Origin of the sequence: Streptomyces sp. NPDC021012 (assembly GCF_044333355.1) — a bacterium.
Classification (GTDB): domain Bacteria; phylum Actinomycetota; class Actinomycetes; order Streptomycetales; family Streptomycetaceae; genus Streptomyces.
Genome location: NZ_JBIRQU010000007.1, coordinates 170,627 through 281,451 on the forward strand (window position 1 = coordinate 170,627; position 110,825 = coordinate 281,451).

Genomic DNA, 110,825 nt, shown 5'->3' on the forward strand with positions numbered 1-110,825 from the left:
TCGCCGGGCGCGGTGGCGACGTGACGAGCCTCCCCACGGTCGTCGACGACCTCGCGGACACCGAATGGCAAGAGGCCTGGGACGCCGCGGTGCGTGAGGTCGAGGCGGCGTGGGCGGATCCCGCGATCCTGGGCCGGATACTGACACTGCCGTTCGGCAGCCTTCCGGGTGCTGCCGCCGCGGCCGTCTGGACCTCGGAATTCACCGTGCACACCTGGGACATGGCCACCGCGACCGGACAGCTCCCGGACTGGGACCCCGAACTCGTGGCGATTTCGTACGCCGCCATGAGGCGCGGGCTGCCCAACGGGCCGCGTGACGGTGCGCCGTTCGGGGCCGCGGTGGACGTCGACGCGGACGCGCCGGCCATCGACCGCCTCGTGGCGTGGTGCGGGCGCAAGCCGTAATCAGCATCCGGAACAGGGAGGGCGGCCCCATGGCGGGGGTCGTCCTTCCTTCACGTCCTCACGTCCGGGCAGGAGGGCACCACGACCCGACGCCCGGCGGCGACGTCGAACCCGGCGGCGCGATCGCGCCCGAGGGCTCCTCCTCCGACATCACGACCGCCAGCACTGCTCGGGGGCGTGGATCCGTCCGAACTCAGTTCTCACTGGGGTGAGTTCAGATGGGTTCCCCACTCCGATCGTCCGGTGCATCGCCTCGAGCCAGCGCGCCGACGAGCCCGCGGAGCCACGCGTGGGCGGGGTCGTCGCTGACACTGCCGTGCCAGGTGGCGCTGACGGTGTACGCGGGCATCGGGACGGGGGGCGGGGTCTCGGTGAGATCGAGCAGGTCGGCGTAGACGGTGGCCGCGTGGGCGGGGACGGTGGCGAGGACGGGCAGGGTGGCGACCTGGAGGGCCGCTCCGGCGAAGTGGGTGGTGGAGGCGACCACGCGACGGGTGAGGCCGCGTGCTTCCAGGATGTCGTCGACGATGCCGCGTCGGCCGTCGTAGGAGATCAGCAGGTGGGGGTGGGCGAGGTAGTCGTCGAGGGTGAGCGGGGTCCGGAGCGGCAGGAGGCGGGGGTTGAACAGGCAGGTGTAACCGGAGGGGAACAGGTCCTGGCTGCGGTGGTCGGGGCCGTGTGCGGGGGCGGCGGCCACGCCGAGGTCGATCTCGCCGCGGTCGAGCATGTCGGCGACGGTGCCGCGGCTGGCCTGCCGTACGGCGAGACGGATGCCCGGCAGGCCGGCCGTGGCGTCCAGCAGGCGGGGCAGCAGCATCGCCTCCAGGTCGTCGGACATGCCCAGGGTGAAGGTGCGCCGGGCGGTCGCCGGGTCGAAGCGGTCCCGGTCGGTCACGGCCCCGTGGATCAGGCCGAGGGCCGGCTCGATGCAGCGGGCCAGTTCGACGGCGCGTGGCGTGGGCTCGACACCGGTACGGGTGCGGGTGAACAGCTCGTCGTCGAAGAGCCCGCGCAGGCGCCCGAGGGCCGCGCTGGTGGCGCCCTGGCTCAGGTGCAGCGCGGCGGCGGCCCGGGTGACACTGCGCTCGCGCATCAGGGCGGCGAAGACGACCAGGAGGTTGAGGTCGACCCTCCTGAATTCGGTTTCATAGATGTCGATCATCAGGAGGATTAGTTTGCCGGATGTGTGAGGGGGTTTCTAGCGTGAGGGGCATGACTACGACTGCCGCAGAGCCCCGCCGCACCGTGACCGCCGCCGTCGTCCAGGCGGCCGCCCCGCTCTTCGACACCCCGGCCGCGGTGGCCCGGGCCGAGGAACTCGTCCGCGAGGCCGCCGCCCGGGGCGCCGAGGTCGTCGTCCTGCCCGAGGCGTTCATCGGCGGCTACCCCAAGGGGCTGGACTTCGGCATCACGGTCGGCAGCCGCAGCCCCGCGGGCCGCGACCTCTTCCGCCGCTACCACGCCGCCGCCATCGAGGTCCCCGGCCCGGAGACCGAGACGCTCGCCGCCGTCACCCGGGAACTCGGCGTCCACGCCGTGATCGGCGCCGTCGAGCGCCGGGGCTCCACCCTGTACTGCGTCGCGCTCTTCTTCGGCCCCGACGGCTACCTGGGCCTGCACCGCAAGCTCATGCCCACCGCCGCCGAGCGCTACCTGTGGGGCCAGGGCGACGGCTCCACGCTCCCCGTCGTCGACACCGGCGCCGGACGCATCGGCGCGGCCATCTGCTGGGAGAACTACATGCCGCTCCTGCGCACCGCGATGTACGCCAAGGGCGTGGACCTGTGGTGCGCGCCGACCGTCGACGACCGCGACGCCTGGCAGGCCACCATGCGCCACATCGCCCTGGAGGGCCGCTGCTTCGTCCTCTCCGCCTGCCAGTACCTGCGCCGCGACGGCCTGCCGGACGGCCTCCACCCCGTCCAGGGAGACGCGCCCGACACCGTGCTGATCGGCGGCGGCTCCGTCATCGTCTCCCCGCTCGGCGAGGTCCTCGCCGGCCCGCTGCGTGACGGCGAGGGCATCCTGACCGCCGAGCTCGACCTCGACGACCTCGCCCGCGCCCGCTTCGACCTCGACACCACCGGCCACTACGCCCGCCCCGACGTCTTCACCCTCCACGTCGACGAAACCGCCCGTCACACCGTCACCCGCAGCTGACCGGTGATATCCGGGCGAAAGCCCCAGGCCGGTTCGTTTGGATCACTTCCGCTGGCCGAGGTCGTCGTTGATGATGTCGGTGTGACTAACCGCATCAGCGCCCTGATCTCGGCCTTCGGCGTCCTTGCCAGCGTGATGCTGCTCGTTTTTGCCGTTCGTGAGTACCGCTCCGGGGCGTCGGTCCTCTGGCTCGTGGCTGGAATTGTGATCTTCCTCGGCGCTTCGTACACGCTCGCGCGGGACGTGCGGCGGCTCCGCACCGGACCGACCGCCTGAAGAGCAGCGCCGTTCCAACCAGCCCCGCCGGTCGTTGTTCGTGCGTGCCGTTGGCTGACGTGCAGTGGGCGCGAACCGAGCCGTTACTCCCCGATCGGACACCGCGGCGGGGTGGCAGGTGGAGGGGCCACCGAGAGGTGATCGACGCGATCGCATGGAAGTTCCAGACGGGCTCGCAGTGAATCCACCTCCCCGAGAAGCACGGCAACTGGCGAGGCGTCTACAACCGGCTGCGGATGTGGGCCATCGACGGCACCTGGGAGCGGGTGCTCACCGCTCTGGTCGCGCAGGCCGACGCCGACGAAGACCTCAACTGGGCTGCCTCGGTGGACTCCACCATCGTACGCGCGCACCAGCATGCGGCCGGAGCCCGCAAAAAGGGGCTCCAGCAGGCGAACCGGCAGACCACGCCATCGGCCGGTCCCGCGGAGGACTGACCACAAGGATCCACCTGGCCTCCGATGCCGACTGCCGGCCGTTGGCCTTCGCGCTCGCCGCCGGACAGTCCGGTGACGCACCCGCCTTCGCTCACGTCATGGCTCGCCTTCGCGTTCCTCGACGGTGAGGACGGCCCCGCACCAGGCCGGACGTGGTCCTGGCCGACAAGGCGTACTCCTCCCGCGCGATCCGCGAGCACCTGCGCAAGCGCGGGATCCGCGCTGTGATCCCAGTTCCGGCCGATCAACGCGGCCACCGCCTGCGGCGCGGAAGCCGAGGCGGCAGGCCACCAGCCTTCGACCGCGAGGCATACAAGCAGCGCAACACCGTCGGACGCTGCATCAACCGCTTGAAGCAGTGGCGAGGCATCGCCACCCGCTACGAGAAGACCGCGACCATCTACCTGGCCGGACTTCACATCGCGGGCGTCTTCCGCTGGTCCGCCCGGTGATCCAAACGAAGCGGCCCAGGTCTGCCCAGGGACAAGGCCTGGTCCACGGGCCCGATGCGGGGCCGGGCCGGGCCGGGCCGGGAGCGGTCCGGACCAGCGTGCGAGCGTGCTACAGAAGAGCCCCGCCTTGCCCCCTCCGTCACAGACCTCTCGATCCCCAGTGCGAGGGGGTGACCAGCGACGAGTTCCGGGCCGCGATGTCCCGCCTCACGGCCGTCGTGGTCCTGGTGGCCGCGCACGACCCCGACGAGGGACCGGACGGAGAGAACGTCGGCACGACGGCCACCGCGTTCGTGTCCGTCTCCCCCGATCCGCCGCCGGTCCTCGTCAGCCTCCGCAACGGCTCACGCATGGACGGCCTGCTCGCCGAGGTCCCCAGGGCAGTACCGCCAGCTGCCGTAGGACCAATCCCTGGCAGTAGCCATCCTGGAACCTCGGCCTGCTCCTCGATCCTCAACTACCAGGGTCAGTAAGCCTCCTACGGCCGCGTCGGTGGGCGTCTGGTCACCGGGAACGAGGACGACGCGAAGTACTGCGCGACGAACGTGCTCCACAGCCTCCAGCACCTGGGCTACGTGATCCCGCCGCAGGCGGACGAGGTAGCTGTCTACGGTGGGCCCAGCACTCCGGCTGTAGATCGTGATCTTCATGGTTGTTGGGTGGCTTGTCGCTGGTGGTGGCTGGTGCGCGAGCGTGCTTGGTGCTGGCGGCGCCATGCGGACCAGTGCAGGCGGTGGGCAAGGTCGCGGGCCGGTGCGAGCAGGGCTGCAAACAGTCTTTGGATCTCGTTGCAGGTCAGCGGGCTGAGCTCGGGGGTCGTGGTGCTCGTGGCCCGTTCGATGGCGGCTGTGACGGCGAGGAAAGCGTGCGCGAGCATGGCCAGGGTGGTCCAGCGGTGCCAGGAGACCCAGCGGCGGACCTGGTGCTCGTCCAGTCCGGCCGGGCTCTTCGCGGCTTGGAAGGTCTCCTCGACTGTCCAGCGGCGGCCGGCCACCTCGACCAGTGCGGTCAGGGGGACGGGGTGGGGTGAGTAGCAGCGGTAGTAGGCGAGTTCGCCGGTGCGTCGGTTGAGTCGCACGAGCAGCCACCGATGCCCCGAGGTGCCGCTCGGGCTGGTGATCTCGACCTGGGCCCAGTCGTAGAAGCGGTGGCCCTTGGCTCCGGCTCCCCCGACAGCCGCTGCCAGGCTTTCTTTGGCAGGCCGCGGGCCAGCATGCCAGCCGGGAAGATGCGCGCGTGGGTGGGGACGGGCCGTTTGCGCGAGATGGCCAGGACGTAGCCGATCTGACGCTGTTCCAGGTCGGCGCTCAGGTGCGGGTCGCCGCCGTAGACCTCCTCACCGGTGACCCACCTGGCCCGGACTCCGGCGTCCAGGGCCTGGGCGATCATCTCGGTGGCCAGGGCGGGCTTGGTCGCGAGCCTCAGGTCGCCGGGGATGCCGACCGAGCGGCACTGCTGCGGGTCCTGGGTCCAGGACCGTGGGATGGAGAGGCGGCGGTCGATGGCGGCGTGCCCGGCCGCACTCCCGTAGACGACGTGGACGGCGACCTGGGAGTTCTCGATCCGGCCCGCGGTTCCGGTGTACTGGCGCTGGACCCCGACGCTCGCGGTGCCCTTCTTCAGGTCCCCGGTCTCGTCGACGACCAGTACGGCGTCCTCGTCGCCGAGGTGCTCGACTACGAAGTCCCGTATGTCGTCACGCACTCGGTCGGCATCCCAGCGGGCCCGGCTGAGCAGGTGCTGCATGCCGGCCTGGCCGGCGTTACCGGCGTGCTCGGCGATCGTCCAGCAGTTCTTCCTCGGCAGGTCCGCGAGCAGCCCCAGCACGAACGCCCTTGCTCGGCGGCGGGGTTCCACCCGGGCGAACCGGCCCGCCACCTTGCCCATCAGGCCCTCGAACACCGATGGCCACCGAGCAGGATCCACGCCGTGGCCCACGGCCACCGGCTGATCTTCGTTTGTCGACACAACTCACGATGATCAACGGTGGCCGTCCTCATCGGAGACCAACCTCACTCAGCACGATCAAGGCCGGCGTCAGACCGGCTGCCCGCTGTCAGAGGGTGGCGGCACGCAGCACGATCAGTGCGACGGAGGCCATGGTGAGGACCACCGCCGGAGACGCGCCCTTGCGGTCGCCGACGCGCAGGTGGAAGGCGACCGCCCCAGCGAAATAGAGCGTCAAGCCGATCGCGGCGGCGATTCCGACGGGTCCCCACCAGAGTCCGGCGATCACACCGGCCACGCCCGCGATCTGAGCGCCGATCAGGAAAGCCATCATGCTCTGCGGCACTCCGAGGGTGGACATCTGCTCGGTGATGTGCCGCGTCCGCAGGGACTTGGCCCCGGCCGATACCAGGAGGAGCGCCGACATGAACACGGTGACGACGGCAAGGGAGACGAACATGGCTGAAACCTCAATCGTGCGAGATGCGAGTAAGGGGGCGTGCGCACCTCGACGACGATAGGCGGCCGATAGGTACCTCCAGGTAACCTTCGGGGCATGAGCCTGCGACCCGGAATCGCCTTCCTCGCCGACTGTCCCGCTCTCCTGGCCATGGAGATCATCGCCAGCAAGTGGTCCATGGTCACGCTCTTCGCGCTGACCGACGGCCCGTTGCGCCACGGCGAGCTGGTCGAGCTGAGCGGTGGCATTTCGCGCAAGGTACTGACCCAGACGTTGCGCCGGCTCCAAGCCAACGGGCTCGTCGAGCGGCACGCGTACGCCGAGGCGCCGCCGCGCGTGGAGTACGGCCTGACCGATCTCGGGCGAACCCTGGAGGAGCCCATCAGGATGCTCACCGCATGGGCACGGGAGAACGGCGAGGCGGTCGTCACCTTCCGGGAAGCCGCCGAGGCGGCCAGGACCATCGAGGCGGATCAGGCGACCCCGCTGAAGACCCCTCATGTCGATGAGAACCCGAGCCGTTTCTGATCCATAGAAGAGGCCGGACCTGTAGACCCTGCCGTCGCCGGAGACTTGGCCATCCCCGTGATCGGGACCCTCCTGCAAGAGGCCAACGACGACCGTCACCCCAAGGTCGAGCCCCTGGTCCCGAAGGAGCTCCCGCAACCGAACCCAGAGGGCGCTCGTACCGGTCCGCAGATACTCGGTGTACTGGAGACGACACTCGAAGCCATTAGCTCAGCCTTCCAGTCCGCCCGGCGCAGCGGCACGGATGAGGCCACCCGCGATCGACGACGGGCGGCGGCAACGACAGGTCGCTCCGCAACATGGAAGGGAAATGTTCCGGTGTGGCGTTGGGTGCCGCCGTCCTGCGGTCCCGGGGCCGGTTCCCCTAGCCGAGGGCGGGCCCGCCGCGGCGCCCCTGGACGAGCGCGATGGTGATCGTGGGGACGAGGGCCAGAGCGGTCATGGCGGCACCGACCACGGCCGGTCCTGCGGTCCGGAAGGGCGAGTCGAGGCTGAGCCCGGCGATCCAGGAGCCGGCCGCCGTGCCGAGGTTGAACGCCGACACGGTCAGGGCCGAGCCCAGGGTGGGGGCCTTGCCCGCGAAACGGACGCCGAGGGCGATCAGGACCGGGGTGCCGAGGAAGCCGACCAGCCCGAGCAGGGCGACCAGCACCACCGTCGGGACGGCGAAGGCGGACAGCAGGCCGAGCGCCAGCAGGACCACCGCGGCCGACGCAGCGGCCTTGATCGTGGTCGCGTACGGACGGGCGTCGCCGGCCCGGCCGCCGACGAGGAAGCCGGCCAGGGCGCCGGCACCGAATCCGACGAGGACGAGCGGCACGAGCCCCGCGGCGATCCCCGCCCGGTCGGTCAGCAGCGGAGCGATGTAGGTGTACGTGCCCAGCACGCCGGCGCTCGTGGTGGCGCAGGCCGCGAGGACCAGCCAGAGCCGGCCCGAGCGCAGCGCGGACAGCTCCGAGCGGATCGACACCGGCTGCCCGCCGCGGGGCTCGTTCGGGACCGCACGCGCGATCAGCGCCATCGCGGCCAGCGCCAGGACGGCCAGGATCCAGAAGGGTCCGCGCCAGCCCATCAGCTGTCCGGCGAACGCGCCGAGCGGTACGCCGACGACGTTGGCGAGCATGGCACCGGAACCGACCACACCGACGGCGCGCGAGCTCGCGGTCGGACCGGCCGCCCCGGTGGCCACGACGTTCGCCACCGCCCAGAACGCCCCGGTCGCCAGCGCGGTCAGGAACCGGGCGGCCAGCAGCAGCCCGAAGCCGTCACCGACGGCGGCGATCACGTGTCCTGCGGCGAAGACGCCGAGGGCCAGCACCAGCGTCCACCGGGCGGGCAGCCGCAGGGTCAGCATCGACATCAGCGGCGCGCCGATGATCATCCCGACCGCGAACACGGTGATCGCCAGACCGGCACGGGCCACGCTCACCCGCAGGTCGGCCGCGATCTCCGGCAGCAGGCCCGCCACCACGAACTCGGTCGTGCCCATCAGGAACGTTCCCAGGGCGAGCACGTAGACCACGCCGGGAAGCCGGCGCGAGGCAGGGGGCCGTTCCCCGGTGCGTTCCTCAGCGCGTCCGCCGGCGGGGGTGTGGAGGGTCGCTCCTGGCATGGTGGGGCTCCAAAGGGGTGTCACTACGGGGTCGCGCATCCCAGAGAACCGGTGTTCACGCAGGTCAGGAAGGTCGCGGTGATAGGGGGTACAAGCTCCACCTCCCTTCTGGGCGCCGCGTGCCTACCGTGGAAGGCATGGACAAGCGACCCGACAACCGCTCCGACATCCGGGACTTCCTCGCCACCCGGCGCGCCAGGATCACACCGGAGCAGGCCGGGCTGCCCACCAGCGGTCGGCGCCGTGTGCCCGGCCTGAGGCGGGAGGAGGTCGCCGTTCTCGCCGGCGTCAGCACCGAGTGGTACACCCGCCTGGAGAAGGGCCACATCAACGGGGTGTCCGAAGACGTCCTCGACGCGGTCGCCCGCGCGCTCCACCTCGACGACGACGAACGCACCTACCTCTTCGACCTCGCCCGGGCCGCCCAGCCGCCCGGCCGCGCGCCCCGGCGCCGGAAGGCCGTCGACGTCCCGCCCCGCGTGCAATGGCTGCTCGACTCCATGACCCTGTCCGCGGCCTTCGTCACCAACGGCCGCCTCGACATCGTCGCCGCCAACGCACTCGCCCGGGCGGTCCTGTCCCCCATGTTCGACAGCGACACCGTCGACGACCGCGGCCGCCCCAACTGTGCCCGCTACTTCTTCCTCGACCCGGGGGCGCGGGACTTCGTCGCCGACTGGGACCAGGCCGTCACCCTCACCGCCGCCCTGCTGCGCGCCGAGGCCGGCCGCTACCCGCACGACAAGGCGCTGCGGGAACTCGTCGGAGAACTGTCCACCCTGAGCACCGAGTTCCGCACCCGCTGGGCCGCCCACGAGGTCCGCGTCCACCACGGCGGCGTCAAGACCTTCAACCATCCCGACGCCGGGCCGCTGGAACTCACCTACCAGCCGCTGGACCTGCCCCTGTCCACCCGGGAAGCGCACTCCCTGACCATCTACACCGCCGAACCGGGCTCCCCCGACGAGGACCGGCTCAAGCTCCTCGCCAGTCTGGCAGCCATCCCCGCCGGCTCCCGGGCACAGCCTTCCCCCGCCACCTCCGCGGACCGCCGGGACGGGGCGGCCGGCGTCGGCGACTCACCTCGGTGACGGCGTCGGGGCCGCCTGCCGGCGGCGGCGCACCCCGGGCTGCGCGGCGGCTCATGCCGGACGGGGCGCACACGCGGAAGGTAATCACCCGAACGCGGATTCAGGTCTGGCGAAACAGGAGTAGCAAATCCTAAAATTTCGGACTATGGAACCGGCGGAGCCGCGCACCAGCTGGACGTTCGTCACGCACCACGCCCGGATCCTCGCCATGATCCTTCGCGATCCGGAGATCCGGCTGCGTGACCTGGCCGAAGACTGCCGGCTCACCGAGCGGGCGGCCCAGGCCATCGTCACGGATCTGGAGACCGCCGGCTACCTGACCCGGGAGCGCCACGGCCGCCGGAACCACTACGAGGTCACGGCCGGGACCCTGTTCCGCCATCCGGCCGAGGGCCACCACGAGATCGCGGACCTGCTGCGGCTGCTGGTCGACCTCGACCACACGGCCGACGCGGAATCACGCACCACCGCGGACGGTGATCACCATGACCACCACACACACGGATGACCCGCACACGGCGTCGGGCCCGGCTCACCGCCCCCGCCCGCACGATCAGTCCTTCGGCTTCCGAGCAGCGAAGGGACAGACCATGACCGCTTCCGTCCTCACCGTGGTCTTCGAGCCGGGATCCCAGCGGGTGCTGGCCCGCGTCTGCGGCGAGATCGACCTGGAGGACGCCGACGAGCTGCGCCGGGACCTCGTCGCGGCCCTGGACTCCAGCGCCTGCGGCCTCGACATCGACCTGTCCGGTGTCACCTTCTGCGACTGCTCGGGCCTTCACGTCCTTCTCCGCCTGAACCGGCTGGCCCGACACGCCGGGAAAACCCTGGTGCTGACCGCGCTGGGGCCTCGGGTCGCCCGCCTGCTGGAACTCACGGGGACTGACCACGTGTTCACCGTCCGGGCCCGTCCCGCACCGGACGAGGACGGCATCCGCGCGGGCGACGCCCCGGGACCGGATGTCCGGTCCGGCCCCGTCGCCAGGCCGCCGCGGGGCAGGAGCGTCCCGCCGCCCGTCTCGCCCGCGCGGAGCGGTCTGCGGCAGGGAGCGGCCCGGGAAGAAGTACGGGAGGAAGCATGCTGATGCGGCACGCGGTGGAGGAGGACGTCCTGCACCTGGCGCTCCCGCACGACCTGGACGTACCCAGCCGGGCGGCGGCCGCCTCGCAGGTCGAGACGCTCCTGTTCACCCACCGCCCGCGGCACGTACGGATCCAACTGTCCACGCCCGACCCCTCACCGGCGTCCCTGAGCGTGCCGGCACGGGCACGGCGCCTGTGCGAGGGGCTGAAGATCCCGCTGACCGTCGTCGGCCCCGCGACGCCCCGCCCGCCCCTCAGCCCGGCGGCGGCGTAACGGGCCCGCCCTGGGGGAGAGTGCCATGGCCCACGACCTGCTCGACACCGTCCGCACGGTGCTCGCCACCGCCGGGTACGGCCCCGACAGCGGCCTGCACCTGCACGAACACGCCTACGGCGTCATCGTCACCTGGCCCGCAGGCCACCTCGTCCAGACCACCGTCCGGGCGCACACCGGGGACGCCGACCGTACCGTTCTGGCCGAGCTCTCCCACATCCGTGTCGCCGTGACCACCGCCCTCGCCACCGTCCTGAGGGAGGCCGGTCTCACGGCGGTGCCCCACCCGGACGGCTTCGTCCTCACCACACGCCCACTCTGAACAGCGCCGCAGCGCCGTCCGCGAGGGACGCCGAGACCGGTCCCCACCCAGCGGCGGCACCGCGGCGCGCTCGGATCCGGCTGCGCGAGTGCGGGCCGGAGCTCCCCGCCCGGGGCACCTCCGAGGGGCCCGGCCGCTGGGACGCGCACCACACCGACTTGACGTGCACACGGGCGACACTTAGCTTCGCCTTACCTAACTTATGCTGTCCATACGTCCGGAAGATCAACGCATGTCCAGAACCGCGCAGGAGCTCACCCCTTCCTGGCTCCTCACCGCCCTCGGGCTCGTCGCCACCGCCGGCATCACGGCAGCCTGCTGGACCGCCGGTCACGTCCAGGCGGACGCGTCCCTCCTGACGGTGGCGCGCTTCTTCCACATCGCCTTCCTCGTCGTCGGGCTCGGTTCGGTGCTGGCCGTCGACTGGTTCGCCGTGCTCTGGCTGACCGGGAAGCGGCCCCTCTCCGGTGTCCTCGACACGGCCGTCGCCCTCCAGACCCCGATCTGGGCGGGGCTCGGCGGACTCGTCGTCTCCGGGCTCTTCCTCCGCCCCGACCTCCACTCCCCGCTGACCCTGGTCAAGCTGGGGCTCGTCCTCGCCGTCACCCTCAACGGCCTCTGGGCGCACCGGCTCGGCCAGCTCCTGGCGGCCCACCGCTCGACCGCCGTCCCCCGCCGGCTGCTCGTCCTCTCGGGCCTGGCCGCGACCGTCAGCCAGGCCGGCTGGTGGGGCGCCTCCCTCATCGGCTTCCTCAACAGCCAGTCCTGATTTGGGTTTGTCGGACGTTCATCAATACGATCCGGCGATGATCACGAGAAAACGGCTGGCGACCGGGGCCTGCGCGCTGCTCGCCGCCCTGAGCGTCGCGCTCCTGCCGACGGGCGCGGCTGCCGACGAGCCGGCGGCGAAGGAATCCCCCAAGGTCGAGCTGGTCCTCGACGTCAGCGGCTCCATGCGGGCCAAGGACATCGACGGCAAGTCCCGCATGAGCGCCGCCAAGCAGGCCTTCAACGAGGTCCTGGACGCGGTGCCGGAGGAGGTTCGGCTCGGCATCCGTACGCTCGGCGCCGACTACCCCGGCAACGACCGCAAGCGCGGCTGCAAGGACACCCGCCCGCTGTACCCGGTCGGGCCGCTCGACCGGACCGAGGCCAAGACCGCCGTCGCCACCCTCGCCCCGACCGGCTGGACGCCGATCGGCCCGGCGCTGCTCGGCGCGGCCGACGACCTCGGCGAGGACGGGGCGAGCAAGCGGATCGTGCTCATCACGGACGGCGAGGACACCTGCGCCCCGCTCGACCCGTGCCAGGTCGCCCGGGAGATCGCGGCGAAGGGCATCCACCTCGTCATCGACACCCTGGGCCTGGTGCCGGACGCCAAGACCCGGCAGCAGCTCACCTGCATCGCCGAGGCGACCGGAGGCACGTACACCTCGGTCCACCGCACCGAGGACCTCTCCCGCCGCGTCAAGCAGCTGGTGGACCGCGCGGCCGACCCGGTCGTGACCCCCGTGGCCACCCAGGGCGCGGCGCGGTGCGAGAAGGCGCCGCAGCTGAAGCCCGGCCTCTACACGGACCGCGAGTCCTTCGGCGAGCACCGCTGGTACCGGGTGGACCTGCTGCCCGGCCAGGAACTGCGCGCCTCCGTCAGCGTGTCGGCCGACCGGGCCGTCAACAACGACTACGGGGTGCTGCTGCGCGCCGTCACCCTCCACGGCCGGGAGATCGTCCGCGGCTCCGAGGCGGGCGACGGACGCACCGACGTCATCTCGACCGGCCTGCGCTACCCGAAGCCGGAGGCCGACGACGAGCCCGGGGACGCGAAGCCGGCGGCCGAGACGGTCTGCCTCCAGGTCAGCAACTCCTTCTCCGCTCCCCCGTCGGTCAAGACGACGCCGGGCATGCCCGTCGAGCTGACGGTCGACGTCGTCGACGGCCCCTCGTCCGCCTCGGACGTCGCCTCGTTCGGTCTCGGCCGCGGCTGGTGGCTGCTCGGCGTGCTCGTCCTCGCCGGCTTCCTCGCCGGTCTGCTCTGGGGCTGGCTGTCCCGCTGGCGCATCGCCGTCTGGAGGACCAACTGATGCGTACCGTACGCATGATCGCCACGGCCGCGCTCGCGGGCGCGGCCCTGCTCGGCCTCGCGGCCCCGGCCGCCCTGGCCGACACGCCCAGCGCTTCGGCCTCCCCCTCCGAGGAGGCCGGGCCCACCGAGGCCGGCACCACCTTCCGTACCGCCGCCCGGTTCCTGCCGGGGCAGCAGGCCACGGCGCAGGCCTCCTCGGGTGACTACCTGTACTGGGTGTTCCCGGCGGACACCGGGGAGCGGCCGACCGTGAGGGCGAGCGTCACGCTGCCCGACCCGTCCCTGAGGCACGGGCCCGCCACCTGGCGGATCGACGTGTACGACGGGCTGCGGCGGCGTCAGCCGTGCATGTACGGGATGCAGTCCCGTACGGCGGCCAAGGAGACCGCGTCCATCGAGCTGGCCTGCGTGCTGCGCCCGGTCCGGGCCTCGGCCGACGCCTGGGCGAACGACCCGCTGCCCGGCAGCTACTACGTCCGGCTGACCCGCACCGGCGGCCCGGACGAGGACCTCGGCCAGCCGTTCACCGCGCGGATCGGCGCCGACGTCTCCGACAAGGGCGGCGCCTACGCCACCGACGGCTCGCTCGCCGCGCCGCTCGTCCCCGGTGCGACCACCGCCGACCAGGCGAAGGCGGACGAGGACGCCGGCCGGAAGACCGCCGTCGAGGCGGCGGCCCCGGAGGACGGCTGGTCCTCCGGCTGGTGGTCGGACCGCTGGATCTGGACCCTGGCGGGCGGCGTCCTGGCCGCGCTCGCGGGCATCGGCGGCTACGTTCTGACGCGCGGCACGGGCCGCCCGTCCCGGGTGCCGCCGGGCGTCTGACCCCGCCCGGAACGTACGGAGGCCCCCACCGCGCGCGGTGGGGGCCTCGGTGCGTCCGGAGCGACAGGCGGGGTTCACCCGCGGGCCGGGAAACCGTGCGCGCGGGCGCCGGTCACGAGCGCGACCACCGGGACGAGCAGGACGAGGACGCTCCAGGGCAGCGCCCCGGCGCCGAGCCCGTCGAGGAGGAGGCCGCCGGCGACACCGCCCGCCGCCATGGCCGCGTTCCAGAGGCTGACCAGCATCGTCTGCGCCGTGTCGGCGTCGTCGCCGCCCGCCTCGGCGACGGCCGTCTGCAGCAGGGTGGGTGCGCCGCCCCAGCCGAGGCCCCAGAGCGCGGCGGCGACCAGGACCAGGGCCGTGCTCGCCGCCGGGACGGCGAACGCGGCCGCCGCGACGGCGAGGAGGACCGATCCGGCGAGGGTCAGGGCCCGGAGCCTGCGGTCGATGTGACGGCCCGTGAACCAGATCCCGGCGAGCGAGGCGGCGCCGAAGACCAGCAGGACGAGACCGGTGGAGCCGGCGAGACCGAGGTGGTCCAGATAGGCGGCGACGTACGTGTAGAGCACGGTGTGGGCCAGGACCAGGGTGAAGGTGACGGCGAGGACCGGCAGGACGCCGGGGACCCTCAGGGTGCGGGCCACCGGGGCGCGTCCGCCGCGCGGTTCGCCCGGCAGGTCGGGCACGGCGAGCGCGATCCAGCCGAGGAGCCCGACGGCGATCACGGTCATGGCGGCGAAGGCGGCCCGCCAGCCGACGGCGTCGCCGAGGAAGGTGCCGGCCGGGACGCCGAGGGAGAGGGCGAGCGGGATGCCGGTCATCGCGACGGCGACGGCGCGGCCCTGGAGGTGCGCCGGGGCGATCCTGCGGGCGTAGCCGGCGAGCAGGGCCCAGGCGAGGCCCGCGGCGACCCCGGCGAGGAAACGGGCGCCCATGGTGAGGGCGTACGAGGAGGAGACCGCCGTGACGGTGTTGGCGGCGGCGAATCCGGCCATCGAGGTGAGCAGCAGGCGCTTGCGGCGCCAGCCGGCGGTGCGGGCGGCGAGCGGTACGGCGGTGAGGGCCGTCCCGAGGGCGTAGCCGGTGACCGACTGGCCCATGGCGGCCTCACCGACGCCGAGGTCGGCGCTCATGCCGGGCAGGACCCCGGCGGGGAGGGTCTCGGTGAGGCTGGTGACGAAGACGGCGGTGGCGAGGGCGAGGAGGGCCGGGAGGGGCAACCGGCCGGATACGGGCCGGGGTTCGGGGTGCGCGGGGGTGGCGGAACCGGCCGCGACTGTCGTGTCGTGGGTCATGTCCGTATGCTCGAACCCTCACATTGGTGTGAAGGTCAAGCGATTGCCCGGAGGGGGGTCTCCCATGCGGATCGGCGAGCTGTCCGAGCGCACCGGAACACCGCGCAGACTGCTGCGCTACTACGAGGAGCAGGGTCTCATCGTCGCCGACCGGCTGCCGAACGGCTACCGCGTCTACGACGCGTCGAACGTGGACCGGGTGATGCAGATCCGGGGCCTGCTCGACGCCGGTCTGCCCACCCGGATCATCAAGCAGATCCTGCCGTGCCTGAACAAGCCGCGGACGATCCACTTCCCGGACGCGACCCCGGAGATGCTGGAGACCCTGGAGAACGAGCGGGACCGGATGACCGACCGGATCCGCTGCCTGACCCGGAACCGGGACGCGGTGGCGGAGTATCTCGACGCGGTACGGGAGAAGCTGACGTCGGGGTCGTCGGCGTAGCGCGGACGGTCCGTACGGCATACCGGCCGCCGTGCCGCTCCACGGCGAGGGGCAGGCCGAAACAGGCGCCGAGCAGCTCCCCGGTGAGCACCTCCTCGACCGGCCCCCGCGCGAGCGCCCGGCCCTCGCGCAGGAGCAGGGCGTGGGTGGTGCCGGAGGGCAGCTCCTCCAGGTGATGGGTGACCAGGACCGTCGCCAGCTCCGGATGTTCGGCGCCGAGGACGTCCAGGGCGTCGAGGAGCTGCTCGCGGCCGGGCAGGTCGAGTCCGGTGGCCGGCTCGTCAAGGAGCAGGAGCCGGGGCTCGGGCATGAGCGCCCGGGCGATCAGGGCCCGCCCCCGCTCTCCCTGCGAGAGGGTCGGCCAGCGCGCGGCGCGGCGCCCGGCGAGACCGAGGGTGGCGATCAGGCGGTCCGCCCGGTCCTCCTGCGCGGGGGTGGGGCTCCACCTCGGCGGCCGCTCGACGGAGCCGACGGCTCCGGTCAGCACGACGTCACGCACGGCGAGGGCGGAGCGCAGCGGGTGGCGCGGGGTGACGTGGCCGATGGACGTGCGCAGTTCCCGCAGGTCCGCCCGGCCGAGCCGGCGCCCGAGCACCTCCACCCGGCCCCGGGTCGGATGCGTCTGGGCTCCGAGCAGGCCGAGGAGGGTGGTCTTCCCCGCACCGTTGGCCCCGAGGAGCGCCCAGTGCTCCCCGGACCGGACGGTGAGCGTGATGTCGCGCAGGAGGGGGTTGCCCTCGCGGACGACGGTGACGTCCTCGGCGTGGAGGACGGGCGCGGTGGTGGTGGGCGGGGGGACCTCCGGGTGCGGCGGCCCGTCCGGGTGCTGCGATCCGGCCAGGTACGGCGGTCCGTCCGGGTGCGGAGGGACCTCCGGGCGAGCCGGGTCGGCCGGACACGGAGAGGCCTCCGGGTGCGGCAGTCCGGCCGGGGGCGCCGGTCCGGTCGCTTCCAGGGGCCGCTTCATGACTCGTACGCCCGGTTCACCGCGGCCAGGACGGCCTGTACGGAGGCGGTGAGGACGGAGGTGTCCAGGCCCGCGCCCCAGGCGGTGCGGTCGCCCACTCGGCACTCGGCGTAGGCGGCGGCCTCGCCGGCGCTGCCGGCGGTGACGGCGTGTTCGGCGAAGTCGAGGACGTCGACGGGGACTTCGGCCCGGGTGAGGGCGTCGGTCAGGGCGGAGAGCGGTCCGTTGCCCCGGCCCTCGGCCGGTTCCGTACGGTCGCCGACGCGCAGGACGCAGGTGAAGCGGTGGCCGCCCGCCGCGTCCCGGTCGGTGCTCCAGGACTCCAGGGCGACGGGTCCCGCGCCGCGGCCGGGCTCCAGGTAGGCCGCGCGGAAGAGGGCGTGGAGGTCGTCGGGGGTGGCCTCGCGGCCGCTGTCGTCGGTCACCGCCTGGACGGCCCGGGAGACGTCCGGGCGCATCCGCTCCGGCAGGTCGAGGCCGTGGTGGGTGCGGAGCAGATGGGCGACTCCGCCTTTGCCGGACTGGGAGTTGACGCGGATGACGGCTTGGTAGCCGCGGCCGAGGTCGGCGGGGTCGAGGGGCAGGTAGGGCACGTTCCAGGGGGCGAGCTCCGGCGGGATCCCGGCCTCGGCGGCGTCCTTGGCGTGCCGGGCGAGGCCCTTGCTGATGGCGTCCTGGTGGGTGCCGGAGAAGGCGGTGTGGACGAGGTCGCCCGCGTAGGGGTGGCGGGGGTGGACGGGGAGTCGGTTGCAGTGCTCGACGACCTCGCGGACGGCGTCGATGTCGGAGAGGTCGAGCATGGGGTCGACGCCCTGGGCGTAGAGGTTGAGGGCGAGCGTCACCAGGTCGACGTTGCCGGTCCGTTCGCCGTTGCCGAAGAGGCAGCCCTCGACGCGCTGGGCGCCGGCGAGGACGGCGAGTTCGGCGCAGGCCACTCCGGTGCCGCGGTCGTTGTGGGGGTGGACGGAGAGGATCACGGAGTCGCGGCGGGCGAGGTGGCGGTGCACGTACTCGATCTGGTCGGCGTACACGTTGGGGGTGGAGATCTCGACGGTCGCGGGCAGGTTGTGGGTGACCGGCCGGTCGGGGCTCGCGTCCCACAGTTCGGTGAGGCCGTCGCAGAGCTCCAGGACGTAGTCCGGTTCCGTCAGGTTGAAGGTCTCCGGGGAGAACTGGAAGCGGATGTCGGCGCCGGGGCGGGCCTCGGAGAGCCGCGCCATGAGCGTGGCGGCCTCGTGGACGGTGCGGCGGACCTCGGCGCGGTCGCGGCCGAGGACGGTCTCGCGCCAGACCGGCGAGGTCGCGATGTAGAGGTGGACGACGGCGCGGGGCAGGCCGTCGAGGGCCTCGAAGGTCCGCTCGATGAGCTCGGGGCGGGCCGGGGTGAAGACGACCGGAGTGACGTCCTCGGGGACGGCCCCGGCGGCGACGAGACCGGCGAGGTGGCGGACGAAGTCGAAGTCGGCGCGGCTGGCGGAGGGGTAGCCGACCTCGATCTCCTTGAAGCCCGTGCGGACGAGCAGCTCGAAGAAGCGGTGCTTGCGGTCGGTGTCCATGGGCTCGGCGAGGGCCTGGTTGCCGTCGCGGAGGTCGACGGGGACCCAGAGCGGGGCGCGCTCCAGCCGGGCGGAGGGCCAGCGGCGGTCGAACTCGGGGACGTGGACGCGGTCCTGGAAGGGGCGGTAGCGGTGGTACGGCATGGGGCTCGGACGCTGGGGATTGCGGATCATGCCGGGTACCGTAACCACTCCTCAGCTCCTCAGACAAGTACTCCTCAGACAAGTTCGGGTACATTCCTCGGCGGCGTCCCCGTGATCCGGAGGACGCGCCCGCCGTCCGGACCTTCGCGGAGAGCCGGACATCAGAGAATCAGGTGATCCCCATGCCGCTCGGTGCCCTGCGTCCCAGCCCCCTGGTCGAACAGGCCGCCGAGCGCCTGCGCGAGCAGATCGTCCGGGGCCACTGGCCGGTCGGCACGAAGCTCCCCGGGGAGACCACGCTCGCCAAGGAGCTGGGCGTGGGGCGCTCCACGGTCCGCGAGGCGCTGCGGGCCCTGGCGGGCGCGGGGCTCGTCCAGCCCCGGCAGGGCGCGGGCGTCTTCGTGATCGCGACCCGGCCGACGGAGGAGTGGCCGGCCCGGCTGCGGCGGGCGGCGGTGACGGACGTGTACGAGGTGCGGATGCTGGTCGAGGTGGAGGCGGCGCGCCTCGCGGCGCTGCGCAGGACCGAGGAGGACGTGGCGGCGATGCGGGAGGCGCTTGCCGGGCGGGTGGCGGCGGCCGCGCTCGACGACGCGGGTTTCGTGGACGCCGACATCGCCCTGCACGCGGCGATCGTGGCCTCGGCCCGCAACCCCGTCCTTACGGACCTGTTCGGGGAGTTCGCCCCGGTGCTCCGCGAGGGCCTGATCGAGCTGCTGGACCTGCTCGGGCTGCGGGGCACCGACCTCCGGCACGGCGAGGACGCCCACGCGGACGTGGTCCGGGCGGTGGAGGCGGGCGACCCGGAGGAGGCCGCCCGCCTGACCCGCCAGGAGCTGGAGTCCACCCTGGCCCTGCTCCTGTCGACGCCCTGACCCCGCGGGGCGGTACGGGACCAGGCCGCACAGCCGCCGGCCCCGCTCCGGTCGGCCCCCTGAGCGGGGGCCGCGCCGCGCTCACGCCATCCGGCGGGCGCCCTCCAGGACGGCCTGCCGGATGCGGTGGTAGGTGCCGCACCGGCAGATGTTGCGGATGGTGTCGAGGTCGGCCTCGGTGACCTCGCGTCCGGCCTCGCGCGCCTTGCGGACGGTGGCGACCGCCGCCATGATCTGGCCCGGCTGGCAGAAGCCGCACTGGGCGACGTCGAGGTCGAGCCAGGCCTCCTGCATCGGGTGGAGTTCGGCGCCGGCGGTGTCGGGGAGGCCCTCGATGGTGGTGATCTCGTCGGTCGGGGCGACGTCGTCGACGCGCACGGCGCAGGGCGTGAACGCCTTGCCGTTGAGGTGGCTCGTGCAGGCCCGGCAGACGCCGACCCCGCAGCCGTACTTGGGGCCGGTGACGCCGAGGACGTCCCGGAGGACCCAGAGGAGCCGGACGTCGCCCTCGACGTCGGCGGTGACGGCCTTGCCGTTCAGGATGAAGGTGTGCTGCGGCACGGGGGCTCCAGGTCTCAGATGGTGCGGTCGCGGCCGTCGGTGGGCGAGGCCGGGACGGGCGGGACGGTCGGCAGGGGGGTGAAGGCGAGCGGCTCGGCGTGGTTGACGGGGAAGACCGTCGGCATCGTGCCGGTGGCCCGGCCGTAGGCGCAGGCGACGGCGGCCATGGCTCCGGCGACCGCGAGCTCGCCCGCGCCGCCCGGCTTGTCGCCGCTCGGGGGCATGACGATGATCTCCAGCTCGGGCGGGGTGTTCCACTGCCGGGTGTAGAAGTACTGGTCCCAGCTGCCTTCGAGGAAGTGCCCGTCGCTCAGGTGGAGTCCGGAGGTCAGGGTGATGGCGATGCCGTCGGCGATGCCGCCCATCATCTGGGCCTCCAGGCCGCGCGGGTTGACCGCGAGGCCGACGTCGACGGCGCAGACGACCTTGGTCACGCGGGGCCCGGTGTACGCGCCCGGGATCTTCCGTCCGGTGGTCTCCGGCCGGCAGTCGATCTCGGCGAGGATCGCGACGGCGGAGTGGTACTCGGTGTGGACGGCGATGCCCTGGCCCGTGCCGGCCGGCATGTTCCGGCCCCACTGCCCCGTCTGGGCGACCTTGTCGAGGACGGCGCGGGCCCGCGCGTCCTTGAGGAGCCGGCGCCGCATCTCGTACCCGTCCTGGCCCGTCCGCTTGGCCAGCTCGTCCATGACGAGTTCCTGGGCGCAGCGGACGTTGGGCGAGTAGATGTTCCGCATGGAGCCGGTGTTGAAGCCCTTGTCGGTCTCGGCGAGGAGCTGGGTGGTGACGCCGAGGTGGTACGGGCTGATCTGGGTGAGCTGGAACATCGTCTCGGAGAAGGTGGCGTCGGCGACGGGCAGCCGGGCCGCCTCCGCCGTGAGGACCTCGCCGATGCCGTGCCCGAAGTCGGTGGCCACGGAGGTGTGGCGCTGCTCGTACGTGAGGACCTCGCCGAGCGAGTACGTGGCCCGGACCCGGGAGGTGGACATCGGGTGCGTACGGCCCTGGCGGAAGTCGTCGGTGCGGTGCCACATCAGCTTCACCGGCTTGCCGAGAGCCTTGGAGATCTCCGCGGCCTCCTGGGCGGCGTCGGAGAACAGCTTGCGGCCGAAGGAGCCGCCGCCCTCGGTGACGTGGACGCGGACGGCGGTGGGCGGCAGGCCGAGCTTGAGGGCGATCTTCTCCTGGGCGACGATCGGCGCCTTGACCGAGGCCCAGATCTCCGCCGAGTCCCGCCGCACGTCGGCGATCGCGCAGTTGGTCTCCAGGGCGGCGTTGCTGGCGAAGTGGAAGGTGAAGCGGGCGTCGACCGCCTTCGTCAGGAGCGGCAGCGGCGGGACCACGAGCGGGAGTTCGGCCCGGCGCAGCTTCTCCAGGACGGTGGCGTCGGAGGCGCCCTCGGCCGTGCCGGGACCCCAGTCGACGCGGAGGGAGCGGACCGCGTCGATGCACTGGCCGAAGGTGCGGCCGCGGACGGCGACGCCGGTGGAGACGGTGACGACGTCGGTGATGCCGGGCATGGCCCGGACCTCGGCGAGGTTGGCCACGGAGCGGACCGTGCCGTTGATGGTGGGCGGGCGGCAGACCATGGTGGGCAGGGCGTCCGGGACCTGGAGGTCCATGGCGAACTTCTTGCGCCCGGTGACCGCTTCGAGGGCGTCGACCCTGCGCTGGGCGGTGCCGATGACGCGGAAGCCGTCCGCGTCCTTGAGGGTCACCTCCACCGCCGCGTCGGCGACGGCGGCGGCCTTCACGGCGAGGTCGCCGTAGCCGAGGAGCGCGCCGGCCGGGGAGAGGACGGCGCCGGCCTTCGTGGTGAGGGTCTCGACGGCGTCGCCGAGGACGAGGGAGGCGGCATGCAGCAGCCGGGCCCGGGCGAGGGCGGCGGCGACCCGGATCGGGGTGTAGGTGGAGTAGGTGGTGTTGGAGCCGCCGGTGAGCTGGTTGAAGAGCAGCTCGGGGCGGGCGTCGGCGAGCGTGACCTTCACCTTGTCCAGGGGCAGGTCGAGCTCCTCCGCGACGATCATGGCGCTGGAGGTGGTGACGCCCTGGCCGACCTCGGCGCGGGGCAGGGCGAAGTGGGCGGTGCCGTCGGTGTCGACGCGGATGGTGATGAGGTTGCTGGTGGGCGCGGCCGCGAGGGTCAGCAGCTCGTTGAGGTCGAGGAGTTCGGCCGGTCCCGGCAGCGAGGGGATGAGCGCCGACGCCGCCGCGGCCTCACTCGGGGCGAGGGCCTCGGCGCCGAGCTGGGCGGCGACGGTGAGGGTCGGCGCGGCCAGGACGTACCCGAGGAACCGGCGCCGTCCGATGCCGGTTCCCCCCGCACGGTCCGGGCTTCCGTCCCCGGCGCGCCGCGCGGACGCCCCGGCTCCGTCCCCGCCGCCGCTCGTGCCGTGGTCGTCCCGCGCGGGGTGCCGCCTCACCATTCGGTGTGCCCTTTCGCCATGACCCCGGCCTGCTACTGCCGGGTATCTTCAGAGGCGACGATCATCGCTCATGCGGGGGACCTCCGGGAGCCGTTCGGCGTGGACTTCTTGCGGGGAACCGGTGACGCGGCCGCCGCCGACGGGCCGTCAGGGCCGACATGGGGCGCCGCCATGACCGGGGCCCCGCACGTCACCGCCACCCGCCGCTCGTACGAGACCGTCGCCGGGGGTGCTCTCCTGGCACTCGACGGTGGGAGCGGGCGTACGGGCACGAGGTCGACCTCGACGTGTACCGCTGGTCACCCGACCGTCTCGCGGGGCTGCTGTCCGCGGCGGGGCTGGTCGAGGCGGCGCGGCTGGTGCGGGAGCCGGAGCCCGGGGAGAGCACGCCGCAGGCCTTTCTGCTGGCGCGCAGGCCGCGCGGCTGAGCCGGGGCGCGCTGGCCGGGCACGGCCGCGCAGGTGCGCGGCGGGGCGGAGCCGGACGCCCGAGCGGAGTCCGGCGCGGGAGATCCGGGCGCGCTGGCCGCCGCCCGCGATCAGGGCGTTGACGGAGGCCATCGGGTCCCCGCCGACCGACTTGGCGAGCAGCGCGCCGAGGACCAGCGGGCCGAGGGCCACCGCGAGGGCCGTGCCGGTGGCGGTGACGTGCTGGAGGCGGCGGGGGCGCCGGGCGTCGGAGGTCATGGACCCAGTCCACCAGCGGGCGGCGGGCGCCGTATCGGTCGGCGTACTCAGGCACCCGTACCGGGCTACTCAGATGTGCGCACGCATGCGTCCCCGGGGGCTCCCGCACCGGCCCTTCTTCGGAGATCCTCGGGAGGGCGAACGCGCTTGGGCGTTCCCGGGACGAGACGTGGAGGCGGGGCGACCGTGACGACGGAGACGCAGGAGACGGGGCCGGCCGTGCTCGTCGTGCAGCACGAGGCGGACGCCGGTCCCGGCCTGGTCGGCGAGCACCTCGTACGGACCGGGCTCCGGCTCGACGTGATACGGGCCTGGAAGGGCGAGGCGCTGCCGGAGACGGTGACCGGCCACGCGGGGCTGCTCGTCCTCGGCGGGGCCGTCAACTGCGAGTACGACGAGGCCGCGCCGTGGCTGCCCCGGGTCCGCGGGCTCGTCCGCGAGGCCGTGGCCGGGGAGGTGCCGCTGCTCGGGATATGCCTGGGCGGCCAGATCGTCGCGCACGCCCTGGGCGGCGCGGTGTCGCGGCGGGCCCGGGGCCCCGAGGCGGGTGCCGTACCGCTGCGCAGGCTGCCGGACGCCGAGGGCGACCCGGTGCTGGGCGGGGTGCCGGAGGGCGCCCCGGCGGCGCAGTGGCACTGGGACCAGGTGGACCGCCTCCCGGCCGGCGCCGTGCCGCTGCTGACCGGTGACGACTGCCCGTACCAGGCGTTCCGGGTCGGGGGCGCGGGCTGGGCGGTGCAGTTCCATCCGGAGGTGGGCGCGGACACGGTCGCGGCGTGGGCGGCCGCCGACGGGGAGGACCTGCGCGCGGCGGGCGGCGACCCGGAGGCTGCGGTGGCGTCGGTGCGGGAGGCGGAGCCGGAACTCCGCGCGGTCTGGGGGGCGGTGTCCGAGGCGTGGGGCGCGGTCGTCCTCGCCCGCGCGGGCACGCGGAGCGACTGAGCGCCGCCCCCGGCGCGTACCGTACGGGAACACGCACCTGAACGAAGGAGCTCCGCCGCCATGGCCGACTACCGGATCGAGACCGTCCGCACCGGGTACCGGAACTGGACCGCCCGCAACGACCGGGGAGCGGAGGTGCGGATGGCCGCCGCCGACGACGCGGACGCCCAGCCCTCGTTCACCCCGGTCGAGCTGCTGCTCGCTGCGATGGGCGGCTGCGGCGGTCTCGTGATCGACCGGACGGCCCGGGCGGTGGACCACGACGACCTGCGGATCGTGGTGGAGTCGGTCTCGGGTCCCGAGGACGACGGCCGGCTGGGCCGCATCCGGGTGAGCTACGAGTTCGACCTGCCGGACAACAACCCGAAGGCGGCCGAGGTGTTCGCCCGGGGCGTGCGCCTGACGCACGAGAAGTTCTGCACGGTGAGCCGGACCGTGGAGCACGGCGCGCACGTGGAGGCGATCCTGCCGGACGGCACGGTCGGCTTCGAGGGCTGACCGGCCGGACCACGGACCTCCCGTCACTCCTCGATCGCGCCACCGATCCGGCGCAGATGCCGCCGGAAGGTGTACGAGGGGTCCTCGGCGCGGCCCTTGAGGTAGTCGTCGAAGCGGGTCTGCGCCCGCAGGGTCTCCCCCGCCCTGATCCGGCGGGCCTGTTCCCGCTCGGTGCGGAAGAGGGACCGGGCGGCCTCCAGGACGGCGCCCACGCGGTCGGCCGCCACGAAGAGCACGCCGTCGTCGTCGCCGAACACCACGTCGGCGGCGGTCACCTCGTGCTCGCCGCACCGCGCGGTGGTCAGCGCGTCCGGGTCCCGGTCGTCGAGGCGTACGGGGCCGGGCGCGTGGCGTCCGTACGAGAAGACGGGCAGTCCGATCTCGACCAGGTCCGGGGTGTCCCGGTGCAGGCCCCAGACGACGACCCCGGCGATGCCCGCCGCCTCGGCCTCCAGGACGGCGAGGTCGCCGACGCAGGCCTCGTCGCGGCGGCCCCCGTTGTCGATGACGAGGACGTCCCCCGGTGCGGCATGCGTGAAGGCCTCCAGGAAGACGTCGACGCTTCCGTAGTGGCGGGCGGGCAGCACCCGCCCGGCGAGGCGCTGCCCGGCGACGACGGGCAGGATCCCGGCGGGCGCCGCCCGCAGGGGTTCCCCGAGCCGTACGCAGGCGTCGGCGATCAGCGGTGTGGAGAGGTCGGCGAAGTCCTCGACCATCCGGTGCTCCGATCCGTCCGTGATCATCCGGTGCTCCGATCCGTCCGTGGCGGGTGCGGTGGGCCGGGCCCCTCTGCAGGGCCCTAAATGCCTCGACATCGTTCCCATGATCGGGGACGCTTCACGCGATGACCAGAACCGATGACACACCGTCCGCGTGGGACGAGCGCACCCAGCTCACCACGTTCCTCGACTACGCACGTGACACCGCCCGCGCCAAGTGCGAGGGCGTCTCGGCGGAGAACGCCCGCAAGGCGCTCCTGCCGGGCTCGCCGCTGATGACCCTGAGCGGACTGATCAACCACCTCCGCTGGGTCGAGTACTACTGGTTCCGGGTGGTCTTCCTCGGCGAGGAGGACCAGGGGCCCTGGACCGAGGACGACCCCGACCGCGAGATGCGCATCGCCGTCGACTTCCCGCTCGCGCAGCTGCTCGACGAGTACGCCGAGCAGAGCGCCCGCCACCGCGAACTGGTCGCCGCGAACGACCTGGACGCCCAGGCGAAGCGCACCGTCCGCGACGGCGTCCGCGTCGACCTGCGCTGGATCCTCCTCCACCTCACCGAGGAGACGGCCCGCCACAACGGCCACCTGGACATCCTGCGCGAGCTGCTCGACGGCACGACCGGCGACTGACCCCTCCCCGTCCGGCCCGTACGGGTGCCGGTCGGCCGGCCGTGACGGTTCGACGGTTCAGTCGAGCCAGAGTTCGCGGACCCGGCGCACGGGGTCCGCGGCGATCCGGGGTTCCGCGTCCCAGATCTTCGTGGCGCGTTCCGCGGAGGTGTAGCGCGGCCAGTCGGCGCCCGGGTCCTGGTCGGTGACGAAGGCGACCCAGGACCGGTGCAGGGCGTCGGCGAGCGCGCGCGGCGGCTCGTCCCCGGCGACGGCCGCGACGCCCTCGGCGTCGAGGAGGTCGAAGGCGAAGGGCAGGTCCAGGCAGTGGAAGGCGAGGCCGAGGGCGGGCGACCGCCAGCGGAACTCGTAGAACCAGGTGGGGCGTTCGTGTGCGGCGCGGGCGTCGGCGACGGCGAGGTTGGGCGCCCGGAAGAGGGTGTCCGTCATCGCCTGGCCGAAGTACCGCTCCTCGCCGCCCGCCGCGTACGCCTCGGTGAAGGCCCCGGTCCTGGCGGGGTCCAGGCCGAGCGCGCCGAGCAGGAGGGGCAGCGGCGGCCCCTCGGGGCCGGGGGCGGGGAACATGGAGAACTCGTCCTCGGTGAAGCCGAGCATCAGCGGTACGCCGGCGCCCGCCTCGCCCGTGGTCAGGGCGTCGAGGACGGGTACGGGGATCAGCTCGCCGTCGGCGAAGGGGGCGAGGGACAGCATCGGCGGCAGGCCCTCGCGGTCGGGGCCCGGTTCGTTCAGGAGGTCCTGGAGGTCCAGGAGTTCGTCGTCGGTCAGGTCGCGCAGGGCCTCGACGGTGGCGGGGACGCCGGTGCGGGAGGTGAACAGCCGGGCCGCGGCGCGGGCGACCTCGGGGCCGTCGGGCCGCATGACGGCGCCGGAGACGGAGATCGCACCCCGGAACAGCCCCTCGGCCGACGGGACCGCGAGCAGGGTCTGCACCGCACCACCACCCGCCGACTGCCCGGCGATCGTGACCCTCTCCGGATCACCGCCGAAAGCCGCGATGTTGTCCCGCACCCACTCCAGGGCCGCGACCCAGTCCCGCACCCCCCGGTTGTCCGGCGCACCCTCCAGACGCAGGAAGCCCTCGATCCCCAGCCGGTAACCGACCGAGACCAGCACCACGCCGTCCCGGTTGAACGCGACCCCGTCGTACCAGGGACTCGCCGCCGAACCCGCCACGTACCCACCACCGTGGAACCACACCAGGACCGGCAGACCCGCCTCCGGGTCGGCCGCCGGCGTGAACACGTTCAGGTTCAGCACCCCCGCACCCGGGATCGACGGCTCCGGAATCGTCGTCACCTCCGCGAACGGCCGGCGCTGCGCCGTCGGCCCGTACGCCCTCGCGTCCAGCGGCTCCGACCACGCCTCCGGCGGCACCGGCGCCGCGAACCGCAACTCCCCCACCGGCGGCTGCGCGTACGGAATGCCCAGGAAACGCAAGGTCCCGTCCGCACGGCGCTCGCCGCGCACGGGACCTCGGACGGTGGTGACGGTGGTGCTCATGGGGTGCTGCTCCTTCTGCGCTGGCACACGGGGGCCGGAGCACGAGCCTGTCACCGCTTACTTACACGTGTCAACACTCCGCGTCGGGAGCCCGGCGCACGCGACCCCGGCAGCAGGACCGGCGCCCCCTAGACTCGGGGCGAGGGAAGGGCACACGGGACCAGGGGGAGGCGGCGGCGATGAAGTGGGACATCGGCGCCGTGGGCTGGGCGCTCTTGTTCCTGTCCGGCGCGGCCGTCATGGCCGCCGGGGCGATCTGGAAGGGCCGGGCCGTGCGACCCTTCGCCGCCTCGCGGGCGCGGGCCGTCGCCCAGCGGGAATACGCCCGGGACCTCCAGCGGGCGGCCGACCACGTGATCGCGGAGGCCCGCCGGTGCGCCGGCGAGGGCGAGCCGGCGATCGTCACCGTCACGGCGGTGGTGCGGACGGCCGAGGAGCGGTACGGCCACGCGGGCGTGGAGCGGCCGGACGCGGCGGAGGCGCTCCGCCGCAGGTTCGAGCACTGGCGCTGCGCCGTCGACTGCGTCACGGACGCCTACGGATGAGCCGTGCGGGAGGGCGTCAGGACTGCGGGAGGGCGTAGTTCGTGAAGCCCAGCCAGTCGAGGGCCACGCAGGGTTCGTCCCCGAGGACCCAGGCGTCGTGTCCGGGCTTGACCTCCATGTAGTCGCCCGCGCCGAACTCGACGCTCTCGCCGTCGTCCATGACGACCTTCATCCGGCCGCTGACCACGTACCCGACGTGCGAGGCCTGGCAACTGTCGGTGCCGGCGATCGGCTTGACGTGCTTGGACCACTGCCAGCCCGGCTCGAAGACGGCGCGGCCCACCGAGCCGCCGTCGCCGACGAGCAGGTCGAGCCTGCCCTTGCCGTCCTCGAAGGGACGCGTCTCGTCCGCCGCGTCGAAGCTCTTCCGTACGATGCCGGCCATCGCGCACCCCCGGCGGTGGAAAGGTCCGGTCCCCGAGTCCATCTCCAGGCTACGCCGGGGCGGCACCCCCTTCGACGGGAGCCGGTTTTGGCGGTTTCCCGCATATCCGTCCCTCGATTTCTGTCGACATCCCATATCAGGCATATCTACACATAAAGGGCAGATAAGAGCACAATGAAGACGCGGCTTGATGCCGCAAACGCGGTCAGACGTGCAGGACGCCAGAAGGAGGCGAGTCGTATGGCCGACGTCTCTCACCGTCCCGGTGATATCGCGGGGCACCCCGACGCGTCGGAGATGCGGGACCGCTACGCCCGTATGCTGCAGACCCGAGGAGTCGCGGCGGTCGAGGAACTCGTGATCCTCGCAGGAGTCTGGGCGGCGATCTCCGCCTACACGGTCCACTTCTCCGCCGCCGCGCCGGCACTCGCCATCACCAACCTGGTCGTCGGCATCGCCCTCGCGGTCCTCGGCCTGTGCATGTCGATGGCCCCGGAGCGGTCCCAGGACCTGAACTTCGTCGTGCTGCTCATGGGAGTGTGGCTCATCGTCGCGCCCTGGGTCGTCACCCGGCACCCGGACACGGGAATGATCGTCAGCAATGTCATCACGGGCGCGTGCGTCTGCCTGTTCTCCCTGACGGCCGGCGGACTGCTCATGAGCAAGAGAAGGACGTGACACGCAGGACGAGGACGTGACGCATCGATCCTCTCCCCCTGAACGGCGGCGCCTCCCCCAGGAGGTGCCGCCGTTCACCGTGGAGGGGGAGGCGGCACCGCCGTGCACCGCACTCGCGCCGTTCCGGCCACTGACGGATCGGCGCGTTGGACCGCCCCGCCCTGTGCAGGATGGCGCAGGACCGCTGCCCGGGACCCCGCCTAGCCTCGCCGCAACAGCACGAACGAGGGGCGGTACCACCGGTGAACTGGCACATCCACGACTACCGCGAGAGCGATCTCGCCGCCGTCGTCCATCTGATCGACACCACCGCCGAGCTCGGGCAGGAGTCCGTCTTCTCGCTCGCCGAGTGCATCGGCGCCCTCACCAGCCGCCAGCCCGCCGTGGTCGCCGTGCACCAGGGCGCCCCCATCGGGGCGGCGCTCGCCTGCGTCTCCGGCGAGCGGGCCTGGGTCATGCGGATCGCGATCTCCTCGGCCTGGCGGGGCCGCGGCCTCGCCAGCGCCCTGCTCGTGGAGTTGGAGCGGCGGCTCGTCGCGGCCCGCGTCGGGCGCATCGCGTACGTCCTGCCGGAGGAGGAGCTCCTCGGCGAGGGCCTGCTGAACGCCGGGTACACGCGCCAGCCGGCCGTCGCGTACTTCGAGAAGGTCGAGCCGCTGCACGGCCCCGCCGCCGGGCTCCTCGACGACCTGGGCGGCCGGCTGCTCCCGGGCGACCTGTGGGCGAAGGTCGCCGGCATGGAGCGGGAGAAGGACCTGATCGAGCGCCGGGTGGTGCTGCCGCTGGCCGAGCCGGAGCGGGCCACCCGGCACGGGGTGCGGCCGCCGCGCGCGGTCTGCCTGTTCGGCCCGCCCGGCACCGGGAAGACCACGTTCGCGCGGGGCATCGCCTCCCGGCTCGGCTGGCCCTTCGTGGAGATCCTGCCGTCCCGCCTCGCCGACGAGGGGAACCTCGCCGCCGCCCTGCGGTCCGCGTTCGCGCGGATCGCCGAGCTGGAGCGGGTCCTCGTCTTCATCGACGAGGTCGAGGAGATCGCCCCGGTCCGCTCGGAGCCCGCCCAGCCCGGCGGGATGCACGGGGTGACGAACGAACTCCTGAAGCTGATACCGGGCTTCCGGGAGCGGGACGAGCGGCTGCTCGTCTGCGCGACCAACTCGATCCGCTCCCTCGACCCGGCGTTCCTGCGCCCCGGCCGCTTCGACTACCTCATCCCCATCGGTACGCCGGACAAGGCGGCGCGGGCGGCGATCTGGTCCCGCTACACCGACGGGCGGACGGACGTCGACATCGACGAACTGGTCCTCGCGAGCGAGCTGTTCACGCCCGCCGACATCGAGCACGCGGCCCGGATCGCCGCCCAGGCCTCCTTCGAGCGTGACCTCGTCTCGGTCGGCGGGCGCGGCGGCGACGATCCGGCGCCCGGGGCGAGCACGGCCGACTACCTGGAGGCCATCGCCGAGTGCCGGCCGACGGTCACACCGGCGATGATCGAGCAGTTCGCCTCGGACATCACGACGCACGCCCGGACCTGAGGGCGGACTCCCCTCCGGCCGCGTCCAGTTCGGACCGGTCGGGGGGCAGGGCGCCGGCCCGGGAGACGGTGACGGCCGCCGCCGCGCCCGCCCTGCGCAGCAGCTCCGCGAGCTCGTCGGCGCCGAGCCCGCCGAGGGCGTCCCGCCCCCGTCCGGCGAGGGCGTCGAGGACGGCCGACATGAAGGAGTCGCCCGCGCCGACGGTGTCGACGACGGCGACCGGCGGGGCGACGGCCGTGACCGTCTCCCGCCCGGTGAGGGCGAGCGACCCCGCCGCGCCCCGGGTGACCAGGACGAGGGCCGGGCCGAGGCGCAGCCAGCGGGCGGCGACGGACTCGGCGGACTCCCCCGGATACAGCCAGGCCAGGTCCTCGTCGCTCGCCTTCACCAGGTCGCTGAGCGCGACGCAGCGCTCGACGCGGGCGACGGCCGCACCGTGCTCCCCCATGAGCGCGGGCCGCACGTTGGGGTCGTAGCTGACCGTGGCCCGGTCGCGGAGCCGCTCGGCCTCGGCGAGGACGGTGGCGGCGCCGGGGGCGGTGACGGCGGCGACGGAGCCGATGTGCACATGGCCGGGCCGTGCGGCCGGAAGCTCCCCCGCCTCCAGGGTCCAGGCGATGTCGAAGGTGTACGTGGCCCCGCCGTGCGCGTCGAGCCCGACGATCGCCGACGGGGTGCGTGCGGGGACGCCGCCGGTCTCCACCCGTACGCCCGCTCCCTTCAGGTGGTCCGCGATCAGCCGCCCGGTGGGGTCGTCGGCGAGCTGGGTGAGCAGGGTGACGTCCCGGCCGAGGCGGGCGAGGCCGTAGGCGACGTTGGCGGGACTGCCGCCCGGGTGGATCCGTTCGGTGCCGTCGGCGTCGCGCACGATGTCGGCGACGCACTCGCCGATCACCAGGAAGGACATGGGTCAGAGCTCCTTGGCGTAGGTGTCCTGGTAGCCTGCCCGGCCGCCGAAGACGTTCAGGCCGACGTGGCCGTCGGTGTGGGTGGCCGCCGGTTCGGTGAGGTCGATGATCCGCTCCCCGTCCAGGAAGACCTGGACGCGGGTGCCCTGGTGGACGATCCGCAGATCGTACGTGGCGCCGTGCCGTACGAGGGCGGGGACCTTGGCGAGGGCGGCCGCGTCGTCGAAGGAGCCGCCGCGCCGGACGACGAGGCGGACGGCCCGGAGGTCGGGGTCGACGTTGAGGACGTACCCGTCGGCGCCGTCGGCGGAGGCCCGCCAGATCAGGGAGGCGGCGCCCCGGGTGCCGTCGGGGCCGCCGAGCCGGAGCAGGGTGGTGAGTTCGAGGTCGGCGAAGCGGCGGGTGGACATCGCGTCGCTGTCGCGGTCGAAGACCCCGGTGTGCCCGGCGCCGGTGGCCTCCCAGCGCCCGGCGGGGACGGTGGTGAGGGTGCCGAGGTCCGTGCGGAACTCCCCCGGCGGCGGGAGCGGGGGCAGGGCCGGGAGCGTCTCGCTCAGACGGCAGGTGGAGGCGAGCCGGTGGACGGCGAGCTCGGTGATCCGGACGGTGCCCCCCTCGGCGGTGAAGGCGATCCCGTCGGCGTCGGGGTCGGGCAGGACCAGGCTGGTGACGACGGCCTCGCCCGCGCCGCCGAAGACCTCCACGGAGGAGGAGTCGACGAGGATCCGCAGCCGGACCGTACGGCTGCCGTCGGGGGCCCGGACGGCGGCGAGCGGGGCCTCGGTACGACCCGCGAAGTACCGGGTGAAGTCGGTGCGTCCGGAGGCGGCGCGGTCGACGGAGAGGCGTTCGCGGACGGCGTCGTAGCCGACGAGGACGGCCTGCCCGCCCTTGGCCCGCAGACGGAAGGCGCAGCTGGTCGCGGCGCCGGTCGGCGGCAGCACGAGCTCGGCCTCCAGGTCGTACGTGGTGCCGGTCAGGCCCGCGCAGGGGTCGGGCGCGCCGGGTCCGGCCGTGAGGTCCCTCCGTAGCGTCGTGTCCGTGCGCAGGGAGGCCAGTTCGGCGACGGGCCGCTGGCACAGGACGGGACCGTCCGGTCCGTCGGCGAGGGCGAGTTCGCGGGGAAGGGAGTGCTGGCCGTTCCACGGACGGGTGGGCGCGCTGAACGGGTAGTCCCAGTTGGTGGTCCAGCCGAGCCAGACGCGCCGGGCGTCGGGGAGGTCGGCGAAGGTGATCGCCGCGTAGAAGTCGCGTCCGTGGTCGCTGCGCGGCGCCGGGCCGGGGGCCTGGTGGGCGGTGAAGGCGGTGCCGTTCCAGTCTCCGGTGAGGCACCGGGCGGTGGAGCCGTCGGTGGCGCGGACGGCGCCGGTGCTGAAGGTGAGGACCCAGACCGTACGGGCCGGGTCGCCGTCGACAGGGAGCGGGAAGAGGTCGGGGCACTCCCACACCCCGCCGCCGGCCACCCAGTCCCCGTAGCCGAACGAGCTGGTGTGCGTCCAGTGGAGGAGGTCCCGGGAGGTGAAGAAGCGCACGTGGTCGCCGCCGGACACCACCATGACCCACTGGCCGCGGGCCTCGTCCCGGACCACCTTCGGGTCGCGGAAGTCCCAGCCGCCGTCCGGGCCGCCGGGGTTGCCGATCAGTGGCTCGGGACCGCCGTACGGCTGCCAGGAGCGGCCCCGGTCGGTGCTGTAGGCGGCGCGCACCGCCTGGTTCCCGCCGATCCTGTCCGGGTGGTAGCTCGTGTGGTACGCGATCAGGCCGGATCCGCCGCCGAACAGACCGGAGGCGTCGCCGAGATCGGCGACAGCGCAGCCGGACCAGCGGTGGCCGTACTCGTTCCAGTCGAGGGCGGTCGGCAGCGCCCGCCAGTGCAGGAGGTCGGTGGAGACGGCGTGCGCCCAGCGGCCTTCGGCCTGGTGGAAGAGGTGGTACTCCCCCTCGAAGTGGACGAGGCCGTTGGGGTCGCTGCCCGGTCCGGTGCGCGGCGAGTGGTGGACGGCGGGGCGGTACGGCTCGGTGTAGTGCTCGCGGACGTCGGCGGCGTACACGTCCCGGAAGTACGCGGTGCCGCCGGCCGCGACGAGGCCGACGGTGTCGCCGGAGGCGGCGGCCGGGGCGCGCAGGGCTTCCACCCCGTCCACGGAGGCGCTGAACTCGCCGCCGATGAGGTGGACTTCGATGCGGTACGGAGTTCCCGCGCGGATCGGACGTACGGACGGCTGCGCGGTGGCGAGGACGGCGCGGCTCGTGTGGTCGAGGAGCCGTATCGAGCCGGTCGCGGTGTCCAGGAGGAGCTGGTGTCCGCGCACGAGGAGGCCGGCGGCGCTCGCCCCGGCGAGCTGCACGTCGGCGGAGACGACGAGGCCGGGGCCGTCCGGGGCGGGGGCGGTGCGCAGCCCGTCGTCGCCGCGCAGGCCCTTGAGGTCACGGGTCCAGGTGCCGGAGAGGGTGGTGGCGCCCGGGAGTTCGGCGGGCGGTCCGGCGGCGGTGACGTTCTCGAAGGACACCCGTCCGTTGTAGGCGAGGAGTCCGGGGCGGCCGGAGAGGTGCGGGGCGGGCGCCGGGTCCTCGGTGTCGATGACGGGGGCGTAGCCGTCGGGGCGGAGGAAGTCGCTCTGCCAGTGGACGCGCAGGCGGCGTCCCTCGGCCTCGACGCGCAGGCGGTGGACGGTGCCGGGCGTGATCGGGGTGGTGTGCGTGGCGAGGGTGACGTCGCCGTCCACGCGGTAGAGGCGGAGGCGGCCCAGGTTGGGGTCGGCCTCCACCGCGTAGCCCCGGGTGCCGGTGGAGTCGGCGCGGACGAGGAGGGCGGCGACGGCGTACGGGTCGTGGACCAGGACGTCCGCCTGGACGGAGGTGTCGTACGCCTCCTCGGCGGCGATCGTCCGGATGTTGGCGCCCTCGGGCGCGGCGCCGGTGAGGCCCAGCGGGGTCGGGGTCCAGGTGCCGGTGCTCGTCCAGCCGCCGAGGTCGGTGGTGACGGTCCAGGTCCGGGGCGGTCCGAAGCTGACCGTGCCGCCGTCGGCGAGGAGGCCGACGTGGCCCGCGGTGTGGCGGTGGTCGACGGCGGTGAGGACCTGGACGCCGTCGACGTGGACGGTGAGCGCGGGCCCGTCGACGGTGACGTCGAGGACCTCGCCGGGACCGTTGCCGCCGGAGGCGAGGGTGGTGCCGCTCGCCAGATCGACCAGCTCCACCTGTCCGTTCGCGGGTTCCAGGAGGACGGCGTAGCCGGTGGAGCCGTCGGGCGCGGCCCGCAGGACGAGCCCGCCCCGGGCGTGCGGGGTGCCCGGATCGGCCGTGATCCGGACGGAGCACCCGGCGCGGACGCCGATCCGGTGCTCGGACACGGCGAGCGCGGTCCCGGAGGCGGCGGAGGCGCGCTGCCCGCCGTCCGGGGTGCGCTGCCAACTCCCCCGGTACGGAAGGGGGTCGGGGAGCGGCGAGGTGACGGCCTCGGGCAGGGCCGCGGTCCGGCGGCGGCGCGCGGGGGCGGCCTCGGCGGTGCGGGGTGCGGCGAGGGCGGGCAGGAGGGCGAGCCCGCCGGCCTGGAGCAGGGTGCGGCGGCGGAAGGGGAGTTCGGGGATACGCATGGGGGCCTCCTCGGCGGTGGGGTGGCGCCTGTACGAAGGGGAGGGTCCGGTGCCGGGCGCGGGGCCCGGCACCGGCGAAGGGGGCACGGCCGGACGGGTGGAGGAGTCACGGCCGAACGGGTGGAAGGGGCACGGCCGACGCGGGCGCGGGACCGGGAGGGCGGTCACGGCCAGAGCGGGCGCGGGGCCGGGAGGGCGGTCACGGCCAGAGCGGGCGCGGGGCCGGGAGGGCGGTCACGGCCAGAGCGGGCGCGGGGACGTCTCGATCGGGGCCATGTGCCAGGCGTCGAGGCGGGCGACGGTCGCGCGGCCGGTGGCGGTGAGCGAGACGCCGGTCGCCTCGGCGGGGCGGGTCGGGTAGACGCGGGCGGCCAGGGCGCGGCCGTTGGCGAAGACCTCCAGGGCCGAGTGGTCGACGAGGACGCGGAGTTCGACCGTACCGTCAGGGCCGAAGGGCAGGTCGCCGTGGCGGGGCGAGGTGTCGACGTCCGGGTCGAGGCTGCTCGCCCCACGGTGGAGGCGCAGGGTGCCCGAGGTGCCTGCGGGGTCGCGGGTGATCTCGACGACGGTCCGCTCGGCGCCGTCCGGGGTCTCCCGTACCCCGAGCCGTACCGTGGCGCCCGGGGCGAGGCGGACCGTCGCCTCCAGGTCGAGCTGGTCGCCGCGGATCGCGTCCAGGTCGCCGTCCCCCTCGAAGGGGCCGATGTGCACGTGGTCGCGGCGCAGCCGCGTCAGCTCCGGCACGGGGGCCTGGTCGAGGGCGCCGTCGGGGCCGAGGGTGACGAGGCGCGGCAGGGACATGACCCCGGACCAGCCGGCGCGGGCGGTGGCCTCCTCGCCGCGGCCCTCCTGGAGCCAGCCGAACATGACGCGGCGGCCGTGCGCGTCGCGCGTCGACTGGGGCGCGTAGAAGTGGTTCTGCCCGTAGTCGAGGCGGTGCAGGGCGCTCGGTTCGAAGCGGTCGCCCTCGTACCGGCCCGTCCAGTAGAGGGGGTGGTGGGTGGTGCCCTCGTCCCAGGCGGAGAAGGCGAGGACGTCGGTGCCGTCCACCCGGAAGAGGTCGACGCACTCCCACATGGTGCCGGTCCAGTCGGGGTCGGCGGCGGTGCCGTGGCTCGCTTCGCCGGTCAGGAGCGGGCCCACGTACCGCCAGTCGCGCAGGTCGTGGGACTCGTACAGGAGGGCCGTGCCGCCCTCGCCGCGGATGCCGGAGCCGACGAGCTGGCGCCAGACGTCCCCTTCCCTCCAGACGCAGTGGTCGCGGTACGCGGTGACGTCGACGCCCTCCGGCGGCGCGGCGATCACCGGGTTGGCGGGGTCCTTCGTCCAGTGCCGCAGGTCGGGGCTGCCGGTGGCGACGCAGGGCAGTTCGCGGTCGCCGTGCCGGCCCGAGTAGACGAGGGTGGGCACTCCCCCGTCGTCGACGAGGACGCCGGACCAGCAGCCGTCGCGGTCGGGGCCGGTGGTGCCGGGGACGAGGGCGACGGGTTCGTCGGTCCAGGTGACGAGGTCGGTGGAGGTGGCGTGGCCCCAGTGGATGCGGTGGTGGGCGGGGGCGAGCGGGTTGTACTGGTAGAAGAGGTGGTAGACGCCGTCCCAGTGGCTGAGCCCGTTGGGGTCGTTGAGCCAGCCGCCGGGGGACGTGAAGTGGAAGCGGGGCCGGTGCGGGTCGCGGAAGGCCCGCTCGGCGAGGCCCTCTTCGACAGTGGCGGCGATCAGGTCGTGTGTCATGCGGCGGTTTTCTCGGCTTCCGGGGAGGCGTCGTCGGCGGGCTGGAACACGCGGTGGGCGATCTCGTGGGCGGGCGCGTAGAGGTGGCAGCGCACCCAGTGCGGCTGCCCTCCGTCCTCGCCGACGGTGTGGCGTACGGGGGTGGTGGTGCTGCAGGTGCCGTCGTCGTAAGGGCAGGACTCGGGGTTCAGGACGGCGGCCCGCAGCCCGGCGCGCTCGGCCTTGTCGTAGCCGGTGCGGCGCGTCGGGTCGGGCACGGCGGAGAGCAGCAGCCGGGTGTACGGGTGGGCGGGGGCGTCCATGACGGCGAGCGCGTCGCCGCCCTCGACGAGTTCGCCGGCGAACATGACGGCGGTGGTGTCGGCGAGGTAGCGGGCGGAGCCCAGGTCGTGGGTGATGTACAGCATGGACAGGCCGCGTTCGTCGCGCAGCCGGCGCATCAGGTTGAGGACGCCGACCCGGACGGAGACGTCGAGCATGGAGGTCGGTTCGTCGGCGAGGAGGACGTCGGGTCCGACGGCCAGGGCGCGGGCGATGGCGACGCGCTGGCGCTGTCCGCCGGAGAGTTCGTGCGGGTGGGAGTCGAGCATGTCGGCCGTCAGGCCGACCTCCTCCATGAGGGCGGCGAGCCGTCCCCGGTCGGCCGGGTGGCCGTGGAGGACGAGGGCGCGGACGAGGAAGTGCTCGATGCGGTGGACGGGGTTGAGGGAGCCGAAGGGGTCCTGGAACACCATCTGGACCTTGCCCCGGTACGTACGGGAGGCGCGGCGGCGCTCGGTGCGGAGCACGTCCTCGCCGTCGAGGAGGATCTGCCCGGAGGTGGGTCGTTCGAGGCGGGCGAGGCAGCGGGCGAGGGTGGACTTGCCGCTGCCGGACTCGCCGACGAGGGCGGTGACGCGGCCGGGGGCGAGGTCGAGGTCGACGCCGTTCACGGCGCGGACGCGGCGGCGGGAGAAGACGGTGCCGACCGGGAAGTCCTTGGTGAGCCCGCGGATCTGGAGGAGGGTCATGCGGCGGTGCCTCCGGTGAGGGCGGCCCAGCGGCCGGGGGCCACCTGGCGCAGGTCCGGGATGTTCGTGGAGCAGTCGGCGCGGTCGTCGGGGCAGCGGACGTGGAAGCCGCAGCTGTCGGCGGTGCGCGGGGCGTCGAAGAGGCCGGTGAGTTCCCGGCGCGGTCCGGTGAGCGGCGGGAAGGCGTTCATCAGCGCTTCGGTGTACGGGTGGAGGGGCCGCGCGAACAGCTCCTCGGCGTCGGCGAGTTCGACGATCCGGCCGCCGTACATGACGCCCATGCGGTCCGACAGCTCGACCATCAGGGACATGTCGTGGGTGATGAAGAGGACGGAGAAGCCGAGCGCCTGCTGGAGTTCGCGGATCTGGGCCATGATCTCCTGCTGGACGACGACGTCGAGCGCGGTGGTCGGCTCGTCCATGATGAGCAGGGTCGGCTTGAGGGCGACGGCCATGGCGATGACGACGCGCTGGCGCATGCCGCCGGAGAGCTGGTGCGGATAGGCCTTCAGCCGGTCGGGCGAGATGCCGACGAGGTCGAGGAGTGCGGCGGAGCGGTCGCGGGCGGCCCTCTTCCTCAGCTTCTCGTGGGTGGTGAAGATGTCGCCGATCTGTTCGCCGACGGTGAGGACCGGGTTGAGGGAGTTCATCGCGGACTGGAAGACCATGGCGATCTCCCGCCAGCGGAAGGCGCGCAGTTCGCGGGCGTCCATGGCGAGGACGTCGCGGCCCCGGAAGGTGATCGAGCCGGCGGTGATCTCGGCGGGGTCCTTGAGGAGCCGCATGACGGCGTTGGCGACGGTCGACTTGCCGCAGCCGGACTCGCCGGCGAGTCCGAAGATCTCTCCGGCTCCGATGGTGAAGGACACGTCGTCGGCGCCGACGACGCTGCGGCCGTCGCCGCGGTATTCGACCCGCAGGCCCTGGACGTCGAGGACGTTCACTTCTTCCCCTTCCGGCGGGCGCGCAGTCGCGGGTTGGTGATCTCGTCGACCGCGTAGTTGACGAGGGCGAGCGCGAAGGCGACGAGCGCGACGCACAGGCCGGAGGGGACGAACGCCCACCAGGCCCCGGTCATCAGGGCGCCGTCGTTGCCCGCCCAGTAGAGGTTGGTGCCCCAGCTGACGACGGAGGCGTCGCCGAGGCCGAGGAACTCCAGGCCGGCCTGGGCGCCGATGCCGAAGATGACGCAGCCGAGCAGGGTGGTCATGACCACGGACGCCATGTTGGGGAGGATCTCCCGGAACATGATCCGCAGCGGTCGCTCGCCGGTGACGACGGCGGCGGCGACGAAGTCCTTGCCCCGGATGGAGGTGGCCTGGGCGCGCAGCACGCGGGCCGATCCCGCCCAGCCGGTGACGGTGAGGACGAGGACGACGGTGGTGGTGCCGGGCGGCAGGAACGCGGCGAGGATGACGAGCAGCGGCAGGCCCGGCAGCAGCAGGAAGACGTTGGTGACGAGGGTCAGCAGGTCGTCGACGAGCTTGCCGAGGTAGGCGGAGGCGAGCCCGACGAGCAGCGCGACGAGGGTGGCGGCGATGCCGACGGTGAAGCCGACGAGCATCGAGCTGCGGGTGCCCCACAGGGTGAGGGCGAGGACGTCCTGGCCCTTGGCGGTGGTGCCGAGCCAGTGGCCGGCGGAGGGCGGGGTGGCGCCGAGGTCGGTGATGAGCGACGGGTCGCCCGGTGCGAGGACGGGGGCGAGCGCGCCGAGGAGTGCGAAGACGGCGAGCAGGAGGAGTCCCGCGCGGGCCTTGCGGTCGGCGAGCAGCCGGCGCCCGAGGCCCTGGCGGGCGGGGCGCGCGGTGCCCGGCGAACGGGGCGGCACGTCGTGGGACACGGCTGTGCCGGTGTCGGGGGTGTCGAGGACGGACATGGTGGATTCCCTCCTCAGCGGACGCGGACGCGCGGGTCGAGGCGGACGTGGATGAGGTCGACGACGAAGTTGGCGAGCAGGACGGCCGCCGTGATGGTGAGGAAGATGCCCTGCATCAGCGGGTAGTCGAGGGCCTGTACGGAGGCGAGGAGCTGGTAGCCGATGCCGGGGTAGGCGAAGACGACCTCGGTGAGGAGGGCGCCGCCGACCATGAAGCCGAGGGCCATGCCGAAGTTGGTGACGGACGGCAGCAGGGCGTTGCGGGCGGCGTACCGGAACATGATCCGGGCGGGGCTCAGTCCCTTCGCCTCGGCCATGGTGATGTAGTCCTCGGCGGCGGTGGCGATCATGGTGTTGCGCATGCCGAGCATCCAGCCGCCGATCGAGACGAGCACGATGGTGAGGGCCGGGAGCACCAGGTGGGTGGCGACGTTCCCGAGGAACGCGGTGTCGAAGGCGGGTTCGAGCCCGACGTCGTACGCGTGCCGGAGCGGGAACCAGCCGAGGGTGACGCCGAAGAGGTACAGCGCGCCCATCGCCAGCCAGAAGTACGGGAACGAGCCGACGAAGATCAGCAGCGGCGGCAGCGCGGAGTCGAGGATCCCGCCCCGGCGCCAGGCGGCGAGGACGCCGAGGAGGTTGCCGACGAGGGCGGCGACGAGCAGGGCGGTGAGGCCGAGGAGCAGCGTCCAGCCGATCTGGGAGCCGATGACCTCGGAGACCGGGGTCGGGAAGCGTGAGATGGAGATGCCGAGGTCGCCGGTGGCGACGCTGTGGAGGTAGTCGACGTACTGGCGCCACAGCGGGCGGTCGTCGAGACCGAAGAGTTTCTGCAGCTGGGCGATCTGATCGGGCTGCATCGTCCCCTGGGCCTGGGCGAACATCCGGGAGACGGGGTCTCCGGGCATGAAGCGCGGCAGCAGGAAATTGAGGGTGACGGAGGCCCAGAAGGCGATCAGGTAGAACCCCAGGTTGCGCAGGACGAGACGCACTGCTCTTCTCCCTGTCGGGTGTTTCGGGGTGCGGGGCCCCGGCGGCGCGCGCCGGGGCCTGGGGCGGAACTAGCCCTTGACGGGCCGGAGGGAGGTGAGCACGAGGACGGTGGTCACGGACCGGTTGGAGAGGGTCGCGTACGGGTGGTCCTCCGTCGGCCAGCCGGTGAACCGGGCGTCGGTGTACGCGCCCCACTCGGGTCCGGGGAAGAGCGGGACGACGGGGGCGTCGGCGGCGAACAGCTTCTGGAGCTCGCCCGCCCTGGCCCGCTGGGTCTTCGGGTCGGTGGTGGCGGCGAAGGCGTCGATGAGCTTGTCGGCCTTCGGGTCGCCGAAGCGGTGGTAGTTCTCGGTGGCCTTCTCGCCGACGGGCTTGACCTGGGTGGTGGCCATGGCGCCGCGGTAGAACTCGTACGGTGTGGCGCCGTTGTTGCTCCACACGATGCCGCTGTCGAAGGTGCCCGTCTCGTACGAGGAGACGACGGCGGACCAGTCCGGGGACTTCACGGTGGCGGTGACGCCGACCTCGGCGAGGTTCTGCTTGATGATGTTGGCGACCGAGATCCAGTCGGAGGAGGCGGAGCCGACGGAGATGTCGAGGGTGAGCGGCTTGCCGTTCTTCTGGGTGCGCCTGCCGTCGGCGCCGAGCTCGTACCCGGCGGCGTCGAGGGCCCGGGCGGCGGCCTTGGTGTCGTACGTGGTCCAGTCGCAGGCGGCGGTGACGGTCTTGTCGCGCCAGGTGTCGTAGGCGTTCGACAGGCCGGTGCAGTCGGCGGGGGCGCTGTAGCCGTTCATGGCGACCTTGGCGATCTTGGCGCGGTCGACGGCCCGGCTGAGCGCCTTGCGCAGGGCGGGGTCGTCGAAGGGCGCCTTGGCCGTGTTCAGCTGCCAGTTGATCATCGCGCCGGTGGTGGGGAACCAGTAGTGGTTCGTCTTCGGGTTCTTCGCGACGAAGGACTTCTGGATGTCGGGGACGAACGCCTGCGTCCAGTCGACCTCGCCGTTGGTGAAGGCGAGGTTGGCGCTGTCGTTGCCGGAGAAGGCGAGCAGGCGTATGCCGGCGATCCGCTGCTTGTCGGGCTGCCAGTACGAGGGGTTCTTGCGCAGCTCGTAGGACTGGCTCTGGAAGTGCTCGACCTGCGTGTACGGGCCGGTGCCGACGGGGGTGGCGTTGGTGTCCTTGGCCGGGTCGGCGATCTTCGACCAGATGTGCTTCGGGACGATGTAGTGCCCGCCGATCTCGTAGAGGGACGGCGAGAACGGTTTGGTGAGGTGGAACGTGACCTTCTGCGGCGTGTCGGCGGTGACCTCGTCCAGGTACTCGAATCCGCCGAGCAGCTTCTTCTGGAGCTCGAAGGTGTGGACGACGTCCTCGGCGGCGAAGGGCTTGCCGTCGGACCACTTCACGCCCTCGCGGAGGGTGAAGGTGACGGACTTCCCGTCGGGCGCCTGGGTCCACGCGGTGGCGAGCCAGGGGGTGTCCTTGCCGTCGGCCGGGTTGTGGACCATCAGCGGTTCGTAGACCGCCTCCTTGGTCAGGGGCGCGGCCTTCGGGGAGAAGGGGTTGAAGTTCCGCGTGAAGGTGCCCATGTCCTCGCGGGGAATGGTGAGGAGCTGGTTGCCGGAGGTGTCTCCGGCGCCGGCCGCTCCCGCGCCGCCGGAGCAGCCGGTCAGGAGCAGGGCGGTCGCCGCGGCGCCCGCCACGAGGGCGGGGCGGAGCCCCCGCGGCGCTCGGCCGCGGGCAGGGGAGGGTGTCATAATGGTGGCTCTTTCCTCTCTTCAACACACCGGACGAAGACGGGACGGAAGAACTCGGCGGATCTGATTCGCGGTCAGACCGACGAGCGTTCGAGCAGCGGGCAGTCGACCATCACCCGAGGGGTGTCGAGCGGCTGTCCCGCTGCGAGAGCGGCGAGCATGTCCACGCCCTTGGCGCCCATGGCCTCGAACGGCAGGGCGAGCGTGGTCAGTTTGGGCCGCAGATAGGCGGCGATGAGTTCCTGGTTGTCGTAGCCCACCACGGCCACGTCGTCCGGGATCCGCAGCCCGCGTTCCTTGATGGCGTCGTACGCGCCCATCGCCATCCGGTCGTTGCCGCAGAAGAGCGCGGTCGGCCGGTCGGCGCGGTCGAGCAGTTCGCAGGCGGCGGTGTATCCGCCGTCGGCGGTCGCGTGGCCGGAGACGACCAGCGACGGGTCCAGCGGCAGACCGGCCTCGCGCAGCGCCCGCTCGTACCCCTCGCGCCGGCCGAGGGCGGCGGGGATGTCGGGGTCGAGGTTGATGAACCCGATGCGCTCGTGGCCGGCCTCGACCAGTCGGCGGGCGGCGCGGTGGCCGCCGCCGATCTCGTCGGGGACGACGGAGGGCAGTTCGCCCTCGGCGTCGTAGCAGTTGACGAGGACGGTGGGGACCTCGCGGGCCGCCTTGGGGAGGGTGACCGCCCGGTGCCAGGTCGTGGCGTAGAGCAGTCCCTCGACCCGCTGTTCGAGGAGCTTGTCGAGGGCGGCGGCCTCCTGGGCCCGGTCCCCCTCGCTCGCGGCGATCAGCAGGAACTTGCGGTCGAGCCAGGCGCGGTCCTGGGCGCCCTTGATGACGTCGACGGCGAAGGGCGCGGTGACGATCTCGGTGATCAGCCCGTACCACTCGCTGCGCTGGGCGGCGAGGGCGCGGGCGCCCGCGTTGGGACGGTAGCCGAGCTCGTCGATCGCGGCCAGGATGCGCCGCCTGGTCTCGTCCGGGATGGCCGCGCCGGGGCGGTCGTTCAGGACGAAGGAGACGGCCGTGCGCGAGACCCCCGCCCGCCGGGCGACATCGCTCATGGTGACGCTACGAGGACCACCGGCCGCCATGTCGCTTCCCCCTGCCTTTGCCGCGTCTCTAGGTTACGCGCTTTAGTAACGCGCGTTAGTGCGACGTTGCACGCAAGTTACGGCCGCCTTCCGGCCACTGTCAATATCTTGGTCACCGAGGACGTCCGACGGTGGGGAAGAGGTGCCCGGTGGAGACGGTCGAGGGGCTCGCGGTCATGGCGTTCGACGGCGGGGAGGAGCTGGAGACCTGGCTGGAAAAGCACCACGGGGACACCCCGGGCATCTGGCTGCTGCTGGGCAGGAAGGGCTCGGACGTGCCCTCCCCCAGCGCGGAGGAGATCCTCGACGGCACGCTCGCGTACGGCTGGATCACCGGCAAGCGCATGGCCCGCGACGAGCGGAGCTACCTCCAGAAGATCACCCCGCGCCGGCCCCGCAGCCTCTGGTCCCAGGTCAACGTGCGCCAGGTCGAGGCACTGACCGCCGCCGGACGGATGCGGGAGCCGGGCCTCGCCGAGGTGCGGGCGGCGCAGGCGGACGGACGCTGGGAGGCCGCGTACCCCTCCCAGAAGGACGCGACCGTGCCGGACGACCTGGCGGCGGCCCTGGCGGCACGGCCGGGGGCGGCGGAGGCCTTCGAGGCCCTCGGCAGGACCGACCGCTACCTGGTGATCCTCAGCCTCTGGCAGGCCCGCACCGCGAAGACGCGGACGGCACGGCTCGAACGGGCGGTGGCGGCGCTGGCGGCGGGGGAACGGCCGGGGTAAAGGCCCTCAGCGTCGCCGGCGGCGGGGGAACGGTCGAGCTGAGGGCCGTCACCGTCTCCAGCGGCGGGGAACGACCGAACCGAGGGCCGTCACCATCTCCAGCGGCGGGGAACGACCGAACCGAGGGCCGTCACCGTCGTCGGCGGCGGGGAACGACCGAACCGAGGGCCGTCACCGTCGTCGGCGGTACAGCACCTGGTGGGCGTCCCATTCGACGAAGGACTCGGCGTGGTCCAGGCCGACGGCCTCCAGGAGCCGGCGGGAGCGGTGGTTAGCCTCCTGGGTGACCGCGACCACGCTCGGCGCGGTCTCCAGCGCCCGTGCCACGGCCGCGCCGACGGCCTCGCGCGCGTATCCCCGCCCCCAGTGCTCGGGCAGGAACTGGTACGAGACCTCCGTCTCGCCGCCCCGCCCGGCCTCCTCCACCGTGACGAGCCCGAGGAGGACACCGTCCTCGGCCCGGACCACCGCGTGGAAACCGGGCGCCCCGACGATCCGCCGCTGCCGGATCCGGATGACCGAGTCGATGACGGGACCGCCGAGGTGGCGCCGTACCTCGGGGTCGGTCCACAGTCGGGTCACGGCCGGCAGGTCGCCGCTCCGGACGGGCCGCAGCACCAGCCGCTCGGTGCCGAGCGGGCCGGCGGACGGGGCGGGGGGCGGGGAGACGGTCACAGCTCCGATCATCTCAGGACCGGACCGGAACGCGGGGCCGGGTCAGCGGCGCTCCGGGACGTCGCCGCGGATGACGGGGACGAGGCTGCGCAGGGCGAGTCCCGCGGCGACCAGCGTGGTCGCCGCGACGACGAGGCACAGCACGGCGATCGGGGACATCCCGCCGCCTGTGGCGGCCAGGCCCGCGCCTCCGCCACCTACCGCGCCCGCTCCGATGGGCTTGCCGTACATGGGGTGATCCTTCCGTTGGTGGGGGTGGGCTCAGGTGGCGACCCAGCGCTCCTGGCGGCGCAGGACGAGGTCGATCAGCGACCGGGCGAACACCAGCTGCCGGAACACGTCGTACAGGAGCTCCGGCACGAGCGGGAGGGCGAGCAGCACGGCCCGGCGTCCCGCCCGGCGGACGGTCAGGGTGCGTTCGAGGACGAAGATCAGCGTGATCGCCCCCCAGAACAGCGAGAAGCCCTGCCAGCCGGCGGTGGCCAGGACGAGGACGGTGGCGGTGGCGAACAGGGCGAGCGCGAGGCCGCCGATGCCGAGCATCAGCTGCTGTCCGAAGTACGGCAGGGTGACGCGGGTCAGTCCGTAGTCGCGCAGGTTCTCCAGGGCGCCGCGCTGCCAGCGCATGCGCTGGTGCCAGAGCTTGGGGAGGGTCGGCATGACCTCGGTGACGAGCCAGCAGCCGTCGGGCGAGACGGTCCGGTGGCCGAGGGTCTTGACGGCCTTGGTGATCTCGTCGTCCTCGGTGAGCGAGGCCAGGCTGTAGTAGCCGTCCCCGCCGCCGATCCTGCCCGCCCTGCGGGCGTCCCGGACCTCGCGCAGGACGCTCGTGCGGAAGACCGTGCCGGTGCCGGTCAGGACGGTGGCCTTGTTGCCCTTGCGGTGGATCTCCAGCGCGTACCGCTCGTACTCCATCCGCTGGAGCAGTCCGAGGAGTCCGCCGCCCTCCTCCCCGAAGAAGATGCCGCCGACGGCGCCGACGGCCGCGTCCTCGTCGAGGGCGTCCACGGCGCAGGCGACGAAGCGCGGGTTGAGGACGGTGTCGGCGTCCTGGACGAGGAGCAGCGCGTCGTCGGGAAGCTCGTCGAGGAGCGCGGGGAGGGCCTGGTTGAGCGCCCCCGCCTTCTTGTCCCGGTTCGCGGACGTCACGAAGACCTCGGCGCCGCAGCGCTCGGCGATCTCCGCCGTGAGGTCGGTGCAGTTGTCGGCGACGACGACGATCCGGTCGGGCCGGACGGTCTGCCGGTAGAGGCCGGCGAGGGTGGCGACGATGCCGTGCTGTTCGTTGTGCGCCGGTACGACCGCGACCAGTTCCACCGCCGTTTCCTTCCGTCCGTTCCGGATGTCCTGGAACGACGGTGCCGTGGCGCGGTTGCGGGGCGGGTGCGCGGTGGGTGCGGCCTGGTTGCGGGGTGTCGACGGAGGACGTTCGGCGGGTCCGGAGGGACTTCCGTCCCGTCCGGGCGCGGGCCGTGGGTCGGCGGGCCGGCAGGTCAGTCGACGCGGTGGTAGCGGTATCCCACGCCGCGGACGGTGGCGATGCCCGTACGGCCCCCGGTGGCCTCGGCGATCTTGCGGCGCAGCCTCAGCACCGCGTACTTCACGCGCCGCGCGTCGGCGTTCTCGTTCTCGCCCCACACCTCGCCGAGCAGCCACCCGTGGCCGAGGACCTGCTCGGGGCGGGCGACGAACGCGGCGAGCAGGTCGAACTCCAGCGGCGTGAGGTCGAGCGGGGTGCCGTCGGCGCGGGCCACGCGCGTGGCCCGGTCGACGACGATGCCCCGTGGCCCGGCCGGGCCGGGCGCGCCGTTCCCCGGAGCCCCGGACGACGGCAGCAGGCGCCGGAACCGGGCGGCGACCCGGGGCAGCCCCTGTTCGCGGGAGATGCCGTACGTCAGGTAGTCGTCCGCCCCGGAGCGGTAGGCGCGGGCCGCGTCGACCTCGATGTAGACGGGGGCGACGACGACGATCGGCATGACGTCGGCCCGGTCCCGCAGGTCCTGGAGGAGCCCCCAGGGATCGCAGCGGGGCAGTTCGAGGCTGAGCACCACCCCTTGCGGCTCGTGCTCCCGCAGCGCCTGCCGCGTGGCGGGACCGTCCACGGTCTGCCGCACCTCGTGCCCCTGCTCGCGCAACATGCCGCCGACCACGTCGACGACGCGGGTGTCCGTCAGGGCGAAGAGGATGAGGGGCCGGGCGGGCCTGCTCCGCTCCGGAACGACAGAGGGTGACATATCTGGACAATAAGCCGACCGCGGTCTTCGTGACACTCGTCGTTCCGGAGGGAGAGCGACCGACCGGGACCGGGCCGGTCAGCCCAGCGCGGCCTGCCGGGCGGTCAGAGCGGCCTTGACCGGCTCCCAGTCCGGGGTCGTCGGCGCGAAGGGCTCCTTCGCCGTGGCGATGCCCTTGTAGCCGCTGGAGGTGACCAGGCGCACCACCGGGCCGTCGGTCTCGCGCGGCCCGTGGGCACGGAGGCCGGCGAGAACGGCGGCGGAGGAGGTCTCGCACCAGATCCCCCTGGGCCGCCAACTCGGCACGTGCGGCGGCCATCTGACTGCCGGTCACCGTACGGACCGCCCCCCGGTCGCACGGGCGCGAGGAGCGGACCGCTGCCGCTCGCTCCCGTCCCGGGCTTCAGCCCATGCGGCGGGTGAGCGCGGCCAGCGCGCCCGGCCGGCTGCCCGGGACCCGTCGCCGGAGGGCGACCATGACGGGGCCGAGGGCGCGGGCGCGCTCGGGGTCGCCGATCTGCTCCCACTGGTGGTGGGCCCGGTCGACGGCCCCTTCGACGTCGGGGTCGTCCGGGCGCTGCAGCAGCCCGAGCCGGGCCTCGGCGGCGGCGAGCCAGAGCTCGCAGCTGCGGGCCGGCTCCCCGGCGAGGCGGGCGAGGTCGGCCCGTACCTCCGTCCAGTGCACGGCCTCCATCGACCGGGGTCCGTGCCGGCGCAGGGCCTCGTGCTCCCAGGCCGCCGCGACCGCCGCCGCTTCCCCGTGCCGACCGGCCATCGCGGCCGCGAGGATGGCGGGATGGGGGTCCGGCACGGGCACCGGCCCGCCCGTTCCGGCGGGCGGGGACGAGGACGGGGGCGGAGGCGGAGTCGCGGGGGTGAACGCCGGGGGGATCGTCGGGGGGATCGCGGGCACGGGTACGGGACGGGGGGCGGGGGCGGGACGGGGAATGGGTGCGGCAGCGGGTGCCGGGCCGGAGGCGGACGCGGGCACAGGCGCGGGTGCCCGGCCGGTCGCGGGGACGGGCCCCGGAGCGGGCATGGTGGCCGGTGGGGGTACGGGGGTGGGCGTGAGGAAGAAAGGTTCCGGTGCGGGCGCCACCGTCACCGCCCGTGCCGCGGCCTCCGCGTGGGCGGCGGCCGGTGTCAAGCGGGCGCCGGAGCGCCGGAGTTCGGCCCAGGCGCGCAGGTACTCGGGGGTCGTGGGCTCGCCCTTGCGCGGGGCGGGCACCACGCGCCCGTGGAGCAGGGGTCCGGGCCCCAGGTACAGCAGTCCGGGCGCGGCGGTGAGGCGGCGCCAGACCTCCGGGTCGGCCGCGAGGTCCGCGACGACGGTCGTGGTGCCGGGCTGCCGGGCGCCGAGTTCGGCGGCCAGCCAGTGCCAGGGCAGCGCCGTGTAGCGGAGGGTCGCCGGGGTGGTGCGGGCGAGCGCGAGGTGGGGCAGCTGCTGCCGGCGGTCCAGATGGAGCTGGCCCGCGAGGCAGACGACCAGGGGGCCGGGGCTCGCGGCCGCCGCGCGGAGGCGGGTGAGGACGGTCTGCGGGTCCAGGGGGTCGGCGAGTTCGACGACCGTGGCGGCCGTGGTGCCGGTGAGGACCCCGGGCGGCACGGCGGCGAGCACCGGCAGCACGGAGGCGGCGTCCATCGCGCGGCCCCGGCCGGCGGGTGCGGCGGCGAGCAGGACGGCGGTGCCCATCGCGCTCGGGGCCGCCGCGCCCGCACCGGCGACCACGGCGCTCGCGGCCGCGGTGCTGGGCGTACGGCCCTCCGGCACGACCGCGCCCGCTTCCGCACGAGCCTCCCGCGCAACCGCCCCGGCTTCCGCACGCCCCTCCGGCACGACCGCACTCACTTCCGTACGGCCCTCCCGTACAACCGCGCCCGTTTCCGTACGCGCGTCCGACCCGCTCCCGGCCGCCCCGCCCGTGACCGTCGTGTCCGCGCCCGCCGTGCCGATTCCGTCGTCGTTCACCACCCCAGCACCGTAACGCGTCGCGCCCTGTCCGATAATCGCCGGGCCTTTGGCATATGCCAGAAGCACCACCGGATCGAGTGTTGCCAAATCCCTTACGGGCCGTCCCGGGCTGTGCCACAGTCGTGCGGGGGCCACCTTCCACACCTGGCCGCGCCGCGCCTGTATCGGAGTACGACATGCCGTCCCATCTGTTCGCGGACCGCCCCGCCCAGCCGCCGGAGCCGGGCGCGGTGGACGCGCTGATCTCGCAGACCCGCCGCCTGCGCGGCGAGGTGGACGCCGTGCGCCGGGACGCCGTGGCGGACGAGGACGATCCCCAGCAGCGGTGGCAGCGCGCCCTGTGCGACCTCGCGGTCCACCAACTCGACGACCTGGGGACCCACTTGGGGCAGCTCCGGGCCGGAGTCCCGGCGAGCGCCGCTCCCGGGGACGGGGCCGTGGACACCGTCACCGAGGCCGCCGGCACCGCCGTGGACACCGCGCGCGCGACCGAACCCGGCACGGCGTACGGCGTGGCCGCCCCGCCCCGGACCGGCTCGCTGCTCTCCCGGGTCGGCAGCGCCGAGTGGAACCTGCTCACCGACGAGGTCAGCTGGTCCGAGGAGCTGTTCCAGATCTTCGGACGGCCCCGCGAGAGCGGCCCCATGTCGCTCGACGAGATGCCCACCATGGTCCTCTCCGAGGACCAGCCCGCCCTCCAGGGGATGGTGACGGACTGCCTGATCGACGGGAAGCCGATCGACGGCGAGTTCCGGATCGTCCGGACGGACGGCCAGGTGCGCACCGTGCACATGACCGGCGAACCCGTGCTCGACACCGACGGCTGCACCGCCTCCATGTGGGCCGTCCTCCGAGACGTCAGCGAGCTGCGGCGCAGCGAGCGGGCGGTCCGCGAGAGCCGGGACAGCCTGGAGCGCAGCCGTCAGATGGAGCGGACCGAGCGGCGGGTCGCCGTCGAGCTCCAGGAGGCGGTCCTCCCGCCCTGGCGCGGCTCGCTCCGCTTCGCCCACGACGGCCCCGCCCCGCTCGACGTGGCCGCGCACTACCTCCCGGCCGCCAGCACCCGGCTGATCGGCGGCGACTGGTACGACGCGCTCGCGCTGCCCGGCGGGGACGCGCTGCTGACCGTCGGCGACCTGACGGGCCACGGGGTCGCCGCGACCTCCTCCATGGCCATGCTCCTCGGAGCGCTGCGGGGCATGGCCGTCGCCGGCATCCGCCCCGCCGCGCTGATGGGCCACCTCAACCAGCTCCTGGAGACCTCCGTACAGCCCGCGCTCGGCAGCGCCATGTGCTGCAGGTACGACCCGGTGGCCCAGACCCTCACCTGGGCGCAGGCCGGCCACCCCGCCCCGCTGCTCTTCCGCGACGGGACGGGGCACGTGCTCCGGCGGCCCGAGGGCGTCCTGCTCGGGGCGACGACCGGCGCCGCCTACGGCGAGGCCGAGACCCCGCTGCTCCCGGGCGACCTGCTGGTCCTGCACACCGACGGGCTGACCCGCGGCAGCGGCTGGGACGACGAGGCGGGCATGCGAAGGCTGCTCGCCCTCGGCCCCCGGCTCGCGGAGGCGCGGGAGGCGCAGGACGGCGTGCGCGCGGTGGTGGAGGAGTTCGGTGAGGAGTCCCGCGTGGACGACGCCTGCGTGATGGTGGTCCGGGTCGCCCGCTGAGGGCACCCGGTGTGAAGACCTTCCTGAGCCTCCCCGTCCTCCGGGACGGGGAGGCTCAGGCCTGTCCGGTCCGGGGGCGGTTGACGGGGGACCTGGGGAGGGCGAGCTCGATCTCCTCGCGCAGGTTCTCGATCCTCGAGTAGCCCGCGTACTGGCCGGTGAGCCGGTACATCTCCCGCAGCCGGTCCCAGGTCCGGTGGGACGAGGTGTCGCCCATCGACATCAGGGCGAGCCGGGCGTACCGGTCGGCCTGTTCCGGGTCGTCGGCGATGAAGCAGGCCGAGGCGAGCGAGATGTGGTCGAAGAGCTTCGACCGGTCGTGCCCGCCGCGCCGCAGTTCGAGCGCCATCTTGGCGTGGCGCTGCGCGGGGACCGCCGCGGCCGGGTCGTGCTCGGCCAGGGTGCGGTAGGCGAGGGCCTGCATGCCGTGCATGTCGGCCTCGTCGAAGTTCTGCATCCAGCTCGGCTTCTCCTCGCCCGTGTCGGAGACGAAGAGGTCCTCGGCCTCGCCGAGGGTGCGGCGCATCGCCTGGCCCCGGCCCATCGACGCCTGCGCCCAGGCCTCGATGGTGTGGAACATGGCCTGGGTGCGGGGCAGCACCCGCTCGCCCGAGCCCGCCTTGGCGAGCTTCATCAGGTCGAGGGCGTCGTCGGGGCGGCCCAGGTGCACCATCTGGCGGGCGGCCCGGGACAGCGCCTCGCCGGCCCGGGGCCGGTCGCCGCCCTCGCGCGCCGCGTGGGCGGCGATGACGAAGTACTTCTGCGCCGTCGGTTCGAGGCCGACGTCGTGGGACATCCAGCCCGCGAGGACGGCCAGGTTGGCGGCGACGCCCCACAGGCGCCGCTGGAGGTGGTCGGCGTGGCGGTAGGCGAGCATGCCGCCCACCTCGTTGAGCTGGCCCACGACCGCCTTGCGCTGGAGGCCGCCGCCCCGGGAGGCGTCCCAGGCGCGGAACACCTCCACCGAGTGCTCCAGGGCCTCGATCTCCTCCGACCCGATGGGGGCGGCCTCGTAGCGGTCGAACCCGGCGGGGTCGGCGTGGAGGGGATCGATGGTCCGTGGGGCCGCGCTCTTGCGTGTGGGGTCGGTCTGCAGCCAGTCGTGCATGGCACTGCTGAGTACGGAGCCGGCGGCAAGCGCGGCACCCGCGCCCACCAGGCCGCGTCGGTTGAGCATGAGGTCCATTCCCGTGAATTCGGTGAGGACCGCCGCCGTACGATCGGGTGCCCAGGGCAGCCCGTCAGGGTTCTCCGTCTTCCTGACGTCCTGCTTCCTTCCGGCGCGCCCGTGTCGTACGAACCCGAGGTCCTCGATGGTCACGACACGGCCGAGTCGCTCGGTGAACAGTGCTGCCAGCACCCGGGGGACGGGATCGCGCGGGGTCTCGCCCCGGTCGATCCACCGCCGCACCCGCGAGGTGTCCGTCGCCAGCTGGGGGTGGCCCATGGCCGCCGCCTGCCGGTTGACGAGTCTCGCGAGTTCGCCCTTGGACCAGCCGGCCAGGCCGAACAGGTCTGCCAGGCGGGTGTTGGTTTGCTCGGTCACGTCTAAGCCCCCAGGTTCTCGGCTGAGTTGACAGTAACCCCCTGTCATAGGCCTGGCGACAATTCGCCAGGGTTCGCCAGGGTGCGCTCGATGTTCCGCCACCCGCGCGCGGGTGTCAGGTAGGAACGCGCCACCCCGCCCCGCCGACCGGCCCTCATTCCCCAGGGTGCGGACCGGGGGCGGGCGGGGCGACGCATGCAACTCGTCGGCGCACGAAGGGATCTGTCACCTCCATGTACACAGCATCGTCCTCCGTGTCCGCACCGCCCCGGCCGCAGCACCGCACCGTCCCGGCCGGCGCCGGGCCGTACCTCGCCCCCGCGCCGCAGGTCGTCCGGCCGAGGCGCTGGGTGGGCGGCACCGGTACCCAGCCGGTCAGCGGGCGCATCGATCTGTCCGGCCCGCAGGGGGCGCAGCTGAAGATGGCGATCGCGTCGGTCCACCGGATCTGCCCGGAGTTCAACCCGGTGCAGGTGCTGCGGCGCAGCGGCCGTTCCGTACTGATCGTCGGGACGACCGGGCGGACCACGGCGGTCGCGAAGTGTTTACTGGACCACTCCCCCGCGTGGGTCGAGCGGTTCCGGCACGAGATAGCGTCCTACCGCTCCTTCGTCCGTCACCGTCCGCCGGTGCGGGCGCCGCGGCTGATCGCCGCGGACCCGGAGAACTGCACGCTGGTGATCGAGCGGATGCCCGGACGGGCGGCGGCGCTGTCGCGCCACCCCGTCGAGGCGCCGCCCAGGGCGGACGTGCGGGCCGCGCTCGGCGCGATCGCCCGGCTCAACGCCTGGCGCCCGCCGGCCGGGACCTTCGACGCCCCGCTGGACTACGGGGCCCGGATCGCGCGCTACCACGAGCTCGGCCTCTTCACGGACCGGGACCGGGACGACCTGCAGAAGCTGCTGCACGGTCTGGCGCACGCGGGCGGCCGCCAGGGGATGGGCCAGTTCTGTCACGGCGACGCCCTGCTCTCCAACATCCTGCTCTCCCCCGCCGGACCGGTGCTCGTCGACTGGGAACACGCGGGCTGGTACCTGCCCGGCTACGACCTGGCGACCCTGTGGGCGGTGCTCGGTGACGCGCCGCTGGCCCGGCGGCAGATCAGTCAGCTCGCCCAGCAGGCGGGCCCGGCCTCCCGGGACGCCTTCCTGGTGAACCTGATGATCGTGCTGACGCGGGAGATCCGTACCTACGAGACGGCGGTGCAGCGCACGATGAAGGAGGCTCCGCCGGCCGGTTCCGTGCCGGTGCCGTCGGGGGCGCTCGCGCCCGGCGAGGAACAGCGGCTGCTGCTGAGGCGGCTGCACGACGACTGCGCCATGGCACGGCGGGCCGTGCGCGCGGCGGTCGGGACGCGCTGAGCGGGCGGGTCCGACCGACCATACGGGGGCGGTGCGCCGTGAGCCCGGTGCCGACACACCGGGACGCGGCGCACCGGCTTGTCCGCGCCTCCGCGCTTCCGCGCCGAGGAACACGCGGGAACCGCGTGGAACCGCCTCCAATGGTCCACTCCAGTGACGCGTCCCAGGCCCGGGACCCGTCTTCGCGAAACTCCGCCACATGGCCTCCATTCCCGCCCTGACGTGGGAACTTCCTTTTGCGCAGGTGTGATTGACGGGACGTCCGGGAGCCGATACCCCTGTACGGGTTCGGCCCCGCACGCCCCCGTGTCACCCCCTGCCTCTGGAGGCTGCCTTGTTCCGTTCCGCGTCGCGCAGACGTCCGTCACCGATCCGTGTGCCGGGGGCGGTGGGCGCCCTGGCGTCCGCCGCCCTGCTGCTTCCCCTGCTGTCCGCCGCCCCGCCCGCCGGTGCCGAGGTGCCCGAGGCGGGTGTCCTGCAGGGGCAGTTCGCGCGGGCGGCCGAGCGGCAGGGCGTGCCCGAGAGCGTGCTGCTCGCCGTCTCGTACCTCCAGTCGCGGTGGGACACCCACGGCGGTGCGCCGAGCGTGACCGGCGGTTACGGGCCGATGCACCTGACGGACGCGGCGACGGCCCTGGCGCGGACCGTGCCGCACCACTCCGAGGGCGGGGAGGACGCCCGTGGCGACGACTCCCGCCCGGTCCGTACGACTTCGGACGCGCCGGTGCCCGAGGCCGCCGGGCTGCCCGAGGGGCTGCGGACCCTGGAGCGGGCGTCGGAGCTGTCCGGGATCCCGGCCGAGGAGCTGCGGACCGTGCCGGCCGCGAACATCGAGGGCGGGGCGGCGCTGCTCGCGGCGGCGCAGCGGGAGGCCGGGCTGCCGGCGAGCGCGGACCCGGCCGACTGGTACGGGGCGGTGGCGCGGTACTCGGGCGCGGACGACTCGGCGACGGCGGCGGTGTACGCGAACGACGTGTTCGACGTGATCCGGACCGGGGAGACGCGGACGACGGACAGCGGGCAGGTGGTGTCGCTCCCGGCGGCCCCGGCCGTCGCGCCCGCCACCCGTCAGCTGGACGCCCTGGGGCTCCGCCGGCCGGCCGGCGGGCCGGTGGAGTGCCCGGCCTCGGTGGCCTGTGAGTGGGTCCCCGCGCCGTACGAGGAGTTCGGCGACGGCGACTACGGCAACCACGACAAGGCGGACCGGCCCGCCTCCCAGTCGATCGACTACATCGTGATCCACGACACCGAGGCCGACTGGAAGACCACCCTGAAGCTGGTGCAGGACCCGACGTACGTGTCCTGGCAGTACTCGCTGCGGTCCTCCGACGGGCACATCGCCCAGCACCTCTCCCTCAAGGACGTCGGCTGGCACGCGGGGAACTGGTTCGTGAACGCCAAGTCCGTGGGCCTGGAGCACGAGGGCTTCCTGACCTCGCCGGACTCCTGGTACACGGAGGCGATGTACCGGACGTCGGCGCGCCTGGTGCGGTACATCGCGGGGCGGTACGGCATCCCGCTGGACCGTCAGCACGTCCTGGGCCACGACAACGTGCCGGGGCCGACAGCCTCCTCGGTCAAGGGCATGCACACGGACCCGGGGCCGTACTGGGACTGGGCGCACTACTTCCGACTGCTCGGGCGTCCGATCACCCCGAGCGCCGGTCCGCACGCGGGCGTGGTGACGATCCGGCCCGACTACGACTCCCACCGGCCGGTCTACACGGGCTGTGTGACGGCGGGGCAGGCATGCGCACCGCACGGCAGCGGGGCGGTGCGCCTGTACACCGCGCCGAGCGCCGACGCGCCCCTGGTGAAGGACATCGGTCTGCGGCCGGGCGGGCAGGACTCCACCACCGGGGTCAACGACACCGGTGCGCGGGCCTCGACCGGGCAGAGCTTCGCGGTGGCGGAGCGCCGGGGCGACTGGACGGCGGTCTGGTATCTGGGACAGAAGGCGTGGTTCGAGAACCCGGTGGAGGAGCCGACGGCGGTGAACGTGCGGGGGCGGGTCCTGACGCCCCGGGAGGGTCTGGCCCAGGTGCCGGTGTACGGGAGGGCGTATCCGGAGGCCTCGGCCTATCCGGCGGGCGTGCCGGTGCAGTCGGTGTCGCCGCTGCCGTACAAGCTGCTCGCGGGTCAGCGGTACGTGGTCGGGGGCAGCACCCCCGGCGAGTACTACTTCGCGCCGACGTTCGATCCGAGCGGGCACACGGTCGTCCGGGGCCAGGAGGAGTACTACCAGATCCAGTTCGGCCATCGGGTCGCCTTTGTGAAGGCCTCTGACGTGGTGGTTTCCCAGGGCTGACGGAGGTCTGGCCGAAAGGTGCGGGGTGGTGCCGGTCGTGGGGTCCGGCGCCACCCCGTCGGCGTTCATACGACTATTCAGGAGATCGCGTGCGCCGTCCGGGCGGGGGGTAAGGCTGGGCCGGTCAAAGCCCCAGCTCACCGGAAGGCCCCCCAGGAAATGCCTCAGCCCTTCGTTATGCCGGATTTCTATGTTCCGTATCCGGCACGGCTCAATCCCCATGTGGAGGCCGCCCGCACGCACACGCGTGACTGGGCACGGGAGATGGGGATGCTGGAGGGCTCGGGGGTCTGGGAGGAGCACGACCTCGAATCCCACGACTACGCGCTGCTCTGCTCCTACACCCACCCGGACTGCGACGAGGAGGCGCTGAACCTCGTCACCGACTGGTACACCTGGGTCTTCTTCTTCGACGACCACTTCCTGGAGGTCTTCAAGCGCACTCAGGACCGGGCGGGCAGCAAGGCCTATCTGGACCGGCTCCCGCTGTTCATGCCGGCGGACCCGGCGGCGGGCATGCCCGAGCCGGTCAACCCCGTCGAGGCGGGACTCGCGGACCTCTGGCGGCGGACCGTCCCCTCGATGTCCGAGGGCTGGCGGGTGCGGTTCGCGGAGGCGACGGAGCACCTGCTGTACGAGTCGCTCTGGGAGCTCGACAACATCAACGACGGGCGGGTCGCCAACCCCCTGGAGTACATCGAGATGCGCCGCAAGGTGGGCGGGGCGCCCTGGTCCGCCGGGCTCGTCGAGTACGCGGCGGGGGCCGAGGTCCCGGACCAGGTGGCGTACTCCCGGCCGCTGCGGGTGCTCAGGGACGCCTTCTCGGACGCCGTGCACCTGCGCAACGACCTGTTCTCGTACCAGCGCGAGGTGGAGGACGAGGGCGAGAACAGCAACGGCGTCCTGGTCCTGGAGCGGTTCCTCGGCTGCACGACGCAGGAGGCGGCGGACGCCGTCAACGACCTGCTGACCTCCCGGCTCCACCAGTTCGAGAACACGGCGCTGACCGAGGTGCCGCTGCTCGCCGCCGAGAAGGGCCTGGGGCCGGAGGAGTGCGCGGCCGTCGCGGCGTACGTGAAGGGGCTCCAGGACTGGCAGTCCGGCGGTCACGAGTGGCACATGCGCTCCAGCCGGTACATGAACGAGGGCATGGTCGGCGGGCCCTCGCACCTGGACGGGATCATCGGGACCTCCGCCCTCGACATCCGGAACCTGTTCGGCCGTCAGGCGGCGTCCCGGCACCGCGCGTTCACGCATGTGCCGCACCAGCCCGTGGGGCCTTCGCTGCTGCCCGAGTTCGACCTGCCGTACCCGCTCACCCTCAACCCCCACCACCGGGACGCGGCGCGGCACACGGTCGACTGGGCCGAGCGGATGGGGCTCCTCGACGACCTGTGGGACCGGCCGATGGCGGAGGGCTTCGACCTCGCGCTGTGCGCGGCGGGCCTCGACCCGGACGCCTCCCCCGAGGAACTGCGGCTCAGCTCCGACTGGCTCACCTGGGGAACCTACGCGGACGACTACTACCCGGCCGTCTTCGGCCGGACCGGCAACCTGGCCGCCGCGAAGGAGCAGACCGAGCGGCTCAAGGCCTGCATGCCCCTCGACGAGCCGGCGACCGGCGCGGCGTTCGCCCTGAACCCGCTGGAGCGCGCGCTCGCCGACATCTGGGAGCGGACCGCCGTTCCCATGGCGTCCGGGGCGCGGACGGAGCTGCGGACCTCGCTCGACGTGATGCTCGACAGCTGGATGTGGGAGATGCACAACGTGGTGCAGCACCGGGTGCCCGATCCGGTCGACTACATCGAGATGCGCCGCAGCACCTTCGGCTCCGAGCTGACCACCCTGCTCTGCCGGCTCCGGCAGGAGGCCGCGCTGCCGCCGGAGCTCTTCCGGTCGGGCACGGTGCGCGGCCTGGAGAACGCGGTCATGGACTACGGGGCGCTCGTCAACGACCTCTTCTCGTACCAGAAGGAGATCGAGGTCGAGGGCGAGGTGCACAACGGCGTCCTGGTGCTCCAGAAGTTCTTCGACTGCGACTACCCGACCGCGGTGTCGATGGTCGACGATCTGATGCGGGGCCGGCTGCGCCAGTACGAGATCCTGAAGCAGCGTGAGATCCCCCTGCTCTTCGAGGACTTCGGGATCGACGCGGCGGGGCGGGAGGCCTTCGGGGAGTACCTGCGGGGTCTTGAGGACTGGCTGGCTGGCGTCCTCAACTGGCACCGGAACGTGCGGCGTTACGGCGCGGAGGACGTGCACGCGGGCAGTGGCAGCACGCTGCTGCGGGGCGGGCCGAGGGGGCTCGGCACCTCGGCGGCGCGGATCTCCGAGCTGCTCGGCGCGGGCCGGCGCTGAGGGACGCCGAAGGCCTCCGGGACGGATCCCGGAGGCCTTCGGAGCGTCGTGTCAGGGGCGGCGGCCGCGCAGTTCGTCGATCTCTCGGCGCTCGCGCTTGGTGGGGCGGCCCGCGCCCCGGTCGCGCACGGCGGCGACGGCGACGTGCTCACGGGGCGGCGGGGGCGGGCTGTTGTCGACGTACGCCTCGGCGGCGACCGGCGGGCCGACCCGCTTGACGTGGAGCTCCTTGACCTCGACGATCCGCTCCCGGCCGCCGTGGTAGACCCGGACCTCGTCGCCGGGCTTCACGGCCTGGGCGGGTTTGACCCGCTCGCCGTTGACCTTGACGTGTCCGGCCCGGCAGGCGGCCGCGGCCTGCGAGCGGGTCTTGGTCAGACGGACCGCCCAGATCCAGGCGTCGACGCGCGCGCTCATCGGCCCCCGCTCCCCGTCAGCCCTGCTGGAACAGCTCGGCGGGCAGCGGCTTGAGCAGCGCGTACAGGTCGTCGGTGATCGGCCGGTCCCAACTGGCGATCGTCACGAGGACGTTGTCGCTGCGGTCGAACTGGACGCAGGAGATGCGGCTCTCGGAGAGCTTGAGGCGGCGCACGATCAGGAGGTTGTCGCCCTGCATGACGGGCACGTCCTCGGTGTCGAGGACCTCGACCGGCTCGTCGTTCTCCAGGGCGGCGAGGAGCTGCGCCACCTCGAAGGGGATCTGGCCGTCGGCGAGCTCGCGCGCCGGGGAGCCCTCGGGGAGGTTGCCGATGATCATCGCGGGTCCGCGGCCGCCGAACAGGTCGTAGCGGAGGAACACGCCCTGGCAGGAGCCGTCGGGTGCGGGCAGCAGACCGGCGCCGAGATTGCCGGGCCAGTCCCCCGGGTCCATGGCCAGGACATCGAAGTCCGGGCCCGCGGGTGTGGCGGCGCTGCGGCGGCGGAGGAAGGACATACGGCCATGGTACGTGCCCCGGCGCGTGGCGCGACGCGCCGGGCGGCGACCGCGTCCCGGTCGCGTCCCGGTCGCGGACGGTGAGCCCGACGGCGGCCCGCTCACGGGCGGTGAGCGTGTCCGCGCGGCCCTGTGCGGCCCTGTGCGGCGCGCGACGGGCCGGGGGCCTCGGTGGTCACCCGGAGCGCCCGACCGGTCACCGAAGGCGCGCGCCAGGCGCGGGAGCACCGGGCGAGTGGCCCCGCGAAGGCCCCGGAGCAGGCCGGGACGCTGGGACCTTCAGTCGGTCGAGCCGGCCGATCGCCGCGAGAGGCGGTCCAGGACGGCCAACGCCTCATCTGCCCGGTCGTGTTCGACGAACAGGTGGTCGTGGTGGAATCCGGCCACCACGTTGCAGCTCAGGCCGGCGGCGGCGAGCTCGGTCGCGACGGCCGCCGTGAGGCCGACGGCGTCGAGCGCGGAGTGCACCCGGAGCGTGATCCGGCCCGCCACGTAGTCGTAGGCGAGCCCGGCGGCGTCCGCCTCCTCCTGCCGGACGACGAGGGTGAGGCCCTCGGTCTCGGCGACGGTGACGACGGGGGCGACCCCGGCCGGGGCGGGGCCGTCCACCGTGGTGAAGACGTAGCGGCCGGGGTCGAGTTCCGGGCGCATCCCGGCGAGGAGCCTGGTCAGATCACGTTCCGCGTGCATGGGGCCCAGCGTAGGCGGGCTCAGCCGGTGGGCGGGGTGTCCCCCACGAGCCACATGGAGAAGAACTGGGCGCCGCCCCCGTAGGCGTGGCCGAGCGCCCGGCGCGCTCCCTCGACCTGGTGCGCGCCGGCGTCCCCCCGTACCTGGAGGGCGGCCTCGGCGAAGCGGATCATCCCGGAGGCTCCGATGGGGTTGGTGGAGAGCACCCCGCCCGAGGGGTTCACGGGGAGGTCCCCGTCGAGTTCGGTCACGCCGGCCTCGGTGAGCTTCCAGCCCTCGCCCTCCTCGGCGAAGCCCAGGTTCTCCAGCCACATGGGTTCGTACCAGGAGAACGGCACGTACATCTCGACGGCGTCGATCTGCCGCCGGGGGTCGGTGATGCCCGCCTGCCGGTAGACGTCGGCGGCGCAGTCCCGGCCGGCCCGCGGGGAGACGAAGTCCTTGCCGGCGAAGAGGGTGGGTTCGCTGCGCATGGCCCCGCCGTGGACCCAGGCGGGCGGGCGCGGCGCCCGGTCGGCGCCGGTCCGGTCGGTGAGGATCATGGCGCAGGCGCCGTCCGAGGAGGGGCAGGTCTCGGAGTAGCGGATCGGGTCCCAGAGCATCGGGGAGGCCTGGACCTTCTCCAGGGTGAGGTCGTGTTCGTGGAGGTGGGCGTACGGGTTCAGAAGCGCGTTGCGCCGGTCCTTGTACGCGACGAGGGAGCCGATCGTGTCGGGGGCGCCGGTGCGGCGCATGTACGCGCGCACGTGCGGGGCGAAGAAGCCGCCGGCCCCGGCGAGCAGCGGCTGCTGGAAGGGGACGGGCAGGGAGAGGCCCCACATCGCGTTGGACTCGGACTGCTTCTCGAAGGCGAGGGTGAGGACGGTCCGGTGCACGCGCGCGGAGACCAGGTTGGCGGCGACGAGCGCGGTGGAGCCGCCGACCGATCCGGCGGTGTGGACGCGGAGCATGGGCTTGCCGACGGCGCCGAGCGCGTCGGCGAGGTACAGCTCCGGCATCATGACGCCCTCGAAGAAGTCGGGGGCCTTGCCGATGACGACGGCGTCGATGTCCGCCCAGGTGAGCTCCGCGTCCGCCAGGGCGCGGAGGGCGGCCTCGCGGACGAGTCCGGCGATCGAGACGTCCCTGCGGGCGGCGACGTGCTTGGTCTGGCCGATGCCGACGACGGCCACGGGCTCTTTAGCCACGGTTGTCCCCTTCCAGGACGGCGACCAGGTTCTGCTGGAGGCAGGGGCCGGAGGTCGCGTGGGCGAGGGCGCGGTCGGACTCGCCGCGGTGGATGCGGGCGGCGGCCTCGCCGAGCCGGATCAGTCCGGCGGCCATGACGGGGTTGGCGGCGAGGGCGCCGCCGGAGGGGTTGACCGTCACGCTGTCGTCGAGCCCGAGGGCCTTGCGCAGGACGACCTCCTGGGAGGTGAAGGGCGCGTGGAGCTCGGCGGTGTCGACGGGCCGCTCGAAGGCTCCGGCGCGTTCGGCGGCGAGGCGGGTGGAGGGCGAGTCGGTGAGGTCGCGGACGCCGAGGGAGTGGGCCTCGATCCGGTGGTCCATGCCCCGGATCCAGGCGGGGCGCGCGCACAGCTCGCGGGCCCGGTCGCCGGCGGCGAGGATCACGGCGGCGGCGCCGTCGCCGACGGGCGGGCAGTCTCCCGTGCGGAGGGGTCGGACGGCGTAGTCGCCCTGGGGACGGGCGCCCGGCAGCTGGGCGTGCGGGTTCGTCCGCGCGTCCCGGCGGCTGCGGGCGGCGATCGCGGCGAGGGCCGGTTCGTCGGTGTCCCCGGCGTCCACGAGGGCCTGGGCCTGGAGGGCGGCGAGGGCGACGGAGTCGGGCCAGAGCGGGGCGAGGTAGTACGGGTCGAGCTGGCGGGTGAGGACGTCGCGGACGGAGCCCGGCGAGGACTTGCCGTAGGCGTAGACGAGGGCCGTGTCCGCCTCTCCGGTCAGCAGCTTCACCCACGCCTCGTACAGCGCCCAGGCGCCGTCCGTCTCGACGTGGGACTCGGAGATCGGCGGCCAGGCGCCGACGCCGTCGAGGGCCATGGTGAAGGAGAAGGCGCGTCCGGCGAGGTAGTCGGAGGAGCCGGAGCAGGTGAAGCCGATGTCGGAGGCCTTCAGGCCGGTCCGTCGCTGCACCTCGTGGAGGACGGGCATCACCATCTCGACCTCGGAGAGGTCGTCGGTGCGCCGCCGGTGGTCGCTCTGGGCGAAGGCGACGATCGCCACTTCCCTGGCCGTCGTCACAGCAGCTCCTTGTAGGTGTCGTAGTCGGCGTCGGGCTCGCCGGTGGGCCGGTAGTGGTCGGGGTAGCGGCCGTCCTCGCTCCACACGGGTTCGACGCGCAGGCCCATGCGGACCTCGTCGTACGGGATGCCGGCGATCCGGCCGTGGAGGGCGAGCCCGGCGCCGTCGAGGGCGATGTGGGCGTAGACGTAGGGGACGTCGATGTCGAGGTTCTTCGCCTTGATGTTGACGATGCAGAAGGTGGTGACGGTGCCGCGGGGGCCGACCTCGACCCGGTCGGTGGTGGCGACGCCGCAGGTGGGGCAGGCGCCGCGGGGCGGCACGTACACCTTGGCGCAGGAGGGGCAGCGTTCGCCGACGGTGCGGCGCTCGGCGAGGGCATGCAGGTAGCGGGTCTGGGCGCGGCCGGGGCTGTACGTGTAGTCCAGGCGGGCCGGGGCGACGATGCCGGTCACGGGGTTCTCGAACTCCCCGTCGTGCGGGGCGGGTTCGTGCGCCTCCGTGCTCTCGTGCGGTTCGAAGCAGGCGATGTCCGTGATGGCGCCGGAGCGTTCGGCGGCCCAGCGGATCCGGACCCGCAGTCCGGTGCGGACGGCTTCGGGATCGGGGGCGTCGAGGGCGTGAAGGAGGGCGGTGTCGGCGCCGTCGAGGCGCACGAGGACCCAGGCGAAGGGGGTCGCGAGGGGCTGCCCGGGGCGGGGCTGGGGGTTCCAGGCCCAGGTGGTGACGGTGCCGGTGGCGGCGACCTCGACGAGCTCGCGGAGTTCGGCGGCGGTCACGGGGTCGTACTCGACGGGCGGGACGAGCACCTCACCGGCCTCGGTGCGCACGCCGAGGACGGTGCGCTCGCGCAGTCCGGTGAGGAAGGCGGACTGGACGGGGCCGAGGGAGCGGGTGAAGGGGAACTCGACGACGAGGGGGGCGCGGAGGGCCTCCGGCGGTGGGGTGACGGCTGTCATGGGACGGCTCCTTGGGTGGGGTGGGCGCGCGACGGGGCGGGGCGCTGGTGCGGGCGCGGGTGCGGCGGCGCGGGTACGGCGGCGCGGGTACGGCGGCGCGGTCGGGTGCGGGCGTGGGGCCGCTGCGCGGGGCCTTTCCCCACCCCGCCCCTTCCCGAACCGGGGCTCCGCCCCGGACCCCGCGCCTCAAACACCGGCGGGGCTGAATTCAGCCCGTCCGGCGCTTGAGGACACGGCCGCAGGCCGTACGGGGTCCGGGGCGGAGCCCCGGTTTGCCTGGGGTCCGGGGGCAGAGCCCCCGGTTTCGGGAAGGGGCGGGGTGGGGGAAACGTCACTCCCGCCGGTACACCGGCGCCCGCTTCTCCGCGAACGCCCTCGCCCCCTCCTTCGCGTCCGCCGTGTCGAAGATCGGCCACCCCCGCTTCAGTTCGGCGGCGAGCCCCTCCGTCTCGGTCATCTCGGCCGTCTCGTACACGGACGCCTTGACGGCCTCGACGGCGAGCGGGCCGCAGGCGTTGACGCGTTCGGCGATGTCGAGGGCGGCGTCGAGGGCGGTGCCGTCGGGGACCACGCGGCCGACGAGACCGATCGCGGCAGCTTCCTCGGCGCTGTAGGGGCGGCCGGTGAGGAGCATTTCGAGGGCGTGGGTGCGGGCGATCTGGCGGGGCAGGCGGACGGTGGAGCCGCCGATGGGGAAGAGGCCCCGCCGGACCTCGAAGAGGCCGAAGGTTGCGGAGGCGGCGGCGACCCGGATGTCGGTGCCCTGGAGGATCTCGGTGCCGCCGGCGACGCAGTACCCCTCGACGGCGGCGATGACGGGCTTGCGGGGGCGGTGGTGGCGGAGCATCGCCTTCCAGTGCAGGTCGGGGTCGGCCTTGAGCCGGTCCCGGTACCGCTCGCCCGCCATGCCCTTCCCGGCGAGGGCCTTGAGGTCCATGCCCGCGCAGAAGGAACCGCCCGCGCCGGTGAGGACGACCGAGCGGACGCCGTCGTCGGCGTCGGCCTCCAGCCAGGCGTCGTACAGGCCGACGAGCATCGGCAGCGAGAGGGCGTTCTTGGCCTCGGGCCGGTTCAAGGTGAGGACGAGCGTGGCGCCTTCGCGCCGGACGCTGAGGTGTTCGGTACCGCCCATGGGGGTCTCCCGTCTCCAGTTCTGGAACAGGTTGCAGGAGCCCGGGGTCCAGTTCAATAGTTTTCTGACACTCAGTCAGATTCTTCTGCGCTTCCCCTTCCCCCGGTGGCCCGTCGGCGCTCTAATGACCGCCACGTCCATGCGAACCAGCGAACCCGGGTCAGGAGGAACGGTGGAGTACAACCTTGCCGACCTGTTCGAATCGGTCGTCGACGTGGTCCCCGACCGCGAGGCGCTGGTGTACGTAGACCATCCGGGCACGGGCGCGGAGCGGCGGCTCACGTACGCCGAGCTCGACGCCGCCGCCAACCGGCTCGCGCACCACCTGATCGACGCGGGCGTCCGGCCCGGCGAACACCTCGGCCTCCACCTGTACAACGGCGTCGAGTACCTGCAGACCGTCCTCGCCTGCCTCAAGGCGCGGATCGTGCCGGTCAACGTGAACTACCGGTACGTGGAGGAGGAGCTCGTCTACCTCTACCGGGACGCCGACCTGGCCGCGCTCGTCTTCGACGCCGAGTTCACCGGCCGGGTCGCGGCGGCGCTGCCGCAGACGGAGAAGCTGCGGCACCTCGTACGGGTGGGGACCCCGGACGAGGAGGCCCCCGCACTCGACTGCGTGCCGTTCGCCGAGGCGGAGGCCGCGGGCTCACCCGACCGCGGCTTCGGCCCCCGCTCGGCCGACGACCTCTTCATCATCTACACCGGCGGCACGACCGGCATGCCCAAGGGCGTCCTGTGGCGCCAGGAGGACCTGTTCTTCGCGGGGCTCTTCGGCGGCGACCCCTCGGGCGAGCCCGTGAAGCGCCCCGAGGAGCTGGCGGAGCGGGTCGCGGCCGGCGGCGCCGGCATCACCTTCTTCCCCGCGCCGCCGCTGATGCACGGCACGTCCACCCTCACGGCGTTCATCGCCCTCAACTACGGGCAGCGGGTCGTCCTGCACCGCAAGTACGTGCCCGAGGAGGTGCTGCGCACCCTGGAGAAGGAGAAGGTCTCCAGCATCTCCCTGGTCGGGGACGCGATGCTGCGGCCGCTCGTGGACGCGCTGCGCGGACCGCTCAAGGGCACGGACCTCTCCGCCCTCTTCAGCCTCTCCTCCTCCGGCGCGATCATGTCCGAGACGGTGCGGGCCCAGCTCCAGGAGCTCATGCCGAACGTCACGCTGCTCAACAACTTCGGCTCCACCGAGTCCGGTTCCAACGGGCGCGCCACCGACGACTCCGGCCCGGCCAAGGGCTTCCGGCTGCACGTCAACGAACGCACCCAGGTCGTCGACCCGGTGACCCGGGTCCCCGTCGCACCGGGCGAGACCGGCCGGCTCGCCCAGCGGGGCCACGTCCCGCTGGGCTACTACAACGACCCGGCCAAGACCGCCGAGACCTTCTTCGAGCGGGACGGGGTGCGGTGGGTGCTCCTCGGCGACATGGCGACCGTGGACGAGGCCGGGGTGGTCACCGTCCTGGGGCGCGGCTCCCAGTGCATCAACACGGGCGGCGAGAAGGTGTACCCCGAGGAGGTCGAGCAGGCCCTGAAGTCCCACCCCGACGTGTACGACGCGCTGGTCGCCGGCGTCCCGGACGCGAAGTGGGGCAGCCACGTCGCCGCCGTCGTCCAGCTCCGGGACGGGGCGGGGCCGCTGGACCTGGAGACCCTCCAGACCCACTGCCGCCGGCAGCTGGCGGGCTACAAGGTCCCCCGCCAGCTGGTCCTCGCCGACCGCATCCAGCGCTCCCCCAGCGGCAAGGCGGACTACCGCTGGGCGCGCGCGGTGGCGGTGGAGGCGGACGGGGAGGAGCGCGACTAGCCCGCGTGGCGGTGCGCGGGGTCGGGGGCGCACAGCCAGCCGTTGACGGCGAAGCGACTGTCCGCGTGCTGCTTCCCGGGGCAGGAGACCGGGCGCACCTCGTGCCAGGCGGTGGGCAGGAAGAACACGATGCTGTCGTGCTCGGGCTCCCAGTCCCGCCAGGTGCGCTTCTCCCACGCCCCGGTCGTGTCGGTGTGCAGCGGCAGGGCGGCGTCGAAGACGCGCAGCTCGCCGCCGGTGAACGGCCTGGGCGTGCGGTGGAGGTAGTACACGAACGTGAGCAGGCGCCGAGGGGCGTACGCGATGCCGCTGTCCTGGTGCGGCCGGTAGAAGTCCCCGTCGTTGTGCACGTTGAGCCCGTAACTGGGTTCGGTGTACCTGCAGTCGACTCCCAGCGTGCGCTCGACCGACTCCCGGACGTCGTCGATGGCCGCGAGCAGCTCGGGCGCCTCGAAGTCCGGGCACGAGCGGGACCGGCGCAGGTCGGGGTCCAGCTCCCGGTCCCGGATCATGGAGGGCTTCAACCGGTCCCCCGTGGAGGCGACGGCGCGCTCCAGGAGGGTGCCGGCCGTCCGCTCGCCGAGGAATCCGGTGATGCGGCAGACCGTCGCCGGGAGCCGGAAGACCGCATCCGTGGACACCGGCGACAGATCCTGGCGCGCCGTCATCGCCCCACCTCGGACGAGGACGAGGACGAGGACGAGGCCATGGCGGCGCCCTCCCGCAGCCGGGCCACTTCGGCCTCCAGCTCCGTCACGTGGCGGTGGAGCGCCTGGACGCAGACCAGGGCCACGCCGAGACCGTCGACGACCGGGATCCTGGTGTCGTCGGGGTTGAAACCGAAGGCGGCGTGCCAGTCCTGGGCCATCGGCCCGAGGTGGCGGACGTCCTCCGGCTCCCAGAGGTAGCGCCAGGTGCTGATGGGCAGGGCGGCCACCGTCTCAAGGACCGCGTGTCCGTTGACGGCACCGACCGGGGCCACAGCGGCGCCGGCCTCGCCGTCACCGGCCTCGCCCCGGCTCGCGGGACCGTGGTCGGCCGCCCGGGACCGTCGGGGGAAGATGCGCATCGTCACCGGCTCCAGTCGACCGGGACCACGTCCTGCTTGAGCCCGCGGTCGCTGCAGACGGCACACGGGCTGGCGGGCAGCCCGGGCCCCTGGTCCGTGCCGACGGTGATCGCCCCGTGGGCCCCGACCGGGGTGTGGACGCCGTCGCCCTGCAGCGCCGCCTCGTAGCCGCCGAGGAGTTCCTGAAGGGTTCCGGGGCCCAGGTTCTCCGGGGCGGTGATCGCGGCCACGCCGTCGTAGTCGGTGTAGGCGGCCCCGAGCGTCCGGCCGCCGATGGTGGCGAACACGATCTTCACGCCTCGTACGGGCTCTCCGGTGACGGCGTCGGAGGCGATCGCGTGGATGTTCTCCAGCTGCATCTGGGTGACGTTCAGGGTGGCCTGGCTGGCCACGAGCCTGACCGGCTTCAGACTGGGGCATTCCGCACCGCTGCACGGCACGGGCGCCGAGGTGGCCGCGGTGGCGGGGACGGCGCCTCCCGCGCCCAGCGACGCCAGCGCGGCTGCCATCACCGCGACGGTCCTACGTCCGACAGAACTCATGTCCACTCCCGATCGACCCGAGCCGTCCCCTGTGGGACGACGCGGACGACCGTAGCCACGCCCGTCCCGGCGTGAACGTCCGATGGACACGAGTGCGCACCATCTGGTGAACCGTCGGCGGCGCCATGACGAACACGGACGATTCATACCGGCCAACGAGCGGCCGCGGAGTCCCTCTAGATCCCGAACTCCCTGATCGCGGCGAGGAATTCGGCCGGCCGGGCGTTGTGGATGAGGTGGCCCGTCTCGATCGTGACCAGGCGGGCGTCCGGGATGCGGTCAGCAAGGAGGGCCAGTTGCTCCTGGGGGATGTGGCTGGTCTCGCCGCCGGCGAGCACGAGGGTGGGGACCGTGATCGCGGGGAGGTCCGCGCGCCAGGCCGGATCGGGGGCGTTCAGCTGGGCGTCGGTGGTGGGGACGATCGCCCAGTCGAAGGCGAGGGGGCCCTCGGGGCGCTCGGCGACGGGGCGCGGCGGGTCGAGCGGGGCGAAGGCCGGGGGCTCCTCCAGGACGAGGCGGCCGATGAGGCCGGGCTCGCGCCGGGCGAGGAGGTACGCGGCGCCGGCACCCATGGAGTGGGCGACGACGGTGGCACCGGTGAGGCCGAGGGCCTTGAGGAAGCCGCCGAGTTCGTCCCGGAAGTCCTCGAAGCCGTAGCGGCCGGTCCGGTCGCTGAGTCCGTGGCCGGGCAGGTCGAGGGCGTACACCCGGTGGTCGGCGGCCAGGTCCGCGGCGATCTCCGTCCAGGTCGTGCTGTTCTCGCCGCGGCCGTGGACGAGGACGACGGGCCGGGCGTCCTCGGGTCCCGTGACCCGGTGGGCGATCCGTACGCCGTCCACGGTGACCGTGCGGACGGCCGGGTCGAGGAAGGCGGCGAGCGGGCGGACGAAGGCGTCGGCGTCGTCGATCCAGGGGTAGTGGCCGGCGCCCGGTTGGACGACGAGCTCCGCGTGGGGGAAGAGGGCCGCCGCCTCGGCCGCCTTGGCGGGCGTCGGGCCCGCGTCGTACTCGCCGGCCAGGACCAGGACCGGGGCGGTGAGCGCGCCGAGCGCGCGGCGGGTCGCCTCCGGGTCGTAGGCGCCCGCGCCGTGGTAGGCGGGGGCGGCTTCCCAGTTCGTCTCCCGCCCGCTGCCCGCCGCGTGCTCCTGGGCGGCGGCGTCCCAGCGGCCGTAGGCGAAGGGGGCGGTGATCTCGTGGACTCGCCGCAGCGGGGTGTCGGGGCCGGTCGCGTCGAGCGCGGCCCTGGCCTCGGGGTACCAGGGGCGGTCGGCGAAGACCTCGGCGGCCTCGTCCCACTCCTCGTCGGTGGTCCCGATGCCCAGGGCGCGGGCGAGGGAGGTGACGAGGACGAGGGAGCGGACGCGCTCGGGGTGGGCGGCGGCGTACAGGACGGCGAGGTTGCCGCCCGCGGAGTGGCCGAGGAGGTCGATCCGCTCCAGGCCGAGGTGGGCGCGGAGGGCCTCGACGTCGCCGACCTGCCGGTCGCAGCGGTACGTGCCGGGGTCGGCGGGTGCGGCGCTCGCCCCGGTGCCGCGGGCGTCGAGGAGGACGAGGGCGCGGTGGGCGGTGAGCCCGCCGAGGTCCCCGAGGTAGCCGGCGTCGCGCATCGGCCCGCCCGCCAGGCAGACGAGCGGTGCTCCCTCCCCCTGGACGCGGTAGGCGAGTTCGGTTCCGTCACAGGTGGTGAACGTCGGCATGTCGCCGATCCTCGCCGGACCCGGTGGATCTTGGCAATCGGTTTCGCGAGGAACGGGGATCCGGCGGCGCGATACGGTGGAGGACCGTCCCCGTACCGTCCCCGAGCTGCGAAGGAACCGTTCCACCGTGCCCGACACCCGGGAATCCGCCCTGCGCGGCGACTGCGCGAACTGCTTCGGCCTGTGCTGCGTGGCGCTGCCCTTCGCGAAGTCGGCCGACTTCGCCGTGAACAAGTCGTCGGGCGAGCCCTGCCGGAACCTCCAGGAGGACTTCCGCTGCGGGATCCACACCCGGCTGCGGCCGAGCGGTTTCCAGGGCTGCACGGTGTACGACTGCTTCGGCGCCGGCCAGCGGGTCTCCCAGGTGACCTTCGGCGGCGTGTCCTGGCGCGAGGCCCCGGAGACGGCCCGGCAGATGTACGAGGTGTTCCCGGTGGTGCGCCAGCTGCACGAGCTGCTGCGCTACCTCACGGAGGCCCTGGCGCTGCGGACGGCCCGCCCCGTCCACGCCGGGCTGCGGGCGGCGCTGGCCCGGGTCGAGGAGCTCGCCGGGGGCACCCCGGACGCCCTGGAGGAGCTGGACGTGGCCGCGGTGCGCGCCGAGGTCAATCCGCTGCTCCTGAAGACGAGCGAGCTGGTCCGCGCCACGGCCGGCGGGCGGCCGAAGAGCCGGCGCGGGGCGGACCTGATCGGCAAGCGGCTGCGCGGGGCGAAGCTGCGGGGCACGGACCTGCGCGGGGCGCTGCTCATCGCCGCCGACCTGACGGGGGCGGACCTGTCGCTGACGGACCTGATCGGCGCCGACCTGCGCGATGCCGACCTGTCGGGCGCGGACCTCACGGACGCCCTCTTCCTGACACAGCCCCAGCTGAACTCGGCGCGCGGGAACGCCGCGACCCGCCTGCCGGAGGGCTTCGACCGCCCCGCGCACTGGACGGCCTGACGCCCCCCGTGGCGGGTGACGACGACGATCGCCATGGACTTATTACGTATGACAAGACTATGATCTACGGCGACATCGCGTGTCGGTCACCGGCTGGGTGAGGCATGGAGGTGTCGGGAGATGCCTTCGGAGGCATTCCTTGTCAGTCGAGTTGAACCACACGATCGTCCACTCCCGGGACAAGCGGGAGTCCGCGGAATTCTTCGCGAACCTGCTCAACCTCGAGATCACCGCCGAGTGGGGTCCGTTCATCGCGGTCGCCCTGGGCAACGGCGTCACGCTGGACTTCGCCACCGTCCCCGCGGACAGCATCACCCCCCAGCACTACGCCTTCCTGGTCTCCGAGGAGGAGTTCGACGCGGCGTACGCGCAGATCAGGCAGCGCGGCATCGAGCACTACGCCGACCCCCACCGGAAGCACCCCGGCACGATCAACCACAACGACGGTGGCCGCGGCGTGTACTTCATGGACCCGGCGGGCCACGCCATGGAACTCATCACCGTGCCGTACGGCGGCTGGACCTCCTGACCACACGCCCCGAGGGCCGCACCCCTGGCACCAGGGGCGCGGGCTCTCAGACCTCGTACGCGTACGGCGTCGTGGTCGTCAGTGGCAGGAAGCCGAGGCGCCGGAGGATCGGGCGGCTGGTGTCGGCCGCGTCGACCTGGACGTAGCGGTGGCCGCGGGCGGCGGCGATGCGGGCGCGGTGGGCGACCAGGGCGCGGTAGAGGCCGCGGCCGCGCCAGCCCTCGACGGTGCCCCCGCCCCAGAGGCCCGCGAAGTCCGTGCCGGGGTACAGCTCCATGCGGGCGGCGCTGACGGGTTCGCCGTCCGCGAGGGCGACGACGGCGGTGACCGTGCCGGGGTCGGCGGCGAGCCGGTCGAGGAGCTGGCGGCCGAGGCGGGAGCTGTCGGTGCCGAAGGCGCGCTCGTGGACCTCGACGACCTGGCGGATCCCGGCCTCGTCGGTGACCGCGCGGAGCTCGACGCCCTCGGGGAGCGGGACCCCACCGGGCAGGGCGGCGGCCTCGGCGGCCATCAGGGTCTCGGGGTCCTCGGGGGTGAAGCCCGCCGCGCGGAGCCGTTCGCCGAGGTCGGCGGGGGTGTCGTGCCCGTACAGCTTCCATTCGAAGGACAGGCCGGCGGCACGGTAGTGGTCGATCTGGGCGGCGATGGCGGCGTCGGCGCCGGCCGCGTCGAGTCCGGACCAGAGGACGCCGTTCCACGCGTGCGCGGGGCCGGTGTGCCGGACGACGGCGCCCACGCGCTCCACGCGGCAGCCGGGCCCGTCGGGGCGGGCCTCGCGCCGCAGCTGGAGGTCGTACAGGTCGCGCAGGTGCTGGGGTTCCATGGCGGCCACTCCAGCACCGGTCGCCGGTGCCGGGCAACGGGATTTGCCGGCACCGGGCACCGGCGGTCAGGCGCGCGGGCGCACCTCGACGTTCTCCAGGATGCCGACGGCGTCCGGGACGAGGATCGCGGCGGAGTAGTAGGCGGAGACGAGGTAGGAGATGATCGCCTTCTCGTCGATGCCCATGAAGCGGCAGTTGAGGCCGGGCTCGATCTCGTCGGGCAGGCCGGTCTGGTGGAGGCCGATGACGCCCTCGTTCTTCTCGCCGGTGCGGACGGCGATGATCGAGGAGCTCTGCCGGTCGGTGACCGGGATCTTCCCGCAGGGCAGGAGGGGCACCCCGCGCCAGGCCGGCATCCGGCGGCCCTCGACGTCGACGGTGCCGGGCACGAGACCGCGCTTGTTGCACTCCCTGCCGAAGGCGGCGATGGCCCGGGGGTGGGCGAAGAGGTAGTCGGTGTCGCGGCGCATGCTGAGCAGTTCGTCGAGGTCGTCCGGGGTCGGCGGGCCCGAGTGGGTCTGGATGCGCTGGTCGAATTCGGCGTTGTGGAGCAGGCCGAACTCGGGGTTGTTGACGAGCTCGTGCTCCTGGCGCTCGCGGAGCTCCTGGACCGTCAGGCGCAGCTGCTGCTCGGTCTGGTTCATCGGCTGGTTGTAGAGGTCGGCGACGCGGGTGTGGACCTTCAGGACGGTCTGGGCGACGCTGAGTTCGTACTCGCGCGGCCTGGGCTCGTAGTCCGCGTACGCGCCGGGGATCACGGTCTCGCCGAAGTGGCCGGCGCTGAGCTCGATGGCCGCCTCGCCGAACGGGTTGATGGAGCGCCGGTGGCCGTCGGCCCCGCCGCCCTGGACGTGGTCGCGGAGGTTCTCGTACTGCTCGGCCACTGCCTGGTAGGCGGTGCGGGGCAGGGCGAGGAGGGTGACGGCGGTGACGGCCTTGGCGGTGAAGTCCCAGGTCCCGTCCTCGGCGAGCACCTGGCCGCCGAAGGTGTCGCCGTCGCCGAGGCGTCCGAGGAGGGTCTCGTCGCCGTACTGTCCGGTGCCGAGCTTCTCGATCTTGCCGTGGGCGATGAGGTAGACGTGGTCGGCCCGCCCGCCCGCCTCCACGACGACCTGGCCGGGCTCGTACTCCTGCTGGACGAAGCGCTCGGCGAGGGCACCGAGCGCCGTGGGGTCGTCGAAGCCGCGCAGCAGCGGGAGTTCGGCCAGTTCGGCGGGGATGACCTCGACCCTGGAGCCGCTCTTGACGAAGGTGACGCGGCCGTCGCCGACCACGTACGAGAGGCGTCGGTTGACCCGGTAGGCGCCGCCGGGCGTGTGGACCCAGGGGAGCTTGCGGAGCAGCCAGCGGGAGCTGATGCCCTGCATCTGGGGTTCGGACTTGGTGGTGGTGGCGAGGTTGCGGGCGGCGGCGGTGCTGAGGCTGAGCTGGACCCGGTGGATCTCGACGGCGGGCGGGGTGGCCGCCGGTTCGGTGTCGACCGACATGGGTGACTCGCTTTCTGGGGCGTTCGCGGACTCGTTCGTCACTCTGCGCGTCCAGATGTAACGCACGGTGGTGTACGTCATCCGGGTGCGGCGCGAACGGGTGGTTGCGCCATGTGGCGGCGGCCGCCCCGCGAGCGCCGTGCGCGCTCCGCCGTCCGGGCGGCCGGGCACGCGGGAAAGTTTCGCCGCCCCCCTTGCCAAGCCCCGGGTACCTCCGGTTTTACTGGCCCGGAACGGATCAACCGAATGATCGGTAGTCCGTTTTACGACAGCGGAGGAGTGGGCGCATGACGGAACTGCTGGACAGCGGCGAACGGCTCGGACGCGAGGAGCTGGCGGCGCTCCAGCTGGAGCGGCTGCGCGCGACCCTGCGCCACGCGTACGACAACGTGGAGTTCTACCGGCGCTCCTTCGACGCGGCCGGGGTGCGCCCGGAGGACTGCCGGGCGCTCGCCGATCTGGCCCGCTTCCCGTTCACCGCCAAGTCTGACCTGCGCGAGCACTACCCCTTCGGCATGTTCGCCGTCGACCAGTCCCGGATCCGGCGGATCCACGCCTCCAGCGGCACCACGGGCCGCCCGACCGTCGTCGGCTACACCGAGGCGGACCTGGACATGTGGGCCGACGTGGTGGCCCGCTCGCTGCGCGCCGCCGGGGCGCGCCCCGGGCACAAGGTCCACGTGGCGTACGGGTACGGCCTGTTCACCGGCGGCCTCGGCGCCCACTACGGCGCCGAGCGCCTCGGGTGCACGGTGATCCCGGCCTCCGGCGGCATGACGGCCCGGCAGGTGCAGCTCATCCAGGACTTCCGGCCCGAGATCATCATGGTGACCCCCTCGTACATGCTGACGCTGCTCGACGAGTTCGAACGGCAGGGCGTGGACCCGCGGTCGACCTCGCTGAAGGTGGGCGTCTTCGGAGCGGAGCCGTGGACGGAGGAGATGCGCAAGGAGATCGAGGAGCGGTTCGCGATCGACGCGGTCGACATCTACGGCCTGTCGGAGGTCATCGGCCCCGGCGTGGCGCAGGAGTGCGTGGAGACCAAGGACGGCCTGCACATCTGGGAGGACCACTTCTACCCGGAGGTCGTGGACCCGTTCACCGGCGAGGTGCTGCCCGACGGCGAGGAGGGCGAACTGGTCTTCACCTCGCTCACCAAGGAGGCCATGCCGGTGATCCGCTACCGGACGCGCGACCTGACCCGGCTCCTCCCGGGGACCGCTCGGGTGTTCCGCCGGATGGAGAAGGTCACCGGGCGCAGCGACGACATGATCATCCTGCGCGGGGTGAACCTGTTCCCCACCCAGATCGAGGAGATCGTGCTCCGCACCCCGGGCGTGGCGCCGCACTTCCAGCTGCGGCTGACCCGGGAGGGCCGGCTCGACGCGCTGACCGTGCGGGCCGAGGCCCGTCCGGACGCGACGCCCGGGGAGCGCGCGGAGGCGGCCCGGGCGGTCGCGGCGGCGGTGAAGGACGGGATCGGGGTCTCGGTGGGCGTGGAGGTGGTCGACCCGGAGACGCTTGAGCGCTCGGTGGGCAAGATCAAGAGGATCGTGGACCTGCGGGAGGATCTGTAAGGGTCGCCGCCGAGAGGGGGCGCCGGACCCGGCCGATGCGTAGCCTGGTGGGAGGAGGTGGTTGCGATGCTGTCGGACTCCCCCGTGGTCGCGATCATTCCGGTCAATGACATGAGCCGGGCCAAGCAGTTCTACTCCGAGACCCTCGGACTCTCCCTGGTGAAGGACACGGCCGAGGACACCAGGTACGCGTGCGGTGGCACGATGATCGGCCTGTACGAGACGCCCTACGGCGGGAAGGCCGGCCACACGCTGGCGAGCTGGAAGGTCGACGACCTCGACGGCGAGATGAAGGACCTGCGCGCCAAGGGCGTCACCTTCGAGGACTACGACCTCCCCGAGATCAAGACGGTCGACGGCGTGGCCGAGACGGAAGGCCTGCGGGGCGCCTGGTTCAAGGACCCCGACGGCAACATCCTCTGCGTGATGGAGGAGAAGGGTCAGGGCTGACCGGCGAAGCGGTCGCGCAGCTCCCGCTTGAGGATCTTCCCGCTGGCGTTCCGGGGAAGGGCGTCCACGAGGTGGACGCGCTTCGGCGCCTTGAAGCGGGCGAGCTTCTCGCGTGCGTGGTCGAGGAGTTCGGCCTCGGTGACCTCGCCGCGCGGGACGACGACGGCCGTGACCGCCTCGATCCAGCGCTCGTCGGGGAGGCCGATGACGGCCACCTCGGCGACGCCCGGGTGCGTGTAGAGGGCGTCCTCGACCTGGCGTGAGGCGACGAGCACGCCGCCGGAGTTGATGACGTCCTTCACCCGGTCGACGATCGTGAGGTAGCCCTCGGCGTCGCGGACCGCGAGGTCCCCCGAGTGGAACCAGCCGCCCCGGAAGGCCTCCTCGGTCTCCTCGGGCTTGCGCCAGTAGCCCTCGCACAGCTGCGGGGAGCGGTAGACGATCTCCCCCGGGGTGCCGTCGGGGACGTCCTCGCCGTCCTCGCCGACGACGCGGGCCTCGACGTGGCGCACGGGCCGACCGCAGGAGTCCATCCGGCCCTCGTGCTCGTCGGGGCCGAGGACGGTGGCGAGCGGGCCGATCTCCGACTGGCCGAAGCAGTTGTAGAAGGCGAGTTCCGGCAGCCGGGCGCGCAGCCGCTCCAGGACGGGCACGGGCATGATCGAGGCGCCGTAGTAGGCCTTGCGCAGGGCGGAGAGGTCGCGGGTGGCGAACTCGGGGTGGTTGGCGAGGCCGATCCAGACGGTCGGCGGGGCGAAGAAGCTGTCGCAGCGGCCGGCCTCGACCAGGTCGAACAGGACGCCCGGGTCGGGTGCGTCGACGATGGTGTTCTCGGCGCCGACGGCGAGGTAGGGCAGTAGGAAGACGTGCGTCTGCGCCGAGTGGTAGAGCGGCAGCGCGTGCACCGGCCGGTCGTCCTCGCCCAGGTCGAGGGCCTCGATGGCGCTCGCGTACTCGTGGGCGAGGGCGAGGTGGGTCATCATCGCGCCCTTGGGCAGGGCGGTGGTGCCCGAGGTGTAGAGCAGCTGGGCGAGGTCCCGGGCGTCGCGGTCGGTGTCGTACGGCTGCGGTTCGGCGAGGGCGTCGAGCAGTGAACCGGGCGCGTCCCGCAGCGCCTTGACCGCGAAGCCCTCGGGGATCCGGTCGGCGAGGGCGGGGTCGGCGAGCACGAGGGAGCTGTCCGACTGCTCCAGGAGGTACGCGAGGTCCTCGCCGGTCAGATGGTGGTTGACCGGCACGTGGACCAGGCCAGACCGGGCGCAGGCGAGGAACGCGATGAGGTAGGCGTCCGAGTTGTGGCCGTACGTGGCGACCCGGGCGTACTCCGGCAGGGCGAGGCCGTGCTCCGGGTCCCGCAGCACGGCGGCGGCGGTGTCCACCGCGGCGTCCAGCTCCGCGTACGTCCAGGTCCGGTCGGCGTACCGGAGGGCGGTCCGGTCGGGCACGCGCCGGGCGCTCGCGCGCAGGACGCCGTCGACGGTGCGGCTGAGGAGTCGGTCCATGCGGTGATCCTCGGCGGGGGACGGGCGGAAGGTCAAGTACCGCGCGGCGCGCCGTACATACCCGGACCTCGGATACCGAACGGGATGTTGACAAGGGGCCGCGCAACTGCGTGCATGGTCCAACCCGCAGTGCTCATCCGCCCGTTGGGAGGCATCTTGCACCTCCGTACCCGTCTGAAACACCTGGCGCTCACCGGCGCGGCCCTCGCCGTCGTCACGGCCTCGCTGCCCGGTGCGGCGGCCGCCGACTCCGGGGACCGGGACCGCCACCCGTCCGACCGGGGCCTGTCGGCCGTCATCCGCTACACCGAGTACGGCATCCCGCACATCGTGGCGAAGGACTACGCGAACCTGGGCTTCGGCACGGGCTGGGCGCAGGCCGCCGACCAGGTCTGCGTGCTCGCCGACGGCTTCCTGACCGTGAACGGCGAACGCTCCCGGTACTTCGGCCCGGGCGCCGCCCCCGACGGCTCGCTCTCCTCCGCCACGACGAACCTCTCCAGCGACCTGTACTTCCGTGGCGTCAAGGACGCGGGCACGGTCGAGGACCTCCTCGGCACCCCGGCGCCGGCCGGACCGAGCGGGGACCTCAAGGAGCTGATGCGCGGCTGGGCCGCCGGCTACAACGCCTGGCTGCGGAAGAACCGGATCACCGATCCGGCCTGCGCGGGCGCCGACTGGGTCCGTCCGGTGACCGCGCTCGACGTGGCCCGGCGCGGCTTCGCCGTCTCGGTGCTCGGCGGGCAGGGCAAGGCCGTGGACGGCATCACGGCGGCCCGCCCGCCGGTCGCCGCCCTGTCGGCGGCGCGCTCCGGTGCCGCCGAGGAGGCCCCCGACCCCGCCCGTACGGCCGAGGCCGCGCGCGAGCTGTTCGCTCCCGAGAACGCCACCATGGGCTCCAACGCCGTCGCGTTCTCCGGCGCCACGACGGCGAACGGGCGCGGACTGCTCCTGGGGAACCCGCACTACCCCTGGCAGGGCGGTCGCCGGTTCTGGCAGTCGCAGCAGACCATCCCGGGCGAGCTGAACGTCTCCGGCGCCTCTCTCATCGGCACCACCGTCGTCAACATCGGCTTCAACGACAAGGTCGCCTGGAGCCACACCGTCGCCACCGGGGTGCCGCTCAACCTGCACCAGCTGGCCCTGGTCCCGGGCGACCCGACCGCGTACCTGGTGGACGGGAAGCCCGAGCGGATGACCCCGCGCGAGGTGACCGTCGGGGTCGAGGACGGCGCCCCCGTCACCCGCACCCAGTGGTGGACCCGGTACGGACCGGTCGTCGGCGGTCTCGGCCCGCAGCTGCCGCTGCCGTGGACCACGAGCACGGCGTACGCGCTGAACGACCCCAACGCCGCCAACCTGCGCGGCTCCGACACCGCGCTCGGTTTCGGCAGGGCCCGCTCCACGCAGGACGTCGTCGACACCCTGAAGCGCACTCAGGGGCTCCCCTGGGTGAACACGATCGCGGCGGACTCGGCCGGGCACTCGCTCTTCGCCCAGTCGCAGGTGCTCCCCCGGATCACCGACGAGCTCGCCGCGCGCTGCTCCACCCCGCTCGGCCGGGCGACCTACCCGGCCTCGGGCGTCGCCGTGCTCGACGGTTCGCGGTCGGACTGCGCGCCCGGCTCCGATCCGGACGCGGTGCAGCCGGGCGTCTTCGGCCCGGCGCGGATGCCGGTCCTCCGGGACACCCCGTACGTGGAGAACTCCAACGACAGCGCCTGGCTGGCCAACGCCGACCGGCCGCTGACCGGCTACGAGCGGATCTTCGGCACGGTCGCGACGCAGCGCTCGCTGCGCACCCGGGGCGGGGTCGAGGACGTGGCGGCGATGGCCGGCCGGGGCGGGCTCACGGTGGCCGACCTCCAGCGGCAGCAGTTCGCCAACCGCGCGCCGGCCGGTGACATGGCGGCGGCCGACGCGGCGAAGGCCTGCGCGACCGCGCTGCCGGAGGACCCGGAGGTCTGCCGGGTGATCGGGGACTGGGACCGGACGGTGAACACCGGCAGCCGGGGCGCGCTGCTCTTCGACCGGTTCTGGCGGAGGTTCACCGGCACGGTGAAACCGGCCGACCAGTGGAGGGTGCCGTTCTCGGCCGCCGACCCGGTCCGCACCCCGAACACCCTGAACACGGAGGCGCCCGGCTTCGCGCAGGCCCTCAGGGACGCGGCGGCGGAGCTCCGGGCGGCAGGCATCGCGCTCGACGCGCCACTGGGCGACCACCAGTTCGTCGTACGGAACGGGGAGCGGATCCCGGTGAGCGGCGGGACCGAGTCGCTCGGCGTCTGGAACAAGGCCGAGCCCGTGTGGAACGCGGCGGGCGGCGGCTACGTGGAGGTCGCGCACGGGACCAGTCACGTGCAGGCGGTGGGCTGGGACGGGAGCCGGTGCCCGGTGGCCCGCACCCTGCTCTCGTACTCCCAGTCCTCGAACCCGGCGTCGCCGCACTACAGCGACCAGACCCGGCTGTTCTCGGGCGAGCGCTGGGTGACCTCCCGGTTCTGCGAGAAGGACATCCTGCGCTCGCCCGCGCTGAGGACGGTGGTCGTCAGGGGCTGAACGGGTCCGTCACGGACTGAACGACAGGAACACGAAGGCCGCGAAGATCGAGAGGTGGACGCTGCCCTGAAGGAGGGTGGCCCGTCCCGGCACCACCGTCAGGGCGCCCACCACGGCCGTGAGCACGAGCAGCACCATGTGGAGGGGCCCCAGGCCGAGGATCAGGGGCCCGTCCAGCCAGATCGAGGCGAGGGCGATCGAGGGGATCGTCAGGCCGATGCTGGCGATGGCCGAGCCGTACGCCAGGTTCATGCTGGTCTGCATGCGGTCCCGGCTCGCCGCGCGCACGGCGGCGAGCGTCTCGGGAAGCAGCACCATCAGGGCGATGACGACGCCGACGACCGCCTTGGGCAGGCCCGCGGAGGCGACGGCGTCCTCGATGGTGGGCGAGACGAGCTTGGCGTTGCCGACGACGGCGACGAGCGCGACCACGAGCAGACCGAGGCTGAACCAGGCGTCGCGGGCGGTGGGCGGCGCGGCGTGCTCGTCCTCCGACTCCGGGATCCCCCGGTCCGGCCGCGGCACGGGCAGGAAGTAGTCGCGGTGCCGGACCGTCTGCACGGCGACGAACACCCCGTAGAGGACCAGCGAGGAGACCGCGGCGAAGGCGAGCTGCGCGGCGGAGAACTCGGGGCCCGGGTGGCTCGTCGTGAAGGTCGGCAGGACGAGCGTCATGGTCGCGAGGGTGCAGACGACGGCGAGCTCGCCTCCGGAACCCTCCGCGTTGAAGACGGCGACCCGGTTGCGCAGCGCGCCGACGAGCAGGGAGAGGCCGACGATGCCGTTGCACGTGATCATGACGGCGGCGAAGACCGTGTCCCGTGCGTAGCTCGTCGCCTTGTCCCCGCCTCCGATCATCAGCATGACGATCAGCCCGACCTCGATGACGGTGACGGCCACGGCGAGGACGAGGGAGCCGAAGGGTTCGCCGATGCGGTGGGCGATGACCTCGGCGTGATGGACGGCCGAGAGCACCCCGGCGAACAGGCAGACGACGACGATCCCCACCGCGAAGCCCGGGAGCTCGCGCCCCCAGGCGAGGGCAAGCACAAGCGCCGCCACCACCGGCCCCCAGGTGGTCCACTGCCGTGCCCTTGCCGTCACTGTCGAACTCATGATCCGCATATTGCCACAAAGAGCCATTCGCCCGTTTCGTTCGGCCGTCACGGTCGGCGAGAACCCGCCGGGAGCGGCAGACGGCCGCCCGCGCGGTCACAGCGGGCGTTCCCGGCCCTCCCAGTACGGGTCGCGGAGGCGGCGCTTGTAGAGCTTGCCGTTGGGGTCGCGGGGCATGGCCGTGACGAAGTCGACGGACTTCGGGCGCTTGAAGCCGGCGAGGCGGTCGGCGCAGTGGGCCAGGATCCCGGCGGCGAGCGCGGGCCCCGGCTCGTACCCCTCGGCCGCCTCGACGACCGCCTTGACCTCCTCACCCCAGTCGGCGTGCGGGATGCCGAAGGCGGCGGCGTCCGCGACGGCGGGGTGGGAGAGCAGCGCGGCCTCGATCTCGGCGGGATAGATGTTGACCCCGCCGGAGATGATCATGTCGATCTTGCGGTCGCGGAGGAAGAGGTAGCCGTCCTCGTCGAGGACGCCGAGGTCACCGACGGTGAAGAAGTCACCGATGCGGTTCTTCGCGGTCTTCGCCTCGTCCCTGTGGTACTGGAAACTGCCGGTGTTCATCTTGAGGTAGACGGTGCCGAGTTCACCCGGCGGCAGCCGCTTCCCGTCGTCGTCGAAGACGGCGAGTTCACTGATCGGCCAGGCCCTCCCGACCGTCCCGGGCCGCTTGAGCCACTCCTCGGCGGTCGCGAAGGCTCCGCCGCCCTCGCTGGCCGCGTAGTACTCCTCGACGCACCGGCCCCACCAGTCGATCATCGCCCGCTTGACGTGCTCGGGGCAGGGCGCGGCCCCGTGGATGGCGTGGCGCATGGAGGAGACGTCGTACCGCTCCCGCACCTCCGCGGGGAGGGCGAGCAGGCGGTGGAACTGGGTGGGGACCATGTGCGTGTGGGTGCAGTCGTACCGGTCGATGAGGCGGAGCATCTCCTCCGGTGTCCACCGGTCCATGAGGACCAGCGGGTGCCCGATGTGCAGGGCGGCGGCGGCGAACTGGAGCACGGCCGTGTGGTAGAGCGGCGAGCAGACCAGGTGGACGTTGCCGTCCGCCGGCCGGATGCCGAAGATGCCGAGGAAGCCGCCGAGATGGGTCTCCTCGGGGAGCTTCCCCGGGAGCGGGCGGCGGATGCCCCGGGGCCGGCCGGTGGTGCCGGAGGTGTAGTTCATGACCCAGCCGAGGGTGCGGTCGCCGGGCGCCGACTCCGGCTGCCCGTCGAGGAGTTCGGCGTACGGGCGGAAGCCGGGGACCGCCCCGACGGCGTACCGGTGGCTGGGGGCGAGCCCGGCCTCGTCGGCGGCGAGGGTCACGGCCTCGGCGAACCGCTCGTGGGCGACGAGGACCTTGGCGCCGGAGTCGGCGACGATCCAGGCGATCTCGGGGCCGACGAAGTGGTGGTTGACCGGGACGAGGTAGAACCCGGCCTGGGTGGCGGCGAGATGGGCGGTGAAGAACTCGGGGCCGTTGGGCAGGACGACGGCGAACGCGTCGCCGCGTTCGAGACCGGCGGCGCGCAGCCCGTGGACGAGCCGGTTGGCCTCGGCGTGCAGCCGGCCGGCGGACCACTCCTCGCCGTCGGGCGCGACGAGGACCGTGCGACCCGGGTCGGCGGCGGCCTGGGCCCAGAACCCGGGGAGAGTCTGCGTCACTGGGTGCTCCGTCCGGCGATGCGGTTGATGCGGTCGACGGCCTTCTCGAAGCCGCGGGTGAGCTCGTCGACGACCTGCTGGACGCTGCGCTCGGAGTTCATCCGGCCGACGATCTGCCCGACGGGCGTGCCGAGCAGCGGCTCGACCTCGTACTTCTGGATGCGGGAGACGGCCTCGGCGACCAGGAGCCCCTGGAGCGGCATGGGGAGCGCCCCGGGTCCCGCCGGGTCGTCCCAGGCGTCGGTCCACTCGGTGCGGAGCTGCCGGGCGGGCTTTCCGGTGAGGGCGCGGGAGCGGACCGTGTCACCGGACCCGGCGGCGAGGAGCTTGGCGGTGAGGGCGCGGGAGTGCAGCTCGGCCTCGGTGGTGGTGAGCCAGATCGAGCCGAGCCAGACGCCCTGGGCGCCGAGGGCGAGCCCGGCGGCGATCTGCTCGCCGCTGCCGATGCCGCCGGCGGCGAGCACGGGCAGCGGGGAGACCGCCTCGACGACCTCGGGGGTGAGGACCATGGAGGCGATCTCGCCGGTGTGGCCGCCCGCCTCGTACCCCTGGGCGACGACGATGTCGATGCCGGCGTCGGCGTGGTGGCGGGCGTGCCGGGCGCTGCCGGCGAGGGCGGCGACGAGGACGCCGTGGTCGTGGGCGCGGGCGACGACGTCGGGCGGCGGGGAGCCCAGGGCGTTGGCGAGGAGTTTGATCGGGTAGTCGAAGGCCACGTCGAGCTGGCTGCGGGCGACCTGCTCCATCCAACCGGTGATCCGCCAGCCGGAGGCCTCGCCCTCGGCCAGTTCGGGCACCCCGTGCTTGGCGAGGGTGGCGCGGACGAAGGCCCGGTGCTCCTCGGGGATCATGGCCTCGATCTCGGCCTCGCCGACCCCTTCGACCGCCTTCTTCGCGGGCATCACGACGTCGAGGCCGTAGGGCAGGCCGTCGGTGTGCTCCTGCATCCAGTCGAGGTCGCGGGCGAGGTCCTCGGGCGCGGTGTAGCGGACCGCGCCGAGGACGCCGAAGCCGCCGGCTCTGGTGAGTGCGGCGGCCACCGCGGGGAAGGGCGTGAAGCCGAAGATGGCGTGCTCGATCCCCAGTGTGCGACTCAGCTCCGTCTCCATGGGCGGCAGGATGCCGCAGCGGCGCGGCGGAGGGAAGAGGTTTTCTGACGCAACGTCAGATTCTTTGGAGTCGGTGCGTGCCGGTGCATGCCGGTGCGTCGGGGTTCCCTCGCCGTGCCCGGTGGGAGAGGGTGGGCATGACGGAGGACGCGGTACGAGACGGAGGGCCGAGCCGCCGCGCGTTCGGCGGCGGGGCGTCGGCCCTCGGAGGTGGGCTGATGAGCGGTGCGGTGCCGGGGACTGCGGCTGCGGCTGCGGCTGCGGCCGGCTCTCGGCCGGGGGCGGGATCGGTCGCGCGGCGGACCACGCTGCGGCGCGGGTCGGCGGAGCGGGCCGGACTGATCGCGGCGCACCTGGACGGGCTGGTCGCCGAGGCCGAGCGCTTCCTCGCGCCCTCCCCCACGCACCCCTGGTACGCGGGCGCCGTGCTCCTCGCCGGGCGGGGCGGGACCGTCGCCCTGCACCGGGCGATCGGCTGGGCCGTGCGGTACGCGGCGTACGACGAGAAGACCGACACCGGCGTCGAGCTGCCGCCCGAGCGGCGGATCCCGATGACCGAGGACACCGTCTTCGACCTGGCGTCGGTCTCCAAGCTGTTCACCTCGATCCTGGCCGTGCAGCAGATCGAGCGCGGGGCCCTCGGGCTGGAGGCGAAGGTCACCGCGTACCTGCCGGAGTTCGGCGGGGGCGGGAAGCGGGACGTCACGGTACGGCAGCTACTCACCCACACCTCCGGGTTCCGGCCCTGGATCCCGCTCCACCGGGAGCCGACGCGGGAGGGGAAGCTGCGGCTGCTGTGGGCCGAGACCCTGGCGAACCCGCCGGGGACCGCGTACCTCTACTCCGACCTCAACCTGATCTCGCTCCAGCTGGTCCTGGAGGAGATCACCGGTCACGGTCTGGACGCCCTGCTCCACGACGAGATCACCGCTCCGCTCGGGATGCACCGCACGCGTTTCAATCCCCCGCTCTCCTGGCGGCCGGAGATCGCCGCCACCGAGGACGCCCGGCCGCCCTGGTCCGGCCTCGACCGGGGCATGGTGTGGGGCGAGGTCCACGACGAGAACGCCTACGGCCTGGGCGGCGTCGCGGGCCACGCCGGGGTCTTCTCCCGCGCCCGGGACCTCGCGGTCCTCGCCCGCACCCTGCTCAACGGCGGCGCGTACGGCCGGGCCCGCATCCTCTCCCCCGCGTCGGTGGAGCTGATGTTCACCGACTTCAACACCGCCTTCCCCGGCGACGGGCACGGGCTCGGCTTCGAGCTCCACCAGCACTGGTACATGGGCGCCATGGCCACCCCGCGCACCGCCGGGCACACCGGCTTCACCGGCACCAGCCTCGTCCTGGACCCGACGACCGACACGTTCCTGATCGTGCTCGGCAACTCCGTGCACCCGGTGCGCTCCTGGCGCTCCGGCTCCGCGCCGCGCGTCGCCACGGCGGACCGGCTGGCCAGAGCGGTGCCCGTACGGCCGGCCGGGGGCCATCGCGCCCCCGAGCTCTCGGCTTCGCTCGAACAGGGGGGACCCCCTTGGTTCTCCGGCATGGACACCGGCTCCACCGGCACGCTCACCCTGCCGTCGGTCCCCGGCGCCGCCCGTCTGGAGTGCGCGCTGTGGTGGGACACCGAGCCGGGCGCCGACCGGGTCTTCCTGGAGGCCTCGGCCGACGGCGGCACGACCTGGCGGCCGGTGCCCTTCACCACCGACAGCCGCGCCGGGCATCCGACGGGCAGCCTCGGCGGCTGGTCCGGCCGCGTCTGGCACACCGTGTCCGCGGCGCTGCCCGACGCGAACGCCCTCCTGCGCTGGCGGTACACCACGGATCAGCGGTACGTGGGGCGGGGCGTGTACGTCGACGGGCTGCGGCTCCTCGACGGGGCCGGGCTGCCGGTGTTCGACGAGGCGCGGCCGGCGGACGGAGCGCGCATCGAGGCGAACGGCTGGACCAGGTCGGCCGATTGAGTCCGAGCTGACGAACCGTCGGGGCGGACTGCGCTCGGATGATCACATGAGGTAGCGTCCCGCCGGGAGATCTCACCGGGGGACGGGACGAACGCCGAGGCGAGCGTCTGTCGCGTCGCCCGTGCGCGGTGCCTTCCCGCCCGCGATGTCCTCCCGTGCGCGGGGGCCGCCGCAACCGGCCCGCCGGCGAACGCGGCACAACCGCTTCCCGGCCCAGCCGCCCCCTCGTCCGTCGCCTGCGCCTTCGTTCCCGTAAGAGGTGTCCCTTCATGCCGCCCTCGTCCGAGCGCCGTCCACCTGGCGCCCGCCGCTTCGCGCTGTCCGCGTGGTTCTGCGCGCTCTCCCTCGCCGTCCTGGCCGCGGTCGTCCTCGCGGTCGCGCCGCAGTCGCCCGCCGTCGCGTCGACGACGGCCGCGACCGCCGCGCCCGAGGTCGCGAAGGAGGTGTCCACCGTGCCGTTCAAGGCGCGGGAGAACTACTACTGCACCCGCATACCCGCCGTCGTCACCAGCAGGACGGGCGTCCTCCTCGCCTTCGCCGAGGGCCGCACCCGGCTGGACTCGACCGGCTGCCACGACGTCGGCGACAACGACCTCGTGCTCAGGAGGTCCCTCGACGGGGGCGCGACCTGGCTGCCCCTCCAGGTCGTCGTCGGCGGCTCCGACCAGCTCGCCCACGGCAACCCCGCGCCGGTCGTGGACGCGGTGACCGGCAGGATCACGCTCCTGTACTCCAGCAGCGACTGGAACCACGACGCGGCCAGGCCGAGCCGCGCCGGGTACGCGCGCACGGTCCACGCCGTCCACAGCATGGACGGCGGTGCGACCTGGTCCGCGAGCGTGCCGCAGCCGCAGCTCAAGGCCGAGGGCTGGGGCTGGGTCTCCACCGGCCCCGGCCACGGCATCCAGCTCGGCCGCGGCCCGCACCACGGCCGGCTGATCGTCCCCGGCGACCACACGGCCGGCGGTGACACGACCGCGGGCGCCCAGCTGTACGTCAGCGACGACGGAGGCCTCACCTGGACCCTCGGTGCCGTCTCCGAAGCGAGCAAGACCGGTGCGTACCCCGCCGAGCCGACGGTCGCCGAGACCGTCGACGGCGACGTCTACGTCAACGCCCGCAACTCCGCGCCCACGCACTGCCAGACCAACGAGCACCGGCTCGAAACCCTCAGCACCGACGGCGGCGGATCCTTCGCCACCCCCTTCACCCAGGTGGCCAACCTGGACACCGCCCCGGTCTTCGGCTCGCTGCTCCGGCTGCACGCCCTGGACCAGGACGGAAAGCCCGACCGACTGCTGTACTCGGGTGCCTCCCGCCTCGGCCCGAGCGCGCTGGAGGACCGGCGGGAGCTGGCCGTCCGCTCCTCGTACGACGAGGGGAAGACCTGGAAGACCGTCGGCACCCTGGTCTCCGCGGCCCGCACCGGCTACTCCGACCTGACGGTGCTGCCGAACGGTTCCGTCGGCATCGTGTACGAGACCGCCGGCAACATCCCGCACGGCAACGTCGCCTTCGCCGCCTTCACCGAGCAGGCCATGAACGACTCCGAGACGGAGCTGCGCCGCCCGCGCACCTCCGACACGCGCGTCAAGGCACCCGGCGAGGCCGGCAACCACGCGATCGTCCACGGCGGCGCGCAGCTGGGAACGCGCCTCGGCGGCGTCGCCATGGAGTTCGACGGCGTGGACGACTACCTGCGCCTCGTCTGCTCGCCGACCCTGCGGGTCGAGGACAAGGACTTCACCGTCACGGCCTGGTTCAGGCACTCCTCCACGACCGGAACGCAGTCCATCATCTGCGCCTACGGCATGACGGGGCGGCACTTCTCGGTGCGGACCGAGCCCGGGAACGGCGTCCTGCGCGGCACCGTCGGCACGGACATCGGCACCACCGAGGTGACGCTCCCCTCCTCGTACAACGACGGCCAGTGGCACCACGTCGTGTTCACCCGCCAGGGCCTCACCCTCCGCCTCGCCGTGGACGGGGGCCCGGCGGCCACCGCGACCATGCCGGCCGGGGCCTCGGCGAGCGAGCGGAACCTCACCCCGGCGGCCGAGTTCAACGTCCACATCGGCGCCCGGCCCGACTTCCCCAACCAGCCGGCCGGGGCGGCGCAGCTCTTCCGCGGCACCCTGGACGACGTACGGCTCTTCAGCACCGCCCTCACCGACACCGAGGCGGCCGACGTGAAGGCCGGCTCCCTCGCCGTGAGGAACAGCGAGGAGAAGCTCCGCCTCGGCTTCTCCAGCATCTGGTAGAAGGCGAACCCCCGGCAGGCGGGCGTGCCGCCCGCCCGCCGGGGGCGGAAGCGGCTCACGCCGCCTCGGCGTACAGCTCCTCGATCAGCCGGGCGACGTGCTCCGGCTCCCGCAGCGTCGGGTAGTGGTCGGACGCGGCCAGCCGGACGAGACGGCAGCCCGGGATCCGGTCGGCCATCTCCTCGTTGCAGCGCACGACCACCGGCCGGTCCTGCTCGCCCAGCGCGAGCAGGACCGGCACGGAGATCTCCCCGAGCCGGTCGAAGGCGGGCGGGCCCGTGAGCTGGCGGCCGGCGTTGCTGAGCCAGGCGGGCAGCACCGCCCGGCAGTGCCGCGCCGCGACCGGGTCGGACTCGGGGGCCCCGCCACCGGCCTTCCCCCACTCGGCGAGGCCGAGCCGGACGATGCCCTCCGTGTCACCGGCCTCGGCCATGGGTCCGAGGCGCTCGAAGAACTCGCCCGAGTCCAGCCCCTCGTACCCCGACACACCGGGAACGAAGAGGGCGAGGCCCGCCACCCGCCCGGGAGCCTCCAGGGCGAAGTCGACCGACGTGGCCCCACCCATGCTGGAGCCCACCAGGACCGCCCGCTCGATCTCGAAGCGGTCGAGGACCTCGGCCAGATCGCGGACCGGGGAGTACGCGGCGGTGGGCGCGGGTGAGCGTCCGTAGCCGCGCACGTCGTAGCGGATCACCCGGTGCCGCGCGAGGAGCGGGGGCAGGACCGGGTCCCACACCGTGGAGTCGCCGACGCCGGGGTGCAGCAGGACCAGCGGCAGGCCCTCCCCTCCCGTGTCGTCCGCCCAGACTTCGCCGTCCTTGACAGGGATCATGGTTTCCACGGGCCCCAGTCTGGTGGGGCGTACGGGAACTCCGCCAGTACGCCTCCGGGCGTCCGGCCGACGGGGCGCCCGTCAGGCACCGTTTTCGGACGCCGTGCGCAGGGCGGTCAGGACGGGGCTGATGAGGGGGTGGTCCTCCGCTCCGCGCCGGACGGCGGCGAAGACCCGGCGGGTCGGGGCGACGCCCTCGATCGGGCGGACCTCCACGCCGCCGAGCTCCATCCCGCGCAGGGCCGAACGCGGCACGAGCGCCACGCCTGCGGACGCCGCCGCGAGGGCGACGACGGCGCGGAAGTCGTCCGAGGAGTGCTCCGGGTCCAGGGTGAATCCGGCGTACTCGCAGGCCAGGACGGTCACGTCATGGCAGGGGTTGCCCTCGGACTGGCCGATCCAGGTGTCCTTGGCGAGATCCGCGAGCGCGACCCGTTCACCGGCCGCCAGGGGGTGGCCGGGCGGCAGGACGGCGTCGAACGGCTCGGCGTAGAGCGGGACGCGGGTGAGCCGGGCGTCGTCCTCGCCGGGCGCGCCCCGGTACTCGACCGCGACGGCCACGTCGACCTGCCGGTCCAGGACCATGAGCAGGCTCTCGTCGCCCTCCGCGTCCCGGACCCGGACCCGGATGCCGGGCGCGGTGCGGGCGAGGGCCGTGATGGCGGGGGCCACGACGAGCCCGATGCCGGTGGCGAACGCGGCGACCGTGACCGTACCGGCCTCGCCCGAGCCGTAGGCGGCGAGCTCGGCCTCGGCGCGCTCCAGCTGCGCGAGCACGGCGTTGGCGTGGCTGAGCAGGATCTCCCCGGCCGGGGTGAGGCGCGCGCCGCGCGCGTCGCGGTCCACGAGCCGGTGGCCGGTCTCCTGCTCCAGGGCGGCGAGCTGCTGGGAGACGGCGGAGGGGGTGAGATAGAGCGCGGCGGCCGCCGCCGTGACCGTGCGGTGGTCGGCCACCGCACGGAGGATGTGCAACCGCCGCGCTTCGATCATGCCCCTAGTGTCTCAGCCTGCGGACACTAGCCGCGCAGGGCCGCCCGGGCGTCGACGAAGGCGTCCACGGCCCGGTTCACGTCCTCCGTCGAGTGGGCGGCGGAGAGCTGGACGCGGATGCGGGCCTGGCCCTGCGGCACCACCGGGTACGAGAAGCCGATCACGTACACGCCGCGCTCCAGGAGCAGCTCGGCCATGCGGCCGGCCTCGGCGGCGTCGCCGATCATGACGGGGGCGATGGCGTGGTCGCCGGGGAGGATGTCGAAGCCCTCCGCGGTCATGCGGGAGCGGAACAGCGCCGTGTTGGCGTTGAGGCGCTCGCGCAGGTCGCCGGCGGACTCCAGGAGGTCGAGGACCTTGAGGGAGGCGGCGGCGATGACCGGGGCGAGGGTGTTGGAGAAGAGGTACGGGCGGGAACGCTGGCGCAGCAGGGCGACGATCTCGGCGCGGGCCGCGACGTAGCCGCCGGAGGCGCCGCCGAGGGCCTTGCCGAGGGTGCCGGTGATGATGTCGACGCGGTCCATGACGCCGTGCAGCTCGGGGGTGCCGCGGCCGCCGGGGCCGACGAAGCCGACCGCGTGCGAGTCGTCGACCATGACCATGGCGTCGTAGCGCTCGGCCAGGTCGCAGATCTCGTCGAGCGGGGCGACGTAGCCGTCCATCGAGAAGACGCCGTCGGTGACGATCAGCTTGCGGCGGGCGCCGCCCTCGACGGCCTCCTTGAGCTGCTGCTCCAGGTCGGCCATGTCGCGGTTGGCGTAGCGGAAGCGGCGGGCCTTGGAGAGGCGGATGCCGTCGATGATGGAGGCGTGGTTGAGGGCGTCGGAGATGACCGCGTCCTCGGCGCCGAGGAGCGTCTCGAAGACGCCGCCGTTGGCGTCGAAGCAGGAGGAGTAGAGGATCGTGTCCTCCTGGCCGAGGAAGGAGGAGAGGCGGGCCTCCAGCTCCTTGTGCACCTCCTGCGTGCCGCAGATGAAGCGGACGGACGCCATGCCGTAGCCCCAGCGGTCCAGCGCCTCGTGGGCGGCGGCGATGATCTCGGGGTTGTCGGCGAGGCCCAGGTAGTTGTTGGCGCAGAAGTTGAGCACCTCGCCGGGGCGGCCGCCCGCGGTGACCTCGACGGTCGCGGACTGGGGGGTGCCGATGACCCGCTCGGGCTTGTGCAGTCCGGCCTGCTCGATCTCTTCGAGGGTGGCGCGGACGGAGTCGCGTACGGAATCGAACATGGGTCAGGCTCCCGTGGTCCAGTCGAGGATGATCTTGCCGCTCTTGCCGGAGGCCGCGTCGTCGAAGGCGGCTTCGAAGTCGGTGTAGTCGTAGCGGCCGGTGATGACCGGGCTGAGGTCGAGCCCGCCCTCCAGGAGCACCGACATCGCGTACCAGGTCTCGAACATCTCGCGGCCGTAGATGCCCTTGACGGTGATCATGGAGGTGACGATCTTCGCCCAGTCGACGGCGAAGTCCTCGGCGGGCAGGCCGAGCATGGCGATCTTGCCGCCGTGGGTCATGTTGGCGATCATGTCTCGCATCGCATGCGGGTTGCCGGACATCTCCAGGCCGACGTCGAAGCCCTCCTTGAGCCCGAGGGTGCGCTGGCCGTCGGCGATGGTCTGCTCGGCGACGTTGAGGGCGAGGGAGACGCCCGTCTTGCGCGCCAGGGCGAGGCGCTCCTCGCTGACGTCGGTGATGACGACGTTGCGGGCGCCGGCGTGCTTGGCGACGGCCGCGGCCATGATGCCGATGGGGCCCGCACCGGTGACGAGGACGTCCTCGCCGACGAGCGGGAAGGAGAGGGCCGTGTGCACGGCGTTGCCGAAGGGGTCGAAGATCGCGGCGACGTCGAGGTCGACGGGGACGCGGTGCACCCACACGTTGGAGGCGGGCAGCGCCACGTACTCGGCGAAGGCGCCGTCCCGGCCGACGCCGAGGCCGACGGTGGCGCGGCAGAGGTGGCGGCGGCCGGCCAGGCAGTTGCGGCACTTGCCGCAGACGAGGTGGCCCTCGCCGCTGACCAGGTCGCCGACGTTGATGTCGGCGACGTCACGGCCGACGGAGACGACCTCGCCGACGAACTCGTGGCCGATCGTCAGCGGCGTGGCGATCGTCTTCTGCGCCCAGCCGTCCCAGGAGCGGATGTGCAGGTCGGTCCCGCAGATACCGGTCCGCTTGACCTTGATGAGGACGTCTCCGGGGCCGGTCTCCGGCTCGGGCACGTCCGTGAGCCAGAGTCCCGGCTCCGCGTTCAGCTTGACCAGCGCCTTCAATGCAACGGCTCCCGACGTGCGTGTCCTGTGATGTGAGGGTGCGGGCACGACTGAGTGCCCAAGATCCCCGGAAGAGAATCTTCCGTACGCGAGGCTTGCGGTCCATCGAGGATTTCTTAAGCGCGCTCGCAGATCAGCTTCACACCCCAGGCGGGGACGGGGCGACGTCAGCGGGGCCGAACGGCTGTCCGCCCCCGCGGCGGCCGGGCCGCTACCGCCCCAGGGCCGCCATCGCCGCGTTGTGGCCGGGGATGCCGCTCACTCCCCCGCCGCGGACCGCGCCCGCGCCGCACAGGAGGACGTTGGCGTGCCGGGTCTCGACGCCCCAGCGGCCGGTGTCCCCGTCCCCGTACGGGAAGGAGAGGTCGCGGTGGAAGATGTGGCCGCCGGGCAGCCGCAGTTCGCGTTCGAGGTCGAGCGGGGTCTTCGCCTCGATGCAGGGGCGGCCCTCCGCGTCGAGGGCGAGGCAGTCGGCGATCGGTTCGTCCAGGTGGGCGTCGAGCTGGGCGAGGGTCGCGGCCAGGAGCTTCGCGCGCGTGCCCTCGTTGTCGGCGGCGAACAGCCGGGCGGGGGTGTGCAGGCCGAACAGGGTGAGCGTCTGGTGGCCCGTGGCGGCCAGTTCCGGGCCGAGGATCGTCGGGTCGGTGAGGGAGTGGCAGTAGATCTCGGACGGCGGGGCCGAGGGCAGGTGCCCGGCGGCGGCCTCGGCGTGGGCGGTGGCCAGCTGCCCGTACCCCTCGGCGATGTGGAAGGTGCCGGCGAAGGCCTCGCGCGGGTCGACCGTGCGGTCGCGGAGCCTCGGCAGCCGGGTCAGCAGCATGTTGACCTTGAGCTGGGCGCCCTCCGGGGCGGGCGGGGGCGTCTCGCCGAGCAGGGCGGCCAGCTCCTGCGGGGAGGCGTTGACGAGGACCCGCTCCGCCTCGACCGTGCCCCCGCCGTCCGCCGTGCGGTAGGTGATCGCGGCGCGGCGGCCGTCGGTCTCGATCCGGGTGGCCTCGTGGCCGGTGAGGATGCGGGCCCCGGCGGCGCGGGCGGCGTCGGCGAGGGCGTCGGTGAGGGCGCCCATGCCGCCGACGGGCACGTCCCAGTCGCCGGTGCCGCCGCCGATGACGTGGTACAGGAAGCAGCGGTTCTGGAGGAGCGTGGGGTCGTGGGCGTCGGCGAAGGTGCCGATGAGGGCGTCGGTGAGGACCACGCCCCGGACGAGGTCGTCGGCGAAGGCCTTCTCGACGGTGACGCCGAGGGGTTCCTCGAAGAGCATCCGCCAGGTGTCGGCGTCGTCGACGCGGGCGCGCAGCCCCTCGCGGGTGGGGAGGGGTTCGGTGAGGGTGGGGAAGATGCGGCGGGCGGCCTCGCCGGTGCGCCCGTAGAAGGCCTGCCAGGCCTCGTACGCGCGGTCGGAGCCGGTCAGCGCGGCGAAGGAGGCCCGGGTGCGGTCGGGTCCGCCGCCGACGAGGAGGCCTCCGTCGCCCTTCGGGGTGTACGAGGAGACGGACCGTTTCCGCACCGCGAACCGCAGTCCGAGCTCGCGCACGATCTTCTCCGGGAGGAGCGAGACCAGGTACGAGTACCGGGAGAGCCGGGCGTCGACCCCGGCGAACGGCCGCGTCGACACGGCCGCCCCGCCGGTGGTGCCGAGCCGCTCCAGGACGAGGACGGAGCGTCCGGCACGGGCCAGATAGGCGGCGGCTACAAGGCCGTTGTGGCCGCCTCCGACGACGACGGCGTCGTACGAGCAGGCGGGGGCCGGGGCGTCGGGAAGTGGATCACGGTCGGTCATGGCACATGCTCACACGCGCGCGCGTGGCGGGGGAAGACCGCCGTCCGGTCATGATCCGTCATGATCACGGCATGACTGAGATCGTTCTGATGTCGGACCCGAGGGTCGTCGCGATACCCGTGACGGAGTGCGGTGAACGCCTTGTCGACGTCCGCGGCGTCGGCTCGCTGCTCGTCGACACCCGCAAACAGGACCCGGCGGACGCGTTCGCCCACCTGCGGGAGGGCGTCGTCGAGCGCCTCCTCCAGGCGCAGGAGCTGCTGCCGGACGGCCTGCGGCTGCTGTACGTCGAGGGGTACCGGCCGCCGTCGCTCCAGCGGGCGTACTTCGAGGAGTACGCGGACCAGCTGCGCGCGCTCCACCCCGAGTGGCCCGGGGAGCGGATCCGGACGGCGGCGAGCCGGTACGTGTCCCCGCCCGAGATCGCCCCGCACAGCGCGGGGGCGGCCGTCGACCTGACGCTGGCCGACGCCGAGGGGCGGGAACTGGACCTGGGGACCCGGATGAACGCGTCCCCGGAGGAGAGCGGCGGCGCCTGCTACACCCGTGCCGAGGGCATCTCGGAGGAGGCGCGGGCCCACCGGGAGCTGCTGGGCTCCGTGCTCACGACGGCGGGCCTGGTGAACTACCCGACGGAGTGGTGGCACTGGTCGTTCGGCGACCGGTACTGGGCCCTGGCCACCGGGGCGCCCTCGGCGCCGTACGGCCCGAAGGAGCTCACGCCGTCCGGCTGAGCCTCACGGCCCCGGCGGGGTGGCCGCCTTCAGGAGGAGGGCGGCGGCTTCCGTGCGGCGGCCGAGGCGCTCCAGGCTGTGGGCCTCGGCGTCGAGGGCGGCGAGGGTGTCGGGGTGGGCGGGGCCGAGGAGGCGGGTGCGGGTGGCGGCGATCACGCGGTGGCACTCCAGGGCCTCCTCCCAGCGCTCCAGCCGCCCGAGGGCGACGGCCGTCTCCCAGCGGCTGGTGAGCGTGTCCGGGTGGTCGGCGCCGAGGACCCGTTCGCGGTCGGCGCGCACGCCCTGGGACTCGGCGAGCGCCTCCGTCCAGCGTCCGAGCCGGCCGAGGTTGACGGCGAGGGCCTGGCGGGCGCGCAGCGTCTCCGGAGCGTCGGGGCCCTGGGCGCGGGTGCGGGCGGCGACGAGGTCGCGGCAGACGTCGAGGGCGTCCGCGGCCTGGCCGAGCCTGCCGAGGCAGACCCCGGTGTCGTAGCGGGCGGCGAGGGTGTCCGGGTGGTCGGGGCCGAGGGCCGCGGCGCGCGCGTCGGCGACCGCGCGGTACTCGGCGAGCGCCTCCTGCCCGCGTCCGAGGCGGGTCAGGGTGAACGCCACCTCGTGGCGGGTGACGAGGGTGTCGGGGTGCGCATCGCCGAGCAGCCGGGCCCGGGCCTCGGCGACCTCGTGCGCCGTGCGGTACGACTCCTCCAGGCGGCCGAGGCGCCCCAGCGTGAACGCGAGGTTGTGGCGGCAGCGCAGGGTGTCGGGGTGGTCGGGGCCGACGGTCCGCTCGCGGGCGGCGAGCACCTCCGTGTACACCTCGTACGCCTCGGGGTGCCGTCCGAGGCGGTCCAGGGCGTAGGCCCGCTCCTGCCGTGCCGCCAGGGTGTCGGGGTGGTCGTCGCCGAGCACGCGGGCGCGCGCCTCGGCGACCTTCCCGAAGACGTGCAGGGCGTCGGCGGGGCGGTCGAGCCGGGCGAGGGCGAAGCCGACCTCGTACTGGCTGGTCAGGGTGGCGGGGTGCTCCTCGCCGAGGACCCGCGCGCGGTCCCGGGCGACGGACCGGTGGACGGACTCGGCCTCGTCCCAGCGGCCGAGCCTGCCGAGGCCCATCCCGGCCCGGAAGCGGCCGGCGAGGACCGCGACCAGCTCCGCCGACGGCGGTGCGGGGGCGGGTGCGGCGGTGGTCCACTCGGTGGTGAGGACGGCCGCGGCGGGGTCGTGGGCGGCCGGGCGCGGCCCGGTGACGGCCGCGGGGCGGTGCCCGCCAGTCATTCCCCGGGCCCACGCGGGCGCGGGGGCCGCCGGCGCCTCGGGCGGGGGTACGGGCATGGGCCTCGTCACCGGCAGCGCGGGCGTCTCGGCGGGCGGCGGGAACGAGCCCGTGCCGAAGCGGCCCGAGACGATCCGGCGGCGCAGGTCGCCCGCGTCGGCCGGCCGTTCCTCGGGGGCCTTCGCGAGCAGGTCGACGACGAGCCGGTCGAGGTAGTCGGGCAGCTCGGCGCGGATCGCGCGCGGCGGGGTCGGCACCGTGTCCCGGTGGCCGATGAGGATGGCCCAGGAGTCGCCGAGGTCGAAGGGCGGGGCGCCGGTGGCCAGTTCGTACAGGACGCAGCCCAGCGAGTAGAGGTCGCTGCGGTGGTCGATCTCGCCGCCTCCGCCGATCTGCTCCGGGGACATGTAGTGGGGCGTGCCCATGGCGATGCCGGTCCCGGTGAGCTTGGAGGTGAAGCCCATGTCGGCGCCGAGCCGCGCTATCCCGAAGTCGCAGATCTTCACCGTGCCGTCCCGCAGCCGCATGATGTTCGCGGGCTTGAGGTCGCGGTGGACGATGCCCTGCCGGTGCGTGTAGGCGAGGGCGTCGGCGACCTGGTCGGCGATCTCGACGACGTCCTGGACGGGCAGCGGGTGCTGGTCGTTGGAGACGAGGAGCTGGCTGAGGTTGCGGCCCTCCAGGAGCTCCATGACGAGGAAGAGCACGCCCTCGTACTCGCCGAAGTCGTGCACGACGGTGATGCCGCGGTGCTGGAGCGCCGCCGCCACCCGGGCCTCGCGGCGGAAGCGCTCGCGGACCACGGTGAGGGCCTGCAGGTCCTGCTGCGGTCCGAGCGGTTTGAGGCACTTCACGGCGACGCCCCGCCCGAGCGCCTCGTCGGTGGCGCGCCACACCTCGCCCATGCCGCCGCGGCCGATGACCTCGTGCAGGCGGTACCGGCCCTGGATCAGTCTGGAGTCCCCCATCGCGTGCTGCCGCCCCCGTCGATTCCGTACTGCCTCCTCGGCTCCTCCAGTATGGCCGCCGGGTCGGACAGTGAATACGGGGCGGGGTACGCGTACGGATCGGGCCGGGTCTCCGGGCCGAGCCGGTCCACGGCGCGCAGGATGTGCCGGGGCGGCAGCCGCCAGCGCAGGCGGGCGGGGACGCAGCGCAGGAGGTTGGCCGTCGCGACGAGGCGGCGCGTGACGGTCTCCGGCGGCGGGGCGGGCCGGCCGTAGAGCGCGTGGGCGTAGGGGGGCAGGGTGTCGTACGCGAGCGCGGTGACGCGCCGCCAGATCACCTCGCGCGCCGGGACCAGGGCGGGTTTGACGGGCGGGCGGCGCAGGAAGTCCGCGACGGCCCGGGCGTCCGGCCCGGCGGCGAGGCCGGGGCGGACCGCCTCGAAGTAGGCGGCGAGCCGGGCGGTGGACGCGGGGACGGCGTCCGGGTCGAGGCCGACGAGCCGGGCGGAGGTGCGGTGCTCGTCGACGTACCGGTCGGCCTGGGCGTCGCTGAGGGGGATCCCGGAGCGGCGCGCGACCGAGAGGTACGAGTCGGTCTCGGCGCAGTGGACCCAGAGCAGCAGTTCGGGGTCGTCGACGCCGAGCAGCCGGTGGATGCGGCGGACGCGGGCACCGGCCGCCTCGGCGGCCTCGGCGGTCCCGTAGCTGAGGGTCCCGACGAAGTTCGCGGTCCGCATCAGCCGGCCCCAGGGGTCGTCCCGGAAACCGCTGTTGATCATGACGCCGCGGACGGCGACGGGGTGGAGCGCCTGGAGCCAGAGGGCCCGGACGCCGGCGATCCACATCACCGGGTCGCTGTGCAGCTGCCAGGTCACGGAGCGGGGCCCGAAGAGCCCGGGGTCGGCGTCCTGCCTCATGGCGCTCAGGCTACGCCGGAACCGTTTCCTCCGAACCGGTCGGGAGACGGCCTCCTCGGCGCCCGTCCCCGTGCGGGGTGCCGCCCGGTCGCGCATGCTCGAAGCATGTCCTGCGAGCGTGTCGACCGGCCCCCGCCGGCGGGTGCGGGACGGGCGGTGCCGGGATGACGTGGCTGCCCGTCCTCGCGGGAACGGCGCTGGTCCTGTTCATCCTGCGGGACGTCTTCCACACCATCTGGCACCCCACCCGGCACGGCGGGCTGAGCAGGCTGGTGATGCGGGGCGTGTGGCGGTTCTCGGCCCATCGCGGGGCGCGGTGGCGGCTCGTCGGTCTCGCGGGGCCGGTGGGCATGATGACGGTCGTCGCCGTCTGGTCGTTCGGCGTCGCCGTCGGCTGGGCGCTGCTCTACTGGCCCTACATGCCGGGCGACTTCTCGTACGCCACGGGGCTCGACCCCGCCGAGCACGCGAGCCCGGTCGACGCGCTGTACGTCTCGCTGGTCACCCTGGCCACGCTCGGTCTCGGCGACATCGCACCGGCCTCGGGGTGGCTGCGGATGCTCGCGCCGATCGAGGCCCTGGTGGGCTTCGCCCTGCTGTCGGCGACCGTCGCCTGGATCCTCGGCATCTATCCGGCCCTCGCCCGACGCAGGGCGCTCGCCCTGCGCCTGTCCCATCTGCGCCGCAGCCGCGTCACGGCCGCGGCCCTCGACTCCGCCGGGGGCGCCGCGCTCCTTGACGGGCTCGCCTCGGCGGTCTCGACCGTGACCGTCGACTTCCTCCAGTACGCCGAGTCGTACTACTTCTACGACGGGAGCGAGACCATCTCCCTGGCGGGGCAGCTCGACCACGCCGTCGGCCTGGCGGACCGGGCGGAGCTGGCCGCCCATCCGGACGTGCGGCTCTCCGCGGCGGTCCTGCGCACGGCGCTGGACGACCTGTCCGCCGTGCTCGACGGGCGTTTCCTGCGTACTGGCGGGCCCGCCGGTGAGGTGTTCGCGGCGTACGCGGCGGACCACGGTCGCTCCCGGGAGAACGGTGGCGGGGAGCGCGGAACTCCCTCGACATGATCGCCGCGGCACCACATCCTGGGTCCATGGAATTCCTCTGCTACCACCGTGACCGGTCCGGATCCATGCCCCTGCGGCAGGCCCTCGTCGAAGCCCACTGGGCGTACATGGACGGCTTCGCGAAGGAGCTGATCGCGCGCGGGCCGACCTTCGACCCGGTGCGGGAGACCTGCACCGGGAGCGTGCACATCCTCGACCTGCCCGACGCCGCCGCGGCCCGGGCGTTCGCCTTCGACGAGCCCAACTACCAGGCCGGGGTGTACCGGGACGTGCTGCTGCGGCGGTGGCGCAACACGCTGGGCCGGACGATGTGGGAGTTCCCCGGCGGCCGCGAGGGCGGCAACCGCTACCTGGTCCTGGGGCTCGGCGAGGGCGAGCCCGTCGACCTGACCCCGCCGCCCGGCCCGGAGTACCGGGACGACCTGATCGCCTACGGTCCCCTCCTCGCCGACGACGGCACCACCTGGGTGGGCACGGCGGCCCTGGTCCGCGCCCCGGACGCGGCGACGGCCGCGGCCGTCCTGCGGACCCCCGGCCGGTACGCCGACATCGAGGTCCACGACTGGTCCTTCGGCGGCCGCCCGACGACCTGACCGTCCAGCCCGTGAGACCGGCCGAGGGGGCCGCACCCGCGCGGTTAAGGTGCCCCTGTCCGTGGCCGGTACACGATGACCGGGCCACCCCTTTTCCGCTCGAATCCCCCCGAGGACGCCCATGTTCACTGTCAACGAGTACTTCGACGGCACGGTCAAGTCGATCGCGTTCACGCAGGAGGAGGGCCCGGCGACCATCGGCGTCATGGCCCCCGGGGAGTACGAGTTCGGCACGGCCGCCGCGGAGGCCATGCACGTGGTCAGCGGCGCCCTGACGGTCCTGCTGCCGGGCGCCGCCGAGTGGGAGACCTTCGCCGCCGGGACCCGCTTCGAGGTCCCCGGCGACAGCCGGTTCCAGCTCAAGGTGGCGGTGGACACCGCCTACCTGTGCGAGTACCGCTGACATACTGATCCGATGAGCGAACCGCCTGTCGCCGCGCTGGAGTCGTTGTCCGGGCTCGCCTTCGGCGATGCCTTCGGTGACCGCTGGTTCGGCATCCTGCGCCGGGAAGGACCGGCGGCCCTGGAGGCGCGGATCCTGCCTCCGGAGCCGCTGTGGCAGTGGAGCGACGACACCGCCCAGGCGCTCGTGCTCGTCCGGGAACTCGCCGAAGGCGGCGGCGCCGTCGACCAGGACCGTCTCGCCCTGCGCCTCGCCGAGGCCTACGCCGAGGACACGCACCGCGGCTACGGCGCCTCGATGCACGACGTGCTCCGCCGGATCGGCGCGGGCGAGCCCTGGCGGGACGTGGTCGCCGGGCAGTTCGGCGGCCAGGGTTCCTGGGGCAACGGCGCGGCCATGCGCGTGGCCCCGCTCGGCGCCTGGCTCGCCGACGACCTCGACGCCGTGGCCGAGCGGGCCGCCGCGCAGAGCGTGGTCTCGCACCACCACCCCGAGGCGGTCGCCGGGGCGGTGGCGGTGGCCCTCGCCGCGGCCCTCGCCACCCGCAGCCGGGGCGGGGCCGCCCCGGCGCGGCCGGACTTCCTCCGGGCGGTCGCCGCGCGGCTCCCCGACAGCGACGTCCGGTCCGGGGTGCGGATCGCGTCCCGGATGCCGGACCGCACCTCGGTCCGGCATGCCGCGGAGGTCCTGGGCTCCGGCTACCGGATGTCCGGACCCGACACCGTCCCCTACGCCCTGTGGTGCGCGGCCGGGCACCTCGACGACCTCCACGAGGGCCTCTGGACCACCGTCGCCGGACGCGGCGACATCGACACCACGTGCGCCATCGCGGGCGGCGTGATCGCCGCCCGCACGGGCGTCTCCGCCCTCCCGCCGGCCTGGCACGCGGCCCGCGAACCGCTGCCCCCGGAGCACGGTCCCCACGCCGCCGCGCGCACGGCGTGATCGGCGAGGGACGGTTCCAGGAGGGCGACGGCCTCGGGACGGGCGCGACGCGGCCGGGCCGGGCGCGCCCTAGCGGCGGACGCGGGGCATGCCCAGGCCGATCCAGGAGATGATCTCGCGCTGGATCTCGTTGTTGCCGCCGCCGAAGGTGAAGATGACGGCCGAGCGGTAGCCGCGTTCGAGTTCGCCGTGGAGGACGGCGCCCGCCGAGCCCTCCTTGAGGGCGCCGGCCGCGCCGACGACCTCCATGAGGGCGGCGTAGGCGTCGCGGCGGGCCTCGGAGCCGTAGACCTTGACGGCGGAGGCGTCCTGGGGGGTGAGGGTGCCGTGCTGGACGGCGTTGACCATCTGCCAGTTGAGGAGCTTCATCGCGTCGAGGCGGGCGTGGGTGCGGGCCAGGGTGCGGCGGACCCAGGGGAGGTCGAGGACGCGGCGGCCGTCGGAGAGCGGGGTGTCGGCGGCCCAGCGCTGGACGTCGTGGAGGGCGCGGATCGCCATCGTGCCGTGGGCGGCGAGGGTGACGCGCTCGTGGTTGAGCTGGTTGGTGATGAGCCGCCAGCCCTTGTTCTCCTCGCCGACGCGGCGGGAGACCGGGACGCGGACGTCGTCGTAGTAGCTCGCGGTGGTGTCGTGGGAGGCGAGGGTGTTGATGATCGTGCAGGAGTAGCCGGGGTCGCTCGTCGGTACGAGCAGCATGGTGATGCCCTTGTGCGGCGGGGCGTCGGGGTCGGTGCGGACGGCGAGCCACACCCAGTCGGCGGTGTCGCCGTTCGTCGTCCAGATCTTCTGGCCGTTGACGACGTACGTGTCCCCCTCGCGCACCGCGCGGGTCTTCAGGGCGGCCAGGTCGGTGCCCGCGTCGGGCTCGCTGTAGCCGATGGCGAAGTCGATCTCACCGGAGAGGATCCGGGGCAGGAACCACGCCTTCTGCTCGTCCGTGCCGTACTGCATGATCGTCGGACCGACGGTGTTGAGGGCCATGAGGGGCAGCGGCACGCCCGCCTGCGCGGCCTCGTCGAAGAAGATGAACTGCTCCATGGGGGTCAGTCCGCGCCCCCCGTACTCGGCGGGCCAGCCCACCCCGAGCCAGCCGTCGGTGCCGAGGCGCCGCACGGTCTCGCGGTAGAAGCGCTTCTGGGCGGCCGGGTCCGCGTAGCGGGTGTGGACGTCGTCCGGGACCAGCTCGGCGAAGTACGCCCGCAGCTCGGCGCGCAGGCTGTTCTGTGCGGGCGTGTACTCGAGGTGCATGGCGTCCCGTCCTCCCGTGGCGGCGTCCGCGGCGTCTTCCCTGCGGTGCGACGCGCGACGGCGGCCACGGTAGAACGTGTTCCACAAATGGGGAAGGCCCGGGACTCCTCCGGGATGCCCGCGACCCCGGTTCGGGGCGACCGATCCGGGGCCTGCGGGATGGTGGTGGTGTGTCCTAGGGCAGGAGCTCGTCCATGCAGGCGCGCCCCTTCTCGGCCATGCGGCGCTCCGCCCAGGCGAGGTTCTTCGGATTCACGTCGCGACCGGAGGCGAGGACCACGTCCTCCGGCGTGTATTCGCCCTCCGACCCGGTGTGCAGCAGCCGGTCGGGCGTCGGGAAGTCCCCCGGGGACGTCTTGTCGGGCTCAGCGTTCATGCCGCCTCCTACGTGTTCGTCCGGCACTCGCCATTCTCGTGTCCGGTCCCCCGAAGCGCATCCGGGGCCGCGGCCGGCGCGTGTCGACGGGCTGTCGGCGGCGTGTCGACCGGCACGGGGAGGGTGGGATCCCGGCCCCGTCGCCCCCGAGGAGTCCCGATGCCCCAGTCCCCGTCCCGGTCCCTGCCCCTGCACCGCCTGCGGGTGACCGCCGTCCGCCCGGTGACCCCGCGCATGCTCCGGGTCACCCTCGGCGGCCCGAGTCTCGACGGCTTCGTCCTGGCGGGCCCCGACCAGCAGGTGAAGCTGTTCTTCCCCCGGCCGGGCCAGACCGAGCCGGTCCTCCCCGTGCCCGAGCCCGACGGCGACGTGATGCGCTGGTACGGGGCGTACGCGGCGCTCCCCGAGACGGAACGCCCCTGGATGCGGAGCTACACCCTCCGGGCGCACGACCCGGCGGCCGGGACCGTCGACATCGACTTCTTCCTCCACGGGGACGGCGGGGAGGGCCGGGACGAGGGCCCCGCCACGCGCTGGGCCCGGTCGGCGCGGCCCGGGGACGCGCTGGGCGTGTTCGGCCCTTCGGCGGCGTTCGCGGCCCCCGTCGATCCGGGTGCGGGCGACTGGACGCTCCTGTACGCCGACGCCTGCGCGCTCCCCGCGCTCGCCACGGTCGTCGCCGCGCTGCCGCCGGGCCACCGGGCCCTCGCGTACGTCCAGCTCCCCGACCCGGCCGAGGAGCAGCCGCTGCCGACGTCCGGCGACCTGACCGTGCGCCTCCTGGGCGACGGCGACTCGCCGGCCGAGGCCGTACGGGCGGACACCCTGCCGGCCGGCACGCCGTACGCCTGGCTGGCGGGCGAGGCCTCCGCCGTGCGCGGACTGCGGCGGCACCTCGTGGAGGAGCGGGGCGTCGACCGGCGCGCGGTCCACTTCACCGGGTACTGGCGCCGCCGCCTCACCCAGGACGACGCGCCGACCCCGGAGGACCTGGCCGAGGCCCGCGAGCGCCTGTCGCTCGGCTAGGGCCCGTCCGGCGGGTCGGGCCGCACCAGGGCGGCGGCCTCCCTGAGGGAGAGGCCGGTGCCCTCCTCGTGCCGGCGGGTGTACGTCTCCGGGGGCAGGGCCGCGCGGAGCACCGACTCCGCGCGGGACCGGATCGCGGCCTCGGTCTGCGGGGTGAAGGGGCGGAAGCCGCCGCCGGTGTCGGAGCCCGCGTGGGCGTCGTACGCGCCGAGGAGCCGGGCTCCCGTCTCGGCGTCGCCCGGTGCGCCGCGGCCGCCGCGGGCCCAGGCGGCGGTCCCGAACTGGGCGACGACGAGGTGCGGGGCGACGAGGTGGGCGAGGGTCTCCACGTCCACGACGGCCCGGGCGAGCCGTTCCAGGGCCCGGTCGTGGGCGCCGTCGAGGCAGTCGAGCCACGCCCACGTCCCGCCGACGAGACCCCAGAAGAGGGCGGGGGTGACCTCCCCGAACTCCTTCTCCAGGAGGGCGAGCTGCGCGCGGGCGAGACCGGTGCGACCGGTGTGGCCGTAGTGCTGGGCGAGCAGCAGCCGCCCGGCGCCGGCGGCCTCGGCGCCCCACTGCCCGGCCTCGTCGGCGGCTTCGGCCAGGAGCCGTTCGGCCTCCGCGTCCCCCTCCGGGCTGAGTCGGAGCCGTACGGCCGCGAGGCGGGCCGTGAAGACGGGCACCTGGGAGCGGGCGCCGACGCGGGCGGCGGCCTCGGTCGCCCGCTCGAAGTCGGCGACGGCCTCGGCGAGCCGTCCCTCGCGCTCGTACGCCTCGCCCCGGGCCGCGAGGGACTCCGCGATCCCCCAGGAGTCCCCGGCGGCCTCGAAGAGGGCGAGCGCCTCGGCGGCGTCGGCACCGGAGCCGGCGAGCTTGCCCCGCATGAGGAGGGCGAAGCCCAGGTCCCAGCCGGTGGCGTGGGCTCGGCAGGCGTCGACGATCAGGCTCAGTGTCTCGTCGAGTCCGGAGAGCTCCCCGGTCATGAGCCGGGCGAAGTACCACATCGTGCCCGGCTGCCGGCAGGTCTGCGGGAGGCCGGGGCGGTACGCGGCGGCCAGGGCGGCGAGCCGGGCGCGGGTCTCGGGCCGTTCGAGGGCCGTGTCGTCCTCGACCCCCTCGGTCGCGAGGGCGTACATCCGGCCGCCGCGCCGGGCCTCCCACAGGCGCTCGCCGGTCCACGGCGGCGGCACGTCCACGCACCGCCCGTCGAACGGCTCGGCGGGGCGGACGGGCGCCCGGAACGGGTCGGGGCCGAGGCGTCCCGCCTCGACGGCCCAGGTGCGGGCGTCGCCCTGGTGGTTGCGGAGCTGCCAGAACCAGCTGAGCACGTGGACCAGGCAGAGCACCTCCTGCTCGTCGCCGAGCGCCACGGCCGTCCGCAGGGCGCCGCGCAGGTTGTCGTGCTCCCGCTCGAAGCGGGCGATGGCGGCGAGCTGGCCCGGACCGCGCAGCTCCGGGTCGGTCCGGCGGGCGAGCTCCCGGTAGTACGTGAGGTGGCGCCGCTCCACCGCCGCCCGTTCCCCGGCCTCGTCCAGCCGTTCCCCCGCGTACTCGGCCACGGTCTCCAGGAGCCGGAACCGCATCCCGGCGCCTTCCGGCGCGGCCACCACGAGCGATTTGTCGACGAGCGCGCCCAGGAGGTCGAGGACGTCGGCCCCTTGCGGGGCCGCACCGCCCGGCGCGTCGGGACCGGGTGCGCCCGGGGCGTCCGTACCCGCGTCCGCCCCGTCCGTGTCCAGGGAGTCCGCGCCCGTGCCCCCGCCGCCCCCGCACACCGCCTCCGCCGCCGTCAGGTCGCAGCCGCCCGTGAACACCGCGAGGCGCCGCAGGACGGCCCGTTCGGCCTCGTCGAGGAGCTCCCAGGACCAGTCGACCACGGCCCGCAGGGTCTGCTGGCGGGGAAGTACCGTGCGGGCGCCGGAGGTCAGCAGGCGGAAGCGGTCGTCGAGTCGGTCCGCGATCTGCCGGGCCGACAGCATCCGCAGTCGTGCCGCGGCCAGTTCGATCGCCAGCGGCAGCCCGTCGAGCCGGCGGCAGATCTCCTCCGCCGCCTCCGGGTCCTGCGCCGTGTCGAACCCGGGGCGGGCGGCCGCGCCCCGCTCCCCGAGGAGCCGGAGCGCCATGTCCACGGGCAGCGGGCCCAGGGGCCGGACCTCCTCTCCCGGCACGCCCAGGGGTTCCCGGCTCGTGGCGAGGACGGTGACGCCCGGACAGCGGGTGAGGAGCGTCTGCGCGAGCTCCGCCGCCTCGGCGACGACGTGCTCGCAGTTGTCGAGGACGAGCAGCATCCGGCGGCCGGCGCAGTGCTCGACGAGGGCCGCGAACCGGTCCTTCGGGTCGGCCGGGGCGACGGAGGGGGTGTGCCAGAGCTGGGTCTCGCGGGCCCCGAGCGCGGTGAGGACGGCGGCGGCGACCGTGGACTCCTCGCGTACGGAGGCGAGTTCGGCGAGGTGGACGGGGCCCTCGTACGTCCCGGCCGCCTCCAGGGCGAGCCGTGTCTTGCCGACACCGCCCGGCCCGGTGAGGGTGACGAGCCGCCGCCCGTCCCAGGCGGCGAGCGAGCCCAGTTCGTCGGTCCGGCCGATGAACGAGGTGAGGCGGGCGGGCAGGGTGTTCGGCGGCGCGGCCGGCACGGGCCCGTCCTCCGTGAGGAGTTCGGCATGCAGGGAGCGCAGTTCCGGCCCCGGGTCGGTGCCGAGCCGGTCCGCGAGGGCGGCGCGCACCTCCTCGTACGCCGCGAGGGCCTCGGCGGGCCGCCCGGCCGCGCGCAGGGCGCGGATCCGCAGGGCCTGGAGGGGCTCGTCGAGGGGCTGCCCGGCGGCGAGCGCGGCGAGCGGCGCGAGTGCGGCGGTGGCCCGCCCGAGGGCCAGGTCGGCGGCGAGCCGGTCGCGCCGCGCCTGGGTGTGCCGCTGCTCGACCCGTACGGCCAGGGGGTCGGTGTCCCGGCCGGGCAGATCGGCGAGGGCGGGTCCGTGCCAGAGTCCGAGGGCCTCGTCGAGGAGCGTGGCCGCCCGCTCGGCGTGGCCGGTGGCGAGGGCCGCGGCGCCTTCGGCGGCGAGCCGTTCGAAGCGGTGCAGGTCGACGGCGTCCGGGCCGGCGGCGAGGCGGTAGCCCCCGCCGGGCTCCGAGACGACGGCCTCGCGGCCCAGGGCGCGGCGCAGGCGGCCGACGAGGGCCTGGAGCGCCGCCGTACGGTCCTGGTCGCCGGCCGGGTCCTCGTCGGCCCAGACCTGGTCGATCAGCGCGCCGGGGCCCACCGCGCGCCCGCCGGCGGCGGCGAGCGCGGTGAGGAGGGCCCGGAGCCTGGCACCGCTCAGAGGGGCCTCCGTCCCGTCGTCGGTACGGAAGGCCCTGCAGGGACCGAGAACGCGGTAGGGCGGCTGCACCGGCCCATTCTGCCCCGGCGGGGTGACCGCGGTCCCGGACGGCCCCGGGACCGTCCGGACGGCGAACTCGCGCCACGCCGTGTCACCGCCATGGCGTCCGGGGGGTGCGGGTTCGACAATGGGGAGGATGACCGATGACGACCGGCGTACGCGCAGTGGCGAGATCGGGCCCGCCGAGTGGCTCGCCATGAACCGGACCGGCAGCTTCGACTGGGACATCGACACGGACACCATCGATGTCGACGAGTCCGGGCTGCTGCTCTTCGGCGTGGCCCCGGAGGCCTACGACGGGCGCCCGCTGTCCCTGGTGACGCGCCTGGCCCCCGAGGAGCGGGCCAAGCTGGAGGACGTCGTACGGAAGGCGATCAAGGGGGGAGCCGTCTCGTACACGGCGCACTTCCCCATCCCGCAGGCCGACGGCTCACCCCACTGGACGCACGTGCAGGCGCGGATCCTGCGCTCGCCCGACGGCCGGGCCCGGCGGATCGTCGGCGTCGTGCGGGACACGACCGCCGAGGTCGCGCACTTCGCGTTCGTCCAGGACCTGGAGAAGCGGCGCGAGGTCCAGACGAACATCGTCGAGCGGACGACGAACGCGCTGTCGCGGGCGGTGACCGTGGACGACGTGACGGCCGCCCTGACCGGTCCGGGCGGCCTCGCCCGGCTCGGCGCGGACGGTCTCGCGCTCGGTCTCGTCGAGAACGGCTCGCTCAACATCATCGCGCTGAGCGGCGAATCCCTCGACATCCTCAACGACTTCCGCAGCCGCCGCCTCGACCGGAAACTGCCGCTGGCCGAATCGGTCCTGAGCGGGCGGCCCCGGTTCGTCTCCTCGTTCCCCTCGCTGGGCCGGGACTTCCCCGAACTCGCCCCCTACGTCGCCCGGCTCGAATTCCGGGCCGCCTGCTACCTCCCGCTGGTGGCGCAGGCGCGTTCGCTCGGCGGCATGGCCCTCTTCTACCGGGGCCGCACCTCGTTCAACGCGGACGAGCGCAACCTCGCGCTCGGCCTCGCGGCGATCGTCGCCCAGTCGCTCCAGCGGGCGATCCTCTTCGACGAGGAACGGGAGCTGGCGACCGGGCTCCAGGCGACGATGCTGCCGCGCAACATCCCGCAGTTCGCAGGAGGCGAGATCGCCGTCCGCTACCACGCCGCGTGGAGCGGACGGCAGGTCGGCGGCGACTGGTACGACGTGATCCCGCTGCCCCGCGGCCGGGTCGGGATCGTCGTCGGCGACGTCCAGGGCCACGACACGCACGCCGCCGCCATCATGGGGCAGCTGCGGATCGCGCTGCGCGCGTACGCCGGCGAGGGGCACGCCCCGTCGACCGTCCTCGCCCGGGCCTCCCGGTTCCTCGCCGAGCTGGACACCAACCGCTTCGCGACCTGCACGTACGCGCAGGTGGACCTGGCGAGCGGCACCCTGCGCGCCGTGCGGGCCGGGCACCTCGGTCCGCTGATCCGGCACACCGACGGCCGGGTCGGGCAGCCCAAGCTGCGGGGCGGGCTCCCGCTGGGCCTGGCGACCGTGTTCGGGGAGGAGGAGTTCCCCGAGACCCGGCTCGACCTCGTTCCCGGCGAGACGCTGGTGCTGTGCACGGACGGGCTCGTCGAGCAGCCCGGCTCGGACATCGAGTCCGGTCTCGCGGCGCTGTCGGGCGCGATCAGCAGCGGCCCGCCGCAGGCGGAGGCGCTCGCCGACCACCTCTCCGAGCGCCTCTGGGAGCGGTGGGGTTCGGGCGACGACGTGGCGCTCCTGGTGCTGCGGCGCAGCCCGGACCCGGGCACGCCCCGGGCGCCGCGCATCCACCAGTACATCCACCAGGCCGATCCGCAGGGCCTCTCGGACGCCCGCGCGGCCGTCGGGCAGGCGCTCCGCGACTGGGGCATGGCGGAACTCGCCGACGACGCGGAGCTGTTGACGGGCGAGCTCCTGGTGAACGTCCTGCTGCACACCGAGGGCGGGGCGGTGCTCACCCTGGAGGTGCTGCCGGAGCCGGTGCGGCGGGTACGGCTCTCGGTGCAGGACCGGTCGAGCGCCTGGCCCCGGCGGCGCACCCCCGGCGAGGCCGCCACCTCGGGCCGCGGGCTGCTCCTGCTCGACGCGCTGGCCTCCCGGTGGGGCGTGGAACCGCGCGGCGAGGGCAAGGCGGTGTGGTGCGAGATCGGACCGGCACCGGTGGGGGCCGATGCCGGCCCCGGCGGTGGCGGCTGAGGAGGGCGCCCCGGAATCCGGGAGCGGGCGGGCCGGGCCGGGGCGCGCGCCGGAAACGGGTGAGGCCGGGGTCAGGCGCGCTGCCAGACCGTGGTCGCGTTGCAGAACTCGCGGATGCCGTGGCCGGAGAGCTCGCGGCCGTACCCCGAGCGCTTGATCCCGCCGAAGGGGAGCGCCGGGTGCGAGGCCGTCATCCCGTTGACGAAGACGCCGCCCGCCTCCAGGTCGCGGACGCAGAAGGCCACGTCCTCCGCGGAGCGCGTCCAGATGTTGGAACTGAGGCCGAACGGGGAGTCGTTGGCGACGGCGACGGCCTCCTCGATGTCGCTGACCGGATAGACGGTGGCGACCGGCCCGAAGGCCTCCTCCTGGTGGATCCGCATCTCCGGGGTGATGCCGGTGAGGACCGTGGGCCGGTAGTACCAGCCGTTCGCGAGCGCCGGCTCCTCGGGGCGGTGTCCGCCGCACAGGACGGTGGCGCCCCGGGCCACGGCGTCGTCGACGAGCGCCTCCAGGTCGGCGCGGCCCTGCTCGGTGGCGAGGGGGCCGACGTCGGTGGACTCGTCGAGGGGGTCGCCGACGGTGAGGGCGTTCATGGCGGCGGTGAAGCGCTCGGAGAAGTCGTCGTACACGTCCTGGTGGACGATGAACCGCTTGGCGGCGATGCAGGACTGCCCGTTGTTCTGCACGCGCGCGGTGACGGCGGTCTTCACCGCGCCGACGATGTCGGCGGAGGGCATGACGATGTACGGGTCGCTGCCGCCGAGCTCCAGGACGGTCTTCTTCACCTCGCTGCCCGCGATCCCGGCGACGGACCGGCCCGCCGGTTCGCTGCCGGTGAGGGTGGCGGCCACCACCCGGGGGTCCCTGAGGACGCCCTCGACCTCTCGGGAGCCGATGAGGAGGGTCTGGAAGCAGCCGTCGGGATATCCGGCGCGGCGGAAGAGGTCGCCCAGGTAGAGGGCGGTCCTCGGCACGTTGGAGGCGTGTTTCAGGAGGCCGGTGTTGCCCGCCATGAGCGCGGGCGCGGCGAAGCGGATCACCTGCCAGAGCGGGAAGTTCCACGGCATGACCGCGAGGATCGGGCCGAGGGGCCGGTAGTGGACCCGGGCCACGTCCGCGCCGGAGTCCTGGACGTCGTTCTCGGCCGGGTGCTCGTCGGCGAGCAGCTCCTCGGCGTGCTTGGCGTACCAGCGCATGGCCTTGGCGCACTTGCCGGCCTCCGCGCGGGCGGCCGCGATCGGCTTGCCCATCTCGGTGGTCATGGTGCGGGCGATGTCCTCGGTGTCCTCGTCGAGGAGGGTCGCGGCGGCGCGCATCAGCCGGGCGCGCTCGGCGAAGGAGGTCGTGCGGTACTGGCGGTACGCCTCGTGCGCGGCGGCGAGGCGCCGCTCGACCTCCTCGGGCCCGTGGGCCTCGTAGGTGCGCAGCGTCTCGCCGGTCGCGGGGTTCACGGTGGCGATGCCCATGACGTCTCTCCTCCTGACATCGGCCCCCGTCTGCAACCTTCCGCTCCCTGGGCTCCGGCGCAACAGGGGCGGGGCGGTGGGGTGACCGCCGCGCGGTCGGCTCAGGCGGTGAGCCAGGCCAGGGCGCCGGAGAGGTGGGCCCGGAAGACCGGGTCGCCGTACGCCTCCGGGGCGTGCCCGAGCGCCGTGAAGAAGACGCGCCCCCGGCCGGTGTCCCGGCACCAGACGAGCGGGTGGTCGTCGCCGTGGGTGCCGCCCCGGTAGGAGGATTCGTCGGCCCGCGCCAGGATGCGGGCGCCGCGGTCCCCCGGGTGGGAGGTGAAGTCGTACCACTCGTCGGTCCAGGCCCAGCGGTCCGGGAGCGGGGCGGTCGCCGGGTGGTCGGGGGCGTCGACGAGGACGCGGCCCGGCTGGAGCTCGGGGTGGCCGGCGAAGCGGGTGCCGAGCAGCTCGCCGTAGAAGGGCCAGTCCGGTTCGGCGTTGGCGGCGGCGTGCACGGCGAGGAGCGCGCCGCCGCCCCGGAGGTACGCGGCGAAGGCAGCGCGCCCCTCGGGCGTCAGGACGTTCCCGGTCGTGGAGAGCAGGACGACGACGGCGCACCGGCCGAGCCGCTCGGGGGTGAAGGCGCCCGGATCCTCGGTGATCTCGGCGGCGAGGCCGAGCTCCCCCGCCAGCTCGGCGAGGGCGGTGGCGCCGGCGGGGATCGAGTCGTGGCGGTAGCCCGCCGTACGGGTGTAGATCAGGGCGTCGGCGGCGGTGGGCACGCGGGGGCTCCGGGGGTGGTGCGGCACGGGGACGGCGAGTGGTGGAGAAAGCCGGGGGAAAGCGATGGAAAGCGCTTTCTCCACCGCGCTGACCGTAGCCACTGAAAACCCCGCGCCGCAAGCCCCGCCCCTCGGGCAGACTGCCGCGATGACAGCCCTCCATGATCACGGGCGGCGCGCGCTCGCCCATGTGGCCGACCGCTCCGCCGGCACTCCGCTCGACCCGGCCCTGCGGGTCACCCTCAACTTCCACCCCCACTTCCTGCACCGGCTCGCGGACGAGGGGGTCTACCGCTCCCAGTTCGTCACCGGCAGCAGCAACGGCGGCCTCACCGCCCACCCCGGCGGGGACCGCTGGCGCTGGGAGAGCCGCATCTTCGGCGGGGCGTACGACGCGGCCCCGGCCGAGACGCGTCCGGTGTACGGCGCCCTCGACTTCCGCCGC

97 protein-coding genes and 5 pseudogenes (2 of these 102 running past the window's edge) are annotated in these 110,825 nt (G+C 73.7%); 44 read left to right on the forward strand and 58 right to left on the reverse strand.

What is annotated here, in order from left to right:
* Positions 1 to 407: the 3' portion of a TIGR03086 family metal-binding protein gene (locus ACH4TP_RS23670; RefSeq protein ID WP_398439043.1), read on the forward strand. It extends 208 nt beyond the left edge of the window; 407 of the gene's 615 nt are visible here — the last part of the coding sequence; the start codon falls outside the window, past its left edge; the stop codon is at positions 405 to 407.
* A 214-nt stretch (positions 408 to 621) separates the two neighbouring features.
* Here the strand turns inward: ACH4TP_RS23670 and ACH4TP_RS23675 are convergent, their stop codons facing one another.
* A complete protein-coding gene (locus ACH4TP_RS23675) occupies positions 622 to 1,569 on the reverse strand; it encodes a LysR family transcriptional regulator (RefSeq protein ID WP_398439044.1) in 948 nt (315 codons plus the stop codon).
* Positions 1,570 to 1,619: 50 nt separating this feature from the next.
* Between ACH4TP_RS23675 and ACH4TP_RS23680 the strand changes: the two genes are divergently transcribed.
* The 5 genes and pseudogenes from ACH4TP_RS23680 to ACH4TP_RS23700 all read left to right on the forward strand — a co-directional run.
* Positions 1,620 to 2,567, forward strand: coding sequence for a nitrilase-related carbon-nitrogen hydrolase (locus ACH4TP_RS23680; RefSeq protein WP_398439045.1), 948 nt, complete (start codon positions 1,620 to 1,622; stop codon positions 2,565 to 2,567).
* Positions 2,568 to 2,648: 81 nt separating this feature from the next.
* Positions 2,649 to 2,843 carry a hypothetical protein gene (locus ACH4TP_RS23685; RefSeq protein WP_398439046.1) on the forward strand — a complete coding sequence of 65 codons (195 nt, stop codon included), beginning with the start codon at positions 2,649 to 2,651 and terminating at the stop codon, positions 2,841 to 2,843.
* 44 nt (positions 2,844 to 2,887) lie between these two features.
* Positions 2,888 to 3,732: pseudogene (locus tag ACH4TP_RS23690) on the forward strand (IS5 family transposase).
* Between the two features lie 106 nt (positions 3,733 to 3,838).
* Positions 3,839 to 4,109, forward strand: a pseudogene (locus tag ACH4TP_RS23695) (flavin reductase); the annotation flags it as partial.
* A 60-nt stretch (positions 4,110 to 4,169) separates the two neighbouring features.
* Positions 4,170 to 4,332: pseudogene (locus ACH4TP_RS23700) on the forward strand (flavodoxin family protein); the annotation flags it as partial.
* Positions 4,333 to 4,378: 46 nt separating this feature from the next.
* Here ACH4TP_RS23700 and ACH4TP_RS23705 read toward each other — a convergent pair.
* Positions 4,379 to 5,619 (reverse strand): annotated as a pseudogene (locus ACH4TP_RS23705) (IS701 family transposase).
* Between the two features lie 169 nt (positions 5,620 to 5,788).
* On the reverse strand, positions 5,789 to 6,139 hold the full coding sequence (locus ACH4TP_RS23710) for a DoxX family protein (RefSeq protein WP_398184870.1): 351 nt from the start codon (positions 6,137 to 6,139) through the stop codon (positions 5,789 to 5,791).
* Between the two features lie 96 nt (positions 6,140 to 6,235).
* Here ACH4TP_RS23710 and ACH4TP_RS23715 point away from each other — a divergent pair, with 96 nt between their 5' ends.
* A complete protein-coding gene (locus ACH4TP_RS23715; RefSeq protein ID WP_398184867.1) occupies positions 6,236 to 6,667 on the forward strand; it encodes a winged helix-turn-helix transcriptional regulator in 432 nt (143 codons plus the stop codon).
* A 364-nt stretch (positions 6,668 to 7,031) separates the two neighbouring features.
* Here ACH4TP_RS23715 and ACH4TP_RS23720 read toward each other — a convergent pair whose 3' ends face one another.
* Positions 7,032 to 8,279 (reverse strand): MFS transporter, encoded by a 1,248-nt coding sequence (locus tag ACH4TP_RS23720; RefSeq protein ID WP_398439047.1) that lies wholly within the window; start codon positions 8,277 to 8,279, stop codon positions 7,032 to 7,034.
* A gap of 137 nt (positions 8,280 to 8,416) precedes the next feature.
* Between ACH4TP_RS23720 and ACH4TP_RS23725 the strand changes: the two genes are divergently transcribed.
* From ACH4TP_RS23725 to ACH4TP_RS23760, 8 genes are all read left to right on the forward strand, one after another.
* Complete coding sequence (locus ACH4TP_RS23725; RefSeq protein ID WP_398439048.1) at positions 8,417 to 9,370, forward strand: helix-turn-helix domain-containing protein; 954 nt, start codon at positions 8,417 to 8,419, stop codon at positions 9,368 to 9,370.
* A gap of 145 nt (positions 9,371 to 9,515) precedes the next feature.
* Positions 9,516 to 9,878: a helix-turn-helix transcriptional regulator gene (locus ACH4TP_RS23730; RefSeq protein ID WP_398184858.1), complete on the forward strand. Its 363-nt coding sequence runs from the start codon at positions 9,516 to 9,518 to the stop codon at positions 9,876 to 9,878.
* Between the two features lie 82 nt (positions 9,879 to 9,960).
* Positions 9,961 to 10,455, forward strand: a complete 495-nt coding sequence (locus tag ACH4TP_RS23735) for an STAS domain-containing protein (protein WP_398439050.1) — start codon at positions 9,961 to 9,963, stop codon at positions 10,453 to 10,455.
* Positions 10,449 to 10,727 carry a hypothetical protein gene (locus tag ACH4TP_RS23740; protein WP_398439051.1) on the forward strand — a complete coding sequence of 93 codons (279 nt, stop codon included), beginning with the start codon at positions 10,449 to 10,451 and terminating at the stop codon, positions 10,725 to 10,727. Before ACH4TP_RS23735 ends, ACH4TP_RS23740 begins: the two co-directional genes overlap by 7 nt.
* A 25-nt stretch (positions 10,728 to 10,752) precedes the next feature.
* On the forward strand, positions 10,753 to 11,049 hold the full coding sequence (locus ACH4TP_RS23745) for a hypothetical protein (RefSeq protein ID WP_398439052.1): 297 nt from the start codon (positions 10,753 to 10,755) through the stop codon (positions 11,047 to 11,049).
* A 232-nt stretch (positions 11,050 to 11,281) separates the two neighbouring features.
* The gene (locus ACH4TP_RS23750; protein ID WP_389225573.1) at positions 11,282 to 11,818 is read left to right on the forward strand and encodes a hypothetical protein; all 537 of its coding nucleotides are present in this window, start codon (positions 11,282 to 11,284) and stop codon (positions 11,816 to 11,818) included.
* Positions 11,819 to 11,855: 37 nt separating this feature from the next.
* Positions 11,856 to 13,130: a VWA domain-containing protein gene (locus ACH4TP_RS23755; RefSeq protein ID WP_398439053.1), complete on the forward strand. Its 1,275-nt coding sequence runs from the start codon at positions 11,856 to 11,858 to the stop codon at positions 13,128 to 13,130.
* The gene (locus ACH4TP_RS23760) at positions 13,130 to 13,957 is read left to right on the forward strand and encodes a hypothetical protein (protein ID WP_398439054.1); all 828 of its coding nucleotides are present in this window, start codon (positions 13,130 to 13,132) and stop codon (positions 13,955 to 13,957) included. The genes ACH4TP_RS23755 and ACH4TP_RS23760 overlap by 1 nt, the downstream gene beginning before the upstream one ends.
* Positions 13,958 to 14,031: 74 nt before the next feature.
* On the opposite strand, the gene ACH4TP_RS23765 is transcribed toward ACH4TP_RS23760, so the two are convergent.
* Entirely contained in the window at positions 14,032 to 15,252 is a 1,221-nt protein-coding gene (locus ACH4TP_RS23765; protein ID WP_398184844.1) for an MFS transporter, read from the reverse strand.
* 64 nt (positions 15,253 to 15,316) lie between these two features.
* Between ACH4TP_RS23765 and ACH4TP_RS23770 the strand changes: the two genes are divergently transcribed.
* Positions 15,317 to 15,697, forward strand: coding sequence for a MerR family transcriptional regulator (locus tag ACH4TP_RS23770; RefSeq protein ID WP_398184841.1), 381 nt, complete (start codon positions 15,317 to 15,319; stop codon positions 15,695 to 15,697).
* A gap of 1 nt (position 15,698) precedes the next feature.
* On the opposite strand, the pseudogene ACH4TP_RS23775 reads toward ACH4TP_RS23770, so the two are convergent.
* Positions 15,699 to 16,538 (reverse strand): annotated as a pseudogene (locus ACH4TP_RS23775) (ABC transporter ATP-binding protein); the annotation flags it as partial.
* Between the two features lie 122 nt (positions 16,539 to 16,660).
* Complete coding sequence (gene leuA / locus ACH4TP_RS23780) at positions 16,661 to 18,394, reverse strand: 2-isopropylmalate synthase (protein ID WP_398439055.1); 1,734 nt, start codon at positions 18,392 to 18,394, stop codon at positions 16,661 to 16,663.
* A gap of 152 nt (positions 18,395 to 18,546) precedes the next feature.
* On the opposite strand from leuA, the gene ACH4TP_RS23785 reads away from it, so the two are divergent.
* Positions 18,547 to 19,239 carry a FadR/GntR family transcriptional regulator gene (locus ACH4TP_RS23785; RefSeq protein WP_389225591.1) on the forward strand — a complete coding sequence of 231 codons (693 nt, stop codon included), beginning with the start codon at positions 18,547 to 18,549 and terminating at the stop codon, positions 19,237 to 19,239.
* A gap of 81 nt (positions 19,240 to 19,320) precedes the next feature.
* Here ACH4TP_RS23785 and ACH4TP_RS23790 read toward each other — a convergent pair whose 3' ends face one another.
* The 3 genes from ACH4TP_RS23790 to ACH4TP_RS23800 all read right to left on the reverse strand — a co-directional run bounded on the left by ACH4TP_RS23790 (position 19,321) and on the right by ACH4TP_RS23800 (position 22,912).
* Entirely contained in the window at positions 19,321 to 19,800 is a 480-nt protein-coding gene (locus ACH4TP_RS23790) for a (2Fe-2S)-binding protein (RefSeq protein ID WP_398439056.1), read from the reverse strand.
* Positions 19,801 to 19,814: 14 nt separating this feature from the next.
* Entirely contained in the window at positions 19,815 to 22,226 is a 2,412-nt protein-coding gene (locus ACH4TP_RS23795) for a molybdopterin cofactor-binding domain-containing protein (protein ID WP_398439057.1), read from the reverse strand.
* Positions 22,227 to 22,525: 299 nt separating this feature from the next.
* Positions 22,526 to 22,912: a hypothetical protein gene (locus tag ACH4TP_RS23800; RefSeq protein WP_398439058.1), complete on the reverse strand. Its 387-nt coding sequence runs from the start codon at positions 22,910 to 22,912 to the stop codon at positions 22,526 to 22,528.
* A 186-nt stretch (positions 22,913 to 23,098) separates the two neighbouring features.
* On the opposite strand from ACH4TP_RS23800, the gene ACH4TP_RS23805 reads away from it, so the two are divergent.
* On the forward strand, positions 23,099 to 23,854 hold the full coding sequence (locus tag ACH4TP_RS23805) for a type 1 glutamine amidotransferase (RefSeq protein ID WP_398439059.1): 756 nt from the start codon (positions 23,099 to 23,101) through the stop codon (positions 23,852 to 23,854).
* Positions 23,855 to 23,914: 60 nt separating this feature from the next.
* Positions 23,915 to 24,352, forward strand: coding sequence for an OsmC family protein (locus ACH4TP_RS23810; RefSeq protein WP_041127633.1), 438 nt, complete (start codon positions 23,915 to 23,917; stop codon positions 24,350 to 24,352).
* A gap of 23 nt (positions 24,353 to 24,375) precedes the next feature.
* On the opposite strand, the gene ACH4TP_RS23815 is transcribed toward ACH4TP_RS23810, so the two are convergent.
* Positions 24,376 to 25,068 (reverse strand): RraA family protein, encoded by a 693-nt coding sequence (locus ACH4TP_RS23815; RefSeq protein WP_398439231.1) that lies wholly within the window; start codon positions 25,066 to 25,068, stop codon positions 24,376 to 24,378.
* Between the two features lie 128 nt (positions 25,069 to 25,196).
* Between ACH4TP_RS23815 and ACH4TP_RS23820 the strand changes: the two genes are divergently transcribed.
* Positions 25,197 to 25,703, forward strand: a complete 507-nt coding sequence (locus ACH4TP_RS23820; RefSeq protein ID WP_389225606.1) for a DinB family protein — start codon at positions 25,197 to 25,199, stop codon at positions 25,701 to 25,703.
* 57 nt (positions 25,704 to 25,760) lie between these two features.
* On the opposite strand, the gene ACH4TP_RS23825 is transcribed toward ACH4TP_RS23820, so the two are convergent.
* Positions 25,761 to 27,203 (reverse strand): carboxylesterase/lipase family protein, encoded by a 1,443-nt coding sequence (locus ACH4TP_RS23825; RefSeq protein ID WP_398439060.1) that lies wholly within the window; start codon positions 27,201 to 27,203, stop codon positions 25,761 to 25,763.
* A gap of 179 nt (positions 27,204 to 27,382) precedes the next feature.
* On the opposite strand from ACH4TP_RS23825, the gene ACH4TP_RS23830 reads away from it, so the two are divergent.
* Complete coding sequence (locus tag ACH4TP_RS23830; protein WP_398184818.1) at positions 27,383 to 27,748, forward strand: hypothetical protein; 366 nt, start codon at positions 27,383 to 27,385, stop codon at positions 27,746 to 27,748.
* A gap of 16 nt (positions 27,749 to 27,764) precedes the next feature.
* Here ACH4TP_RS23830 and ACH4TP_RS23835 read toward each other — a convergent pair whose 3' ends face one another.
* The gene (locus ACH4TP_RS23835; protein ID WP_398184815.1) at positions 27,765 to 28,133 is read right to left on the reverse strand and encodes a cupin domain-containing protein; all 369 of its coding nucleotides are present in this window, start codon (positions 28,131 to 28,133) and stop codon (positions 27,765 to 27,767) included.
* 240 nt (positions 28,134 to 28,373) lie between these two features.
* On the opposite strand from ACH4TP_RS23835, the gene ACH4TP_RS23840 reads away from it, so the two are divergent.
* Both ACH4TP_RS23840 and ACH4TP_RS23845 read left to right on the forward strand, forming a co-directional pair.
* Positions 28,374 to 28,811 carry an SPW repeat protein gene (locus ACH4TP_RS23840; RefSeq protein WP_389225618.1) on the forward strand — a complete coding sequence of 146 codons (438 nt, stop codon included), beginning with the start codon at positions 28,374 to 28,376 and terminating at the stop codon, positions 28,809 to 28,811.
* A gap of 242 nt (positions 28,812 to 29,053) precedes the next feature.
* Positions 29,054 to 30,343 (forward strand): ATP-binding protein, encoded by a 1,290-nt coding sequence (locus ACH4TP_RS23845; protein ID WP_398184811.1) that lies wholly within the window; start codon positions 29,054 to 29,056, stop codon positions 30,341 to 30,343.
* On the opposite strand, the gene ACH4TP_RS23850 is transcribed toward ACH4TP_RS23845, so the two are convergent.
* From ACH4TP_RS23850 to ACH4TP_RS23890, 9 genes are all read right to left on the reverse strand, one after another.
* Complete coding sequence (locus ACH4TP_RS23850; protein ID WP_398439061.1) at positions 30,321 to 31,250, reverse strand: carbohydrate kinase; 930 nt, start codon at positions 31,248 to 31,250, stop codon at positions 30,321 to 30,323. The two genes, ACH4TP_RS23845 and ACH4TP_RS23850, sit on opposite strands and share 23 nt — an antisense overlap.
* A 3-nt stretch (positions 31,251 to 31,253) precedes the next feature.
* Complete coding sequence (locus ACH4TP_RS23855) at positions 31,254 to 34,847, reverse strand: glycoside hydrolase family 32 protein (protein ID WP_398439062.1); 3,594 nt, start codon at positions 34,845 to 34,847, stop codon at positions 31,254 to 31,256.
* Positions 34,848 to 35,081: 234 nt separating this feature from the next.
* Positions 35,082 to 36,578, reverse strand: coding sequence for a glycoside hydrolase family 32 protein (locus ACH4TP_RS23860; RefSeq protein ID WP_398439063.1), 1,497 nt, complete (start codon positions 36,576 to 36,578; stop codon positions 35,082 to 35,084).
* Positions 36,575 to 37,588 (reverse strand): ABC transporter ATP-binding protein, encoded by a 1,014-nt coding sequence (locus tag ACH4TP_RS23865; RefSeq protein ID WP_398439065.1) that lies wholly within the window; start codon positions 37,586 to 37,588, stop codon positions 36,575 to 36,577. The genes ACH4TP_RS23860 and ACH4TP_RS23865 overlap by 4 nt, the downstream gene beginning before the upstream one ends.
* Positions 37,585 to 38,532 carry an ABC transporter ATP-binding protein gene (locus ACH4TP_RS23870; RefSeq protein WP_398439066.1) on the reverse strand — a complete coding sequence of 316 codons (948 nt, stop codon included), beginning with the start codon at positions 38,530 to 38,532 and terminating at the stop codon, positions 37,585 to 37,587. The genes ACH4TP_RS23865 and ACH4TP_RS23870 overlap by 4 nt, the downstream gene beginning before the upstream one ends.
* On the reverse strand, positions 38,529 to 39,464 hold the full coding sequence (locus ACH4TP_RS23875; protein WP_398184793.1) for an ABC transporter permease: 936 nt from the start codon (positions 39,462 to 39,464) through the stop codon (positions 38,529 to 38,531). The genes ACH4TP_RS23870 and ACH4TP_RS23875 overlap by 4 nt, the downstream gene beginning before the upstream one ends.
* 14 nt (positions 39,465 to 39,478) lie before the next feature.
* Positions 39,479 to 40,456: an ABC transporter permease gene (locus tag ACH4TP_RS23880; protein WP_362650764.1), complete on the reverse strand. Its 978-nt coding sequence runs from the start codon at positions 40,454 to 40,456 to the stop codon at positions 39,479 to 39,481.
* 69 nt (positions 40,457 to 40,525) lie between these two features.
* Positions 40,526 to 42,214, reverse strand: coding sequence for an ABC transporter substrate-binding protein (locus ACH4TP_RS23885; protein ID WP_398439067.1), 1,689 nt, complete (start codon positions 42,212 to 42,214; stop codon positions 40,526 to 40,528).
* Between the two features lie 74 nt (positions 42,215 to 42,288).
* On the reverse strand, positions 42,289 to 43,275 hold the full coding sequence (locus ACH4TP_RS23890) for a LacI family DNA-binding transcriptional regulator (protein ID WP_389012718.1): 987 nt from the start codon (positions 43,273 to 43,275) through the stop codon (positions 42,289 to 42,291).
* 206 nt (positions 43,276 to 43,481) lie between these two features.
* Between ACH4TP_RS23890 and ACH4TP_RS23895 the strand changes: the two genes are divergently transcribed.
* The gene (locus tag ACH4TP_RS23895; RefSeq protein ID WP_389226442.1) at positions 43,482 to 44,033 is read left to right on the forward strand and encodes a YdeI family protein; all 552 of its coding nucleotides are present in this window, start codon (positions 43,482 to 43,484) and stop codon (positions 44,031 to 44,033) included.
* A 171-nt stretch (positions 44,034 to 44,204) separates the two neighbouring features.
* Here ACH4TP_RS23895 and ACH4TP_RS23900 read toward each other — a convergent pair whose 3' ends face one another.
* The 6 genes from ACH4TP_RS23900 to ACH4TP_RS23925 form a co-directional block, all read right to left on the reverse strand.
* The gene (locus tag ACH4TP_RS23900; protein WP_398184783.1) at positions 44,205 to 44,720 is read right to left on the reverse strand and encodes a GNAT family N-acetyltransferase; all 516 of its coding nucleotides are present in this window, start codon (positions 44,718 to 44,720) and stop codon (positions 44,205 to 44,207) included.
* Between the two features lie 30 nt (positions 44,721 to 44,750).
* Positions 44,751 to 44,939: a hypothetical protein gene (locus ACH4TP_RS23905; protein WP_388856350.1), complete on the reverse strand. Its 189-nt coding sequence runs from the start codon at positions 44,937 to 44,939 to the stop codon at positions 44,751 to 44,753.
* A 30-nt stretch (positions 44,940 to 44,969) separates the two neighbouring features.
* Positions 44,970 to 46,025: a glycosyltransferase gene (locus ACH4TP_RS23910; RefSeq protein ID WP_389225652.1), complete on the reverse strand. Its 1,056-nt coding sequence runs from the start codon at positions 46,023 to 46,025 to the stop codon at positions 44,970 to 44,972.
* Between the two features lie 176 nt (positions 46,026 to 46,201).
* The gene (locus tag ACH4TP_RS23915; protein ID WP_398184779.1) at positions 46,202 to 46,942 is read right to left on the reverse strand and encodes a response regulator transcription factor; all 741 of its coding nucleotides are present in this window, start codon (positions 46,940 to 46,942) and stop codon (positions 46,202 to 46,204) included.
* Positions 46,943 to 47,020: 78 nt separating this feature from the next.
* Positions 47,021 to 47,248 (reverse strand): hypothetical protein, encoded by a 228-nt coding sequence (locus ACH4TP_RS23920; protein WP_398439068.1) that lies wholly within the window; start codon positions 47,246 to 47,248, stop codon positions 47,021 to 47,023.
* A gap of 97 nt (positions 47,249 to 47,345) precedes the next feature.
* Positions 47,346 to 48,635 (reverse strand): hypothetical protein, encoded by a 1,290-nt coding sequence (locus tag ACH4TP_RS23925; RefSeq protein WP_398439232.1) that lies wholly within the window; start codon positions 48,633 to 48,635, stop codon positions 47,346 to 47,348.
* Between the two features lie 455 nt (positions 48,636 to 49,090).
* Here ACH4TP_RS23925 and ACH4TP_RS23930 point away from each other — a divergent pair, with 455 nt between their 5' ends.
* Positions 49,091 to 50,584, forward strand: coding sequence for a PP2C family protein-serine/threonine phosphatase (locus tag ACH4TP_RS23930; protein ID WP_398439069.1), 1,494 nt, complete (start codon positions 49,091 to 49,093; stop codon positions 50,582 to 50,584).
* 55 nt (positions 50,585 to 50,639) lie between these two features.
* Here the strand turns inward: ACH4TP_RS23930 and ACH4TP_RS23935 are convergent, their stop codons facing one another.
* Complete coding sequence (locus ACH4TP_RS23935) at positions 50,640 to 52,130, reverse strand: hypothetical protein (RefSeq protein ID WP_389225664.1); 1,491 nt, start codon at positions 52,128 to 52,130, stop codon at positions 50,640 to 50,642.
* A gap of 233 nt (positions 52,131 to 52,363) precedes the next feature.
* Between ACH4TP_RS23935 and ACH4TP_RS23940 the strand changes: the two genes are divergently transcribed.
* From ACH4TP_RS23940 to ACH4TP_RS23950, 3 genes are all read left to right on the forward strand, one after another.
* Entirely contained in the window at positions 52,364 to 53,491 is a 1,128-nt protein-coding gene (locus ACH4TP_RS23940; RefSeq protein ID WP_398184770.1) for an aminoglycoside phosphotransferase family protein, read from the forward strand.
* A gap of 388 nt (positions 53,492 to 53,879) precedes the next feature.
* Positions 53,880 to 55,799, forward strand: a complete 1,920-nt coding sequence (locus tag ACH4TP_RS23945) for an N-acetylmuramoyl-L-alanine amidase (RefSeq protein ID WP_398185242.1) — start codon at positions 53,880 to 53,882, stop codon at positions 55,797 to 55,799.
* Positions 55,800 to 55,958: 159 nt separating this feature from the next.
* Complete coding sequence (locus ACH4TP_RS23950; protein WP_398439070.1) at positions 55,959 to 58,157, forward strand: germacradienol/geosmin synthase; 2,199 nt, start codon at positions 55,959 to 55,961, stop codon at positions 58,155 to 58,157.
* 51 nt (positions 58,158 to 58,208) lie between these two features.
* On the opposite strand, the gene ACH4TP_RS23955 is transcribed toward ACH4TP_RS23950, so the two are convergent.
* From ACH4TP_RS23955 to ACH4TP_RS23985, 7 genes are all read right to left on the reverse strand, one after another.
* Positions 58,209 to 58,574 carry an RNA-binding S4 domain-containing protein gene (locus tag ACH4TP_RS23955; RefSeq protein ID WP_398184764.1) on the reverse strand — a complete coding sequence of 122 codons (366 nt, stop codon included), beginning with the start codon at positions 58,572 to 58,574 and terminating at the stop codon, positions 58,209 to 58,211.
* 16 nt (positions 58,575 to 58,590) lie between these two features.
* Complete coding sequence (locus ACH4TP_RS23960) at positions 58,591 to 59,091, reverse strand: hypothetical protein (RefSeq protein ID WP_024757478.1); 501 nt, start codon at positions 59,089 to 59,091, stop codon at positions 58,591 to 58,593.
* A 279-nt stretch (positions 59,092 to 59,370) separates the two neighbouring features.
* On the reverse strand, positions 59,371 to 59,781 hold the full coding sequence (locus ACH4TP_RS23965) for an ACT domain-containing protein (RefSeq protein ID WP_398439071.1): 411 nt from the start codon (positions 59,779 to 59,781) through the stop codon (positions 59,371 to 59,373).
* Positions 59,782 to 59,801: 20 nt separating this feature from the next.
* On the reverse strand, positions 59,802 to 60,968 hold the full coding sequence (locus ACH4TP_RS23970; RefSeq protein ID WP_398184757.1) for a thiolase domain-containing protein: 1,167 nt from the start codon (positions 60,966 to 60,968) through the stop codon (positions 59,802 to 59,804).
* Complete coding sequence (locus tag ACH4TP_RS23975) at positions 60,961 to 62,019, reverse strand: thiolase domain-containing protein (protein ID WP_398184754.1); 1,059 nt, start codon at positions 62,017 to 62,019, stop codon at positions 60,961 to 60,963. Before ACH4TP_RS23975 ends, ACH4TP_RS23970 begins: the two co-directional genes overlap by 8 nt.
* Positions 62,016 to 62,978 (reverse strand): Zn-ribbon domain-containing OB-fold protein, encoded by a 963-nt coding sequence (locus ACH4TP_RS23980; RefSeq protein WP_398439072.1) that lies wholly within the window; start codon positions 62,976 to 62,978, stop codon positions 62,016 to 62,018. The genes ACH4TP_RS23975 and ACH4TP_RS23980 overlap by 4 nt, the downstream gene beginning before the upstream one ends.
* A 331-nt stretch (positions 62,979 to 63,309) precedes the next feature.
* Complete coding sequence (locus tag ACH4TP_RS23985) at positions 63,310 to 64,110, reverse strand: crotonase/enoyl-CoA hydratase family protein (RefSeq protein ID WP_398439073.1); 801 nt, start codon at positions 64,108 to 64,110, stop codon at positions 63,310 to 63,312.
* Between the two features lie 172 nt (positions 64,111 to 64,282).
* On the opposite strand from ACH4TP_RS23985, the gene ACH4TP_RS23990 reads away from it, so the two are divergent.
* On the forward strand, positions 64,283 to 65,914 hold the full coding sequence (locus tag ACH4TP_RS23990; RefSeq protein ID WP_398439074.1) for an acyl-CoA synthetase: 1,632 nt from the start codon (positions 64,283 to 64,285) through the stop codon (positions 65,912 to 65,914).
* Here the strand turns inward: ACH4TP_RS23990 and ACH4TP_RS23995 are convergent.
* The 4 genes from ACH4TP_RS23995 to ACH4TP_RS24010 all read right to left on the reverse strand — a co-directional run bounded on the left by ACH4TP_RS23995 (position 65,911) and on the right by ACH4TP_RS24010 (position 69,222).
* Positions 65,911 to 66,582, reverse strand: coding sequence for a 2OG-Fe(II) oxygenase (locus tag ACH4TP_RS23995; protein WP_398439075.1), 672 nt, complete (start codon positions 66,580 to 66,582; stop codon positions 65,911 to 65,913). The two genes, ACH4TP_RS23990 and ACH4TP_RS23995, sit on opposite strands and share 4 nt — an antisense overlap.
* Positions 66,579 to 66,983 (reverse strand): tail fiber domain-containing protein, encoded by a 405-nt coding sequence (locus tag ACH4TP_RS24000; protein WP_398439233.1) that lies wholly within the window; start codon positions 66,981 to 66,983, stop codon positions 66,579 to 66,581. Before ACH4TP_RS24000 ends, ACH4TP_RS23995 begins: the two co-directional genes overlap by 4 nt.
* A 2-nt stretch (positions 66,984 to 66,985) precedes the next feature.
* Positions 66,986 to 67,525: a hypothetical protein gene (locus ACH4TP_RS24005; RefSeq protein ID WP_398439076.1), complete on the reverse strand. Its 540-nt coding sequence runs from the start codon at positions 67,523 to 67,525 to the stop codon at positions 66,986 to 66,988.
* Positions 67,526 to 67,701: 176 nt separating this feature from the next.
* Positions 67,702 to 69,222: an alpha/beta fold hydrolase gene (locus ACH4TP_RS24010; protein WP_398439077.1), complete on the reverse strand. Its 1,521-nt coding sequence runs from the start codon at positions 69,220 to 69,222 to the stop codon at positions 67,702 to 67,704.
* Between the two features lie 127 nt (positions 69,223 to 69,349).
* Here ACH4TP_RS24010 and ACH4TP_RS24015 point away from each other — a divergent pair, with 127 nt between their 5' ends.
* Entirely contained in the window at positions 69,350 to 70,165 is an 816-nt protein-coding gene (locus ACH4TP_RS24015; protein ID WP_398439078.1) for a pentapeptide repeat-containing protein, read from the forward strand.
* A 139-nt stretch (positions 70,166 to 70,304) separates the two neighbouring features.
* Positions 70,305 to 70,694 (forward strand): VOC family protein, encoded by a 390-nt coding sequence (locus ACH4TP_RS24020; RefSeq protein WP_389225704.1) that lies wholly within the window; start codon positions 70,305 to 70,307, stop codon positions 70,692 to 70,694.
* Positions 70,695 to 70,740: 46 nt separating this feature from the next.
* On the opposite strand, the gene ACH4TP_RS24025 is transcribed toward ACH4TP_RS24020, so the two are convergent.
* A complete protein-coding gene (locus ACH4TP_RS24025) occupies positions 70,741 to 71,517 on the reverse strand; it encodes a GNAT family N-acetyltransferase (RefSeq protein ID WP_398439079.1) in 777 nt (258 codons plus the stop codon).
* Positions 71,518 to 71,583: 66 nt separating this feature from the next.
* Positions 71,584 to 73,005: a family 2B encapsulin nanocompartment shell protein gene (locus ACH4TP_RS24030; RefSeq protein ID WP_398439080.1), complete on the reverse strand. Its 1,422-nt coding sequence runs from the start codon at positions 73,003 to 73,005 to the stop codon at positions 71,584 to 71,586.
* A gap of 287 nt (positions 73,006 to 73,292) precedes the next feature.
* Between ACH4TP_RS24030 and paaK the strand changes: the two genes are divergently transcribed.
* The gene (paaK, locus tag ACH4TP_RS24035) at positions 73,293 to 74,582 is read left to right on the forward strand and encodes a phenylacetate--CoA ligase PaaK (RefSeq protein WP_389225713.1); all 1,290 of its coding nucleotides are present in this window, start codon (positions 73,293 to 73,295) and stop codon (positions 74,580 to 74,582) included.
* Between the two features lie 66 nt (positions 74,583 to 74,648).
* Positions 74,649 to 75,032: a VOC family protein gene (locus tag ACH4TP_RS24040; RefSeq protein ID WP_389225716.1), complete on the forward strand. Its 384-nt coding sequence runs from the start codon at positions 74,649 to 74,651 to the stop codon at positions 75,030 to 75,032.
* Here the strand turns inward: ACH4TP_RS24040 and ACH4TP_RS24045 are convergent.
* Positions 75,023 to 76,534: a fatty acyl-CoA synthetase gene (locus tag ACH4TP_RS24045; RefSeq protein ID WP_398439081.1), complete on the reverse strand. Its 1,512-nt coding sequence runs from the start codon at positions 76,532 to 76,534 to the stop codon at positions 75,023 to 75,025. The genes ACH4TP_RS24040 and ACH4TP_RS24045 overlap by 10 nt on opposite strands.
* Positions 76,535 to 76,648: 114 nt before the next feature.
* Here ACH4TP_RS24045 and ACH4TP_RS24050 point away from each other — a divergent pair, with 114 nt between their 5' ends.
* On the forward strand, positions 76,649 to 79,093 hold the full coding sequence (locus ACH4TP_RS24050; RefSeq protein WP_398439082.1) for a penicillin acylase family protein: 2,445 nt from the start codon (positions 76,649 to 76,651) through the stop codon (positions 79,091 to 79,093).
* A gap of 9 nt (positions 79,094 to 79,102) precedes the next feature.
* Here ACH4TP_RS24050 and ACH4TP_RS24055 read toward each other — a convergent pair whose 3' ends face one another.
* The 3 genes from ACH4TP_RS24055 to ACH4TP_RS24065 form a co-directional block, all read right to left on the reverse strand.
* Complete coding sequence (locus ACH4TP_RS24055; protein ID WP_398184718.1) at positions 79,103 to 80,209, reverse strand: calcium:proton antiporter; 1,107 nt, start codon at positions 80,207 to 80,209, stop codon at positions 79,103 to 79,105.
* 96 nt (positions 80,210 to 80,305) lie between these two features.
* Complete coding sequence (locus ACH4TP_RS24060) at positions 80,306 to 81,856, reverse strand: acyl-CoA synthetase (protein WP_398439083.1); 1,551 nt, start codon at positions 81,854 to 81,856, stop codon at positions 80,306 to 80,308.
* The gene (locus tag ACH4TP_RS24065) at positions 81,853 to 82,965 is read right to left on the reverse strand and encodes an NAD(P)H-dependent flavin oxidoreductase (protein WP_398439084.1); all 1,113 of its coding nucleotides are present in this window, start codon (positions 82,963 to 82,965) and stop codon (positions 81,853 to 81,855) included. The genes ACH4TP_RS24060 and ACH4TP_RS24065 overlap by 4 nt, the downstream gene beginning before the upstream one ends.
* A 137-nt stretch (positions 82,966 to 83,102) precedes the next feature.
* Between ACH4TP_RS24065 and ACH4TP_RS24070 the strand changes: the two genes are divergently transcribed.
* Both ACH4TP_RS24070 and ACH4TP_RS24075 read left to right on the forward strand, forming a co-directional pair.
* Complete coding sequence (locus ACH4TP_RS24070; RefSeq protein WP_398439085.1) at positions 83,103 to 84,929, forward strand: serine hydrolase; 1,827 nt, start codon at positions 83,103 to 83,105, stop codon at positions 84,927 to 84,929.
* A 269-nt stretch (positions 84,930 to 85,198) separates the two neighbouring features.
* Positions 85,199 to 87,190: an exo-alpha-sialidase gene (locus ACH4TP_RS24075; protein WP_398439086.1), complete on the forward strand. Its 1,992-nt coding sequence runs from the start codon at positions 85,199 to 85,201 to the stop codon at positions 87,188 to 87,190.
* 55 nt (positions 87,191 to 87,245) lie between these two features.
* Here the strand turns inward: ACH4TP_RS24075 and ACH4TP_RS24080 are convergent, their stop codons facing one another.
* From ACH4TP_RS24080 to ACH4TP_RS24100, 5 genes are all read right to left on the reverse strand, one after another.
* Positions 87,246 to 88,022, reverse strand: a complete 777-nt coding sequence (locus ACH4TP_RS24080) for an alpha/beta fold hydrolase (protein WP_398185236.1) — start codon at positions 88,020 to 88,022, stop codon at positions 87,246 to 87,248.
* Positions 88,023 to 88,103: 81 nt separating this feature from the next.
* Positions 88,104 to 89,012: a LysR family transcriptional regulator gene (locus ACH4TP_RS24085; RefSeq protein WP_389225743.1), complete on the reverse strand. Its 909-nt coding sequence runs from the start codon at positions 89,010 to 89,012 to the stop codon at positions 88,104 to 88,106.
* Positions 89,013 to 89,038: 26 nt separating this feature from the next.
* Positions 89,039 to 90,238 carry a glycine C-acetyltransferase gene (locus ACH4TP_RS24090; RefSeq protein WP_389225746.1) on the reverse strand — a complete coding sequence of 400 codons (1,200 nt, stop codon included), beginning with the start codon at positions 90,236 to 90,238 and terminating at the stop codon, positions 89,039 to 89,041.
* A gap of 3 nt (positions 90,239 to 90,241) precedes the next feature.
* Positions 90,242 to 91,276 (reverse strand): L-threonine 3-dehydrogenase, encoded by a 1,035-nt coding sequence (gene tdh, locus ACH4TP_RS24095; protein WP_116162905.1) that lies wholly within the window; start codon positions 91,274 to 91,276, stop codon positions 90,242 to 90,244.
* 211 nt (positions 91,277 to 91,487) lie between these two features.
* Positions 91,488 to 93,056, reverse strand: a complete 1,569-nt coding sequence (locus tag ACH4TP_RS24100; protein WP_398439087.1) for a phytoene desaturase family protein — start codon at positions 93,054 to 93,056, stop codon at positions 91,488 to 91,490.
* Between the two features lie 71 nt (positions 93,057 to 93,127).
* On the opposite strand from ACH4TP_RS24100, the gene ACH4TP_RS24105 reads away from it, so the two are divergent.
* On the forward strand, positions 93,128 to 93,790 hold the full coding sequence (locus ACH4TP_RS24105; protein ID WP_398184704.1) for a M15 family metallopeptidase: 663 nt from the start codon (positions 93,128 to 93,130) through the stop codon (positions 93,788 to 93,790).
* A gap of 3 nt (positions 93,791 to 93,793) precedes the next feature.
* Here ACH4TP_RS24105 and ACH4TP_RS24110 read toward each other — a convergent pair whose 3' ends face one another.
* Both ACH4TP_RS24110 and ACH4TP_RS24115 read right to left on the reverse strand, forming a co-directional pair.
* A complete protein-coding gene (locus ACH4TP_RS24110; RefSeq protein WP_398439088.1) occupies positions 93,794 to 96,007 on the reverse strand; it encodes a tetratricopeptide repeat protein in 2,214 nt (737 codons plus the stop codon).
* A complete protein-coding gene (locus ACH4TP_RS24115) occupies positions 95,989 to 96,903 on the reverse strand; it encodes an oxygenase MpaB family protein (RefSeq protein ID WP_398439089.1) in 915 nt (304 codons plus the stop codon). The genes ACH4TP_RS24110 and ACH4TP_RS24115 overlap by 19 nt, the downstream gene beginning before the upstream one ends.
* Positions 96,904 to 97,067: 164 nt before the next feature.
* On the opposite strand from ACH4TP_RS24115, the gene ACH4TP_RS24120 reads away from it, so the two are divergent.
* From ACH4TP_RS24120 to ACH4TP_RS24135, 4 genes are all read left to right on the forward strand, one after another.
* Entirely contained in the window at positions 97,068 to 97,973 is a 906-nt protein-coding gene (locus ACH4TP_RS24120; protein ID WP_398439090.1) for a potassium channel family protein, read from the forward strand.
* A gap of 26 nt (positions 97,974 to 97,999) precedes the next feature.
* Positions 98,000 to 98,566, forward strand: coding sequence for a YciI family protein (locus ACH4TP_RS24125; protein ID WP_389225763.1), 567 nt, complete (start codon positions 98,000 to 98,002; stop codon positions 98,564 to 98,566).
* Positions 98,567 to 98,687: 121 nt separating this feature from the next.
* Positions 98,688 to 98,969 carry a pyrimidine/purine nucleoside phosphorylase gene (locus ACH4TP_RS24130; protein ID WP_389225766.1) on the forward strand — a complete coding sequence of 94 codons (282 nt, stop codon included), beginning with the start codon at positions 98,688 to 98,690 and terminating at the stop codon, positions 98,967 to 98,969.
* A 12-nt stretch (positions 98,970 to 98,981) separates the two neighbouring features.
* Positions 98,982 to 99,914 carry an ADP-ribosylglycohydrolase family protein gene (locus ACH4TP_RS24135; RefSeq protein ID WP_398184693.1) on the forward strand — a complete coding sequence of 311 codons (933 nt, stop codon included), beginning with the start codon at positions 98,982 to 98,984 and terminating at the stop codon, positions 99,912 to 99,914.
* A 69-nt stretch (positions 99,915 to 99,983) separates the two neighbouring features.
* Here the strand turns inward: ACH4TP_RS24135 and ACH4TP_RS24140 are convergent, their stop codons facing one another.
* Positions 99,984 to 101,162, reverse strand: a complete 1,179-nt coding sequence (locus ACH4TP_RS24140) for an acyl-CoA dehydrogenase family protein (RefSeq protein ID WP_398439091.1) — start codon at positions 101,160 to 101,162, stop codon at positions 99,984 to 99,986.
* 175 nt (positions 101,163 to 101,337) lie between these two features.
* Positions 101,338 to 101,538 (reverse strand): hypothetical protein, encoded by a 201-nt coding sequence (locus ACH4TP_RS24145; RefSeq protein WP_189805916.1) that lies wholly within the window; start codon positions 101,536 to 101,538, stop codon positions 101,338 to 101,340.
* A gap of 159 nt (positions 101,539 to 101,697) precedes the next feature.
* Here ACH4TP_RS24145 and ACH4TP_RS24150 point away from each other — a divergent pair, with 159 nt between their 5' ends.
* Positions 101,698 to 102,564: a siderophore-interacting protein gene (locus ACH4TP_RS24150; RefSeq protein ID WP_398439092.1), complete on the forward strand. Its 867-nt coding sequence runs from the start codon at positions 101,698 to 101,700 to the stop codon at positions 102,562 to 102,564.
* On the opposite strand, the gene ACH4TP_RS24155 is transcribed toward ACH4TP_RS24150, so the two are convergent.
* Positions 102,561 to 105,932, reverse strand: coding sequence for a BTAD domain-containing putative transcriptional regulator (locus ACH4TP_RS24155; RefSeq protein ID WP_398439093.1), 3,372 nt, complete (start codon positions 105,930 to 105,932; stop codon positions 102,561 to 102,563). The two genes, ACH4TP_RS24150 and ACH4TP_RS24155, sit on opposite strands and share 4 nt — an antisense overlap.
* Positions 105,933 to 106,059: 127 nt before the next feature.
* Here ACH4TP_RS24155 and ACH4TP_RS24160 point away from each other — a divergent pair, with 127 nt between their 5' ends.
* The gene (locus tag ACH4TP_RS24160) at positions 106,060 to 108,147 is read left to right on the forward strand and encodes a SpoIIE family protein phosphatase (RefSeq protein ID WP_389225783.1); all 2,088 of its coding nucleotides are present in this window, start codon (positions 106,060 to 106,062) and stop codon (positions 108,145 to 108,147) included.
* 71 nt (positions 108,148 to 108,218) lie between these two features.
* Here ACH4TP_RS24160 and ACH4TP_RS24165 read toward each other — a convergent pair whose 3' ends face one another.
* Together ACH4TP_RS24165 and ACH4TP_RS24170 are read right to left on the reverse strand one after the other, a co-directional pair.
* Entirely contained in the window at positions 108,219 to 109,616 is a 1,398-nt protein-coding gene (locus tag ACH4TP_RS24165) for an NADP-dependent succinic semialdehyde dehydrogenase (RefSeq protein ID WP_398439094.1), read from the reverse strand.
* Positions 109,617 to 109,717: 101 nt separating this feature from the next.
* On the reverse strand, positions 109,718 to 110,380 hold the full coding sequence (locus ACH4TP_RS24170) for a ThuA domain-containing protein (RefSeq protein ID WP_398439095.1): 663 nt from the start codon (positions 110,378 to 110,380) through the stop codon (positions 109,718 to 109,720).
* Between the two features lie 148 nt (positions 110,381 to 110,528).
* Here ACH4TP_RS24170 and ACH4TP_RS24175 point away from each other — a divergent pair, with 148 nt between their 5' ends.
* A protein-coding gene (locus ACH4TP_RS24175; protein WP_398439096.1) for a DUF3626 domain-containing protein crosses the window boundary here: on the forward strand, positions 110,529 to 110,825 show its 5' portion. Its footprint extends 525 nt past the window's final position; only the first 297 of its 822 coding nucleotides appear in the window; its start codon is at positions 110,529 to 110,531; the stop codon falls past the right edge of the window.

What these genes read in the sequence shown, in the direction of transcription:
- ACH4TP_RS23735 (WP_398439050.1), top strand. Translation starts at nt 9,961, where the DNA reads ATGACCGCTTCCGTCCTCACCGTGGTCTTCGAGCCGGGATCCCAGCGG.
- ACH4TP_RS23850 (WP_398439061.1), bottom strand. Translation starts at nt 31,250, where the DNA reads ATGTCCTTCCTGGTGATCGGCGAGTGCGTCGCCGACATCGTGCGCGAC.
- ACH4TP_RS23785 (WP_389225591.1), top strand. Translation starts at nt 18,547, where the DNA reads ATGCCGCTCGGTGCCCTGCGTCCCAGCCCCCTGGTCGAACAGGCCGCC.
- ACH4TP_RS23770 (WP_398184841.1), top strand. Translation starts at nt 15,317, where the DNA reads ATGCGGATCGGCGAGCTGTCCGAGCGCACCGGAACACCGCGCAGACTG.
- ACH4TP_RS23860 (WP_398439063.1), bottom strand. Translation starts at nt 36,578, where the DNA reads ATGACACACGACCTGATCGCCGCCACTGTCGAAGAGGGCCTCGCCGAG.
- ACH4TP_RS23965 (WP_398439071.1), bottom strand. Translation starts at nt 59,781, where the DNA reads ATGCACGCGGAACGTGATCTGACCAGGCTCCTCGCCGGGATGCGCCCG.
- ACH4TP_RS23950 (WP_398439070.1), top strand. Translation starts at nt 55,959, where the DNA reads ATGCCTCAGCCCTTCGTTATGCCGGATTTCTATGTTCCGTATCCGGCA.
- ACH4TP_RS23890 (WP_389012718.1), bottom strand. Translation starts at nt 43,275, where the DNA reads ATGAGCGATGTCGCCCGGCGGGCGGGGGTCTCGCGCACGGCCGTCTCC.
- ACH4TP_RS24030 (WP_398439080.1), bottom strand. Translation starts at nt 73,005, where the DNA reads ATGTCGGTCGACACCGAACCGGCGGCCACCCCGCCCGCCGTCGAGATC.
- ACH4TP_RS23680 (WP_398439045.1), top strand. Translation starts at nt 1,620, where the DNA reads ATGACTACGACTGCCGCAGAGCCCCGCCGCACCGTGACCGCCGCCGTC.
- ACH4TP_RS23795 (WP_398439057.1), bottom strand. Translation starts at nt 22,226, where the DNA reads ATGGTGAGGCGGCACCCCGCGCGGGACGACCACGGCACGAGCGGCGGC.
- ACH4TP_RS23710 (WP_398184870.1), bottom strand. Translation starts at nt 6,139, where the DNA reads ATGTTCGTCTCCCTTGCCGTCGTCACCGTGTTCATGTCGGCGCTCCTC.
- ACH4TP_RS24065 (WP_398439084.1), bottom strand. Translation starts at nt 82,965, where the DNA reads ATGGAGACGGAGCTGAGTCGCACACTGGGGATCGAGCACGCCATCTTC.
- ACH4TP_RS24135 (WP_398184693.1), top strand. Translation starts at nt 98,982, where the DNA reads ATGAGCGAACCGCCTGTCGCCGCGCTGGAGTCGTTGTCCGGGCTCGCC.
- leuA (WP_398439055.1), bottom strand. Translation starts at nt 18,394, where the DNA reads ATGATCCGCAATCCCCAGCGTCCGAGCCCCATGCCGTACCACCGCTAC.
- ACH4TP_RS24125 (WP_389225763.1), top strand. Translation starts at nt 98,000, where the DNA reads ATGGAATTCCTCTGCTACCACCGTGACCGGTCCGGATCCATGCCCCTG.
- ACH4TP_RS23730 (WP_398184858.1), top strand. Translation starts at nt 9,516, where the DNA reads ATGGAACCGGCGGAGCCGCGCACCAGCTGGACGTTCGTCACGCACCAC.
- ACH4TP_RS23900 (WP_398184783.1), bottom strand. Translation starts at nt 44,720, where the DNA reads ATGATCGGAGCTGTGACCGTCTCCCCGCCCCCCGCCCCGTCCGCCGGC.
- ACH4TP_RS24010 (WP_398439077.1), bottom strand. Translation starts at nt 69,222, where the DNA reads ATGCCGACGTTCACCACCTGTGACGGAACCGAACTCGCCTACCGCGTC.
- ACH4TP_RS24040 (WP_389225716.1), top strand. Translation starts at nt 74,649, where the DNA reads ATGCTGTCGGACTCCCCCGTGGTCGCGATCATTCCGGTCAATGACATG.
- ACH4TP_RS23835 (WP_398184815.1), bottom strand. Translation starts at nt 28,133, where the DNA reads ATGGCCGGCATCGTACGGAAGAGCTTCGACGCGGCGGACGAGACGCGT.
- ACH4TP_RS23960 (WP_024757478.1), bottom strand. Translation starts at nt 59,091, where the DNA reads ATGTCCTTCCTCCGCCGCCGCAGCGCCGCCACACCCGCGGGCCCGGAC.
- ACH4TP_RS23820 (WP_389225606.1), top strand. Translation starts at nt 25,197, where the DNA reads ATGACCAGAACCGATGACACACCGTCCGCGTGGGACGAGCGCACCCAG.
- ACH4TP_RS23745 (WP_398439052.1), top strand. Translation starts at nt 10,753, where the DNA reads ATGGCCCACGACCTGCTCGACACCGTCCGCACGGTGCTCGCCACCGCC.
- ACH4TP_RS24025 (WP_398439079.1), bottom strand. Translation starts at nt 71,517, where the DNA reads ATGGAACCCCAGCACCTGCGCGACCTGTACGACCTCCAGCTGCGGCGC.
- ACH4TP_RS23955 (WP_398184764.1), bottom strand. Translation starts at nt 58,574, where the DNA reads ATGAGCGCGCGCGTCGACGCCTGGATCTGGGCGGTCCGTCTGACCAAG.
- ACH4TP_RS23995 (WP_398439075.1), bottom strand. Translation starts at nt 66,582, where the DNA reads ATGACGGCGCGCCAGGATCTGTCGCCGGTGTCCACGGATGCGGTCTTC.
- ACH4TP_RS23675 (WP_398439044.1), bottom strand. Translation starts at nt 1,569, where the DNA reads ATGATCGACATCTATGAAACCGAATTCAGGAGGGTCGACCTCAACCTC.
- ACH4TP_RS23760 (WP_398439054.1), top strand. Translation starts at nt 13,130, where the DNA reads ATGCGTACCGTACGCATGATCGCCACGGCCGCGCTCGCGGGCGCGGCC.
- ACH4TP_RS24070 (WP_398439085.1), top strand. Translation starts at nt 83,103, where the DNA reads ATGACGGAGGACGCGGTACGAGACGGAGGGCCGAGCCGCCGCGCGTTC.
- ACH4TP_RS24140 (WP_398439091.1), bottom strand. Translation starts at nt 101,162, where the DNA reads ATGCACCTCGAGTACACGCCCGCACAGAACAGCCTGCGCGCCGAGCTG.
- ACH4TP_RS23825 (WP_398439060.1), bottom strand. Translation starts at nt 27,203, where the DNA reads ATGAGCACCACCGTCACCACCGTCCGAGGTCCCGTGCGCGGCGAGCGC.
- ACH4TP_RS23985 (WP_398439073.1), bottom strand. Translation starts at nt 64,110, where the DNA reads ATGGGCGGTACCGAACACCTCAGCGTCCGGCGCGAAGGCGCCACGCTC.
- ACH4TP_RS24110 (WP_398439088.1), bottom strand. Translation starts at nt 96,007, where the DNA reads ATGGGGGACTCCAGACTGATCCAGGGCCGGTACCGCCTGCACGAGGTC.
- ACH4TP_RS23885 (WP_398439067.1), bottom strand. Translation starts at nt 42,214, where the DNA reads ATGACACCCTCCCCTGCCCGCGGCCGAGCGCCGCGGGGGCTCCGCCCC.
- ACH4TP_RS23915 (WP_398184779.1), bottom strand. Translation starts at nt 46,942, where the DNA reads ATGTCACCCTCTGTCGTTCCGGAGCGGAGCAGGCCCGCCCGGCCCCTC.
- ACH4TP_RS24055 (WP_398184718.1), bottom strand. Translation starts at nt 80,209, where the DNA reads ATGAGTTCGACAGTGACGGCAAGGGCACGGCAGTGGACCACCTGGGGG.
- ACH4TP_RS23810 (WP_041127633.1), top strand. Translation starts at nt 23,915, where the DNA reads ATGGCCGACTACCGGATCGAGACCGTCCGCACCGGGTACCGGAACTGG.
- ACH4TP_RS24120 (WP_398439090.1), top strand. Translation starts at nt 97,068, where the DNA reads ATGACGTGGCTGCCCGTCCTCGCGGGAACGGCGCTGGTCCTGTTCATC.
- ACH4TP_RS23750 (WP_389225573.1), top strand. Translation starts at nt 11,282, where the DNA reads ATGTCCAGAACCGCGCAGGAGCTCACCCCTTCCTGGCTCCTCACCGCC.
- ACH4TP_RS23765 (WP_398184844.1), bottom strand. Translation starts at nt 15,252, where the DNA reads ATGACCCACGACACGACAGTCGCGGCCGGTTCCGCCACCCCCGCGCAC.
- ACH4TP_RS24050 (WP_398439082.1), top strand. Translation starts at nt 76,649, where the DNA reads ATGGTCCAACCCGCAGTGCTCATCCGCCCGTTGGGAGGCATCTTGCAC.
- ACH4TP_RS24165 (WP_398439094.1), bottom strand. Translation starts at nt 109,616, where the DNA reads ATGGGCATCGCCACCGTGAACCCCGCGACCGGCGAGACGCTGCGCACC.
- ACH4TP_RS23930 (WP_398439069.1), top strand. Translation starts at nt 49,091, where the DNA reads ATGCCGTCCCATCTGTTCGCGGACCGCCCCGCCCAGCCGCCGGAGCCG.
- ACH4TP_RS23800 (WP_398439058.1), bottom strand. Translation starts at nt 22,912, where the DNA reads ATGACCTCCGACGCCCGGCGCCCCCGCCGCCTCCAGCACGTCACCGCC.
- ACH4TP_RS23715 (WP_398184867.1), top strand. Translation starts at nt 6,236, where the DNA reads ATGAGCCTGCGACCCGGAATCGCCTTCCTCGCCGACTGTCCCGCTCTC.
- ACH4TP_RS24105 (WP_398184704.1), top strand. Translation starts at nt 93,128, where the DNA reads ATGACTGAGATCGTTCTGATGTCGGACCCGAGGGTCGTCGCGATACCC.
- ACH4TP_RS24075 (WP_398439086.1), top strand. Translation starts at nt 85,199, where the DNA reads ATGCCGCCCTCGTCCGAGCGCCGTCCACCTGGCGCCCGCCGCTTCGCG.
- ACH4TP_RS23755 (WP_398439053.1), top strand. Translation starts at nt 11,856, where the DNA reads ATGATCACGAGAAAACGGCTGGCGACCGGGGCCTGCGCGCTGCTCGCC.
- ACH4TP_RS23725 (WP_398439048.1), top strand. Translation starts at nt 8,417, where the DNA reads ATGGACAAGCGACCCGACAACCGCTCCGACATCCGGGACTTCCTCGCC.
- ACH4TP_RS24150 (WP_398439092.1), top strand. Translation starts at nt 101,698, where the DNA reads ATGCCCCAGTCCCCGTCCCGGTCCCTGCCCCTGCACCGCCTGCGGGTG.
- ACH4TP_RS23815 (WP_398439231.1), bottom strand. Translation starts at nt 25,068, where the DNA reads ATGGTCGAGGACTTCGCCGACCTCTCCACACCGCTGATCGCCGACGCC.
- ACH4TP_RS23875 (WP_398184793.1), bottom strand. Translation starts at nt 39,464, where the DNA reads ATGTCCGTCCTCGACACCCCCGACACCGGCACAGCCGTGTCCCACGAC.
- paaK (WP_389225713.1), top strand. Translation starts at nt 73,293, where the DNA reads ATGACGGAACTGCTGGACAGCGGCGAACGGCTCGGACGCGAGGAGCTG.
- ACH4TP_RS24005 (WP_398439076.1), bottom strand. Translation starts at nt 67,525, where the DNA reads ATGAGTTCTGTCGGACGTAGGACCGTCGCGGTGATGGCAGCCGCGCTG.
- ACH4TP_RS24080 (WP_398185236.1), bottom strand. Translation starts at nt 88,022, where the DNA reads ATGATCCCTGTCAAGGACGGCGAAGTCTGGGCGGACGACACGGGAGGG.
- ACH4TP_RS24115 (WP_398439089.1), bottom strand. Translation starts at nt 96,903, where the DNA reads ATGAGGCAGGACGCCGACCCCGGGCTCTTCGGGCCCCGCTCCGTGACC.
- ACH4TP_RS23895 (WP_389226442.1), top strand. Translation starts at nt 43,482, where the DNA reads ATGGCGTTCGACGGCGGGGAGGAGCTGGAGACCTGGCTGGAAAAGCAC.
- ACH4TP_RS23905 (WP_388856350.1), bottom strand. Translation starts at nt 44,939, where the DNA reads ATGTACGGCAAGCCCATCGGAGCGGGCGCGGTAGGTGGCGGAGGCGCG.
- ACH4TP_RS23740 (WP_398439051.1), top strand. Translation starts at nt 10,449, where the DNA reads ATGCTGATGCGGCACGCGGTGGAGGAGGACGTCCTGCACCTGGCGCTC.
- ACH4TP_RS23980 (WP_398439072.1), bottom strand. Translation starts at nt 62,978, where the DNA reads ATGACAGCCGTCACCCCACCGCCGGAGGCCCTCCGCGCCCCCCTCGTC.
- ACH4TP_RS24160 (WP_389225783.1), top strand. Translation starts at nt 106,060, where the DNA reads ATGACCGATGACGACCGGCGTACGCGCAGTGGCGAGATCGGGCCCGCC.
- ACH4TP_RS23720 (WP_398439047.1), bottom strand. Translation starts at nt 8,279, where the DNA reads ATGCCAGGAGCGACCCTCCACACCCCCGCCGGCGGACGCGCTGAGGAA.
- ACH4TP_RS23865 (WP_398439065.1), bottom strand. Translation starts at nt 37,588, where the DNA reads ATGACCCTCCTCCAGATCCGCGGGCTCACCAAGGACTTCCCGGTCGGC.
- ACH4TP_RS23855 (WP_398439062.1), bottom strand. Translation starts at nt 34,847, where the DNA reads ATGCGTATCCCCGAACTCCCCTTCCGCCGCCGCACCCTGCTCCAGGCC.
- ACH4TP_RS24045 (WP_398439081.1), bottom strand. Translation starts at nt 76,534, where the DNA reads ATGGACCGACTCCTCAGCCGCACCGTCGACGGCGTCCTGCGCGCGAGC.
- ACH4TP_RS23830 (WP_398184818.1), top strand. Translation starts at nt 27,383, where the DNA reads ATGAAGTGGGACATCGGCGCCGTGGGCTGGGCGCTCTTGTTCCTGTCC.
- ACH4TP_RS24100 (WP_398439087.1), bottom strand. Translation starts at nt 93,056, where the DNA reads ATGACCGACCGTGATCCACTTCCCGACGCCCCGGCCCCCGCCTGCTCG.
- ACH4TP_RS23840 (WP_389225618.1), top strand. Translation starts at nt 28,374, where the DNA reads ATGGCCGACGTCTCTCACCGTCCCGGTGATATCGCGGGGCACCCCGAC.
- ACH4TP_RS24090 (WP_389225746.1), bottom strand. Translation starts at nt 90,238, where the DNA reads ATGTTCGATTCCGTACGCGACTCCGTCCGCGCCACCCTCGAAGAGATC.
- ACH4TP_RS24130 (WP_389225766.1), top strand. Translation starts at nt 98,688, where the DNA reads ATGTTCACTGTCAACGAGTACTTCGACGGCACGGTCAAGTCGATCGCG.
- ACH4TP_RS24000 (WP_398439233.1), bottom strand. Translation starts at nt 66,983, where the DNA reads ATGCGCATCTTCCCCCGACGGTCCCGGGCGGCCGACCACGGTCCCGCG.
- ACH4TP_RS23940 (WP_398184770.1), top strand. Translation starts at nt 52,364, where the DNA reads ATGTACACAGCATCGTCCTCCGTGTCCGCACCGCCCCGGCCGCAGCAC.
- ACH4TP_RS23925 (WP_398439232.1), bottom strand. Translation starts at nt 48,635, where the DNA reads ATGGGCACCGCCGTCCTGCTCGCCGCCGCACCCGCCGGCCGGGGCCGC.
- ACH4TP_RS24085 (WP_389225743.1), bottom strand. Translation starts at nt 89,012, where the DNA reads ATGATCGAAGCGCGGCGGTTGCACATCCTCCGTGCGGTGGCCGACCAC.
- ACH4TP_RS24145 (WP_189805916.1), bottom strand. Translation starts at nt 101,538, where the DNA reads ATGAACGCTGAGCCCGACAAGACGTCCCCGGGGGACTTCCCGACGCCC.